Origin of the sequence: Pseudomonas sp. C6002 (assembly GCF_013385805.1) — a bacterium.
In the GTDB taxonomy this organism is placed as follows: Bacteria; Pseudomonadota; Gammaproteobacteria; order Pseudomonadales; family Pseudomonadaceae; genus Aquipseudomonas.
In genome coordinates this window covers 27847-143189 of the sequence record NZ_JACAPH010000035.1, presented here as the reverse complement: position 1 = coordinate 143189, position 115343 = coordinate 27847, and the positions used below count along the sequence as shown (strand labels likewise).

Here is a 115343-nt window from a genome sequence, read left to right as displayed (position 1 = left end):
CCAGGCTCAGGCGGTAGGCGGCGAAGCCCACGTATTCCAGGCGCCCTTCTTCCAGCGCCACCATGGTTTGCCCGCGCTTGCTGCTTTTGACCAACAGGCTCATTGTCCAGTCCTCTCGCTCAACAGTGCGCGCAGGGTGTCGTAACCCTTCTTCGCATAGATGTAGCTCGGCGCCACGGCAGGATCCTGCTCGGCCTCCACTACCAGCCAACCCTGGTAATTGGCGGCCAGCAGCACGTCCAGCAGCGCGGCGAAGTCGATATCGCCGTCGCCGGGCACGGTGAAGGTGCCGTTGACGATGCAATCCGGGAAGCTCCACATCTGGTTGCGTGCCAGTTGCACCACCGGCTTGCGCACATCCTTGAAGTGCACGTGGCAGATGCGGGCGATGTGTTTGCGCAGCACCTCGATAGGCTCGCCGCCACCCATGTAGCAGTGGCCCGAATCAAACAGCAGGCCGACTTCCGGGCCGGTGCGGCGCATCAGTTGGTCGATGTCTTCCGGGGATTCGACGTAGGCGCCCATATGGTGGTGGTACGCCAGGCGCACGCCCTGGGACAGGGTGAAACGCGCCAGTTCGGTGAGTTTGTCGGCGTATTCCTGCCAGGCCTGTTCGCTGTGAAAACGCGGGCGTTCGATCAGGCGCACCGGCGAACCCTGGATCGAGTCGGCGACTTCTCCATACACCAACACGCTGGCGCCGTTTTCACGCAGCAGTTCGACGTGGCTGGCGATGGCTTCGATTTCTTCCGCCACCGAGCGCCGGGCCAGGCGACTGGAGTACCAGCCGGAGACCAGTGCCAGGTCGTAGGGGCGCAATACATCGCCGACACCTTTGGCGTCCTTGGGGAATTTGCCGTTGAGTTCAAAGCCTTCGTAGCCGATGTCCTTGCCTTCGCTGAGGGCCGTGCTCAACGGCGTTTCACCGCCCAGGGCCGGCAGGTCGTCGTTGCTCCAGGAGATCGGGTTGATGCCAATTCGGATAGCGGGCATGGCTGCACCTATTATTGTTTTTTCAGAGTTGCCTGAGATCTGCTTTATGTGGGAGCGGGCTTGCCTGGGATGCGCGCGACTCGGTCTAACAGGTGTACCGAGGTGATGCCATCGCAGGCAAGCCAGCTCCCACATTTGACCGTGTTTAGCTTCGAGAACTGCGCCAAGCCTTAATCAATTGCTCAAAGATGCACTGCACCTGCTCAATCAAGGCTTGATCGTCAATCTCCCCCGCCAGCCAGGCTCGGCTCGGTTCCTGGAAGATCGTGCGACCCACGGCGAACCCGCGGCAGGTCTGGCTTTGGCTGGCTTGCTGGAAGCCATCGGCCAGGCATTCGGCGGAAGCGTTCAGGCCCAGCAGCACCACGCCCCGGCAGTAGGGATCGCGCTCCTGGATCAGCTCGTCGAGCTTTTTCCAGTCTGCGGCCGACTGCGCCTCGATCTTCCACCACGCCGGGTAGATGCCCAGGTTGTACAGGCGCTTGAGGCTGCGATAGAGCACGTCGGGATAGGTGGACGGGTGATCCTTGGGGGGCACGACTTCCAGCAGCAGCTCATGGCCGCTGACCAGGGACGCCTGATACAGGGCCTTGAGTTGCGCTTCCTGTTCCAGGCGCAGCAATGGCTCGTCATCGGGGTGAAATTGCACCAGGCACTTGATGATCTGCTCCCGGGGCCAGGCAATCAGGTTGCTGCCCACCGAGCGCCCGTGTTCAAAGGCCAGCGGCCGTGAGTTCTGGACTTCCACCGGGCGGGCGATCCACCAGCCGCGACCGCTGGCGGCGTTCAGCGCGTCCTGGCCGAAGCGTTGGTCGGCCAGAATCCCGACGTCAGCCTCGACGCCCTGCTCCGCCAGTTTGCTTTCAACCCGTTCCACGGCCTGGATAAACAGTTGCTTGAGGGCGCTGATGCGCGCCGGGTCCTGGCCGCCTTTTTGGGCCAGTTCCACCAACTGCCAGCGGTGGTCGAAGGCAAATACAAACAGCTGCTTCCAGACCTTGCGCGGCACGCTGACCTGGTGCAGGCGTTGCAGCACTGCGTCCTGGTCCGGGCGGGTAATCGGCACCGGGCTGTTGAACAGGTAATCAAGTTCGGCGCGGGTCGGCATGGCCGGCGCGCAGGCATGGCGCGACACCACCAGGCCGCCGCAGGCATTCGCCAACTGGCTGCAGCGCTCGTCGCTGGCGTCTTCAAGCCAGCCGCTGAGGAAGCCGGACATGAAGGCATCGCCGGCGCCCAGCACGTTGAGTACTTCCACCCGTACCCCGGGGTAAATCGCGCCGTCTTCAAGGCGGGCCGGGATATCGCCGTGGATCACCGTGCAGCCCTGGGGGCCAAGCTTGACCACCAGGGTGGCCGAGGTCAGGCCACGCACCGTGCGCAATGCCGTGAGCAAATCTTCACTGCCACCGGCAATCAGGAATTCTTCTTCGGTGCCGACGATCAGGTCAAAACGCGGGAGGATTTTCTGCACGTGCTGGCTGACATTCTGGTCGGCCACAAACCGGGTTTCGCCATCGGCCTTGCCGGCCAGGCCCCAGAGCACCGGGCGGTAGTCGATGTCGAGCACGCGTTTGACGTTGTGCTTCTCGGCGTAGTCCAGGGCCTGGATGCTGGCCTTGTACACGCCGTCGGTGGAGAAGTGGGTACCGGTGATCAGCAACGCCTTGCTGGAAGCAATGAACGCTTCACTGATGTCTTCGGCGCGCAGGGCCATGTCGGCGCAGTTCTCGCGGTAGAACACCAGCGGGAAGGTTTCGCGGTCCTTGAGGCCCAGCAGCACCAGGGCGGTGAGGCGTTCCGGGTCGACCTTGATGCCGCTGACGTCACAGCCTTCGCGGGCCAGGGACTCCAGCAGGAAACGCCCCATGTGGTCGTCCCCTACCCGGCTCAACATCGCCGACTTGAGCCCCAGCCGCGCGGTGCCGAACGCGATGTTGGCGGAGGAACCGCCGAGGTACTTGGCGAAGCTCGAGACATCCTCCAGCCGTGCACCCACTTGTTGTGCGTAAAGGTCGACGCCCAGGCGTCCCAGGCAAATCAGATCCAATTGACGCCCACTGGCAAAACGAGTCTGGCCCATGCTGGCTCCTGTTATTTTTATCAGCCTGCGTATGCCGTCGCGGTGGCGGCATACGCTCTTGGTGCAAGCAGACTAGAACGTCTGGTGACGCCAATCAATATTTATTCTATAAATATTTTTTGTGGAATATATTTTCCAATACGCCATCGTCGGTATGTTCCAGCCGCAGTGCATCGTTTCAGCTGCACCGTGGGGCGGGATGCCGAGGTATTTTTTTGCGCCTACCCTGTAGACTTGCGCACATCGACTTATTGTCAGGGGCGCCTCGACGCGTCCTATAAGAACAAGCCAGAAGGATTCCCTATGTCCCAGAGCGCCCCGGAAGACGCACTCGCCAGCCCGCCGCTGAACGCCGAGCGGTTGTTGCAGCTGATCACCGATGAATACGAGAGCCTGCCGCGCCAGCTCAAGCGCATCGCCAGCTACATGAGCCAGCAGAGCGACCGGATCATGGTCGACCGCATCAGCGACATCGCCCGTGAATGCGAAGTGCACCCGTCGGCCATCGTGCGGTTTTCCCAGCGTTTCGGGTTCAGTGGTTTCAGTGAAATGCAGGCGCTGTTCCGCGAGGCCTACACCCACAAGACCACGCCGGTGCAGAACTACCAGCAACGCATCCGCAGCATGATCGCCAACAAGTCGCAGAAAGCCAGCGGCGGCGACCTGGCGCGTGAGTGCGTGAATGCCACCCTCTCCGGGATCGAGCGCCTGGGGCTGGAACTGGATGACGCAGCCTTCGACAAGGCCGTGGACCTGGTGGTGAATGCCGACAATATCTACGTGGTGGGCGTGCGCCGCTCGTTCGCCGTGGCGGACTACTTGGTGTACAACCTGCAGCACACCAACAAGCGCATCCATCTGGTCTCGGGGTTGGGCGGCAGCTATCGTGAGCAGATGCGCAGTGTGCGGGCCAACGACCTGGTGATTGCCATCAGCTTTACGCCGTACGGCAAGGAAACCCAGCACTGCCTGCGGATTGCCCAGCACCATCAGGCCAAGACCCTGATCATTACCGACAGCAACCTGTCGCCCCTGGCCAAGCGGGCGAGCACGGTGTTGCTGGTGAATGAGGGCTCGTCGTTTGCGTTCAGGTCACTGAGTGCGACGCTGTGCCTGTGCCAGGCGTTGTTTATTGCCGTGGCGTATCGGCTGGAATTGAAGGTCGATGAGATTCATGAGCAGGTGGGATTCGACGACTGACTGCGACCGTTCAGCCACCAAAGATCAAATGTGGGAGCGGGCTTGCTCGCGAATGCGGTCTGTTAGTCAACATCTCCATCGACTGTTCCGCCGCATTCGCGAGCAAGCCCGCTCCCACATTTTTGACCGCGTTCACTCAGGCTTAGCGCAGTGCCCGGCGCAACACCTTGCCCACCGTCGTCTTGGGCAACTCTTCAGTACGAAACTCGACAAACCGCGGCACCTTGTACCCCGTCAAATATTCCCGGCAATGCGCCAGAATCTGCTCCTGGGTCAAGCTTGGGTCCTTGCGCACCACGATGATTTTGACCCGCTCGCCGGTCACCCCATCCTCAACCCCGATCGCCGCCACTTCCGCCACGCCCGGATGCAACGCCACCACGTCTTCGATCTCGTTGGGGTACACGTTGAACCCGGACACCAGGATCATGTCTTTCTTGCGGTCCACCAGGCGGATGAAGCCCTGCTCATTCATCACCCCGATGTCCCCGGTAGACAGCCACCCTTCGGCATCCAGCACCTCGGCGGTTTCCGCCGGGCGTTTCCAGTAACCCTGCATCACCTGCGGGCCGCGTACTTGCAGTTCGCCCTGCTCGCCCAGTTCCGCCAACTCACCGTCCTCACGAATGAACCGCACCCAGGTCGACGGCAACGGCACGCCGATACTGCCGGTGAATTCCATCTCGCGCATGCGTGAGATGTCGATGGGGCTGATGCTCACCACCGGCGAACATTCAGTGAGGCCGTAGCCTTCGATGATCGGCAAGCCGGTGACTTCCTTCCAGCGCTTGGCCACAGCGGTATGGGTGGCCATGCCGCCGGCGATCACCATGCGCAAATCGGAAAAATCCCGGGCGCAGAACTCCTTGTTTTCCAGCAGGCCGTTGAACAGCGTATTCACCCCGGCAATCCCGTTGAAACGCTCCTTGCGCAGGATCATCTGCACCCGCTTCACATCCCGTGGGTTGGCGATCAGGATGTTGCGCCCGCCCAGGCACATGAACATCAGGCAGTTCACCGTCAGGGAAAAAATGTGGTACAGCGGCAGCAGGGTGACGTTGGTTTCCTGCTGGTTCTGATCGAGCTGATCACCGACCCACGCCTTGGCCTGCAACAGGTTGGCGATGATGTTGCGGTGGCTGAGCATGACGCCCTTGGCATCGCCGGTAGTGCCGCCGGTGTATTGCAGGAAGGCCAGGTCTTCGCGGTTCATCGGCACGGCGAGATGGGTTTGCCCGCGTCCCTGTTTCAACACCTGGTTGAAACGCACGGCCCCCGGCAGGTTGAAACGCGGCACCTGCTTCTGCACGCTGCGCAGGATAAAGTTCATCGCCGCGCCCTTGAAGGTGCCGAGCAGGTCACCGATGGCCGCGATCACCACACGTTTGACGGTACTGGCGGCCACCACCTTCTCCAGGGTGTGGGCGAAGTTTTCGAAGATCACCAGGGTCTCTGCGCCACTGTCCTTGAGCAAATGCTGCAGCTCCCGGGCGGTGTACAGCGGGTTGACGTTGACCACCACCGCACCCGCGAGGATCGTGCCCAGCAGGCAGATCGGGTACTGCAAGCAGTTGGGCATCATCAGCGCCACCCGGTCGCCCTTCTTCACACCCTGGGCTTGCAGCCAGGCAGCAAAGGCGATGCCCTGCACCTCCCAGTCGGCATAGGTCATTTCGGTGCCGATGCTGACGTAGGCCACGCGGTCGCGGAATTTGTGCAGGTGCTCCAGGAATACCTCGCGCAACGACGGGTAGTCCTCGATGCCGGCGTCGATGTCTGCCGGTACGCCGGGCAGGTAAGCGTTCAACCAGAGGCGTTCGGTCTGTTCCAGGCTTACAGCGTTCATGGCAGTCTCCTTGTTGTTTTTATGGTGGGAACTACTTTTCGACGATAGCGGTAATGCCCAACCCACCCGCCGCGCAGATCGAAATCAGGCCGCGGCCGCCGCCACGCTGGTGGATCGCCTTGGCCAGTGCCGCGAGTTGCCGGCCACCGGTGGCGGCGAAGGGGTGGCCGCAGCCGAGGGAGCCGCCGTTGACGTTCATCTTGCTGCGGTCGATGCTGCCCAGCGGCGCGTCGAGGCCCAGGCGGTCGCGGCAGTAATCCGGGTCTTCCCAGGCCTTGAGGGTGCACAGCACCTGGGCGGCGAAGGCTTCGTGAATCTCGAACAGATCGAAGTCGGCGAACGTCAGGCCTTCGCGCTTGAGCATGCGTGGCACGGCGTAGGCCGGGGCCATCAACAGGCCTTCGGTGCCGTCGACGAAATTCACCGCAGCGGTTTCACCGGTTCGCAGGTACGCCAATACGGGCAAGCCGCGCTCGGCGGCCCATTCCTCGCTGGCCAGCAGCACCACCGACGCGCCGTCAGTCAGGGGCGTGGAGTTGCCGGCGGTGAGCGTGCCGTTCTGGCGGTCGTAGGCCGGGGACAAGCCGGCAAGTTTCTCCAGGCTGGCGTCGGCCCGCAGGTTGTTGTCCCGGGCCAGGCCGCGATACGGGCTGATCAAATCATCGAAGAAACCCTGCTTGTACGCCGCATCCAGCCGCTGGTGACTGGTGAGGGTCAACTCGTCCTGGGCCAGGCGCTTGATCTGCCAGCGCTTGGCCATTTCCTCGCAGTGTTCACCCATGGACAAGCCGGTGCGCGGCTCGCCATTGCGCGGCAGCAGCGGCTTGAAGAACATCGACGGGCGCACACCCATCAAGGCCTTCAACCTGGCGCCGGTGCCCTTGGCGCGGTTGGCTGAAAGCAAGGTGCGACGCAGGGACTCGTTGATGCCGATGGGCGCGTCGGAGGTGGTGTCGGAACCACCGGCAACGCCCACTTCGATCTGCCCAAGGGCGATCTTGTTCGCCACCAGCAACGCCGCTTCCAGGCCGGTGCCGCAGGCTTGTTGCAGGTCGTAGGCCGGGGTTTCGGGAGACAGTGTGGTAGACAGCAGGCTTTCCCGGGCCAGGTTGAAATCCCGGGAGTGCTTGATCACCGCACCCGCGGCAAACTCGCCCAGGCGCAGGCCGTGAAGGTTGTAGCGATCCACCAGGCCTTGCAGAGCGGCGACCAGCAAATCCTGGTTGCTGTCATGGGCATACACCGTATTGGAACGGGCGAACGGAATGCGGTTGCCGCCGATAATCGCCACGCGGCGCGTCGGGGCCGGGTTGAAACTGTAGTCACTCATCGATCGGTCTCATTCCAGATAAACAGCCCACGCATATGGGGTTTGTCACCGGCGAAATTACGCACTTCAAACTCACGGCGCGGGCCGGTTGGCGGAACGTTCCACAGCGCCACCTGGCCGGGCAGGAAGATCGGCAGCTTGAAGTCGCAATGGGCCTCGGCCTGGTCCAGTCCGCCGGGGGGTTGCTGGGCGGCCAGGGCGCGGCCAAGGGTCCACATGCCGTGGGCGATGGCCCGACGAAAACCGAACAATCGGGCGCCGATCACCGAGGTGTGAATCGGATTGAAATCCCCCGAGACCCTGGCGAAACGCCGCCCCAGATCCGCCGGCAGCACCCAGCGTTGAGTGCGCAGCAAACCTTCTTCCTGCAAGGGCAACGCGTCGTCCCACGGCTCGCCAACCGGCGCGTTTACGTCACGGCGCAGGTACAGGCTGTCGCTCTCCCATATCAGGGCGCCCGCGCTGTAGCCACGGGTGGCGATGCTCAGCGCCTGGCCTTTCGGATGGGCGACCCAGCGTTCGCAATACACCTCCAGGCGCAAGGCCTGGCCCGCCTCCAGCCGTCGATGCTGGCGGATGCGATTGGCCAAATGCACCATGCCGCTGGCCGGGTACGGGAAACTCGGGCGGGTCAGCAGCATCAGGTGCAAGGGGAACGCCAGCACATGGGGATAGGACAGCGGCACGCCTTGCTCATGGCGGAAACCACAGGCCCGACCGTAAGCCGCGATCCCTTGGGCAGACAGCTCGACGGCCGAACGCACCAGGCGTTCTTTCGGCAACGTCGGCTCGCCTTCCAGCTTCGGTTTGCGCAGCCCCAATACCCCGTCCAGCAACAGCCGCGAGCGCGAGGGCGGCGGGTCAATAATCTGCGTCACATAGTCCATGCTCAGGCTCCCAACAGGCTTTGGCCGCAGACCCGCACCACCTGGCCATTGACCCCGCCGGATGCCGGATGCGCCAGCCAGGCGATGGTTTCTGCCACGTCGATGGGTTGCCCGCCCTGGGACATCGAGTTCATCCGCCGCCCCGCTTCGCGAATCATCAGCGGGATCTTCGCGGTCATCTGGGTTTCGATAAAGCCCGGTGCCACGGCATTCACCGTCACTTGCTGCGCCGCCGCCTGCGGGGCCAGGCCTTGTACCAGGCCGATCACCCCGGCCTTGGAGGTGGCGTAGTTGCTTTGCCCGAGGTTGCCGGCGATACCGGAAATCGATGAGACACACACGATCCGCCCGCCCGGATTCAGGCCCTGGCTTTCCAGCAGCGCCGTGCTCAGGTGCAACGGTGCTTCCAGGTTGACCGCCAGTACGCTGCGCCACGCGGTCTCAGTCATCTTGGCGATGGTCTTGTCGCGGGTAATCCCGGCGTTGTGCACCACCACGTCGAATGCACCGTGTTGGCTGACATGGGAGTGCAACTGCTGCGCGGCATCGGTGGCGGTGATGTCCAGCGCCAGTGCGGTGCCTGCGACACTGCCGGCCGCCTGTTGCAGCGAATCCTGGGCCTGGGGCACATCCACGCAGACCACATGGGCTCCATCGCGGGCCAGCACCTGGGCGATTGCCAGGCCGATGCCACGGGAGGCGCCGGTGACCAGGGCACGGCGGCCGCCGAGGGGTTTGTCCCAGTTGATTTCGGTTGGGCTATCGACGGTTTTTTCGAGGCGCACCACCTGCCCCGAGACATAGGCCGAGCGCCGCGACAGGAAGAACCGCAGGCTGCTTTCCAGCCCGTCCTCGGCACCCGGTGCGACGTAGATCAACTGCACGGTGATCGCCCGGCGCAACTCCTTGGCCAACGAACGCACCAGGCCCTCAAGGGCACGCTGGGCAATGGCCTGGGGCAGGTCCTTGCACAACTCCGGCGCGGTGCCGAGCACCACCACCCGGGCGTGCTGCCCAAGGCGCCTGGCGTTGGCGTGGAAGAATTCGTAGAGCTCGTCCAACTGCTTGAGGTCGGCAATGTCGCTGGCGTCGAACACGGCGCCCTGGACCTTGACCGTGGAGGGTGCCTTGAGGGTCGCAGCGGTGGCGGTCACTGTATCGGTGGCGGTGAAGATGCGCTGGATTTGCGCCCCCAGGCGCCCTACCCCCGCGACGATTACCGGGTTGGCCAGGCCTTGCTGGCCGCTGCGGTGACGTTGCAATGCCAGGGGTTGGGGCAGCCCGGCAGTGCGGGCCAGCCAGGCTCCCCAGGGGGAATTGACGAAAGAAAGGTAGCTGTCACTCATGGATAAACTCACTCACAAACACGGTGTTGCCATGGAAACCCGATCCTTGTAGGAGCTGGCTTGCCTGCGATTGCGGTGTGTCAGCCAATGCAACTGGCACTGAACCAACGCTATCGCAGGCAAGCCAGCTCCTACAGGGGTCGTGTTCCTCCAGTTCCAGTCAGTTGACCGGCGCGTTTTCGCCTTGGTTGGCGCGGCGTCTTGCGCTCGGTTTGGCGGCCTGTTCCAGCGCCTGCTGGCGCTGTTGCAAGGCTTCCAGCAAACCGAAGTCCTGCGGGAAGTCGTCCACCTGGATCGCGTGATCGCCATATTCCACATAGCGCGCGAGCAAGCTGTCGTCTTCCTCGCTGATCAGGTCCAGCGCCCGCGCCTTGACTCGCCACGGAGTAAACGCCGCACTGGAAATCGGCATTGGCTCGATCAGGCCTTGCTTGATCGCCCCCTTGAGCCGCGCCTCGATCAGCTCCACTTGCGGCAACAGGCGCAAGGCCAGCTCGCCGTAAGCCAGCTTGTCGATTTCCGGCCGAGGAATGTAGGAATTGCCCAGCAAGCGGTCGCGGGTTTCCCCCGGCACCTGCACCAGTTCCGCCACTTGCGCCAACAGGCGATCCGACGGTTTGCGCTGTGGAATACCGAACGGGAACGTCAAGCCACGCACCACCGCCGCCGCCGCTTTCGACGGGTAGTTGTCGAGCACTTCGGCCAGGGCTTCATGGGCGCGCAGCAACGCGTCCTGGGCCGCCCAATGCACCAGCGGCAAATCTGCCTGTGGCCGGCCATCATCCTCAAAACGCTTGAGCACGCAGGACAGGATGTACAGCTGGGACAGAATGTCTCCCAGCCGCCCGGTGATGCTTTCCTTGCGCTTGAGGGCACCGCCCAGCACGCCCATGGAAATGTCCGAGATCAACGCCAACACCACCGACAGCCGATTGGCCTGGCGGTAGTAGGACGCCAGCGCCGGATCGGTCTTGCCCGGCACGGAAATCAGCCGTCCGCCCGTCAGCGAATACACTGCGGCACGCACGGTATTGGCCAGCACGAAGCTCAGGTGACCGAACATTGCGCTGTCGAAGTCCACCAGGGCCTTGCGCCGGTCCGTATTGCGCGCCGCTTCCATCTCGCGGAACACATACGGATGGCAGCGGATCAGGCCCTGGCCGTAGATGATCAGGCAGCGAGTCATGATGTTCGCGCCCTCCACCGTGATGGCGATGGGGCTTTGCTGGTAGGCCCGGGCGAGGAAGTTGTTGGGCCCCATGCAGATGCCCTTGCCGGCCACGATGTCCATGCCGTCGTTGACGATGATGCGTGCCCGCTCGGTAACGTGATACTTGGCGATGGCCGAGATCACCGAGGGTTTTTCACCGGCATCCAGTGACGCCACCGAGACCTTGCGCACCGCGTCGCAGGCATACAAATGCCCGGCCATGCGCGCCAGGGGCGCCTGCACGCCTTCGAACTTGCCGATGGGCAGGCCGAATTGCTTGCGCATCGCCGCATAAGCGGTGGTGCCGCGCACAGCCACCTTGCCCAGGCCGACGTTGGCCGACGGCAGGGAAATCGCCCGGCCAGCCGCCAGGCATTCCATCAGCATGCGCCAGCCGTTGCCGACTTGCTCGCGGCCGCCGATCACCCATTCCAGCGGGATAAACACATCCTTGCCGGTGGTCGGGCCGTTCTGGAATACCGCGTTGAGTGGCCAGTGACGCCGGCCGCTGTTCACCCCCGGATGGGTGGTGGGGATCAACGCGCAGGTGATGCCCAGGGAACCCGGCTGGCCGAGCAGACCGTCCGGGTCTTCGGCGCGGAAGGCCAGGCCGAGCACCGTGGCGATTGGGCCGAGGGTGATGTAGCGCTTGTCCCAGGTCACACGGAAACCCAGTACTTCCTCGCCTTCGTGCATGCCCTTGCAGACGATGCCCAGGTCTGGAATCGCGCCGGCGTCGGAGCCGGCATACGGGCTGGTCAGGGCGAAGCACGGGATGTCTTCGCCCCGTGCCAGGCGTGGCAGGTAGTAGTTGCGCTGGGCGTCGGTGCCGTAGTGCAGCAGCAGTTCGGCCGGACCCAGGGAGTTGGGCACCATCACTGAAATCGCCGCCGCCGAGCAGCGGGTCGAGAGCTTCATCACCACTTGCGAATGCGCATAGTGGGAGAAGCCTTTGCCGCCGTACTGCTTGGGAATGATCATGCCGAGGAAGCCGGCATCCTTGGTGTACTGCCAGCCTTCGGGGGACATGTCTTGCCAGACCTGGGTGGTTTCCCAGTCGTTGGACATGTCGCACAGGGTCTCCACTTCGTTGTCGAGGAAAGCCTGTTCTTCAGCGCTGAGGCTGGCCGGTGCGGCTTGCAGCAGGCGTTCCCAGCGCGGTTTGCCGCTGAACAGCTCGGCGTCCCACCACACGGTGCCGGACTCGATGGCAGCACGCTCGGTGTCGGACATCGCCGGCATGATGCCGCGAAAAAGGCCCAGGGCCTTGCTGGTCAACAGCGCGCGGCGCAGGGGCTTGATTGTCAGCAGCAGCGCGGGCAACACCACCAGCACCGCCACCACGCCGGCGCCGAAACCGGCGACTGCGTTGAACAGGTAACCGACCGCCAGCCAGACCAGGCCGGCACCCAGCCAGAGGGTGGCAGCGGCTTGTCGATACGCCAGGGCGATCGCTGCTGCGAGTCCCGCCAATAACCAGATAACCATGGGGATACCTCTACTCAATTCAGGGTACGGCAAACGCCCGGGCAGATCGGAATGACCTGTGACGTAAAGCCACACTACAAACTTGAAAAGATAAATTCAAATTTTGTTTTGAAATTTTTATTTAATGCTTGGGCGAAAAAAATAGCGGCTGAACGGGGTCAGCCTTGCAGGTTAAGCGCAAGGATTCGACATCGGGCGCCAGGGCTACCCATCAATAGACGACAGCGTGGAGCCGGGCAGCAAGATGCGCTGGCTGCCCTTCTCCACGACTGCCCTCGACAACCTTAGAACTTATAGGTTGCCGACAAGCTGACCACATCCCCCGAGGATTCAGCCTCGCCGTCCAACTGCGCCGCACCGAGACGATCAACGTTCTTGGTCTTCAGGTTGACCTTCTGCACGAACTGGTGCGAGTACGCGGCATCCACCGACAGGCCAGGAATAGCCTTGATGTCATAACCGGCACCAAATGCCAGGAAGTAACGGTCACCGTCCGGGATTCGCGGGTCCCGGGTAGAGTTGCGGGTAGGTGTCTGGTCGTAAGCCACACCGGCGCGCAGGGTGAGTTCGTCGGTGGCTTTGTAGTCGCCGCCAATCGAGGTCATCCAGGCGTTTTTGTAGTTGTAGGGAATGGCAACAATGGTGGTGCCCTGGGATTTGAGCGTCAGGTCCTGGAAGGAAGACCATTCAGTCCAGGTAGCACTCACCCCCAACGTCCAGCGGTCGTTGAACTGGTGAACCCAGTCAACCGAAGCGGTAGCCGGGATATCCAGTTGGGTACTGGCGTGGGCACCGTCCGGGAACAGCTTGAGACCTGGGTAGGCGATTTCAACCAGAGTTTCGCCGTTCGGACCGATCGGATTGGTCATCGCGTTACGGCCGACGGCATCTGTATAGATGTTGTATTTGCCGGTCATCTTGTTTTTGATCTTGGCGTGATAGTTCAAGCCAAGTGTGTCTTGCAGCGTCGGCTTCCAAACCACGCCACCAAACCAGCCCACAGAGATGTTATCGACTTTCACGCGCATCAAGGAATGCCCCAGCCCCGTGGGGAGACCCGCGCCGCCAAGTCCTGGAGACACATCCGCAGCGGCCAGCAAATCAACGTTCTGGCTGACGAACCCTTGACTGCGCTGGACGATGGCACCACCACCGACCGAGAACTGATCATTGACCTTGAACGACAGGGAACCGGTCAGACCGATGGTCTCGATTTTGGTATCAACCGCGAAATCCCGCAGTTTGGAGTCTTCGTTCCAAGTGGTTTTCATACCCTGTGGCACGACTTGGCTCAGACCAAAGGCGAAACGGTCGCCCATGGGAATCACCAGAAAGCCCGTCGGCAGCCAAGCGGTGAAACCGCCTTGCCCACCATTGTTAGTGTTGAGGACCGGGTCGCCCGTATTGCCCAGGTCATCCAGTACGGGCGTATTGGTCACCGGGTTGCCCGCGTAGTCATAGGCCTGGCCGGTGTATTTGATCTTGATCCGAGCATAATCAACGGTCTGCTGCGCGATGGTTGAATCGATAAAGGCCATGGCTGCCGGGTTGTTGTACGCGGCACTGGGGTCATTTTTGAACAGTGAACCACCACCAAACGCACGACCCCATCCTGGCGCGCCGAAGGTCGGTGTGGAGAACCCACCCGCCTGCACTTGCCCCGTGGTCATCAGCCCCCCCAGCAGGGCCAGTCCCAGTAACGTGTGAGCGTGTTGTTTCTTATTGTTCATGCGGTACTCCTTATTATTATTTACACCCGGCCCCTGCCGGTGGGTCGTGTAACCACAGAACGTCTTTCAAAGAACGCCTGTCCTGGAACGGTGTAACGGTGTATCGGTATTCAGGAATGGGTGGTGAGCGAGCCGGTCAGCGTGGCGTTCAACGACACCAAAGTGCAGTAGCCACTCATGGCTTGATTGGTTGCGCTCAACACGTGGGTAGAAACGTCGACGGCAGCTTCAACACAACACTGCCTTTGGTTACGCTGAACGGACCCGGCGGGCTGAAACCCGCCGCAACCGCAATGAATGAGGCAACGCCCAGAGCCGCTGACATCGAACCCAGGCGTGCTGTTTTCACAAGGCTTTGCATTGTCATGTTCCCCAGACAATAAATACCGTATCCAACCGGTGCCTCACACGAGGCACCGGTCTTTCAACGGGGTGATCAGCCCTTTACGGAGTCGCGCTTACGGGTTAACGGTCAGCGTTGGGGCAACAACACTCAGCGAAACCACGGTGCAGTTGCCGGTCAGCGCCTGATTGGCTGCCGAAAGCGTTTTGGTGCCTGGAGTCCAGGTAACAGCGATGGTGGTTGGCCCGCAGTTGGTGGCCGGGATCGAGGTGATCTTGTAGCCGACGTTGGTTACGTTACCGGTGGTACCCGTTGCAGCCGTCAGTACCCAAGGCAGGTTGGTCAGCGTTGGCAGGCCACACAGACCGCCACCGGTCAGGGATGCGCCATTGATCGAGGCCACGCCACCGCTAACGTTGCCGGTAAAGGTGATGCCGCAGGTCACGGCTGCACCGAAGGACGAAGGCGACTTCACGACGATGGTGCCAGCGTTGGTCGAGAACGGACCATCCGGGGAGATGGAAGCCGCGCTGGCCATGGAAGCTGCGCCGAAGCACACTGCGAAAGAAGTTGCACAAACGAGGGTTTTCAAGCTTTTCATTGTTTTTCCTCACATGTTATGGCGAGTCATTTCGCCAGGGGTAATGGCCATGATCGAGAGGTCACGGTGAATCTGCAGAACTTCCCTTTCCAGCCAAATTTCAATTCAATTACCGCTACAAATTCGGGGGTGTTATTCAACAACTTTGAAAGTAGGGGGCATCTTGATCGACACCCTTTTAATCGTGCAGTCCTCGCCAATAGGCACATTGGCAGCTTCTAACTTGCCCGTGGCGTTATCCCAAGTGCCATCGGCGGTAGAGGGTCCGCATTTACCGCCCAGGCCAAAGGCATGCACATCCACGGCGATCTTCGACATGGAGCCGCTCCTGGTATCTTTAGCCACCAATACCCAAGGCAAGTTGATGGCTTCGACCCGGCTGCACTTGAGGCCGCCGTCGAACTCAACTTTGTCGACATTCACCGACAACCCATCCGCCGCCACTTTGCCGGCGACCTTGATGGTGCAATCCGCGCTGATCAGCGCGCCTTTGGAAAAGCTGATGGGGCCCTGGGCGGTAAATGCACTGCCGGCAGGTTCGATACGGGCGGCCTGGGCCTGGTGGTAAACAATCAGGCCCAGGGCGGCCAATACAATGTGCGTGGTGAACTTGGCAGGGGTTTGCATGGTGTACGTCCTTCCCTTCGTTTTATTTTTGTTCGGGTCAAACAACGTTCTTGCAACTAAGCCGTACTCGAAATCGGTAAAGCCCGGGCGATGAAAACCTGCGCGATACACAGATCCCGAGTACGCCCTACAACTGACTGCTTTCGTTAGAAGGGTCTGGTGGTGTTGCTGTACTTCTCCAGGTACTTCAAACGCTGTGAAGGTTGAAGATTGGTCAGGGTTATATCCCCGGCGTAATGATTAAGTACCCGGTGATCCATGCGTCGTCGCCACAAGTACGGTACATACGCCCAGACAATCATGCTGGCATAACCGTAGGGCAGCTGCGGCGATTCATCAAAATGACGCAGTGACTGATAACTTCTGGTTGGGTTGGCGTGATGGTCGGAGTGCCGCTGCAGTTGGAACAGAAAGATATTGGTGACAATCCGATTACTGTTCCAGGAATGGCGTGGCGAGCAACGCTCATAACGACCGTTGGGCAACTTCTGGCGTTTCAGGCCGTAGTGCTCGACATAGTTCACCACTTCCAGCAGCGAGAAACCGTAGATGCCCTGGATGATCAGGAATGGAATCACTGCCGCGCCCAGCCAGGCAATCATCGCGCCCCACAACACCACGCTGTACATCCAGGCGCTGAGTACGGCGTTTTTCCAGTGCCAGGCCGGCAGGCCGAGTTTGCGCAGGCGTTCACGTTCCAGGTTCCACGCCGAGCGTGCGCTGAACCATACCGAGCGCGGCAGGAAGGCCCAGAAGCTCTCCCCCAACCGCGAACTGGCCGGGTCTTCCGGGGTGGCGACGCGCACGTGGTGGCCACGGTTGTGTTCGGTGTAGAAGTGCCCGTAGAAGGTCGGCGCCAGGGTGATCTTGGCCAGCACGACTTCCAGCAGGCGCGGCTTGTGCCCCAGCTCATGGGCGGTGTTGATGGCGATGCCGGTGGCAGCGCCAGTGGACATTGCCATGCCCAGGTAGGTGAACCAGCTCACCTGGCCATGCAGCTCGGTGCGCGCGGTGATGAACGCGGCGGTTTTCGCCAGCCAGCTCGACGGGTCCAGGGTGGCGGTGGCATGCAACAGGCCGCCATTGATAATCCAGTCGATACCGCCTGCGGCCAGCCACCCGGTGACCACCAGGGATGAGATGACAAACAGCACGCCGGTGTAGACGATCCAGCGGTAGTAGCTTTGGGATTCGAGGTTGCTGACGGCGGACTCGGGCGGGTTGCTGACGTCTTCACCCAGCAGGCCGTCGATCAGCGGGATCAGGCCGAAGATCACCAGCACACCGACCCACCACAGTTGTTGCACGCCGGTAGTGATGGCCAGGGCACCAGAGAGAATTGGGGTTGCCAGGGGCATGATGCCGAGCCACCACAGGTGGCGCTTGCCGTCGGTCCAGACGTTCGGGGCAGCCAGGGTCTGATTCATGGCAGCCTCCGCACGACGCAGGTAGGCAGGGAGCAAAAATCAACACTGGACAGGTACACGGAGCGGTGACTGCCCCGAGAATTCAACCATGCGATAAAAGGCGTTTTTTTCATTATTTTATTCGCTCTTAGGCATTTCAAAAATTGTTTCAAATTAGACATTGAAATAATTTTTTTAAATAAATAGCGCGGAATCGTTAGGTCGTCAACTAGTTTCTTGAACCCTTTTGAACGTGACCGGGCAGTCTCTTTTTCAGCCGTTTGGTCAGGTGTCTAGGGCAAGCATTGACGAGTTCGAACCGCGAGTTCAGTCGCACAATTATTTACTCGCCAACGCAAACGGCGGGTGCAACACCGTGGCGCTTTCCGGCGGCCGGACGCGCTTGGCTATCTGCTCGACCACCGCCGCGACACGCTCGGTGGCCGTGATCGGCAACATATGCCCGCGCCCTTCCACCAGCTGCAGCTTCAGGCCCGGCACCAGGCTGGCCAGGGCCTGCCCGTGTTTGCGGAAATCCAGCACCTTGTCCTGCGCGCCATAGATCAGCCCGATCGGCAACGTCAGCTGTGGGTAGCGCTTGACCATGTCCGGCAGGAAATCGTTGACCAGGTTGATCTCGGTGGAGGCGGCATAGAAGTTCTCGGGCCGCATGCCCAACAAGCCGCCGCCACGGGTGGCGAAGTCTTCCGGGGCCGGGTCGGGGGCAAACACGCCCTTGACCACCGAGCCTTTGGTCAGCAATCCGATCGGCATGGTCAGGGTGTGCGACATAAAGCGTCGCAGCCATCCCGGGCGTATCGCCAACGACATAAACACCAGCGGCAGCAGGCGCTGGGGATGGGTCAGGGGCGCCACCAGGATCAATCCGGACACCGCGTGGGGATGGTCCAGTGCCAGTGCCAGGGAGATCGCCCCGCCGAGGGAATGCCCCAGCACCAGCGGCTTATCCAGGTCCAGCGTCTGGATAAAGCTGGCGACTTGCCGAGCCTGGCCAGGCAGGTCCGCGGCCGTGCCGGCATGCCGGGTGGAATAACCCGACCCCGGACGATCCACGGTGATCACTCGAAAGTGCTCACGCAATTGGGCAGACAAGGCGTACGTCAAGTTGCGACTGCTGCCCATCAGCCCGTGGATCATCACCAGCGGTGGGCCCTTGCCCTCGTCTACATAATGAAAGCGCTCGCCGTTGATCTCCAGAAAGCGCCCGTTGATCGGAACAGCAGCCTCTATTCGCCGTGTCATCCGGGCACTGAAGGCCCACAACACTACGCTTAACCCTACACACATACCCGCAGCGACAACCCACTCGACAGCCATAGCTCGGTCCTCTGCATCCCTGCGTTGCTGGCGGCCCGACCGGTATTGGTCAAGGCCTCAGCCATCGTCCACCCTGGACCTTAACTGTGTGCGTACAAGCTCTCGTCCGTCGGATAAGTCGCACATGAGGAACTGGGTCGTAGCCTAGACGATATTTTCAGGTAGATTATTTAAAATCTTTTTTAAAATAAATAATTCAATTTTCCTTTGCAATGGTGTTCTATCTAAAAAGCCAAAACAAAAACAAGGAGCACATCCGATGTCGACACCCGTAAGGCGCCACCGGCCCACGAGGGACAGCCTATGAATGCCCATGACACCATCGACATCGCCATCATCGGTTCCGGATTTGCCGGGCTGTGCATGGCGATCAAGCTCAAGGAAGCCGGGTTCCACGACTTCTTTATTGCCGAACAGGCCGATGCTCTCGGCGGCACCTGGCGGGACAACCACTACCCCGGTTGCGCCTGCGACGTGCAATCCCATGTCTATTCGTTTTCCTTTGCGCCCAACCCGGACTGGACCCGGCAATTTGCGCCACAGGCGGAGATTCGCGCCTACCTGGAGCAGTGCGCCCAGCGCTTCGAACTGGCGCCGTTCCTGCGCTTTGGCATGGGCCTGGAGAAGGCGGTATTTGATGAGGCGCAACAGCGCTGGAGCCTGAGCTTCAGCAATGGCCGCCAGGTGAGTGCGCGGGTGCTGGTGTCGGGAATGGGCGGCCTGTCGCGCCCGGCACTGCCGGATATTCCGGGCCTGGACAGCTTCAAGGGCAAGCGCTTCCACTCCCAGCAGTGGGACCACGAGTATTCATTGAAGGGCAAGCGCGTGGCGGTGATTGGCACCGGCGCCAGTGCCATTCAGTTCGTGCCGCAGATTGCGCCGCAGGTGGCCCACCTGGACCTGTTCCAGCGCACCCCGCCGTGGATCATGCCCAAGCCCGACCGGCCGATTTCACGCTTCGAGCGCTGGGCCTTCAAGCACCTGCCGTTCACCCAGCGCCTGGTACGCGGCGCGTTCTATTGGGCACTGGAAGGTCGCGTGGTGGGCTTTGCCCTGCACCCGCGCCTGATGAAAATGGTGCAGAAAATCGCCGTGCGCCACCTGCACAAACAAGTGGCCCGCCCTTCCCTGCGCAAGACCCTGACGCCGGACTACACCATCGGCTGCAAGCGCGTGCTGATTTCCAACGACTACTACCCGGCCCTGTCCCGCAGCAATGTGCAGGTGGTAACCGACAACGTGCTGCGCATCGAGGCCGACGGAGTGATCACCGCCGACGGCATCAAGCACCCGGCCGACTGCCTCATCTTCGGCACCGGCTTCCAGGCCACCGATCCGCTGCCCCGCAACTGCATCATCGGGCGCCACGGCATCGACCTGATGGACACCTGGCAAGACGGCGCCCACGCCTACCTGGGCACCACGGTGCCGGGTTATCCGAACCTGTTCCTGATCGTCGGCCCCAACACCGGGCTGGGGCATAACTCGATGATTCTGATGATCGAGGCCCAGGTCACCTACATCCTCGATGCCCTGCAGCAAATGCAGCGTCATCGCATCGCCACGGTTGACGTCAAGCCGGCGGTGGAACTGGCCTACAACGCCAGGCTGCAGGAAAAACTCAACGGCACCATCTGGTCCACCGGCGGCTGCAAGAGCTGGTACCTGGACCCACGCACCGGCAAGAACACCACGCTGTGGCCCGGCTCCACCTGGCGTTTCAAGCAGGTCACCCGGCATTTCGCCCTCAAGGACTACGTCGCCAGCCTGGTGCCGATACCGTCCACCGCGCGCCCGGCCGCAACGCCCCACACCACCGCAGAAGGGAGCCTGTCATGAAGTCATTCAACGGCCGCGTGGCGGCCATTACCGGCGCCGCTTCCGGCATGGGCCGCGCCTTGGCCCTGGCGTTGGCGCGTGAAGGCTGCCACCTGGCGCTGGCGGATAAAAACAGCCAGGGCCTGGAGCAGACCGTCGCACTGATCAAGGCCCAGGTGCTTGCACCGGTGCTGGTCACCTCGCAGGTGCTGGACGTTTCCGAGCGCCAGGCCGTGGAAGACTGGGCCGCCCGATGCGCCGCCGAACATGGCCAGATCAACCTGATCTTCAACAACGCCGGCGTCGCGCTGTCGAGCACCGTCGAAGGCGTGGACTACACCGACCTGGAATGGATCGTCGGGATCAACTTCTGGGGCGTAGTGTACGGCACCAAGGCCTTTTTGCCGTACCTCAAGGCCAGCGGCGACGGGCATGTGGTCAACACTTCCAGCGTGTTCGGCCTGTTCGCCCAGCCGGGCATGAGCGGCTACAACGCCACCAAGTTCGCCGTGCGTGGTTTTACCGAGTCCTTGCGCCAGGAACTCGACCTGCAGAAAAGCGGGGTCTCGGCCACCTGCGTGCACCCTGGCGGGATCCGCACCGACATCTGTCGCAGCAGCCGGATCGACGCCAACATGACCGGCTTCCTGATTCACAGCGAACAGCAGGCCCGGGCCGACTTCGAAAAGCTGTTCATCACCGACGCCGACCAGGCCGCCAAAGTGATCCTGCAAGGCGTACGCAAAAACAAACGCCGTGTGCTGATTGGCCGCGACGCCTATTTTCTGGACCTGCTCGCGCGCTGCCTGCCTGCCGCCTATCAAGCGCTGGTGGTGTTGGCCAGCAAACGCATGGCGCCCAAGCAACGCAATGCGCCCTCGCCCGTCCTTGAAACCAACGAAGAGCACCGTCTCTGAACTGGAGTACCGACCATGCTGCCGATTCGCCGCGACCTCCGTTTTGCCCTGCCGGCCGAACGCATCAAGGACTGGCATGAACAAGGCCCGTTCATTACCCACTTTTTCAACGCACTGTCGTTGCTGTTTCCCCAGGGCGAACTGTTCTTCATGGACAGCGTGCGTCACTACCGCCAGCGCATCGAAGACCCGGAGCTGAAGAAAGAAATCCAGGGCTTCATCGGCCAGGAAGCCATGCACAGCCGCGAGCACGTGGCCTACAACGACCTGCTGCAAGCCGCAGGGCTGCCGGCGAATACCCTCGACCGTCGGTTGAAGATGATCCTCGACGCGCAAAAGAAATACCTGCCCGCCTCCTTCAACCTGGCGGTGACCATTGCCCTGGAGCACTACACCGCGATGCTCGCGGAAATCCTCCTCAGCGACCCGTCGCGGTTCGGGGATTCGGTCAAGGGTTACCAGCAGATGTGGTACTGGCATGCCCTGGAAGAAACCGAGCACAAGGCGGTGGCGTTTGATGTGTGGAACAGCGTGATCAAGCCCGGGCCCAAGCGTTATCTGCTGCGCACTTCCACCATGCTCATCACCACGGGGCTGTTCTGGCTGACGATCCTGGACTTTCACCTGCGCCTGTTGTTTGCCGACCGGCGTTCGGGCGGGCATTTGAAGGGCTTCTGGCGGATGCTCAAGTTTCTGTACGGGCCCAAGGGCGTGTTCCCGCGCATGGCGCTGCCCTGGTTGCATTACTTCAAGCCCGGATTCCATCCCTGGGACCACGACAACCGGGCACGCCTGGCGGGTATTGACCGCCTGGTGGAGGAGATCGAGCAGGCGCATAAAGGTTATGGGCCCGCCTGAGTCCGCTTAGCGCTGGGTCGGGATCCGAATATCGCCATCCCGGCACTGGCTCTTGACGCTGCGCGGGCAGCCGGCAAACGCCAGGTCCTTGCTCAGGCACACCCGCACCTCGGTCAGCACGGCACCCTTGCAGATCACCGCAAGGCCATGGTTGCCCATGGCCGGGTTGCTCTCGCGAAACAGCGCTTCGATGTCCCGCGCGCCCAGGCCGCTTCGGACATTGAAGGGCTCAAGCTGCTGCGGAATCTTGACCACGCTGAGCGCTGCATCGGTCTTGTCCAGGTAAGCCGAAGCCTCAAGGCCGCTGCAGGTGCCGTGCTTGGCCCATTCATGCCTGAGCAGTTTGGGCGACGGGAACAGCGACCTGCCCCGGGCGAAGTCTGCATCCGACAAGCGCGACTGCGGCTCACACGAAGCCGGCCAGCCGCCCTTCGCGTACTGCGGCCACAGCCCATGCAGGACAAACCCGTAGCCCTTGCCCGAACACTGCTGGTCGTCCGGGTGCGTCAGGCAGAAGGTCGGCGACCAGGACAGCGACAACACATAGAAATCAAACTCCCCGGCCTGCCCCTGAGCCCGTGGCGCTGCCGTCGCGGCCCCGGCCAACGCCAGGCAAAGCACAATCCAGGCTGCTTTCATTTTCATCCGTTCATTCCTTAAAAAGACAAAATTAAAGCACCGCTAAACCGCCAGGTTGGGGTTACGTTGTAGCACCCGGTCCATGACCCGGTCGGTCTTCAACGCCTCGATCGCCAGTGCCGGGTGTTTGCTCTCGCCGCGAATATGCGCATTCATCCCCAGCACGTGATGCCACTGGATATGCGCATGGTTGGGCACCTCCAGCACCTCGCTGGTCTCGCCCTCAAGCCGCAACGGCGCCTCATCGAACACCGAAAACGTGATGCGGCCCTTGCTGCCGATCATCTCCACCCGGTCTTCGCGCCGGTCGGCGACAAAGTTCCAGCAGCCCATGCCCAGCGCGCCCGAGGCGAACGTCCAGCAGGCGGTGACGGCATCTTCGGCGGCATAGCGCCCCGCCTGGCGCGCGGTAAACCCGGCCACCTCGACGATATCCCCGACCAGGTACTGGAACAGGTCAAAACCGTGGCTGGCCAGGTCGGCAAAATACCCGCCGCCGGCAATCGCCGGGTCGGTGCGCCAGTTGGCACTGCTGGCATCGTCTTCCGAAGGCGGCTTGCACAGGGTCCAGGTCAGATGACGCAATTCGCCGATGCGCCCGTCCTGCAGCCAGTCCCGCACCTGCTGGAAGCGTGGCAGGGAACGCCGGTAATAGGAGACAAACAGGTGCAGCCCGGCCTGTTCGAAGGTGCGCTGCATCAGCGCGCTTTGCTCGGCATTCAGTGACATGGGCTTCTCGACGCAGCAATGCTTGCCGGCAGCGGCCACCATCAGGCTGTATTCGAGGTGGCTGTCGGGCGGTGTGGCGATGTAGACCGCGTCTACTTCCGGGTCGTCGATCAGCGCCTGGGCGTCAGTGTAGAAACGGGCAATGCCGTGGCGTGCCGCATAATCGCGCACGGCCTCCTCGCGCCGCCCCATCACGGCCACCAGCGCAGAACCTGGCGCTTTGTAGAAGGCGGGTCCACTCTTGAGTTCAGTGACATCGCCACAGCCGATCATGCCCCAGCGTACGGTGTTCATCTGCATCTCCTTCAGGTGAGTTTTTTTCGATGGGGCAGTATCGGTGTTTTCCGGCCCCCTCTCCACCCTGCCGGATAAAGACTGAGCATGACAATTGCATTACACTTTTATGACAATCATCCAGCTGCGGGGGCACAGACGATGAAAATAAGGGCCACGGTGATTTGCGAGCACGACGGGCACATCCTGTTCGTGCGTAAAGCCCGATCGAAATGGGCATTGCCCGGCGGCAAGGTCGAGCGCCATGAGCGCCCGGCAGGTGCTGCCGCACGAGAACTGGAAGAGGAAACCGGGCTGAACGTGGACGGTTTGCTGTTATTGCAGGAGCTGAAGGCCAGCGACACCCTGCACCATGTGTTCGAGGCGTCGGTGGTGAATATCGACGAAGCCCGGCCCCTGAGCGAAATCAAGGAATGCCAGTGGCATCCCTACACACGCCTGGAAGACCTGGATACCACCCGGGCCACCCAGCAAATCGTCAAATCCTTCCTGCGCCGTCTCTAAGGCGCCGCCAGTTCCGGGCTTTGCCCGCTGCGCAACAACGCCTGTCTTACCAGACCATTGGCTTTCTGCCGTTCGACAAAGGATTTGACGAACGCGGCAGCGGCTGCGTGCGCTACCGGTACCGCGACCGCCTGGCTGATGCTCATGAAGTCATCCTCCAGCAGGCGCCAGCGCTCATCCAGCCGGGTTCGCAGGTAATCCCGAACCCCGGCCGCGGCGTTCAGGCCTTGCTCGATAAACAGGTCTACGGCACCCGCCGAGGTCGGCGCGCGCACCAGTTCGGCATGCTGCACTGTGCGGCTCAGGTACAGGTCATACGCGGCACCCTGGCCGACAGCGATGCGTTGGCCCGGAGCATCGAGTTGGGACACGCTGCCCAGGGGTGAATCCACCGCCACCAGGTACGTACCCTTGATGATCACGTAGGGCGCGCTGAAGGCGATTTCCTGCTCGCGCACCGGTTCGATGGCCAGGAATGCCACGCGCCAGCGGTCATCGCCCAGCGCGGCGAAGACCTTGCCCGCCGCATCAAAAGTGATCAACTCAAGGTCGACCGCCAACTCATCGGCCAGGGCCCTGGCCAGCGCCACCGACACGCCCTGGGGCTGGCCGTCCTCGCCGCGCTGGGCCAGCACCGGGTTGCCAAAGTTGATGGCAGCCCTGAGCACACCCTCGGGGGCCAGTTGTTGCAGTACCTGCGGGTCAATCATTACGCGCTCCTTGAACGGTTCTTTGCACGGTCTTGCGAATGACGAAGGGCAAGACGCCGCCGTGTTCAAGGTAACCAACCTCCTGCAACGAGTCGAGGCGCAAGGTCAGGGGGGTACGCGTGGTCTCACCGGTGGCGCGGTCAATCTGCAAGGTGATCGGGTTCTCGCCGACCTGCAACGCGTCCAGGCCGATGAAGCTCAGAGACTCACTGCCGTCGAGGTTCAAGTCCTGCACCGATGCGCCTTCATCGAACACCAGCGGCAACACGCCCATGCCGATCAGGTTACTGCGATGGATTCGCTCGATACTGCGGGCCACCACCACCTTGATCCCCAGCAGGGTCAGGACCTTCGCTGCCCAGTCGCGGCTGGAGCCGGCACCGTAGTTGATCCCGGCGAACAACACGGTGGGTGTACCGGCATAGCTTTGCGCGGCGAGGTACAGCGGCAGGTAGTCGCTGCGGTCGGCATTCCAGGCCCAGACGCCCTGGCGCGGGGGCTGGTCGCAGGACAGCAGATTGTTCAGGCGCGGGTTGGTAAACGCGCCGCGCACCATCACTTCGTGGTTGCTGCGCCGGGTCGAATACTGGTTGAGGTCCGCCAGCGCTTCACCGCGCTCCCGCAGCCAGTGCCCGGCCAGGCTGTCGGCCGGAATCGTGCCCGCCGGGGAGATATGGTCGGTGGTGACGTTATCCCCCAGCACCACCAAAGCCCGGGCGTTGCTGATGGCCAAGGACGCGGCCGGCACCGGCGTTACCCCGGCAAGGTACTGCGGGCGGCGCAGGTAAGTGGAGGCCGGGTGCCAGGCAAACTGCACGCTGGCGTCGGCTTCCAGCGCCTGCCAATGGTGAGTGCCTTGCCACAGCAGTGCCTGGCGCTGGTGAAACAGCGCCGGGCGCACCACCGCCGCCACTTGCGCGGCCACCTCGGCTTCGCTGGGCATCAACTCATGCAGGAACACCGGCTGGCCCTGGGCATCCATCGCCAGCGGTTGGGCCGACAGGTCGGTGTCGATGCTGCCGGCAATCGCATAGGCCACGCACAACGCGGGCGAGGCAAGGTAGCCGGCAGGGACTTTCGGGTTGACCCGGCCTTCGAAATTGCGATTGCCCGAAAGCACCACCACGCCTTTCAAGCCCTGCTCGGCGAAGGTCTCGACATGGCGTTCGAGGCTGCCGGAATTACCGATGCAGGTCATGCAGCCAAAGCCCGCCAGGTCGAAACCCAGCGCGGCGAAATCCTCCAGCAAGCCGGCGGCTTCCAGGTAATCGGCCACCACCCGTGAGCCTGGCGACAGCGACGTCTTGACCCACGGTTTGCGCGTCAGCCCACGGGCGCGGGCGTTGCGGGCGAAGAGCCCGGCCTGGATCATCTGCGCCGGGTTGGCGGTGTTGGTGCAACTGGTGATGGCCGACATCACCACCGCGCCATGGGTGATCGGCACCTGGAATGACGGCTCGAAGAAATCCTGCTTTTGCGCGCATACATGCTGATGAAACGACGCCCCGGCCTGGGCCAGGGACTGGCGCTGATGGGGCTGATGCGGGCCGGCGACACTCGGTTCAACCTGCGCCAGATCCAGCTCGATCAACTCATCGAACACCGGCTCGGGATCGTCGTCCCGGCGCCACAGAGATTGCGCCGACATGTAGGCCGAGACCTTGTTGATCAAGGCCTGCGGGCGCGCACTCAGGGTCAGGTACGCCAGCGTCTCGTCATCAAACGGGAAAAACACCACGGTGGCACCGTATTCCGGCGCCATGTTCGCCACGGTGCCCCGCGCCGCCCAACTCAGGGACGCCAGGCCCGGCCCGGTGAACTCGACAAACTTGCCGACCATGCTGCGCCGGCGCAGCAGTTCAGTCACCGTCAGTGCCAGGTCAGTGGCCGTCACGCCGTCGCGCAACGCATTGGTGACGCGAATGCCCACCACCTGCGGATAAGGAATTGGCACCGGTTCGCCGAGCATCGCCGCCTGCCCTTCCAGCCCGCCAACGCCCCAGCCCAGCACGCCGATGGCATTGATCATCGGCGTGTGGCTGTCGGTGGCGACCATGCAGTCGGGGTGCAACAGCACGTGGCCGTTGCGCGGCGCGCTTTCCCACACCACCTGGGCGATGGACTCCATGTTCATCTGGTGGATGATCCCGGTGCCCGGCGGGATCACCTTGAAGTTATCCAGGCTGGCCTGGGCCCACTTGATAAAACGGTAGCGCTCGCTGTTGCGGCGAAAATCGATGTCCAGGTTGGCATCCACCGCGCCCGCCTCGGCGTAGTGCTCGACGATCACCGAATGGTCGATGGTCAGCACCGCCGGGATCGAGGGGTTCACCGCCCGGGGATCACCGCCCAGTTCGGCCACCACATCGCGCATGCCGGCGAAATCCGCCAGGGCCGGCAGGCACGTGGTGTCGTGGAACATCAGCCGGTTGGGCTGGAACGGCACCTCGCAATCCGGCCCTTCGCCGATGGCCCGCGCCACTACCTGTGGCAACGAAGCCGGGGCGCAGCGGGCAATGTTTTCCAGGAGAATGCGCACGGAATACGGCAGGCGCTGCAGTTGCGTCGGGGTCAGCAACTGGTGCAGGTCGATCCAGGCAAAGCGCTGGCCGTCGATGTCGAGGTGACTGAGATACTCACTCATAGCTGTTTGAATACCCGCTCGATACGCTCAAGGCCCCAGTCCAGTTCTTCGCGGGTAATGGACAACGGCGGTGCGATGCGCAGTACGTTTTCGTGGGTTTCCTTGGTCAGCAGCCCTTCGGCCAGCAGCGCTTCGCAGATGGGCCGCGCATCGCGGTCCAGTTCCACGCCGACCCACAAGCCACGCCCGCGAATCTCGCGGATGGCCGGCGAGTGCATGGCCTTCAGGCGCTCCACCAGGTAGTGGCCCAGTTGCGCGCTGTTATTGATCAAGCCCTCCTCTTCCAGCACCTTCAACGCTTCCAGGCCAATGGCCGCCGCCAACGGGTTGCCGCCGAAGGTCGAGCCGTGGCTGCCGGCGTCGAACAGGTCCATGATCGAATGATCAGCGACGAACGCCGACACCGGCATGATCCCGCCGCCCAGGGCTTTGCCGAGGATCAATGCATCGGGGCGAATGCCTTCGTGCTGGAAGGCAAACCACTTGCCGGTACGGCCCAGGCCGGACTGGATCTCATCGAGGATCAGCAAGGTGTTGGTCTGGTCGCACAGCTGGCGCAGTTCCCGCAGGAAACCTGCGGGCGGCACGCGAATGCCGGCCTCGCCCTGGATCGGCTCGATCAGCACCGCGCAGGTGTCGGCGGTAATGGCCTGGCGGAAACTCTCGATGTCACCGAAGCGCGCCTCGGTGAAACCGTTGCAGAATGGGCCGAAGTCGGCCTTGTAGTCCGCCTCCGACGAGAAGCCGACGATGGTCGAGGTGCGGCCGTGGAAATTGTTGTCGGCCACCACGATGTTGGCCTGATTGGCCGGGATGCCCTTGATCCGGTAGCCCCAGCGTCGCGCCGCCTTGATCGCGGTTTCCACAGCTTCGGCGCCACTGTTCATCGGCAGGGCCGAGTCGAAGCCCGTGATGCGGCACAAGGTCTTGAGGAAGTTGCCCAAGGGTTCGCTGTAGAACGCCCGGGACACCACGCTGATCTTGTCGATCTGCGCCACGGCGGCGGCGCGGATGCGCGGGTGGACATGGCCGTGGCTGACGGCGGAATAGGCCGACATCATGTCCAGGTAGCGCTTGTCATCATCGCCAATGGCCCAGACGCCCTCGCCCTTGACGATCACCACCGGCAAGGGGGAATAGTTGTGGGCGCAGAATTGGTTTTCGAGGGTGATTGCCGGGTTGGGGTGCATGGTGGGGATGTCCTGCCGAATAAATAATGAATGAACAACAAAGACCCAATGTGGGAGCGGGCTTGCTCGCGAATGCGGAGGGTCAGTCGCCGGAGATGTTGGCTGACCCTCCGCATTCGCGAGCAAGCCCGCTCCCACATTTTGACCGTATTCCATAGCTGGCAAATCAGGCGCTGAGTAGCTTGCCGCTGCGAATCGGCGTGGCACCGGACACCCGGCCCAGCGGATCCCCCGGCTTCACAAAGCGCACGTCACGGCGCATGTACAACACGCCGGTGTTGTGGCTGCAAACCGTGGTGGCCTGCCCACTGTGGGGATCAACGATATCGAACAACGCCTGCCCGGCCTCGATGCGACTGCCCACCGCCGCCCGGTGTACCAGCACCCCGGCGCATGGCGCATAAAACTGTTCGCTGCCGGCCAACGGCGTCGCCGGGTTGCGCAGGGCTGGCAATGGCCGTGGCGCGCCTTCAACCGCGCCCAGGTGGGTCAGGTAATCAATGATCGCCGTGGCGTCATGTTCTGCCAGTTCATAGGACACATCCCGCTGGCCACGATGCTCGACGGTCACCGCCACGCTGCTGTCCGGAATCGGAAACCGATCGCCAAACCGCTCACGCAGGTTGACCCACAGCAGGTACAGCGCCTCATCGAACGAGTTGGCCTGGGAATCGGTGGCCAGCAACGAGGCTTCAGAGCCGATGTAGCGCGCCAGCGGCTCCACGGTCGCCCACACTGCCTCGCCGGTGTACACATGCATCGCCGCTTCGCGGGAGCAGTGCAGGTCCAGCACGATGTCGGCATCGTGGGCCAGCAGCATCAGGGTGCGTTGCAGCGACTGGAATTCGTCCAGCGGCGCCGCGTCCAGCAGACATTCGCCCCAGGCCTGGCGGATCAGTTGGCGGTTGGCGTCGATGTCCTGGCCCAGCAGGTGCTCGATCTTGTCGGCGATTGCCTGGTACGGCACCGGAAAGCCCCGGTTGTAATTACGCCCGCTGCCCAGTTCGAAACGCCCGCTGGGCGCGCCCATGATGTATTGGCTCAGCCCGGTGGGGTTGGCCACGGCCACCAGCACGATTTGCGCATTCAGCCGGTTGGCATTTTCCAGTTCTACCAATTGCCGGCGCAGGTGCGCGGCCACCAGCAGCGCCGGAGTTTCGTCGGCATGCAGCGCCGCCTGGATATAGATTTTTCGACTTGCACCCATTGCACCGTAATGCTCACTGTCCACGTGCCTGTGGGTACCTGGTGTCGCTTGCAGCAAGGGGTGTGATTTAAGTTTCATAAACCGGAAATCTCGATATTCGAGTGATGAACGCTGAAGAAATATTAACGAGCCGGCGTGATCGTCTGTAAGGGCGGCCCACACTATCTTGATCTGGTAATCCGATCAGTGTGGGAGCTGGCTTGCCTGCGATGGCGGTGGGTCAGCCAGCCTATTCCGTGACTGACCCACCGCCATCGCGGGCAAGCCCGCTCCCACAGTGGGTGGTTACCAGAGCGCCAGGGTGTAACCCAGCATCACGCGGTTCTCGTTAACGTCGTTGAAGTAGTTGCCTTTGCTCAGCGCATTGCGCCAGCGCATCGACACGCCCTTGAAGGGCCCGTTCTGCACCACGTAGCCCAGGTCCAGGTCACGCTCCCACTCGCGGCCTTCGCGGTTGAAACCGAGCACTTCAGCCGAATCACCCTTGGCGTACTTGATCCCAAACAACAGGCCGGGCAAGCCGAGATCGGCGAAGTTGTAGTCGTAGCGGGCGTGCCAGGCTCGCTCCCTGGTTTGGGTGAAGTTGCTGAACTGGTACTCGGTGAACAGGTAGGTGATGGAGCCGTCCAGGTAGGTAAACGGCGTGGTGCCGTATTGCTGCTGGAAGCCGCCGCCGATGCTGTGGCCGCCGTACTGGTAGGTCAGGCGGCTGCTCAAGGCGCTGTTGTCGACCTTGCCCGCCAGGCCCGCGCCGTCCTTGTCCGACTTGAAGTAGCGCACGTCGGTTTTCAGCGTGCCCGGCCCCAGGCCGAAGTTGTTCTTGAAGCCCACGTATTGCTGCTGGTAGATGCTGTCCAGCGCCGCGAAGTGGTAGCTGAGCAAGGTGTTTGGGGTCAGCGAGTAGTCGCCACCGGCAAAGCGAAACTGGTCGCTCAGGGCGGTGCTCTTGTAGACCTTGCTCACCGTGGTCAGCTTCATGTCTTCGTAGTTGGTGGAGTCACGGTCCTTGGCCTGGTCGATCTGCCCGAGGGTGATTTTCAGGTTGCTGATATCGTTGGACACCAGCTGGGTGCCGCTGAAGGACTGCGGAAACAGACGGCTGGTGTTGGGTTGCAGGATCGGAAGGTCCGGCACCAGGTAGCCCACACGCAGCTCGCTTTTGGCGAAGCGGGCCTTGGCGGTCACCCCAAGCTTGGAGTACTCGTCGGAGACATTCTTGTCGCTGTCACGCTGCAGCAAACCGGTGCCGGACAGCCCCGGGCTGGAGTCGAGTTTCACCCCCAGCATGCCGGTCAGGTCCAGGCCGAAGCCCACGGTGCCTTCGGTGAAACCGGACTTGATACCGAGGATAAAACCTTGGGCCCACTCGGCGCGCATCGACTGGGAAGCGGCCTCGCGGTAGTCACGGTTGAAGTAGTAGTTCTTCAAGTCCAGCGTACCGCTGCTGTCCTTGATGAAGTCTGCATGGGCCAGTGACGGGACCAGCCCGCTGCTGACAACGCCGACGCTGGTGATGAGTTGAGTCAGGGATTTTTTCATTTTTTTAGCTCCTGGCAGTGGGGTGGGGGTTGGTGTTTTTATTGTTCTTCGGGCATGGCTTCGCCGTTCGCGCAAATCGGCGATTTGCGCGGCGGGTGACGTCAGTCCTGGGTTACAGCGCTAGCGGTACGGGGCCCTGGCGGATGCGGTAGCCACCGTTTTCAAGTTTCTCCAAGGGGCTGGCGGCGGCCAGCAGCTTGCGGGTATAGGGGTGCTGCGGGCGGTCGAAGATCTCGTCGCGGGCACCCATTTCCACCACCCTGCCCTCGCTCATCACCGCCACCCGGTGGGCGATGCGTTCCACCGCCGCCAGGTCGTGGGAGATGAACAGGCAGGCAAAGCCGTACTGCGCCTGCAGGCGTTCGAACAGCTCGAGGATCTGCTTCTGGATGGTCATGTCCAACGCCGAGATCGGCTCATCGGCAATCACCAGTCGCGGGTGCCGCACCAGCGCCCGGCCAATGGCCACGCGTTGACGCTGGCCACCGGACAACTGGTGCGGGAAGCGGTCGACAAACTGTTCCGCCAGGCCGATGTCCACCAGGGTTTTCGCCACCCGCTCACGACGCTGCGCGGGCGTCATGCCGGGCACATGGCGCAGGGGTTCGGCGAGGATGTCGCCAATCTTCATGCGCGGGTCGAGGGACGAATACGGGTCCTGGAAAATCATCTGGCATTGCAGGCGATGGTCACGGTTGCCAGCCTTGAGAATGTCCACGCCCTCAAACTCGATGGCACCGGAACACGGGCTGTTCAGGCCGACAATCGCCCGGCCGAGGGTGGTCTTGCCCGAGCCGCTGCCGCCCACCAGCGCCAGGGTTTCCCCCGGGGCGATGGACAGGTTGGCCGAATGCACCACCCGCTTGAACTGGCTGCGGCCCCACAGGCTGCGCGGCCCCGGGTGCTCGATGCACACGTCCTTGACCGTCAGCAACGGCCGGTCCGCCTTGGGCAAGGCTGCCAGGGTGCCGCGCCGCGGCAGGGCCTCGAGCAGTTGCCGGGTGTACTCGGCCTTGGGCGCCAGCAGGATCTGCTCGATGGTGCCCTGCTCCACCGCGCGGCCTTCGCGCATCACCACCACTTTGTCGGCGTAGCGCGCCACCAGCGACAGGTCGTGGCTGATAAACAGGATCGCCGTGCCCTGCTCGCGGGTAAGGTCGAGCATCAGTTTCAACACGTCCAGTTGCGCCAGGCAATCCAGGGCCGTGGTGGGCTCGTCGGCAATCAGCAAGGCCGGGCGCAGCAGCATCACCGAGGCGAGCATGATGCGCTGGCGCATGCCGCCGGAGAACTCGTGGGGAAACGCCGCCAGGCAACGCTCGGCGTCCTTGATGCCGATATGCCCGAGCATCTCCAGGCTGCGCTCGCGGATCTGCGCATCGCTCAGCCTGGTGTGCAGGCGCAGGCCCTCGGCCATTTGCTCGCCGATGCTCATGGACGGGTTGAGGGACACCATGGGTTCCTGGAACACCATGCCGATCTTCGCCCCGCGCAACTGGCGCAATTGCTCCGGCGCAAGGCTGCCCAGGTCATGGCCCTGGAAACGCACCTGGCCGCTGCATTGTGCAAGCGGCGGTGGCAACAGGCCGATGGCGGCGCGGGCGGCCATGGTCTTGCCGCTGCCGGACTCGCCCACCAGCGCCACGATTTCGCCGGGGGCGATGGTGAAGCTCAGGTCGTTGACCGCCAGCGGGCCGTTGGCCCCCACGCGGATTTTCAGCTGGTCGACTGCCAGAAGGATGTCAGTCATGGTCATTTACTCATCCGCGGGTCGAGACGATCGCGCAAGGCATCGCCGCACAGGTTGAACGCCAGCAACGCCATGGCGATGCAGACACCGGGAAACAGCCCCAGCCAGCTGGCCGTGGCGATATACGGCCGGCTGGCGGCGAGCATGTTGCCCCAGGTGGCGGCCGGCGGCGGGACGCCCAGGCCGAGGAAACTCAGGGAGCTTTCCGCCAGAATCGCCCAGCCGAACATACTGGTGGCCAGCACGCACACCGGCGCCACGCAGTTCGGCGCGATGTGCCGCAGCATGGTGTACAGCTCGGAGTTACCGATAACCCGCGAGGCTTCGACAAACTCTTTCTCGCGCAACGACAACACCGTGCCGCGCACCACCCGCACCACCGACGGTGTGTAGGCCAGGCTCAAGGCAAACACGATGCCGTACAGGCTCGGGCCGATGATCGCCATCAAGCCCAGGGCCAGCAGGATCCCGGGAAACGCCAGCAACGCATCGTTGACCATCATCAAGCCCCGGTCGACCCAGCCCCGCAGGAACCCGGCCAGCAGGCCCAGTACCGTGCCGGCGGTGATCGCCAGCGTCACCGTCAACACACTCACCCACAGGCTGGTGTGCGCGCCGATCATCAGGCGGCTCAGCACGTCGCGACCGTACTCGTCAGTGCCCAGCCAGTGCGCGGCGGTGGGCGCCTGCAAGCGCGCCAGCAGGTTCAAGGCCAACGGGTCATGGGGCGTCCAGACCAGGCCCAGCAAGGCCATGATCAACAACAAGGCCAGCAGCAGCGCACCGATCAGCGCGTTCAGCGGCGGCACACGCCAGGCCCTGGGGGCACGCGCCGGTGCCGGCAACAGCACCTCGGGTGCGACAGGTAGAGGCTTATTCATAACTTAACCCTGGGGTCGAAGAGCGGGTACAGCAGGTCCACCAACAGGTTGACCAGCACATAAACAAAGGTCACCAGCAGCAGGCAGCCTTGCAGCACGGGGTAGTCCCGGGCGTAGATGGCGTCGACCATCAGCCGGCCGATACCTGGCAGGGTGAACACGGTTTCGAGCACCGCGATGCCGCTGAGCAGGTTGCCGAGGATCAGGCCGATCAGGGTCAGGGTCGGTGCAAACGAGTTGCGCAGCGCATGGCGCCACAACACCGCCCGCTCCGACAAACCCTTGGCGCGGGCATGGGTGATGTATTCCAGGCGCAGCACTTCAATTGCACTGGCCCGGGCCATGCGGGTGATCGCGCCGAGTTCCACCAACGTCAGCGTGACAATCGGCAGCACGATAAAACTCAAGGCCTGCCACGGCGATTGGCCGAATGACACGTAACCCACCACCGGCAGCCAGCCGAGCTTGATGCCGAACGCGTAGAGCAACAGCAGGCCCAGCCAGAAACTCGGGATCGACAGCAACAGGGTCGCGGTGGAGACCACGCCAAAGTCCAGGGAACTGTTCTGTTTCCACGCCGAGAGCAAGCCCGCCGGTACCGCAATCAACGCCGCGAGCAACACCGAGACCAGCACGATCCCGGCACTCACCTGGAAGCGGTCAAGGATCAGCGGCAACACCGCTTCATTGGTGGTGATGGAATGCCCGAGGTCGCCGCTGAGCACCGCCTTGAGCCAGATCACAAACTGCAGCGGCAGCGGCTGGTCCAGGCCCAGGGACGCACGGGCGACCTCCAGGCTGTGGGCATCGGCCATGTCGCCGAGCATCAGCAGCGCCGGATCACCGGGCACCAGGCGGATGATCGCGAACACCATCAGCGAGATCAGCAGCAAGGTCGGGATCGACATCGCCAGCCGTTGAAAGATGAAACGCAACATCCTCAGTTACTCCCGGTCGCAGGGACGCTGACGGTCCACAGGCGCGGCTTGGACACCGGCCAGGTGCGCAGGCCTTTGACGTAATCACGGCTGGCGGCGATGGCATTGCCGTTGTACATCGGGATCATCGGCACGTCCTTGAGCATCTGCTGATGCAGTTGGTCGAACAGCGCCTGGCGCTTGCTGATATCGCCTTCGCGCTGGGCTTCACGCAGCCATTCCTGGGCCTGGGGGTTGTCCCAGACCTTGCGCGCTTCCTTGTCCTTGTCGCCGGTCATCGAGTCGAAACTCAGGGCCGGGTCAAGGCGTTCGGAATACGGGAACGCCATCATCTGGTAGTTGCCGGTCTGGTAGCGCTCCAGCTGGGTGCCCCACTCCAGGGTTTCCAGTTCCAGGTTGATGCCGCTGGCCTTGGCCATGGCTTGCACGAACACGCCCATGTCGAAGATCGCGGCGTAGCGCTTGTTGACGATCAGTTTGATTGGCTGGCCTTTATAGCCAGCTTCCCGCAGCAGTTGGGCGGTCTTGGCCGGGTCGAAATCGAAGCCCTGGTTCTCGATTGCCTGGTGGTAGTGGCTGCCACTGGCGACCATCGAATTGTTGGCCTGGGAACGGCTACCGGTCAGGGCGGCGACGATTTGGGCGGAGTCCAGCGAATGGGCGATGGCCTGGCGCAGGCGCACATCTTTGAGCAAGGGGTCGCGGGTCTGGAACAGCAACGCGTTGACTGACATGGTGCCGCTGGAGGTGACCTTGATGCCGGGGTTGGCAGCCAGTTCGGTGGCGTCCAGCGGCGTGACGTCAATCAGCAGGTCGACGTTCTTCGACAGCAAGGCCGCCTTGGCCGCCGCCGGGTCCGGGATCACCAGCAGGCGCACGCGGTCGAGGGTTGTGTTTTTATTGCCGGTGTAGCCATCCGGCTCTTTCTCGTCCCGCGGGGTGTAGTTGGCGTTGCGCAGCAGGTCGATGTATTGGCCGGGCTTCCACTCGCCCAGGCGGAACGGGCCGGTGCCGATGGGGGCTTTCCACTGGCCGTCGACCACCGAGTCGGGGTGCAGGATGCCGCTGCCACCGCATTCCGGCAGCGCGGTGCTGGTGAGGAACAGGCCGTTGGGCTTGTCCAGGGTAAACACCACGGTGAGTGGGTCCGGGGCGCTCATGTCGACGATTTTCGCGCCGCCATGGCCGTCGAATTCAGGGGCGCAGCGCCATTGGGTTTTCGGGTCGAGGTAGTGTTTCCAGGTCCACAGCACTTCGGCGGAGGTCAGTGGCGCACCGTTCTGGAACTTGACCCCGTTGCGCAGGTGGAAGGTGTAGCGCAGGCCGTCGTCGGACACCTGCACGTCTTTGGCCAGCAGCGGGCCGACGGTGGCATCTTCACGGAAGGCCACCAGTCCTTCGGTAATGTGCAAGATGACGGCGTCGGAATTGGTGTCACGGTTGACGCCTGGCTCGGTGCTGCGAATGTCGGCGTTCAACGCGACTTTCAATAGATTCTCGGCGTGGGCAGTGCCCACCAGCGCGGCGGACAAGGCGCCAGCCAGGAATAAAGTCTTGTTCATGATAAATGCACCTTGAATGATCCTTACGCTTGGGTTCGGACGCTGGCAGGACCCAAAAAGAGGCACGGCCGAACACCTGAATAGTTGTTGTTGTTTTAGTCGCTGATTACGGTTTGCGAATGTTCCTGGAACGATCTTATTCGCCACCCGATCAACTTGAGAAGAACGCTCCGAGTGATCGGGCTCGGTTTATCCGATCATCAACCGTCCGTGGGTTGCCCTGGCCTTACCGTACCGAGAAATCAGGGCCTTGAGCTGGAAAAGATGGGGTTTTCCTGATCAGAAATAATGATCGCGATCATCCAGACCGATCTGTGCTCACCTATAGTCATCAGATAAGCTGGCTGGCATTCAATGGTTTAAATGCAGCACTGAGCGAGCCCACCGTCATGACCCTCACCCATCTTCGCGCGTTCTGCTCCGTGGTTGAAAAAGGCAGCTTCCGCTCGGCCGCACGCCAGTTGGATGTGGCCCAAAGCACATTGACCCAGTCAATCCAGACCCTCGAAAAGGAACTCGGGGTGGTGCTGCTGCAACGCTCCAACCAAGGCATCAACCTGACCCCGGCCGGCGAGGTGTTCCTGGCCCGTGCCCGTTCCATCACTCTCGACTGCGAACGCGCCCTGCTCGACCTGCAACCCTGGAAAGGCGAGCCCGAAGGCCATATCGCCCTGGGCGTCACCTCCGAACCCTTGGCCGAATTGCTGCTGCCGGTACTGAGCAACTTCACCCAGCGCTTCCCGCGCATGCAGGTGCACGTGGCCAGCGGCACCACCAAGGGCCTGGTGGAAAAAGTCCGCGATGGCCGCCTGGATTTCGTCTTGTGCCCGCTGGCGCCCAACGTGGCCGATATCGACCTGGCCATCGACCGCCTCTACAGCTCAAACGCCGGCATCATTGCGCGCAAGGGCCACCCGCAGGCCCACGCAAAATCCGTGCAAGCCCTCACCGACTGCCAGTGGATCAGCGTACGCCCGGCCGGCGTAGTGGGCGGCGCGGAGAACCGCTTGATCGAGCTGTTCCGTACCCAGGGCCTGGCGCCGCCAAAGATTGCGATCACCACTGATTCGTTGCTGGAAACCCTGCACATCGTATCGGAAACCGATTACCTGACCATCGAACCGCGCATGCTGCCGGGGATGAAGCTGTTCTCCAGTGCCCTGACCACCATCGCCATCGAAGAACCGCTGGCGACCCGCGATGTATGCCTGATCAGCCGCCGTTCATCGCCGCTCACCAGCGTCAGCCAGGAACTGACCAGCATGCTGATTTCCTATTCGCGGCTGGTGCACCGCAGCCGTTGATTTCCCTCCCCCTACGAGCCTGTTTATGCCCATGTCCTACGATGGTTTGTCCCGCGCCAGCGCCAGCAGCGTCGGCGTTGATCCCGAGCACCTGATTGCCTTTCTCGATGAAGTGAAAGCGGCCGGCCTCGACCTGCAAGGCCTGATGCTGCACCGCCACGGCCACGTGGTCGCCGAAGGCTGGAGCTGGCCGGTGGACCCCAACGAGCCGCGGGTATTGCACTCGGTGGCCAAGAGCTTCACCGCCTGCGCCATTGGCCTGGCCGTGGATGAAGGCTTGCTGAACCTGGATGACCGGCTGGTGGCGTTCTTTCCGGAGTGTGTGCCGGTGGATGCCGACCCGGGCCTGGCGGACATGACCGTAGAACACCTGCTGACCATGCGCACCGGCCACGCCGCCAATACCTCGGGTTCAGTGTGGCGGGGTATCGAGACCAGCTGGATTGCCGAGTTCTTCAAGATTCCGCTGGCCTATGCACCGGGCACCACCTACGTCTATACGAGTGCGGCCAGCTACATGCTCTCGGCGCTGATCAACAAGGTCACCGGGCAAACCTTGCACGCGTACCTCAAGCCCCGGCTGTTTGTACCGCTGGAGATCCATAATGAAAGCTGGGACATCGGCCCCGATGGCGTGAATCCCGGCGGCAATGGCTTGAAAGCGCCGACCTCGGCCATGCTCAAGCTGGGTGTGCTGCATGCACAAGGCGGCGTGTGGCATGGCAAGCAGGTTCTACCGGCGGCCTGGGTTGCAGCGGCCACCCGGCCACAAGGCGGGCCGGACAGCCGCTACGGTTATCACTGGATGATGAAACCGGCACACGCCTTCAGCGCTGTCGGGGTGTTTGTGCAGATAGCGATGGTGTTCCGCGAGTACGGTGCAACGCTGGTGGTGATCGGCGGGATGAAGAATTCGGCGGAGCTGATTCCGTTTGTCGAGCGGCATTTTCCGGCGGCGTTTGGCGATGATTGCACGGTCAAAGCCGAAGCGGATGCACGGTTGCAGCAACGTCTGGCGAGCATGGCACAGCGGCCTGAGTTGCTTTCAGCGTGTGCAGGGCCGAGAGATTTCACGGGCGTGTATCAGGTAGAGCCCAACGGCCTGGATGTGCAGCAATTGGCGTTCGCCGTCGAAGGCAATGTACTGCGCTTCCAACTGACCGACAGCAAGGCGACTCATGCCCTAGAGGTGGGGATTGATCACTGGATCGCCGGCACCACCAACATGCCGGGCCGGGCGTTGCACCACGGTTATGAGTTCAAGGATGCGCAGATCGTTGCCGGCGCGCGCTGGCTGGATACCAGGACGCTGGAGATGACCTGGATCTACCCGCAAACCGCGTTTCGCGATCGGGTGGTGTGCGGGTTTGACGGTGACCGCGTGAGTGTGGCGCGTACGGTCAACGTCAACAGTGCCGGGAAGGAGCAGGAAACCCTAGTCGGGAACAGCCGGTAATGCTCGCTTGTGGGCGGTCTTGAGGTAGGCGCTCTCGACAATCGTCCTCACCCGCTCACTCACTGCCTCGCCCATCAGGTAGCGGTCGATCTCGTCATAGCTGCAGCCATACGCCAACTCATCCGGCTTGCCCGGTGCCAGTTCTTCCAGGTCGGCAGTCGGTGCCTTGGCCACCAACTGCCGTGGCCCGCCAAGGGCGCTGGCCAGCAGGCGCACCTGGGTCTTGGTCAGCCCTGAGAGCGGCGCCAGGTCGCAGGCGCCGTCACCGAACTTGGTGAAAAACCCCATCAGCGCCTCCGCGCCATGGTCGGTGCCCACCACCAGGCCGTTGTGCAGGTTCGCCACGGCGTACTGCGCCATCATCCGCGCCCGGGCCTTGACGTTGCCCTTGATAAAGTCGATGCGTTCAGCGCTGGCTTGCGCGGCAGACAGGCTGCCCATCAGCCCGTCGACGCAGGCGGCGATGTTCAGCGTCTCGATCCGGTCCGGTGCGATAAAGTCCAGGGAAGCCTGGGCGTCGCGCTCGTCCGCCTGGGTTTTATAGGGCAGGCGCATGGCAATAAACCGCGCCTCGTAGTCTTCGTTGCGCAGTTGTTCCACTGCCAGTTGGCACAGCCGCCCGGCGGTCAGTGAGTCGACACCGCCACTGATGCCCAGCACCAGCGCATGGAAGCCGGACTGGCGCAAGGTGCCCTTGATGAAGTCGATGCGCCGTTGCAGCTCAGCGCCCTCGCCTCCCTTGCCGAGCAGCCGGTTGATCTTCAGTTCTTGTGCGATACGTGCCTGAGTGTCCATGTCACACCCCCAGTTGCGGATTGACGTTGCCGACGTTGAACACCTGCGCCGCATACTGCAGGAACGAGGCGTCTTCGCAGACGTTCTTGATCGGGTCATCGGAGAATTTCACCACCGGCTCGCCGTGCACCCGCACCAGTTTCATCACGATGCTCAGCGGCTCCACTCCGTCGACATCACAGGCCAGGCTGGTGCCCATGCCAAAGCCGAACTTCGCCTTGCCCCGCACGTGCCGCAGGATCGGCAGGCATTTCTCGAAATTCAGGCCATCGGAGAACATCAGGTCCTTGGTCATCGGGTCGATGCCCAGCTCCTTGTAGCGGGCCAACACCTTGTCGGCCCAGACGATCGGGTCACCGGAGTCCTGGCGCAAACCGTCGTACAGCTTGGCAAAGTACAGGTCGAAATCCTTGAGGAAAAAGTCGGTGCTGATGCAGTCGGTCAGGGCGATACCCAAGCGCCCACGGTATTCGCGCACCCAGTTTTCCAGCGCCGCATTCTGGCTTTCCCGCAGCCGCCCCAGTTGCTGGTGCACCATCAGCCACTGGTGGGCCATGGTGCCGATCAGCGGCAGGTCGAATTCGTAGGCCAGGTGCGCATTGCTGGTGCCGATGAACTGGCCGGGAAAGTCGCGGCGCATGATGTCGACCACTTCACGCTGGGCCTTGAACGACAACCGCCGGCGGGTGGAGAAGTCCGAGACACGCAGGTCGGCCAGTTCGTCGCGGGTGAGGTTTTTCTCCAGCCAGTCGAATTTCTGGTAGAGCTTGCGGGTGACGTCTTCGAGGCTGACGTCGGGGTATTTGTCGCGGTTGCGCAGCTCGCTGACCAGGGCCAATACCGGCTGTTCGAACATGATGCAGTGCAGCATCGGGCCGACCACGCGGACGTTCAGTTGGCCGTCGATTTCACTGACGTGGATATAGCGCAGGTTGAAGCGGAACAGCCCCAGGAAGCGCTCGAAATCCGGGGTCAAGTACTCACGGCGCTGGTTGAACAGAAAGCGCAGCTCGCCTTCGCGCATGCTGAGGCCGGCGAGTTTTTCCAGCTCCACCCGCAGCTCGGGAATCAGGTGCCCCAGTTTCTCTCTGGAGCGGACGATGAACTGGTATTCCACATCGACATTCGGGTGCTGGTGCAACACGGCCTGCATCATGGTGAAGGTGTAGTAGTCGGTGTCCAGCAGGCCCTGGATCACAGCGTTTTCGTAGTCGTATGCACTTTCCATGAGGTACTCCTTAACGCGCGGCCATCGCGGCCAGTTCTTCCCGATTGCGGGTAATTACAACGCCTGCTTGTTGCAAATGGCTGACCGCCTGCACACCGCCCTCCTCGCTGATGCCACGGCATGCCGGCAGGTGCAGGATCACCTCGAAACCGGCCTTGAGCAGTTGCAAGGCGGTGGTCTTGACGCAGTAGTCCAGGGCCAGGCCGCCGACAATCACACGCTGGATGCCCTGGGCATTGAGGTATTCGATGACGCCGGTGGAGAGTTTGTCGTGGAGGTCGTGGTAGCAGGCGCCGTAGGGATGCAGGTCGGGTTCGACGCCCTTCCAGATGAAGTAGTCGTAGTCATAGGGCGTGGGCAATTCGTCCAACAGGGTGAAACCTTCGGTGCCGGGCACACAGTGGGCGACCCAGGTGACATCGGCATGTATCAGCCCGGTGGGTTGCAGCATCTCGCTGTGCTGTTGCACCACCCAGGGCGCGTGCGGGGTATGGGCGTCCTTGCTGCCGACACGGCGCGCGGCGAGGCTGGCCATGTAATTGAGCTCGGCGCCGATCTGGTCACCACCAGCGACCGGCAATTCGTTGGGGCACAGCGGTGTGAAGCTCTTCTGGGCGTCAACGTCGAATGAGGCGATAGCGTTCTTAGAGACGGTCATGGTCGTGTTCTCCTGTGGCCTGGATATAAAAGTACACGTCATGTACTTTCATGGCAAGAAACATTTTGTTATCTATCCTGGATCAAGTACACGACATACCCGTTTGATCCGTTAGACTGTGCCCCACCGCTGCCCACAGGACCCGACATGCCAGACCACGCCCCAACCCTTAGCGCCTACCTGCACACCGTGGACTTGTGCGTGCTGTTCTATTGCCGTGCATCCGGGGAACTGAAGATATTGCTCAACCAGCGCGACGCCGAGCCATTCGCCGGGCACTGGGCCTTGCCCGGTGTAGTGGTGAATGGCGGCGTGCAAGATCTGAGCCTGCAGGATGCCGTGGAGCGGTTGCGGGCCAGTGACAAGGTTGGGTTGCCGCTGGCCTGGTATGAGCAAGTGGGGACGGTGGGCGATGCGTTTCGCGATCCGCGCTGCTGGTCGTCGTCGACCTATTACCTGGCGATCGTGGCTGATGAGGTGGAGCTGGGGGGGCATCAAAAGTGGTGCTCTGTTGATGCCGTGGCGACTGGCGGGGTCAAGCTGCCCTTCGATCACAACGCGATTGTGGCAGCGGTACAGGAAAGGCTGTTTTCCAAGTCGCTGTACAGCAGCTTGCCATTGATGTTTTTGGGCAATGAGTTCAGTGCGCCGGAGGCGACTACGATCTTTTCGCTGGTATTGGCGCGGCCGGTGCTGAAGACCAGTATTCGCCAGCGGTTGCTGAAGTTGACCGAGGCCGGTTTTTTGCGGGAGACGGGCCGCAAGAAGCATGGCGAGGGCGGACGGCCGCAGGCGACAGTGGAGAATCTGAAGCCTGGGGCGGTGTACTTCTTTGATCGCAGCTTTGCCGAATAAGACCAAGCCCCCTTCCCAGAACAATGAAGATCAACTGTGGGAGCGGGCTTGCTCGCGAATGCGGAGTGTCAGTCGCCGGATAGATTGACTGATACACCGCTTTCGCGAGCAAGCCCGCTCCCACAGTTTTTGATCTGCGATGGTTCGAGGAGCTGCGTCCCGCTCAATTCATCCAGTTGCCGCCGTCGACGTTGTAGGTCTGGGCAACCACGTAGTCGGCTTCTTTGGACGCGAGGAAAACCGCCATTCCGGTCAAATCCTCGGCAGTCCCCATCCGCCCAAACGGTACTTCTGCTCCTACGCGCTTTTTCTTCTCGCCCAGCGGCAGCCCTTCGTGCTTGGCAAACATCGCGTCCACCCCGTCCCAATGCTCGCCGTCCACCACTCCCGGCGCGATGGCGTTCACGTTGATGCCCTGCTTGATCAGATTCAGCCCCGCCGATTGCGTGAGGCTGATCACCGCCGCCTTGGTCGCGCAGTACACCGCCACCAGAGGCTCACCCCGGCGCCCGGCCTGGCTGGCCATGTTGATGATCTTGCCGCCATGCCCCTGCTTGACCATCTGCCGGGCCGCCGCCTGCAAGGTGAACAACGTACCGGCGACGTTGATCGAGAACAGCCGGTCGAAGCTCTCGCGGGTGATGTCGGTGATGGGCGCCAGGTCGAACAAGGCGGCGTTGTTGATCAGGATGTCGAGCTTGCCGGCCTGCGCCACCACGGCGACAATCGCGGCATCGATGGACGCCTGGTCGGTGACATCCATCGCCACCGCGTAGGCTTTCGGGCCCAGCTCCGTGGCGGTGGCCCGCGCCCGCTCCAGGTTGATGTCGGCGATGGCGACGGTCGCGCCTTCGTTGATGTAGGCCTGTGCAAACGCCCGGCCAATGCCCCGCGCGCTGCCGGTGACCAGCGCACTTTTACCTTCCAGTCGTTTCATCAATGCAGTGTCCCTGAGGTGATTATTTCGGGTAGCCGGCGCGTTTCATTTCACGCTCGGTGGTGGACTGCGCCTCGGCCAGTGCCTTGTCGACCGTCATGCCGCCGGTGAGCGCTGCCGAAAACAGCTTGCCCACCGAGGTGCCGATGGCCTGGAACTCGGGGATCGTCACGTATTGGATGCCCACGTACGGCACGGGTTTGGCCGACGGGTGCGCGGGGTCGGCGTGTTGCATCATCTGCAAGGTCACCTTGGCGAACGGCGCCGCGGCCAGGTACGCCGCGTTGTAGGTGGACTGGCGCGTGCCCGGCGGTACGTTGGTGATGCCGTCCCTATCCGCTACCAGCTGGATGTATTCCTTGGAGGTGGCCCAGGTGATGAAGGCCTTGGCGGCGTCCTTGTGTTTGGAGGTGGCCGGGATCGCCAGGGACCAGGCGTACAGCCACGACGACCCCTTGTCGGTGACCTCGGTCGGTGCGGCGGCAAAACCCACGCTGTCGGCGACTTTGCTTTGGGTTTTGTCGGTGGTGAACGAGCCGGCAACGCTGGCGTCGACCCAGATCGCGCATTTGCCGCTGTTGAACAGCGCCAGGGTTTCGTTGAAACCGTTGCTGGATACGCCCGGCGGGCCATAGTTTTTCAGGGTGTTGACGTAGAAGTTCGCCGCCGCCGTCCACTCGGGACTGGTCAGCTCGGGTTTCCATTGCTCGTCGAACCAGCGTGCACCAAAGGCGTTGGCCATGGTGCTCAGCAACGCGATGTTTTCACCCCAGCCGGCCTTGCCCCGCAGGCACATGCCGTATTGGTCCTTGGCGGGCTGGTTGAGCTTGGCGGCGAACTCGCCCAGCTGGGTCCAGGTCGGATGCTCGGGCATCGCCAGGCCGGCCTGCTTGAACAGGTCGGTGCGGTAATAAGTGACGGTGCTTTCGCCATAGAACGGCAAGGCGTAGAGGGTGTCGTTCACCGACAGGCCCTGGCGCACGGCGGGGAAGATGTCTTCCAGGTCGTAATCGGCGGGAAGTGGCGTGATCGGCTCCAGCCAGTGTTTGGCACCCCACAGCGGGGTTTCATAGGTGCCGATGGTCAGTACGTCGAATTGGCCGCCCTGGGTCGCGATGTCGGTGGTGAGGCGTTGGCGCAGGACGTTTTCTTCGAGCACCACCCAATTGAGTTTCACCTCGGGGTGCTGCTCTTCGAACACCTTGGACAGGCGCTGCATGCGGATCATGTCGCTGTTGTTGACCGTGGCGATGGTCACGGTTTCGGCAGCATGTGCGGCCATCGCGAGCGTGAGGCCGGAGAGCAGGAACAGCGCTTTCGGAATCTTGAGCATGGCGGTTTCCACTTATTGTTTTTGTTGTTGACGGCCCGATTACAGCAGCTTGCCCAACGCCGGACAAACGACTGGCGGATGCCCGGCTGATACTTTTTTAACCGCATCGCCAAGATCAAAAAAGTATCAGTGGCGGGCAAAACCCGGGGTAGCGGCTACTTGAACAAAGGGCGTATTTTGGTGCCATTCCAAAAAGCCCAGAAGGGCCAAGCCCATGCCTGCAAGCCGATCCGCCCTTTTCGAGCAGCGCCCCGCCGAGCTGGAAGTGATTCTGGCCGAGCCCGAGCATGGCTTTCGCTGGTACGAACATGACTATCCGTTCGAGCTGGCCCGCTGGAACCATCACCCCGAATTTGAAATCCACCTGATCCGCCAGGGCAGCGGCAAGCTCGTGGCGGGCGACTATATCGGTGCGTTTGGCGCCGGCCATGTCGCACTGATCGGCCCCGACCTGCCCCACGACTGGATCGGCGACCTGGCCCCCGGCGAGTACCTGACGGGGCGCGATGTGGTGTTGCAGTTCGACGGCGCCGCATTGCTGGCCCTGCGCACCACGCTGCCTGAGCTGGGCGACCTGCAAGGCCTGTTTGACCGGGCCCGGCGCGGCCTGGAATTCACCGGTGAAACCGCCCTGAAGGCTGCGCACCTGCTGGAGTCCATCGGCCCCGCCGAGGGCCTGGCGCGCCTGATTCTGTTCATCCAGTTACTGCATACCTTGGGGCAGGCACCCTCCGGGGAAGCCCATTGCCTGGCCAGTGCCTGCTACACGCCAAGCCTGGATGCCCGCAGCTCGGAGCGTATCCACAAGGCCTTCGAATACCTGATGACGGAATTGACCGGCGACCTGCGGCTGTCGGTGATCGCCCAACGGCTGGACATGAGCGAACCGGGCTTCTCGCGGTTCTTCAAGCGCGTCACCGGCCACGGCTTTATCGACCTGATGCGCAAGTTCCGGGTGCAGCGCGCCTGCCGCCTGTTGCTGCAAAGCGAGATGTCAGTGGCCGATATCTGTTTTGAAGTGGGTTACGCCAACCTCTCCAACTTCAACCGGCACTTTCGCATCGAGATGAACCAGACGCCCAGCGAATATCGCCGGGAAACCGCGATGTACCTGTTTAACCGCAATGGTGATCAGGCGCTGCCGTTTACCAAGGCGCATTTCTGACCAAAAGGCCGACTATTTCCCACTTTTCTCAATTCCTTCATGCAATTGACACAAATTGGTACAACCTGTGCAAACGTTTGCGGAACGAACTTGGCAACCAGGTTCACCTCAACCCGAAGAATCGGGCCCCAACCGCGTACGAACAGGGATTTTCAATGCAACCCACTTCCAGACGATCCGCGTCGGCTACCCCTTTTGCTGTTTCCCTGCTACTGGCTGCCGTTACGGGAGTACTCAGCGGACCCATTTTGGCGCAGGAAAAACCCACCGATGACTCAGCACAGGGCGAAGCCCTGGCCCCGGAAGCCAGCCCGTCGAAAAAAGGCGTGTACCTGTCGGACTGGTTCAACCAGGACCTGACGGTGATCGGCAGCAAAGACATCAGCTTCGGCCCCAAACCCGCCGATGACGTGTACCTGGAGTACGAATACTTCGGCCGCAAGGGCCCGTTCGAACTGTATGGCTACGTCGACATCCCGAAGATCTTCGGGATCGGCAACAGCAACGACAAAGGCGCGTGGGACCACGGCTCGCCGGTGTTCATGGAGCACGAACCGCGCATCTCCATCGACTACCTGGCCGGTCGCAGCCTGGCCATCGGCCCGTTCAAGGAATGGTATGTAGCGTTTGACTGGATCTACGACCACGGCAGCAACAAGGACAACCGTGCCAACACCTTGTACAGCGGCCTGGGCACCGACATCGAGACCCACTCGCGGGTCAACCTGTCGGCCAACTTCTATGGCCGTTACCAGTGGGAAAACTACGGCGCCAGCAACGAATACTCATGGGACGGCTACCGTGCGCAGATGAAATACATCGTGCCCATCGGCAGCTTCGACAATGGTGCGTCGCTGACCTATATCGGCTTCACCAACTACGATTTCGGCTCGGATCTGCACAAAGACAACCCCGCGCGCACTGCCAACTCCCTGGTTGCAACAAACGTGCTGTTGTATTCGTTCACTCACCTGCGTTTCACCCTGGTAGGCCGTTACTTCCACAACGGCGGCAACTGGGAAGACGGCAGCGAGCTGAACTTTGGCGACGGCAATTTCCGCGCTCGCTCCAACGGCTGGGGTTACTACGCCGGTGTGGGCTATCAATTCTGAGTGTGAACAAGGAGCAGTAGATGAAGACCTTTACCCGCCTTTCAATCGCCATCGGCCTGGCCGCCGGGGCGCTGTTGCCGCATGTCGTGCTGGCTGATGCCCCGGCCCCGATCAAGCCCAAGGTGATGCTGATCACCATGTTCGCCCCCGAAGCGCAGAACTGGATCGACCGCCTGGAACTCAAGCAGGAAGTTCGCGTGCCAGGCTTGTCGGCCGAGTATCCAGTGATCCGCTGCAACACCCAGGACGTGTGCCTGCTGGTGACCGGCATGGGCCAGACCAACGCTGCCGCCTCGACCCTGGCGCTGGCGTTGTCGCCCAAGTTCGATCTGCGCCAGAGCTACTTCCTGATCGCCGGGATCGCCGGGATCAACCCGCACCGTGGCACCATCGGCACCGCCGCGTGGGCCCATTACCTGGTGGAATTCGGAACCCAATGGGAACTGGATTCACGGGACGCGCCGAAGGACTGGCCGACCGGCTATATCGGCATCAATACCAAGGGGCCGAACGAGAAGCCGCCGCTGGACTACAAGACCGAAGTGTTCGAGCTCAATCCCAAGCTGCAAGCCAAGGCGTTTGCGCTGTCGCAAAAAGTCGAGCTCAGTGAAAGCAAGGAGTCCACGGCCTGGCGCAAACACTATCCGTACGCGCCGGCCAATCAGCCGCCGCAGGTCACCCAGTGCGACACCCTGGCGGGCAATACCTGGTTCTCCGGGACGCGCCTGAGTGAGCGCGCCGAGGTCTGGACCAAATTGCTGACGGACAATAAAGGCGTGTACTGCACCACCCAGCAGGAAGACAACTCCACCTATGAAGCGTTGCTGCGGGCCAGCCGTGAAGGGTTGGTGGATATCAATCGCCTGGCGGTGGTGCGGGCCGGTTCCGACTTTGATCGGCCGTACCCGGGCTACAGCGAAGTGGACAACCTGCTGAAGTATGCGGACCAGGGCGGATTTGTGCCGGCGCTGGAGAACCTGTATCGCACCGGTAATCCGCTGGTGCAGGCAATTCTGAAGAACTGGTCGGCGTGGGAAAAAGGCGTTCCCGAAGCCTGAACAAAGATCGAATGTGGGAGCGGGCTTGCTCGCGAAAGCGCTGGATCAGTGCCGAATGTATTGGCTGACACACCGTATTCGCGAGCAAGCCCGCTCCCACAATAAGCGGGTCAGGGCAGGAAGATAATCTTGTCGGCACTGCCCTGGTTCACTTGCTCAAAGCACTTCACACCGTCGGCCAGCGACACTTCCCGCAAACCGGTCGGCAGCGGCAACAAGTCCTCATCGAAGAACCGCCCGAACTGCTCCAGCATCACGGCGCATTGCTCGCAGTTGTAGAGCAGCGAATTGATCCCCACCACCGAACCACCCTTGCGATACAACGCCAGGGCCGGCAGTTGCACGTGCCCGTCCACCGGCGCGGCGATGATCGCGATACGGCCAAAAGGCGCCAGCGCCGCCACCGCTGCCGGCAACCAGAAGCCGGTGGTGTCAAAGATCACATCGGCGCCCGTACCGAACAGCGCATTGACCTGCCCTCCCAGCGCTTCCGGCTGGCCCAGTAACAGCCCCTCGAAACCCTGCTCGCGCAAGGCCTCGACCTGTTCCGGGCGACGCACGGCCCCGAGCACCTGGGCCCCACGAATCTTCGCCAGGGCCAAAGCCGCGCTGCCTACAGCCCCATTGGCACCAATCACCAGCAAGCGCGTGCCTTTGGTTACACCGCTGCGCTCAAGCGCATCCCACGCCGTGGTGTACGGCACGCCGAGACTGGCGGCCTGGGCAAAGCTCAGGTGGCTGGGCTTGTGCGCCACGCCCTTGGCCGACACGGTGAGGTACTGGGCGTGGGAACCGTCGGCGAAAAAACCCAGGTCGCGACCCGTGCCCCAGACCTCCTGGCCGACCAGTTCCTGCGGACCTTCCACCACCACCCCGGCAAAGTCCCGCCCGGGAATGCGTGGCAAGGTGGTGTAGGGGAAACGCCCGAGCACGTTCTTCACGTCGCTGGGGTTCAGCCCGGCAGCCTTGATCTGCACCAGGACTTCACCGGCCGCCGGCACCGGCGTGGCGACATCAACGTAAGCAAGGGCAGCGAGATCGCCGGTGGCGGAAAATTGCAGTGCTTTCATGGCCAATATCCATCGAAGTTCAAAGGGTTCAGGACAACCAGGTGCTGACCAACTGCCGGCCCATGGGCCAGAGTTTCTCGCCCATCAACATGCCCATCAGCCCCACCAGGGCGATGGCAGGAGGCGCAGGCGAGCGAAAGTCCAGGGCACCGTAAATCACGCCGACCAACAGGCCGATGGCCAAGGAAATCAGGTAATTCATGGAACACTCCGCAGCAAGGGTTGATGCGGTCAGTGTAGGGGGCCTGAAACCGAAGCATCGGCCAAGTGCTTCAGGATTTCGGCCAAGCCTCAGACGGGATACTGCGACGGCGCCATCCCCAGTTCACGGCGAAACATGTCGCTGAAACTGCTCGGCGAATAACCCAGGGAACGGGCGATCGCGCTGACCGACTGGCCCTGGATCAACTCGGCCACGGCGGTGGCCAACTGCACCTGGCGGCGCCACTCGGCAAAGCCCATGCCCAGGCTGTTCTGGAACAGCCGCGCCAGGGTGCGTACGCTGGCGCCGGCGGCTTCGGCGTGCTGTTCAAAGGGAATGTCCAGGGACGGTGACGCCATCACCGCCTGGCAGGCGCTGGTCAGGCGTCGGTCGGCGCCCACGGGCAAGGCGATACGGATCGGCGAGCGCCGGGCCCGTTGCAGTTCCAGCAGGGCCAGGCCGACCACGGCTTCGTAATAGGCCTGGTCCCCCTTGTCGCCCTGCTCCACCAGCGCCACGATCAGTTCGCGCAGCAGCCCGCCGACCTCGATCACTTGCACCTGGCTGTCCAGGGTCGCTGCCAGCGCCGGGCGCAGGTAAATGTTGCGCATCTGCAAGTCCGACACCACGCGAATCCCATGCTCGACACCCGGCGGCAGCCACACCGCGCGCTGGGGCGGCACTACCAGCGCTTCCCGGGGTGTCTCGACCCACATCACGCCGCTCATGGCATACAGCAACTGGCCCCAATCGTGTTGATGGGGCTCGACATACAATCCGCGCGGATAGGTGCGCGCCAAGGGTTGCACGGGGACGGCGTGATCACTGAGGTCGGGAGGCGCGGCAAGGGCCATGGAAGACACATCGTTCAAGTATGGAGCGCCATGATAAGACGTGAACCGGATGATCCGAGTGAATTTTTACCACCTGCGCAGGGTCACTTAAAGACACAAGGAGGGTTTACGGATCCATGACTAACGCAAAACTTTTCGTGATCGACTACACGCTGCATGGCCAGCCCAAGTCATTCATCATCCGCCTGGAAAAACTCGACAACGCCGAAGCCTGGCATTGGGCGAGCTGCGACGCCGGCGTAGGCCGCATCGGGCGGTTTGCCCGTGAGCAGGTGAAGAAGACGAGCCAGCCCCAGGCCGAGAAATTCGGCATCGAAAACGTGCAATGGCGCCGCTCGGATGCGCGCCCCACTGCCTGAAACCTGCAGGAGCGAGCTTGCTCGCGAAGGTCGTTAACGATGACACGGGGCACCTGGTGCCCCGCGTCGCTCTCGGGTGTTTCGCGAGCAAGCTCGCTCCTACAGGTCGCCGCGTTAGCCGTGGGCGGACTTGGTGCATTCGCACCCGGTCGCCGAAGCACAAGGCTCGCCATGGGCATGATGCTCGGCGCAGCCTTGGCAGCAATAGCCCTTGCCATCCTTCATCACCGCAGTTTCCCCCAACTGGCAGTTGCAGTCCTGGCAGGCGCATTTTTTTTCTTGCATGTCTTGCATGGTCAGACTCCTTTTTCGTGGTCGTCCAGGTGCGGCGAACGCCGGCACCTCAAGCAATGACTATAGGCAACGATTCAAGGTTCAAAGGCCCGTCAGTCAGCCCGACGAGCGTTGCTGCGGTACATGAACACCAGGGCCAGCGCGAGGCACAGCATCGCCACGATGCGGCTGCCGGACAGCTCGATCGCCGGGTTGCCGAGCCAGCCGAAGTTATCGATCAGCATGCCCATGCCCAGCTGCCCGACAATCACCGCCACCGTCGCCACTGCCGTGCCGACAATCGGGACCGCGCCGACCATCACCATCATGTACACCACCCCGAACAACGCCCCGGTCAGTTGCCACTTCGGCACGTCCAGCAGGCTGACCGCGTGGGCGGGCTCAAAGAACAGAATCAGCAACCCGGTACTGATCGCGCCCACGACAAAGGTCAGCAGGCTGCTGCGCAATACGCCCACCGCCTGCCCGAGGCGGCCATTGATGGCGGCCTGCACACTCAATACCGCACCGGCGGCCACTACCAATACCAACAACAGAATCAGGTTCATCGCCTTAACCTCGCGCAATCAGAACAAGTGCAACCACGATCAACGCCAATGCAATCCAGCGCTCCACGTTGACCCGCTTGCGGGCAGTGCCAAACCAGCCGAAGTGGTCGATCAGCACGCTCTTGCCCACCTGGCCCGACAAGATCGCAATCATGGTCATCGCGATCCCGATATGCGGGGTCGCCAGGGTCAGCACCACCACGTACATCGGCCCCAGGAAGCCACCGATCAATTGCCAGCGCGGCAGGTCGGTCAACGCCGGACCCTTTTGCGGGCCGCTGAACAGCAACAGCAGGAACAGGATCGCCGAGCCGACGCCGAAGATGCTCAAGGTCGCCCACAAGTGGCCGACCTGCACACCCAGCGGGCCCAGCAAGCCGGCCTCCACCGACAAGCCCATGCCGGCGAAGATCACCAGCGGCAATAGCAACAACCGAAGAAACGTCTTGGGCTTGGCCTGAGCCACACCCGCCACTGAAGAAGCCTGCATACATCACCTGCGCGTTAGAGAGAGGAACAATGGCGCGTATTATCCGGTGGCACTGCTGTGCGATAAATGGGAGCATGCCGACAACACCTTTGCGCAATACGCACAGCATGGAGTGATGATGCAGGGTTTGAACGAACTGAGCTTCAAGGCGCTTCGCCTGTTTGTCGCAGTACTGGACTACGGCAGCTTTTCCGAAGTCGCACGCCGCGAAGGCCTGGCGCCCTCCTCCATTTCCCGGCAGGTCCAGTTGATGGAGCAGGCCCTGGGCCAACAGTTGCTGTATCGCCATACCCGTGCGGTCAGCCCTACCGAAGCCGGTCGCCTGCTGGGCCGGCATGCGCGATTGATGCTGGAGCAACTGGAAGCCGCCGGCCAGGCGTTGCAGGAACAGGAAAGCGAACCCAGCGGCCTGGTGCGCATCAATGCGCCGATGGTGTTTGGCCAACGCCACCTCTCGCCGTGGCTTGGGGAGCTGTGTCGGCGTTACCCGAAGCTGCAACTGGATATCCAGCAAACCGACACCTACGTCGACCCGTTGCAAGACGGCACAGACCTGCTGTTTCGCATCGGTGTGCTGAACGATTCCGGCATGCAGGCGCGAATCTTCGCCCCCCAGCGCTTTCGTCTCGCTGCCAGCCCCGGCTATCTGGAGCGTTTCGGTACGCCCCGGCATCCGGACGAACTGGTGAACCACCAGTGCCTGGCCTACAAGGGCGTCACCGGCCAGCAGCGCTGGTTCTTCCGCCGCGACCAGGGCGACTGGACCTCCTACAGCGTCAAGGGCCCGATCACCGGCAACCACGCCGACACCCTGACCCACGCTGCCGAACAAGGCCTGGGGCTGGTGGTGTTCCCGTCATGGTTGATCGGTGAAGGCCTGCGCGCCGGCACGCTGCAGGCGGTGCTCAGCGACTATGAAGTGGCGACGACCCTGGAGCCGCAACAGATTGCTGCGCTGTGGCCGGGTAGCCGGCGGCTGTCGTTGAAGGTGCGGACCGTGATTGATTACTTCGTCGAGTGTTTTGGGGCAGTGCCTTACTGGGACCGTTGAGCAACTGTGGGAAACTATTCGGCCCGCACTGTCGGGAAAAATCCCCCTTCAAGTAAGTCCGATCTGATTTTCCACAACACGGGTCAAAAACCGCTTGCACTCGGGCAGACTTCGAGGAATTCCTTCAGGAGAGACGTCATGGATGCCAGTCATTACCCGTTCGGAAACCTGCAATCGTCCCCGCAAAAATCACCCTCCGCCAGCAGTCGGTTGATCTTTGCCTGCTTACGAAATTTTGGCTATATTTGGCCAAAACCTCGAGAAGACCAAATGATTACCGTACCGTTGGGTGAAGCAAAAAATAATTTATCAAAACTGGTCGATGATGCCGCCGCCGGCCAAATCATCACCATAGCCAAGCATGGGCGGGCGATGGCTCGCCTTGTTCCTGTCGGGAAACCGACAGGCCGGCGAATTGGCGCGATGAAGGGCAAACTGGTGGTGCCGGATGACTTCGATGCGCCATTGCCAGACGACATGCTGGATGCGTTTGAGGGAAACCACCCATGAGAATACTGCTGGATACCCACATCCTGCTTTGGGCCCTGAGCGATGATCCAAAACTGCCAGCGAAGGCCAGAAAGCTGATCGAGAACGCGGCTGAAATTTACGTCAGTGCCGCCACATTCTGGGAGCTGGCGATAAAGGTCGGGCTCGGGAAGCTCAACGTAAACCTGGACGAAATTCGCGAATACTGCCTGGAAAGCGGCTACGTGGAACTGCCCATCACCTCGGAGCACGCCATCGCGGTCAAGGACCTTGAACACCATCACAGGGACCCGTTTGATCGGCTCATCATTGCAACGGCTATCATTGAGCCGATGAAGTTAGTGACAGCCGACCCGATGGTGGCGAAATACACATCATTGGCCGTTTTGACTTAATTCACTTCGCTCAAAACAACCACTGCCCGATCAGCCAGGCATTCGCCCCGCTGATCACCACAAACAAGCTCCAGGCCAGCAGCCGCGTAGGCAAGCTGTTGACGAACGGCCCCATCAGGCGCTTGTCACCCGTCATGCGGATCAGCGGAAACAACGCAAACGGCAACTGCAGGCTCAACACCACCTGGCTGAGGATCAGCAGCTTGCCGATGGCATCATCCCCCATCAGCCACACCCCGAGGAACGCCGGGATCAGCGCCAGGCCACGGGTGATCAGGCGTCGCTGCCAGCAGGGAATGCGCAGGTTGAGGTAGCCTTCCATGATCACTTGCCCGGCAATGGTGCCGGTGAACGTGGAGCTCTGGCCCGAAGCCAACAGCGCAACACCGAACAGCACGCTGGCGAACACGCCACCCACCAGCGGGTCGAGCAAGTGATAGGCGTCCTGGATTTCCACCACATCAGTGTGGCCGGTCTGGTGGAACGCGGCGGCGGCCAGTATCAGGATTGCCGCGTTGACCAGCAGTGCCAGGGACAGGGAACCGATGGTATCGATACGCGCCAGTTTCACCGCGTCCTGGCGGCTGGCCAGGTCCTTGCCGAACAGCCGGGTTTGCACAATGGAGCTGTGCAGGTAGAGGTTATGGGGCATCACCGTGGCCCCCAGTATGCCAATGGCCAGGTACAACGGTGCGGCATCACTGATGGCGGACAACGACGGGGTGAAACCACGAAACACGTCGGGCCAGTAAGGCTTGATCAGCACCAGCTCGATGAAGAAACACACGCCGATGGTCGCCACCAGTGCCAGCATGATCGCTTCCAGCCGGCGGAAGCCTCGATTTTGCAGGGCCAGGATCAGCAAGGTATCGAAGGCAGTGATGACAATCCCGGTGGTCAGTGACACGCCCAGCAACAGGTGAAACGCCAGGGCGCAGCCGAGGACTTCGGCGAGGTCGGTGGCGATGATCGAGATTTCCGCAAGGATCCACTGCACGAACGACGAGCGCCGGCTGTAGCGCTCGCGGCTCAGTTGCGCCAGGTCCTTGCCGGTGGCGATGCCCAGCCGTGAGCACAGGCACTGCACCGCCATCCCCGCCAGGCTCGCCAGCAGCACCACGAACAACAGGTTGTAGCCGTAGCGCGAACCGGCCTCGATGGCGGTGGCCCAGTTGCCCGGGTCCATATAGCCGATGGAGATCAGCAAGCCAGGGCCGGCAAACATCAGCGCACGTTTGAAAAACGAGGCACGGGGATCAACGACGATGGAGCCGGCGACTTCCGGCGGGCAGAACGGGGCGGTAGCGATTTTGGGCAGGCTGAATTTCACGCGGGGTACCAGGCTTTCACACAAGACGTGAACGCAGCTTATCAGTCAGACGCAACGGTACGCATCACCGTCTCCCGGGGCAGATCAAATGCCTCTACCACCTGGACCACCAGATCCATCTCCTGGTTCAGTGCTTCACGCTCCAGGCGCTCGCGAATCACCCCGATCACCAGCACCGCCAGGGTGGTGATGGAATACGCGGGGCCGGAAAACGCCCGCACGCCGGTCACCAGCAGCATCGCCGCCGCGAGCGCCTGCCCCACCACCGGAATGGCCGTGGCCGCGCCCCGGCGCAGGATAAACCCGGTCAACCCGGCCAGCGCGGTCCCGCTGAGGGCAGTGGTGGCTGAGCGCCCGACATCGAAACGATTGAAAAAACCCTGCTCCTTTTGTGCCGCAGCCTTCAACTCTGCCTCGAACACTTGGCGATCAGCCTGGCTGAGCTTGTCCTTGTATTGCTCGATCAGCCGCTCGGCAACCTGTAACTCCAGATCCGCCAGGGCCACTTTCTCGATCGGTTGATCAAACTTGATACCCACCCGCTGCGCCACGTCTTGGGCGATTTCGCGATAGCTCACGCCATGACCACGGGCCAGGTTCATAAAGGTGTCGCCGCCCATGCGCTGCAACTCGATGGCCAGCTTCAAGGGCTCGCGCACGGTGGCGTCGATAGAGGCACTGCGCTTTTGCGCCATCAGCTCGGCGAAAAACTGCAATTCCTCCGGCCGCGCCTGCACCAGCAGCGGGAACAGCTCGACATCCTCTTCCGCAAAGCGCACTTCGCTGCTGCGTTGATCGGCGCGGATCATGCCCCGGCGTTCCTGCAGCAGGTCGGTGTACTGCACCACCGTCTTCAGTTGCGGCCAATACGCGGCGTGGTCGAACGTGGCCAGGTGCACGTTGGCGACCTTGGCCTTGAGCGCCGGTGTCAGCGGGATCGCATAACGACCGATGCAGCGCTCGGTGTCCGGCTTGAGCGCCAGCGCCCAATCCTTGCTCGAGTGGCAGTTGATCACCCGACCGCTGAGCGGCGCCGAGACCAGGTCCCAGGGGCTGGAGGTACAAATCGCACCGCCCATCAGCAGCAGGTTGTTCAGCGGCAACTCACGGGCCACCTCAGGGCTGGCCAGCAGGCTCTTGACCAGGATGCGCGCGCCCAGGGAGTGGCCGATCAGGTTGATCTGCCGCACCTTGATCGACTCGCCATGGAGGTAGTTGGCCAATTCGGGCAGCAGGCTTTTGGCGACCTCATCCACCCGCGCCTCGACGCTTTTGTAGTGGTCGAGGAAATAGGCAATCGCCTTGCCCACCCCGATGGTTGCGGCACCCAGGCTGCCGCCACCCAACATCGAGGTAATCACATCCTTGAACGGCGCAAACAGGTTTTCCAGGAAATGCCCTGCCGGCCAGAACAGCATCAGGTTGGTGGAGCCTTCGATGGTTGCCAGTTGCCGGGAGAAACTACCCAGTTGTTGCTGGTTGAAGAACGCCGAATAACCATGCACGTAGAGATTGAGCACATCCCCCTGGGGCTCGCCACACAACACAAACGTGGGCTTGCGGGTGCGGTGCATTTCATCCCACTGGTGTTGCATGTGACGGTGACTCCTGGCGACGACGGAGGGCGATAGTAACAAAGGGCGGGCTACGGGAATGTGAAAAACTGATACTCGGACTATCCATATCCCTGCACAGTGATGACAGGAAACGCGGATTTTGTTCGCAGATTCAGTCCATTAACCTTTGTCGGGTCAACCACTGAAACCGAGGAACACCATGAGCAAGCCCGAGTTTTTCATCACACCCGGTTACGGCGACATTGCACGCGAGACCCTGCATTACACCCAGGCGGTCAAAATCGGCAACCGCGTCGAAACCTCGGGCCAGGGCGGCTGGGATGACGAGTTCCAGATTCCCGAATCCCTCACCGACGAGATCGCCCTGGCCTTTCAAAACCTCGAACGCACCCTGGCGGCAGCCGGCGCCGGCTGGGAGCATGTGGTACACGTCAATTCCTACCACGTGGGAGGTTTCCCGCCAGAGGTGAACGAGCAGATGGTCAAGTGGTACCGCCATTACATGCCCAATCACGCCCCCATCTGGACTGAGCTGGGAGTAGAAGCCCTGGGGCTGCCGGCAATGCGCATTGAAATCCGCGTGACAGCGATTATTGCCTGACGCCGAACCGCTCGATCACCCAGTCGATAAATACCTTCAGCCGGGCGTTCTGATGGCGATTGGGTGGATAGATGATGTGCAACGGCGTGGCGGGCCGGGTCCAGTCTTCGAGTACCGGGACTAAATGGCCTGCCTCTACGTAGTAGTCAACGATGGTCTTGAAATGCTGCCCGACGCCCAGGCCGGCGAGCAGCATTTCCTTGAGGCCGTTGCCTTCGTTGGTGGAAAACGCGCAGTTGCCTACCTCATACCGAGTCGCGTCCTTCTCGAAAATCAACGGCTCCGGCTTACCCGACCCGGCAAAGAAATACCCCGCCTTGAGGTGGTTCTTCTCGAGGTCCTCGGGAGACACGGGCGTACCCATGCGCTCCAGGTAGCCGGGGGCCGCACAAGTGACGTACTCGAGGTCGACAACCTTGCGGGCGATCATTGCCATGTCATCGAGCTTGCCAGCGCGCAGTACGCAATCCACACCCTCCCCCACGATATTCACGGCGCGGTCGCTGATGCCCAGGGCGATGGTGATCTCAGGGTACTCACGATGAAAATCCACCAGCGCCGGGATCAGCAGGCAATTGGCAAAGGACGCCGGCGCATCCACTTTCAGGTGGCCGCCGGGCTTGAGCTTCTGCCCGCGCAGGGCATTGTCCAGTTCATCGAGTTCCGCCACCAGGCACAGCGCGTGGCTGTAGTACTCCGACCCCTCCGGCGTCGCCGCCAGCGCACGGGTGGTGCGATGCATCAACTTGACGCCAAGGTGCTTCTCCAGGTCCGTGATGAGTTTACTGACGGTGGAACGCGGCAGTGCCAATTGGTCGGATGCGCGGCTGAAGGAGCCGGTTTCGACGACACGGACGAAGGCACGCATGGCGAGGAGTTGGTTCACGTTGATGTCCGATGAGGGCGAGAATAGCGAGTATTGTCCATTAAGCTGCACAATGACGACAGGCATTCAGCGAACAGAAAACCCGGCGCATGGCCGGGCTTTGACGGAGCGGATGACTCAGTGGGCAAAGTTCTCGATCTTTACCTGGCCATCAGGAAACGTAGCGACAATCTCCAGTTCTCCTCCCATGGCGCGGATATAGTTACGCAGCGTGCTGATATACATGTCGGTGCGCCGCTCCATTTTGGACACTGCCGCCTGATTGATATTCAGCGCCTTGGCCAGCGTATCCTGGCTCATCTGTTGCGCCTTGCGCAGTTCATGCAGGGGCATTTCTTTCAGGTGTTGCTGGAAGATGCGCTCTGCATCGGCCCGGGCTTGCGGTGTCATGCGAGCCTGCAGCTCACTGAATTTTTTAGCCATGGTGACGGCCCTCTTTAAGCAGTGTTTCCAAATGTTCGTCATACAACTTCTCAGCCAGCGGGACGTATTCGTCATACCACCGGCCTCGACCGGTTTTATCCCCGCCAATCAGCAACAAGGCACGCCGGCGCGGATCAAATGCATACAGAACGCGGTAAGGCCGCCCGGCATGCTGCACCCGCAACTCTCGCAGGCAGCCATGCCTGGAGCCCTTGATATCGCTGCTGCGGGGGGAAGCCAAGGCCTGGCCCCAGAAGGCTCAGTAAATCCACACTGACCGATACTGAGGATTGCTCCTTTGCATCCAGACCGCCCCACCAGATTCCAAACTCGTCCGTGTATTCAATGTCCCAACTCATGCAAATATTCCATCCATGGAATATAAACTCAAGGGCATAATTGTAGGAGTTCCTGGCGTGTACAGGCTTCCGTTTGTCCCGGAAAAGTGTTTGTAGATTATTCCCGCACAATGCTCAGCCCATAAAAAACCACCCTTTCGCGCGGCTGAAGACACGACCATAGCGCCGGCACCACGGATGATCCCGACCGCCACGTGCATAAAACTCATTGAAATAAATGGTATTAATAGTTTGGAGAGTGCCGCGAAAGAACCGGACGACATCCAATGAACCCGGAGGCGAAGGCCTTGGGACCTGCAAAGCAAGCTCGCTCCTACAGTAAAACCTGTTGATTCAGCAAAACGATCCCGGAGTCCCCAATGCCCCATGAAGGCAACCTGTTACAAGCGGCCGTTGTATTCCTGCTCGCTGCCGTCCTGACCGTGCCCCTGGCCAAGCGCCTGCAACTGGGTGCCGTGCTGGGTTACTTGCTGGCCGGAGTGATCATCGGCCCATCGGTGCTGGGCCTGGTGGGCAACCCGCAAAGCGTCAGCCAGTTTTCCGAACTTGGGGTGGTATTGCTGCTGTTCATCATTGGCCTGGAGTTGTCACCGAAGCGTCTGTGGGTGATGCGCAAGGCAGTGTTCGGTGTAGGCCTGGCACAGGTGTTACTGACGGGCACCGTGATCGGCGTGGTCGCGCTGTTCGTGTTTGGCCAATCATGGAACAGCGCGATTGCGCTGGGCCTTGGCCTGGCGCTGTCCTCCACCGCGTTTGGCCTGCAAAGCCTCGCCGAGCGCAAGGAACTCAACCAGCCCCACGGGCGACTGGCCTTTGCGATTCTGTTGTTCCAGGACATCGCCGCCATCCCGTTGATCGCCATGGTGCCGCTGCTCGCGGGCAGCGATCATCCCGCCACCACCTCCCAGGGCCTGCGACACGGCCTGGAAGTACTGGGCAGCATCGCCGTGGTGATCATCGGCGGGCGCTATCTGTTGCGGCCGGTGTTTCGCATCGTCGCCAAGACCGGCCTGCGGGAGGTCTCCACCGCCACCGCGTTGCTGGTGGTGATCGGCACCGCATGGCTGATGGAATTGGTGGGCGTGTCCATGGCCCTCGGCGCCTTCCTCGCCGGGTTGCTGCTGGCAGACTCCGAATACCGGCATGAGCTGGAATCGCAGATCGAACCGTTCAAGGGCCTGCTGCTGGGTCTGTTTTTTATCAGCGTGGGCATGGGCGCCAATATCAGCCTGCTGTTCAGCGCGCCGGTGATCGTGCTGGGGCTGACCCTGCTGCTGATCGCCATCAAGTTGCCGCTGCTGTTTTGCGTGGGTCGCCTGGCGGGCGGCCTGAACCCTGAAAGCGCGCTGCGCCTGGGCGTGGTGCTGGCAGCCGGTGGTGAGTTCGCATTCGTGGTGTTCAAGATCGGCCGCGACCAGGGCCTGTTCGAGCCGCACCTCTACGACATCCTGGTGCTGACCATCACCCTGTCCATGGCCGTGACGCCATTGCTGCTGTTGCTCTGCCCGAAGCTGTTCAAGCCCAAGGCCAAGCCGGTGGAAGTGCCCGAGGAATACCGTGCCATCGAAAGCGATGCGCCACGGGTGGTGATCGCCGGGATGGGCCGCATGGGGCAGATCGTGGCGCGGATCCTGCGGGCACAGAACATCTCGTTCATTGCCCTCGACACCTCGGTGGAAACCATCGAACTGACCCGCAGTTTCGGCGGCATGCCGGTGTTCTACGGCGACCCGCAGCGCCCGGAAATCCTTCACGCAGCGAAAGTCGACCAGGCCGAGTTTTTCGTGATCGCCATGGACGACCCCGAGATCAACATCAAGACCGCCGAGCTGGTGCGCAGCCTCTACCCGCACATGAAGATCATCGCCCGCGCCCGTAACCGCCAGCATGTGCACCGCCTGGTGGACCTCGACGCGTCACCGGTGCGCGAGACGTTTTACTCCAGCCTGGAAATGAGCCGCCGCACCCTGGTGGGCCTTGGCTTGACCCAGGCCCAGGCCGACGCGCGCATCAGCCGCTTCAAAAACCATGACCTGCAATTGCTGGCGGCCCAACACGCCGTGTATGACGACGCGGCCAAGGTGATGCAGTCTGCCCAGGAAGCCCGGACGGAACTGGCACGGCTGTTTGAGATGGACCGGATCGAGGAAGAGTCCGACAAGGTGTAGGGATGGAGATGAACGACCTTGCGAATTTTCTGACAGAATACGGCGCAATTTCGTTCATTCCTGGAGAGCTTCATGGCCACCCTCAGCAAGACCGCAGCCCTCTTGGCCCTCGCGCTGGCCGCCGGGTTCGGCGCCAGCCAAGTCCTCGCCGCCAGCAAGCCTGCGGTGCAGAAGACCGCCACCCAGACCATCTCCACCCTGGATGGCAAGTTCAGCTTCAACCTGCCCAAGTCCTACCTGGCCGACCCACTGCCGGCCGGTGATGCCGAGCACGGCACCGCAGGCGCCAGCGGCACGATGTACAGTGACCAGGCCACCAAAAGCGTGATCTTCGTCGTCGAAAAACCGAGTGTCGCCGGCCTGATCAAGGACAACGACCCGCAGTTCCTCGACGGTGCCGTGGCGGATTTCGTCAAGGAACAAAGCGCCGCCCTGCCGGACTTCAAGAAAGGCGCCGAGAAGAAACTCACCGTGAAAGGCCTGGCCCTGCGCCAGGTCGACAGCACCGCGACCATGGGCGGTGGCAAGACACTGAGTTCCACCTTCCTGACGGGCTCCGGCAGCCACCAATTGGTGGTGCAGGCCATTTCCCGGGCGGATGACGAGAAAGGCCATGCACTGTTGGTGAAACAGATTATTGGCGGTAAATAACCGGTTTTAATCTGGCAATGAAAATCCAATGTGGGAGCGGGCTTGCTCGCGAAAGCGGTGGGTCAGTCAACACAGGTATTAACTGACCCACCGCTTTCGCGAGCAAGCCCGCTCCCACATTTTTGATCGCGTTCACATCGCAGGATTCAACGCAGGCTCTTTTCCAGCCACTGCTTCAAGTCCAGCAACTCCGCCTCACCGACGGTATGAATCATCCCCGGGTAGCCGTGGAATTCCGGCGTGAGACCAATCCCCTGCAATACCTCGTTGGCCCGCGTTGCCGAGTAGTACGGCAGCGCTTGGTCCAGCGTCCCGTGACCGATGAAAATCGCCAGCTTGCCCAGTCGCGCATCCGGCTTGAGTTCGGCCTTGAGTACCGGCAGCAGGCTGCCGCTCAACGCCGCAATCCCGCGCAGGGTTTCGGGATGTCTTAACCCGACTTCATACGACATGATCGCACCCTGGCTGAACCCCACCAGAAACACCCGCTCAGGTTGGGTGTGGTACTTGGTGGTGGCCTGGGCGACGAAGGCTTCGATCAGCTTGGCGCTGCTCTGCAGGTCGGCGGTCTCGCCATCAAAATCGCCATCGCCCGGCTTCTTGCGAAACCAGCGATAACCACCGCCCTCCACCGGCATCGGTGCCCGTGCAGACAGGTAGGTCCAGGTCGACGGCAAGCGGTCCTTGAGCCCGAACAGGTCGGCCTCGTCACTGCCATAACCGTGCAGGAAGATCACCAGCGGCTCGTTGCGGGCATCACTTTGAGTCTGTTCCAGATAAGGCAGCGGCAGGTCGGTGTGCAATACGTCTTCGGCCTGTGCGGCGCCGGTAAACAGCGCTACCGTCAGGGCAATCAGTTTGAGCATGAGCATCAACCTCTAGGGTTTGCGCAACAAATAGGTATCCATGATCCAGCCATTGGCCTGGCGCGCCGCCTTGCGCACACGTTCAATCTCTTCGGCAACCTCGGCCACTTTGCCGCTGATCAGGATTTCATCCGGTGTGCCCAGGTAGGCGCCCCAGTAGATATCCAGGTCCTGATCGGCCACGGTGCGGTAGGAATCTTCGGCATCGAGCATGACAACCAGGGTGTCGGCATCACTCGCCTGCCCCGCCGCCAACCGGCGCCCGGTGGTGATTTCGATGGAGCGACCGATGCGGTTCAGCGGCACTTTGTGCTGCGCCGCCAACGCCTGGACGCTGGTGATCCCGGGGATCACTTCAAATTCGAATTCGCAGCTGCCGCTGGCGAGGATCGCCTGCAGGATACGAATGGTGCTGTCGTACAGTGCCGGGTCGCCCCAAGCCAGGAATGCGCCCACTTCGCCGTCGGCCATTTCTTCATTGATCATCCGTTCGAAGGTCTGCTGCTTGTCGCGGTTCAGGTCCTTCACGGCGGTGGTGTAGTCGATATCACCGCGCACCCGCTCGGGGCAATCGGCCTCGACAAAGCGGTAGGCGTGATCGGTGATGTAGGTCTCGCAGATTTCCCGGCGCAGGTCGATCAGCTTGTCCTTGCTCTGGCCCTTGTCCATCAGGAAAAACACGTCGGTGCGGTTGAGCGCCTTGACCGCCTGCATCGTGATGTAGTCAGGGTTGCCGGCGCCAATGCCGATGATCAGGATGCGTTTCATGGGAAAGTCTTCATGGGTGGTCTCGGTGCGGGGAACGGATTTTGCCATGTTCGGGACGTCAGGCGTGAGTTTCCAGGCGCAGGCGCCAACGGCCATTGAAGCGCAACTCGGTGGATGACAGCGGCTCCACGTCGATCAGGTTGAACATGGCGGGTGGGCATTGCATGACATGCAGCAGCGCTGCGCGGATCACAAATGGATGCGTCACCGCCACGACATGCCCCGGGGATTGCTCGAGGGACTGCAACCACTGCCCTACCCGCTCACACAGTTGCACTACCGACTCGCCGCCGTGGGGCGCCGAGGTGCTGTCGGTCAACCAGGCCTGAAGCGCTTCGGGTTCGGCCTGCTGAACCTCCTCGATCGCCAACCCTTGCCAGCGGCCAAAATCACAATCGCGCAGGGCTGTTTCAACCAAAGCATCGTCGGCAAACAGCGCCGCCGTCTGCCGGGTCCGCGCCTCCGGGCCGCACAGCACCAGGGGTGCACGCTTGAAGCGTTGCCCCTGGGAAAGCGCCGCCTGCTGCCAGTCCATCTCCACCGACTCATCCAGCGCAAAGCGTGCCTGTTTCTGGGCACGGGTGCTGGCGTGGGCAACAAGGGTCAAACGGGTGGCCTGCATGACAAATCGCTCTGGTTTTAAGGGGCAGTCAGCGTAGACTTGCGAAGTTGTTTCAACATGTTTCAACCATTCTGCAACAGGAAGCCGGTTCAATGCCGGCGCGGTCGCGCCACTGTATTCGGCCTTCTAGCCGTAAGCCAGACCCTGTTTCAGCCAACTCGCTATCCATTTCGGGACGCGTCATCCCTGGAGGTTCTCATGGCTTATACCGCTGCAACTGGCTCCGACGTTTCAATACCGTCCATTCCCCTGGGCGAAATCCTGCCCTGGGCGATCTTCGGCGGCCTGCTGCTGTTGCTCGCGATTTACTTCGTCGGCGCCGAGCAAGGCGCGACGGCCGTGTTCAAAGGCATGTACGTGCATGAGTTTGTGCATGACGGTCGCCACCTGCTGGGTTTCCCCTGCCATTGATTGGAGCGTGACGACATGACAGGGCATTTACTCGTTCGCGGGATGCTGGTGGGCCTGCTCGCCGGCATCCTGGCCTTCGGCTTCGCCAAGACTTTTGGTGAGCCGCAGATCGACAAGGCCATCGCCTTCGAAGATCAGATGGCACAGATGCACGGCGACGCGCCGGAAGAAGAACTGGTGAGCCGCGAAGTACAAAGTACCTTCGGCCTGTTCACCGGCGTGGTGGTGTACAGCGTCTCCCTGGGTGGCATTTTCGCCCTGGTGTTCGCCTACTCCCTGGGCCGCATCGGCAAGGTCGGCCCCCGTGGCTTGGCAGCGCTGCTGGCATTGGCGGCGTTTGTGACGATCATCGTGGTGCCGGGGCTGAAGTATCCGGCCAACCCACCATCGGTGGGCGACCCCGCCACCATCGCGCAACGCACCAAGCTGTTCTTCCTGATGCTGCTGGTGTCGGTGGCGGCTGCGGTGATTGCGATCAACGCGGCGCGCAAGCTGATTGCCAGCCGTGGCCTATGGGCAGGCGCGATTCTCGGTGTGGCGCTGTACATTGTGATCGTGTCGGTGGCCGGCAGCTTGTTCCCGACCATCAACGAAGTGCCGGAACAGTTCTCGGCAGTGTTGCTGTGGAAATTCCGCGTGGCCTCCCTGGGGATTCAACTGGTGCTGTGGACCACCCTGGGCCTGGTGTTCGGCGCCGTGGCCGAGCGCAAGCTGAGCCAGCCTCAGGCGCGTCTCAACTCCTGACGGTACAGGTAGCCGCCGACGAATCGGCGGCTACCGGCATTCACACCCCGGGCCGCGCCAGGTAGAACACCTCGTAGCCATTGCCCGGATGGTTCACATCCAGCGCCTTGGCCGACAAGGTAATTCGCACCAGCTTCCACGCCTGCACATCCAGCGCCAGAAACACCGCGAAGTTATCGCTGCTGTCCGCGAGCTGCTGGTTGCGGCCCTTTTCTGCGGCGAGGATTTGCCCGCGGTCCGCCCCCGGCGCCAGCGCCCACTCCTCCCGATACAGGCTCAAGGCGTCTTGCGCCGGACCTCGCTGCACGTCCAGCGGTAACCAGGACTCAATGTGCGGCTGGCCAAAACTGTCGAGGACCTTCTGGAAGCGCTCGCCGAGCAAGAAATCCGCAGCCTGCAAAGGATCCGACCACAGATAAACCGACGAATACAGGTTACCCACCCCCGGCCCCTGCCCTCGCTCCTGGGCGATAAACGCCTTGAACAGCAAACCCTCGGCATGATCCCACAACGGCCCCAGGCGAGCGGCCCGCTCACGGATGACACCCATGTCGTAATCGGCTGGCAAGCGGTGTGAATACTGTTTGGCAAACATCATGGCGCTCCTGTTCAGATGAGTGCCCAGCTTGCGCAGTGCCCATGATTTCAGCAAGATATCACCGGATATAGGTGTGATAAGGAACTGAAATGACCGACGCACTCAAGCCGCTGGATATCGACACCGTGCACGCCTTTGTCCTGGTCGCCGATTTCGCCAGTTTCACCCGCGCGGCCCAGGCACTGGACACCTCGCAGGCAGCCATCAGCCTCAAGCTCAAGCGCCTGGAAGAACGCCTCGGTTATCGCCTGCTGGTGCGTACACCGCGGCATGTGCGTCTATCGCCCCAGGGCGAGCAGTTCATCGTCGCCGCCCGCGCGCTGCTCAATGCCCACGAACGGGCGTTGGGTGACATGGGCAATGGCGCCCCCCGACGGTTGGTGATCGGCATCAGCGACCACGTGGCCGGGCCGGACCTGCCACTGTGGCTCAGCCGCCTGGCCGCCTATGACCCGCTGGTGATCCTGGAGGTGCGGATTGCTTCGTCCCGCGACCTGGTGGCGGCGTTCGACCGCAACGAATTGGACGCGGTGATCGTGCGCAACGAAGGCGATCGCCAGGACGGTGAGGTATTGGTGGTGGAGCGCTTTGGCTGGTTCGCCGCGCCTACCTGGCAGCACACCCCCGGCACGCCCCTGCGCATGGCAACCATGGCCTCGCCCTGCGGCGTGCGACACCTGGCGGTGCGCGCGCTGGATGAGGCGCGGATTGACTGGACCGAAGTGTTTGTCGGCGGCGGCGTAATGGCGGTGGGTGCGGCAGTCAGCGCCGGCCTGGGTGTGGCGGCGCTGGCCCGGCGAGTGGCGCCGGCGGGCGCCGTGGACGTCAGCGAACAGTACGGATTACCGGCATTGCCCGTCAGTGAAGTCGTGCTGCACAGCCGCATCAGCGACGGCCGCTCCCGCGAGACATTGCGGGCGTTGAGCGCAACCTTCAGAGGGGTTCTGGAGCGTTAGATTGCATCTGGGTATACCGCCCGCGCACGAACCGCTCCAGTTCATCGCCCGGCAGCGCCTTGCTGAAATACCAGCCCTGGATGATCAGCTCCGAGCCCGACTGCAAAAACGCCAGTTGCTCGGCGGTTTCCACGCCCTCCACCACCACCCCGAGGTTCAACGCCTCACAGAACCGCAGCATCCCGGTCAACACCTGGGCGCCCTTTGGATCATGCTGGGCGACCACGAAACTGCGATCGATCTTGATGAAATCCACGGGGAACTGGTGCAGGTAACTCAGCGCTGAAAATCCGGTGCCGAAGTCGTCGATATACACCTTGGCACCAATCGCCTGGAGCTTCTCGATCATCTGCCGCGTGCCCCGGATATCGCCCACCAGCGCATCCTCGGTGATCTCCACCGAAACCTGCCCGTGGGCCTGGGCCAGTATCTCCACCAGCCGATCACCATACGCCCGGGTAGTCAGCGTGGCGCTGGAGATATTGATCGTCATCGGCAACGTAAACCCGACCTTCTGCCACTTCTGGTACTGGCGCACAGCCTGGGATGCCACCCACACATCCACGTCGGGCATCAACCTGGCATGGGCCAGCCATTGCAGGAACTCCCAGGGTGAATGCACCGTACCTTCGGCGTCCCGGGCCCGCATCAACGCTTCGCAACCGGTGCATAGCCCGGTCCGGGTGGAAATCTGCGGCTGGAATTCGAGGTAGAACTCGTAGTCGCTGATCTGCTGGATATGGCTCAACTCGCTGACCTGGCGCGCCTGGGCCTTGTGGGACGCCATCACCGGGTCCAGCTCCAGCAAGCGGCCTTTTTCTTCCAGGCCGCGAAAGGTCATGTCCAGCGACTTCAAATACACCGTACCGCCCTCAGTGGCCTGGCGGTTGATCGCGCGCACATAGGGCGCATAGATCAGCGTGCCAACCCCCAGCAACACCACCTGCAGCAACACTGCCGCGAGATCGCCGTGGGTGCTCAGGTAGGCGTTGAGCAACACCGGCGCGGTAAATGGCACGCTCACCACCGCAGGCGACACCCAGCCAATCTGCACCACCATCAACGCCAGTATCACGTTGAACGCCGGCACCACCAGAAAGGGAATGAACAGCCGCGGGTTAAGAATGATCGGCAAACCAAACAAAAGCACTTCACTGACATTGAACAACGACAACGGCAGGCTCGCCATCGCCACCAATCGCATGGACCGGCTTTTGGAAAACAGCAGGATCGCCAGCAGCAGGCACAGGGCACCACCCGAACCGCCGATAAACGCGAAACTGCCCAGCAAGCCGCCATTCAGTAGATATTTGACCGGCTCGCCCGCGGCCACCGCCGCATTATTGAGCCCGACCGCCTGGTCCAGCACATCAAAAAACGGCTGCATGGCGTAGACCCCATGGATCCCGAAAAACCACAGCAGCGAATTCATCAGGGTCACAAACAGGCCGCTGCCATAGGGCGTCTCCAGTGCATCGAGCACCTGCGGCCCCTGAAGCTGTGCCACCTGCGGAATCTGCAACAGCAACGACAGCACGAGCACCAGCCCGAGCGCCGTGATTGCCCCCGGCACCACCATATTGAGGGTGCCCTTGAGGTTGTGCCCCACCAGGTCTTCGTTGATCAACCGCGTCCAGCGACGCCGATGCAGCCAGGCGATGGCGGGCACATTGATCAGCGGTGAGGCGATGGCGATGAACAACACGAAGGTCGCCGAGGCTCGGGGAAAATCCCGCAGCACAAACGTGGCGATCACTACATGGGCCAGGCACAGGAACGCTACCGGGAGTTGCGGCAGGCGGTGCTGGATCGCGAGCATGTAACCGATGGAGGCTGCCACCAGCAGCGGGATTACCGAGCTGATCTGGTTGTGCAACCCCGCCAGGAAGGCCACCACCTGAGGGTCGAAACCCAGCACTCGGGCGCATTCGGACAGGATCAGGAAACCGGCCGATACCAGCAGGCACGGCAGGATCCACAACAGCCCCTCGCGTATGGCCCGCAACGACTCGGTACTGGCGAGGGCCGCCAGCCGCTGGGTGAAGAAAAGCTTGAACAGCGTTTGCGCCATCACCTGTCCCTCGGTCCCTGATGCCAGGGTCGCAAAATAACACCTGGCTGTCGCCTTATCACGGGGTAACGCTACACGCCCTGACACCGCAAGCGAAAGGCTTTTGCCGCCCCTGGCGCATTTATTCAGAATCACCGCAGGGGCTTGCTGCTTGTCGATTGGCTCGGGTTGGCCCATCCTTTGGCGCACTGGTTGTCGTAAAAAACGACGCCCCCCTCGAACGGACTCGACTGATGCTGCGATTCACTCCCCTCATGGCCTGTGCGCTGCTTGGGCTGACCAGCCCGTTGGCCGGCGCCGCCACCCCGACCTTCGCCGATGCCCAGGCCAGCGACCCGGCCAGGCTGCAATGGATGGTCGGCGCACCGCCACCGGCCGACCGCACCGTACGCTTTGAAGACGGCAGCTATTTCCGCTTCCCGGCCATGCGCTGGAGTGTCGCCAACTTTCGCCAATTGATGCCCACGGTGAACGTCTCCCGCGGGCTCGGCGCACCGCTGGCATTGCCACGCAAACTCGACCCGGCACTCGATGCAATCCCCGTGCAGCCAGTGGGTGCAGCCCAGCCGCTGACCTGGCGCCAGGCCCTGGACGCCACCTACACCGATGGCATCGTGGTGATGCATCGCGGCACGGTGGTTTATGAGCGTTATTTCGGGGTGCTCAAGGACGATGGGCAACACGCGGCCATGTCGGTTACCAAATCGGTGATCGGTACCCTGGGCGCGATGCTGGTGGCCGATGGCACCCTGGACCCACAGAAAAAGATCGTCGACTACGTGCCCGAACTCGGCCGTTCGGCCTTTGGCAGCGCCACCTTGCGCCAGGTGCTGGACATGACCACCGCCCTGGACTACAGCGAAGACTATGCCGACCCCAACGCCGAAGTCTGGGCCCACGCCCAGGCCGGCAACCCGCTGCCCAAACCCAAGGACTACACCGGGCCGCGCAGCTACTACGAGTTCCTGCAAACGGTTAAGCAGCGTGGCGAACACGGGCGTGCCTTCGGCTACAAGACCGTCAATACCGACGTACTCGGCTGGGTGATTGCCCGCGCGACCGGGCACAATGTCGCGCAACTGCTCAGCGAACGCATCTGGAGTCGGCTTGGCGCCGAACAGGACGCCTACTTCACCGTCGACTCCATCGGCACACCCTTCGCCGGTGGCGGCCTGAACACCGGGCTGCGGGACCTGGCCCGGTTTGCCGAGATGCTGCGCAACGGCGGGCGCTTCAATGGCCAGCAGATCGTGCCCGAAAGCGTGGTGACGGATATTCGCCAGGGCGGCGACAAGCAGGCGTTCGCCCAGGCCGGCTACGCTCAATTGAAAGGCTGGAGCTATCGCAACATGTGGTGGGTAACCCACAATCCCGACGGGGCGTTCATGGCGCGTGGGGTGCATGGCCAGAGCATCTACATCGACCCCAAGGCTGAAATGGTGATTGTTCGCTATGCCTCCCACCCGGTGGCCGGCAACGCCGCCAATGATGGGGTGACCTTGCCCGCCTATGCAGCCATGGCGGCTTTTTTAATGTCCAAGCCAGACTGACCGTCTCTCTTACCGTGGAGTAAACCTTTGTCCCAACCCGGCGAAAACCACCAGCTAGCCCTGGACCGATTCTTGAGTGAACACCCGGCCCTGGCCGCGGAACTGAATACATTGAACCCCCTGGCGGCCCAGGCCAAAGGGGAAACCATGGAGCAGTACCGCGCCGAGCGCCTGCATGAAGCCTTCGAGGCAGAAGCCGAGCAACAGGGCTTGTTTGCCTGGGAACTGACGCTGAAATTGACGGCGCATTCCCCGGCGGAGTTCGAGGCGCAACGCCTTGAGGTGCACAAGGAGGTGGCGCAAATGGCAGGCCTGAGTTGGTTCGAGTATTGCCAGCTGCACGACTTGCCCGTCTAGAACCAGCGGCCCAGGCCCTTCCTGCGATCAGCGAGCACCGCGCGTAATTCATCAAGGGTAACGGCCCTGCGTTCAGGGTCAGCCGTCAACGCCGTACGCAATACAGGCCAGCAATGGCGAGGCAGTTGCCTGGGCCGGGCCGGCCTGTCACTGGCGTGGCGTCGGCCTTGTGCCAACTCGTACAATACACAGGCCACTGCATACAGGTCGGCGCTGGCCGACAGTGCTCCGCCAGCCAGCAACTCGGGCGCGGCGTACGCGGGCGTCCAGGCATTGAAGCGGCTGCGACTCAAGCCTGGAGAACCTGCCGGGGCCTGTCCGCAAGCCTCGCCCAGACCGAAATCGAACAAGCGCAACCCGCCGTCTCCCACCATGACATTGGCGGGTTTCACATCCCCGTGCAGCACACCCTGCTGATGGCTATGGCGCAACGCGTCGAGCAATTGCACGGCGATGCCTTGCAGCGCTTGCCAGGGTAAACCGCCGGGGCACTCCAGCAGCAACCGGTCCAGGGTCATGCCCTGGAGCAGTTCCATGGTAAAGAATGCGATCTGGCCGGGAGCATCCACTTCAAATGAATACACACGCACCACCTGCTCATGCCGCAGGCTGCGGGTCAGGGCAAACTCGTTGTACAGCAACACGTGGGCATCCGCAGACTCGCGGATGGCTTCGCCCAACACCTTGATCGCGACACTGGAACAGGGTTCGCCAAACTGTTCGTGCAGCAGGTCCCGCGCACGATAGACCACGCCCATGCCGCCTGCGCCCAACACGCGCTCGATCAGGTACCGCCCGGCCAGCAACTCGGGGGCTCCGTCGCGCGGTGGGTTTATCGGGGCCTTGGCAAAGGCAAAGTGGGTCAGGTCGCGCATGACTGCACCACCACAGCGGTCAGGTTGTCGCCGGCCGTGCCGCGCAAGACACCTGCAAACAGCTGGTCCAGGACACGTTGCGGGTTTCCCTGGCTCAAGGCCTGGCCCAACTCAGAGTGGCTAAGCGCCTGGTACAGGCCGTCGCTGCACAACAGAAACACATCCCCTGCCAAGGTACCGAGTTCCAGGACCTGCGGGCTCAGTGGTGCCCGCGAGCCGATGGCCCGGGTCAAGGCCCGTGCGTCTGGATGGGCCCTGGCCTGTTCCGGGCTCACCTGCTGGTCAATCAATTGCTCACACAGCGAATGGTCTCGCGACAGCTGGTACAGCGTCTGCCCGCGCCACAGATAGCAACGACTGTCACCGGCCCAGACACACGCAGCGCGATCGCCCTGAAGCAACAACGCCACGACCGTGCTTCCCATGATGGCCTCGGCGCCATGGGAGGCCAGCGTCAATTCATCGCCCAGCCGCCGGTTGAGCCATTGCAGGCAACGACAGGTCGCCTCGACGCGTTCATCCAGGCTGCCCTGGCCGGGCAATGACGCCAGGCCATCGACCACCAGCTGGCTGGCGATGTCCCCCGCCTGATGCCCGCCCATCCCGTCCGCCACGGCCCAGCAGCCCGTCCCGGGGCAATCGAGAAAGGCATCCTCGTTGCGTAAACGGACCTTTCCACGGTCTGTGCGACCGGCGCTGTGCCAGCGGTCGCGAGGTTGGCTCACAACTGCTCCGGCAGGCGAAAAGTTCGCCACTGCGCCATCTGAAATGGATTGGGGGTGCGTCGGCTGGTCAGCAGGTAGTTGGCGCGCAAGCCTGCCAGGTCAGCCTTGAGGATCAGCTCATCCTGCCCGCTGGAGGGTTCGTTCTGCATCAAGTCGAACAAGCGAAACAGGGACCAGGCCCCGGTATTTTTTTCGAGCCCCAACGCCCGCTCGCTGCCCCGCTCCAGCACCAGGCTGCTGCGACCATTCTCAGCCTCGGCTGGCCATTGCATCGCCATGGGGACAATCGGCCCGTGCCGGTACTCCATCTGCTGACCACCCAAACGCAAGACCGCGCGACTCACCGACGGGTCCAGGCTATAGGGCGCGAGCGTGAAACGAACCTGCAAGTCCCCCGGCTCATCCGCAAAAAAACCGCGCCTGATCACCTGCACCTTCGCCTGCTGGTCGAGCAACGCCCGAGACATCGGCAAGCTGCGCCCATCCAGGCTACGCAGCCTGTAGCGCCCGGAATCACCGCTGACGAAAGGCTTCAGATAGCTGTCAAAGAATCGCGCCATGATCCCCTCAGGCTTGAAAAACTCCTGGAAGTCGTTGAGGGAAACGTCGCTGCTGGCGTGGGCATTGAACGGGAAACGCAGCTTGATCGCCCTGCTGTAGAAACCATATACCTCGCTCTGATAACGCTGGTTCACATGCCGATAAGCCTGGTCGAGCAGGCGGCGCCAATGCTCGTCGGCCAGGCTTTCGAACCAGCCCGCCAGCGGCAGCGGCAAACGCGCGGCCACGTTGCGCAGGTTACTCAGCGCATCCTGTTGCCCCTGGATCCGCCGCTTGACCATCTCGAACGCGACCGGCTCCGGCGCGCCTTCGCGATTCAAGCTCGCCAACTGCAGGTGCAAGTCGTTGAGCGCCTGTAACACGCCGGTCAACTCGACTCCCGGGTTCTCATGGTTGTCCAGCAACTGGTGCAAGGGCTCGAAGCGGCGCTGCATGGCTCGCCGTGCGCTGTCGGGCAAGGCATTGACCAGCCCGGCGGCGGTCGGCAACCGCTCTGCCGCAGGTCCAGGCAGCTTGGCAGCCAGCTCGTCGAGGCGCTCACTGGCCGACGGCAGGCGCGTGTGGTCACGAACCTGCTGCAACAACTGCAACAACGGCGACTGGGCCGACGTCAAGCTGGCGAGCTGTTCGGCGCCTTGCCTGGAGTTTTCAGTTTCACGCAGGCCAACCTGCCCAAGCGCCTCGCTCCAGGCATCGGCATACTCGCTGAAGTAGCGTTGTTCAAGCTCCACCATCAACCGTTGCAAATCCATGGCGCTCAGGTCGGCGCCCTCTCCCAGCACCCAGTTGTCCTGGACGATGGTGTTCACCAGCCGCGCGCCCTGCGCTTCAAAATGCCGCTGGTACGTGCGGGTATAAAACCCCGGAATGGAACGCTCGCCCCCCTCAAACACCCGCCCGTGTGCAAGGCGCAACGGTTCAAGGCCGCGAGCTTGTTCGCGCAGCACCCGGTACACCACGTCAACCAGCGATTCGCCGCGCAACACGTGGCGCGCGCGGGCCACCAGCTCGTCATCGAGCGGCTGCACGAACGGCTGCTCAAGCAAGCGCGCGAAATGTTCATTCAACCGGTTTTGCACGGAGGGCTCACCGGCAAACCGTACAGACCAATGCCCCGCCACCCGCTCACGCAGCCAGCCGACATCCCGCCGCTCCCGCAGGTTGAGCATCAGGTACGCCCGGAGGTTATCCAGCAGCCGTTCACGATCTTCCAGGCTGCCGCGAACCTGTTCCTGTAGCATCTCGCTGACCTGGGACAGCAACAGCCGCCCCAAGGCACGCTCGTAGGCCTGCTCCAGCACCGGACGGCTGATACTGCCCTGATACAACCCCATCCGCTCAACCAGCCTGGCTTCGCCCGGCAAGGGGAAAATCCGCGTGGCCGCCAGGCGGCTGTCCAGCAGCGGCAGGAGTGCCTGGGTAGCGTCTGACCCAGGCTGCACGGGTGCGGGCTGTCGTGCCAGCGCCTGCAGTTGCTCCAGACGTTGATGATTGGAGGAGTAACTGTGGGTCCACAGCAAGCCCGCCGCCACGACGACCACTAGCGCGCCCAGGGCCAGCCCCCCCTGGTGCTGGCGGATTCGACGGCGCTCCTGGCTATCGAGGTCCGCCAGGTCGGCTTGCGCCAGAATCACCCGGCTGAACAAGCCCTGGATAAAGTACGCACGTGGTTCAAGTGCCTGTGGGCCACCGTCGGCGCTGGTCAAGTAGAAACCACGAAAGCCGTTGGTGTGCTGATAACGCGGGCCGCAAAAAGCAACGTCGATATAGAGGCTCAGGCGCTCGCCAATCCGGGCCGCCTGATGGGGAAAGTCGAGCATCCGTCCGCGCAGATCACTGTTGCGTTCCTGGTGCAGGCGCTGCACAAGCTCACCGCTCAAGCGCTGCAGCAGTGCTTCAAACGCCTGTCGTACCTGGGCAATGCCAATACCCGCTTTGCCTGGGACGATAGATTCGCCCAACACCGCATCACTGCCTTCGCCCAACGGCCGCTCGAAGAACTCCGCAAACCCCGGCAGGCGGTCGGCCTGGGTCACCACTAGGTAGACCGGCACCTCCACATGCAACGTCTGGCGGATCTCCAGCAACCGACTCTGGACTGCCCGCGCCTCATTCTCCAGCTGACGCTCGCTGCCATGGAGCAATGTGTCCGTGGACAGCGCCACCACCACACCATTGAGCGGGCGTGTCCGGCGCCGCACCTTGAGCAGCTCCAGCAGCGTCGACCAACCCGCGCCATCCACCTGGCTGTCAGGCTGGGTAAGGTAGCGGCCGGCGACGTCGAGCAACACGCCGTCCTCGGCGAAATGCCAGTCACAGTCCCGCGTGGCACCGCCCTGCGTCGCTACCGACGCGCCCTGATCCTGGAGCAACTGCAAGCCACTGGCGGCCAACATCCGAGACTTGCCACTGCCTTCCTTGCCGATCAGCAAATACCAGGGCAATGCATTACGCCAACGCGGGCTGCGCTCACCATAAATCCGGGAGTGTTTCAGGGTGTACAAAGCGTCCTTGAAGCGACCGCGCAGGTGCCGCTGCTCGTTTTCAACCTGGCCTTTGCGCGGGCGTGGTTCGCCGTCATCGACGGTTGATTGCCGGGCCATACTGCGCCAATTGGCATACACCATCGCCAGGCACCACAACAAAAACAGCCCGCTGATTGTCAGCAAGCGCGATGCCGCCGCTTGCCAGAATCGATAGTCGTCGACAGCCAGCAGTGGCCCGAAGAACCACACGGTCATTGCGACCGCGAGCACCAGCAGCAGGCTCCAGACCCAAACCCTGCCCAGCACGGCGCCCGCGCTCCTGAAGAATGCGTTCATGCGTTGCTCCCTGCGTTAGAGCGGCGCCCGGAACATATCCGGCGCCACGAGTTGATACGGTTGCAACATCGCTTCACGCTGCTGGCCCAGCACCCAGGCAAATCCTGCATACAGGCTCAACAGGCTGGCGGCGACAAACACTGCAATCCAGGTGAGCGACACGACCCTCAGCCGTTTCCGGCGCGGCTGTTCCGGCCTGTGCGACGGCGCGCACGCCGCAGGCGTATCACCCCGCACATGCCGGATCTGCCGATACAGCGCGTCCCGAACCTGTTCAAGCTGCAACAACCCACGCTCCATGACCCGGTACTTGCCCTCAAACCCGAGGGACAGGCACAGGTACATCAACTCCAGCATCGCCAGGTGCTTGAAGGGGTCCCTCGACATGCGCTCAAGCAACTGGAAAAACTTCTCGCCGCCGAAGGTTTCGTTGTGAAAACTGCTCAGCAGGCTCATCTTCGACCAATCGCTCTGGCTGCCCCATGAGGTGGTGACCACTGCCTCGTCGATCACGCTGCACAGCACATACCGCGCCGCCATGACCTCGCTGCCTTGGGCCCCGTCATGCCGGGCCCGCGTCTCGAACAGCGTGACTGCCGCCGAGAGTCGTTCATTCAGGGCGCGCAGGCTTTCCTCGGCGGAACTGCGCTTGAGGCGGACCACCTCGGACAGAAGCTCCCAGGCAGGCGCCACCAAACTGTTCAGGCCAATGTCGAAATGCTCCGCGCCCTGCAAGCGGGCCGCGTAGATCATCCGGTCTTCCAGTTGTTCGAAACGCGGCGGCGATGCGAAGTCGGTCATCGGTCCCTGCGCCGGTCCGCGTCCCTGTCGATCAAGCAGGACGGTTTTCTCGTCCTGCGGGTATTCCCTGTCCATGGTCTCAGTTCCTGATGGCCCAGAATTTCAGTTCCAGTTCGGCAAATTCACCGCTGACGTGGAAGGCAAATCCTCCCGACTGCTTCAACTGCTCAATGTCCCGGGCACCGAGTTCAAGCATGAAATAGGTGTTGGCGGCATGAAACGGTATCTGCCGGGGAGCCACCGGCAGCGGCTTGACCTTGATGCCCGCCAACTGCAGGTTGACCAACTCGCGAATCCGCTCCACGGGGCCGACCTTGAGGTGCGCCGGCAGCCGGTGACGAAGCTCCTCGGCGTCACAATGGGCGCTGGCGGCCAGAATGAAGGTCGCCGAACCCAGCAGGTTGAGATCGCTCACCGGGCACACCAGCACCCCGTACTGGCGAGGCTGCAGCGCCAGCTCAATGGCATGCTGCTCAAGCACCATCGACAGCAGGCTGCGAATCGGCTCCATCAATCCACGAAAGCTGGCGCCCTGGTCGCTGTGCCGGTAATGCCCCTCGAAGTGCGCACGCTTGCTGTCGCTGGCAAACGTCGCGAGTTCACCCAGGATCGACAGCAATGTTCGATACAGCGTTTCAGGGCTGACCTGGCTCAGGCCCAGGTAGTGACGCAAGACCAGTTCGGTGCGATTGATCAATTGCAACATCAGGAAGTCGCCAACCTCCGCGCCGGCGGCGGTACCGTTGGCGCGAATCCGCTCGGCGATGGCATCCCCCCGGTAAGCGAGCAGGCTGATCACTTCCTTGAGGCAAGACAGCAGGTAGCCGGAGCCATGCAGGTGAATGAAGCTCGGGATAAAATCGGGGTCCAGGCTGACGCCCTCCTCAGTGCAACTGAGCACCTGGGCAACCTTGAGCTTCACGTAATGCGGGTCGCTGTGTTGCTCCCCCAGCAACAGGCGAAAATCCAGCTGCCCGCAATTGACCTGACGACGAGCTTCTTCCCCGGCGTTGGAGTCGCTGACGTCTACCGCAAGAGTCTTGTAGCGCGCCAACACATCAATCTGCTCGGGTCGACGGGCTTCAACACAGTTACCTGTGGCCAGCGGCAAGGCCAGGTAGATCGACTGCTTCCCGGTATTTACCGGAACCTCCAGCACCAGCGACTCCATCGCGCCACCCAGTTCGAACAGGCTGCCATCCGGCAATATGCCGCTGGCCTGGCTGATAACGACCTTGCCCATATTGAGGTATTGCACATCGATTTCCAGGGCCAGGAAGCCCCAGGCGTGACGGCACAACAGCTGGGTGCGGCGCGTGAGTTGCTGATCGTGGTACCGATCGTTTTGCTGGAAATGCTGAGGGCGCAGCAACATGCCTTCCTGCCAGATGACTTTTTGGCTGTACATGTCAGTCGCCCGCCTTCGCGGGTTGCGGGTTGACCAACCGAATGCCGGCCTGATCAAGGATCAGTTCAGCGCCGGTCAATCGCTGCGCGGTCACCGGCAACACATAGCGCCATTGCGAGTGAGGCAAATCACGGTACGCCGCCAGCACACCGACATAACGACTGCCTGGCTCGAGGCTGAGTTTGAGCGTGGAGTGATCGCCGGGGCGCAACTCCAGCTCTTCGAGGTTCACCAGGTCCTTGGGCAACGTGTGCTCGGCATGAGCATAAAGGCTGAAAAAGTCCGCATTTTCAAAAGCCACGGGGTGTCGAAGCTCCATCAGGTGCACCACGATCGGCGACGGGCGACCATGGAGATCAGGGTTGACCCGTTCGCTGGCGGTCAGTGTCAGGTCCAGCTTGGTCAACTTCGAAAAGGGCGACAGGGAGCAACCACCCAGCAAACCCATTACAGCGCACAACAATGCAACGGTGACTCGGGACATGAAGATCATCCTGGATAACGGTGAAGGGTTGAGATCAGACGAATCTGTTCCTCGTACGCCTTGGCGAAGTCGCTGCCCAGCAGGCGCTCGCTCAAGTGCTCGTCCTCGATCAGTGTCTGGTAATGGCGCTGATACGCGCGCCAGCGGGCGCCACACCGGGGGATCAGCGGCGGCCTTGCCTGGCGTTCGAAGCACAGCAGCAAATGGCCGGGCGCAAAGGCTGCCAGAGCGCCGCGTACTGCCGCGCGGCAGGCCGCCAGCAAGGCCACCTCGTGAGCCTGCATGTCGCGGTACGCCCGCATGACAAGCATCTCGGCGGAAACCTGCCCCAACTGCCCGACACCCAGCAGCGACCCCAAGGCCGCACTGGCGTCTGCGCTGTCTCTAAGTGGGTTGGGGCTTTGGAGCGGTGTCTGGGTGAGTGCCAGTTTCAGCTCTTGCCTGAGCTCGTTACGGGTGCCCAGGCTCTGTTGCAACCCTTCAGTCATTTGCCGGAGCAAGCTCGCGGCCTTGATCGCCAGGACTTCTCTTGCCGACTCATCGAGGTCGCCCAGATCAACACCGAGTGCCTGCGCAAACCCCAACCAGAATGGCCCTGAGCCGTGACCTGGAACGGGCGATTGCGGACTTAGGGCAACCTGGCGCGCAGGCTTCACAAGTTCGGGAACCGTCAGGTGATCCCGGTCCGCCGCCGCGTGGTCCGTCCAGCGCAATGTCTCGTAGGTGGTCATGTTCAGGGCCGCCAGCTCTTGCGACCCGTCCTCGCGCTGCAGTTCGCTGGCCAGTGCCCGCAGTGGGTCCAGCTCAAGGAATGCATCATCGGGAATCAGCCTGTGTAATCCGTCCTGGCCCTGTCCCTGCGGTGGGCTGACCAGTCGTGCGCGAATACTCAGCGGCCCCAGCTGAAATACCGCGCCGTCATCTATCGGTTGCTGCTGCCCCTCATGCAGACGCTCACTGCGGCCTGCCAGGCGGGTTCCATTGCTGCTGATATCCATCAGGAAATACCGGCCGTCACGATAACTGATCACCGCGTGACGACCGGAAACCTGGCGACTGGTGTCAGGCAGGGTCCAGTCGCAACCGGCCCCCCGGCCGATGACGCCCCCCACTCCGTCAAAGACTTTGCGCAGCGCCGGCGCGGACTCTGCTGGCCCCGCAGGGCACACCTCAAACACTAGCTGCATGGCAGGACTCCTCCGCGCTCACAGGCCACGACCGGTGGACCGTGGATCACCCAGCGGACGGTAGTCATCGTCGTCAAAGACATGATTGGTGTTACAGCCACTCAGCAAAAACAACACAAGCACCAGGGCTTGCCACTGACTAACAGGCATCAGGTATCTCCCGGAATTGAAAGGGTGTGCCATTCAGCACTCTCCCTGGACTTCGCCAAACGGAATGTCCAGGCGAGCAAGGCGGTACAACAACGTGCGCCGGGCGAGGCCCAGTTCACGGGCGGTGCGGGTTCGATTGCCACGGTTCTTGCGCAGGCAGTCGATCAGCACTACCCGCTCGACTCGCTCCATGCGCTGGCGCAGCGTTGCGTCGACAGCGGGCGCGGACAGGGTTGATGGCAGCGATAAATGCGCAGGCAGGATCACCTCGTCGTCGCACAGCAGCACCGCCCGCTCCACCATGCATTTGAGCTCACGAACGTTGCCGGGAAAGTGGTGGCTGGACAGTTGATCCAGGGCCGCACTCGACCAGCCCACCGTGGCTCGCCCCAACAGTGCACAGGCCTTGTCGGCGAAATGCCGGGCCAGTTGCAGCACGTCCCCGTCCCGCTGGCGCAGCGCCGGCAACTCGATAGGAAACTGCGCCAGCCGGTAATAAAGGTCCTCGCGAAAGCTTCCTTCAGCCACCATGCTGGTGAGGTCCCGGTGGGTCGCCGCGACGATTCGCACGTCGACCTTGTGGGACGTGTTGGCACCCAACGGCCGAATCTCGCCCTCCTGCAGGACCCGCAACAACTTGGCCTGCAGTGACAGCGGCATATCACCGATTTCGTCGAGCAGCAGCGTGCCGCCGTGGGCGGTGTCAAACAGGCCGGCATGGTCTCTTTCGGCCCCGGTGAACGCGCCTTTGCGGTAACCGAACAACTCACTTTCGAGCAAGCCTTCGGGAAACGCTGCGCAGTTTTGCACCACAAATGCCTTGCTGCTGCGCGGGCCGGCAGCATGAATGGCCCGGGCGACCACCTCTTTACCGGTGCCGGTCTCGCCCCGGAGCAGCACGGTGTAGGGGCTATGCACCACCTTGCCAATCAGGCGGCACGTCTCGTCCATGGCAGTGCTGTTTCCGATCAAGCCGTAGGCGCTGGTGCTGCGGGTGCTGCGAACCACCTTCAACGCACCGGGAGCCCGGCGCATTCGCCGCAACAGGGCCAACTGGCTCAAGACAAAACTGCCCAATTGGCCCAGGGACGCACCGTAGCCAGCCAGCTCCGTCGCTCGCAGGCTGGCACACAACACCATCCCGGATACCTGCTTGCTCGGCCCCGGTAACGGCACGCACAGGAGTGATTGCCAGGACGCCGCGCCCGCTGGCAGAAACCCCGTGTCATACACACTGCTGCCTGCCTCGGTGAGGTTAAACACCCGGTTCTGTTGCAGCACGTACTGCAACAGTTGCTCGTTCCGAAAATCCGCGCCCGAGCTCACAACCGCCCCTGGCGGCGACAGGCCCGGCAAATACTGGGCAGCCAGTTCGAGGCGGCCGGTGGCCTGGTCGAGCAAGTACAACTGGCCAAGCTCGCAGCCGCTCAATTGCGCGGCGCCTGCCGCAAAGTCATCGGCCAATGTCGATTCGTCACTATTGATGCCCAACCGGGTAAACCATCCCAACAAGGCAGCGGCGTAGTCCAGCGGGCTTGGCAACTGGGTAAACGGATTGTCCGCCATCAGCTGAACTCACAGATTACGGTGCCGTTGGCATCCAGCCTGGCATGGACGAACTGCAGGGACTTGCCAACGGCCATCGCATCCAGCAGGCGATCCACCACCTGCGGCAACAGGTTTTCCTCGATCCATTGGTCGACAAACCGCGCGCCACTCCCACTGTGGCTACAGTGCTCGGCCATGTGTGCGACAAGATCCCCTGCGTGACTGAATGCGAGCTTGCGCTGAAGCAGACGCTGGCCCAGGCGCTGAAGTTTGTGTTCAATCAGTTGGTGCAGCACCGCGCCTGCCACCGGGTAATACGGCACGACTCGCATACGGGCCAGCAGCGCCGGCTTGAAATGAGCTGTCAGTACCGGCCGGATCGCGGCGTGCAGTACTTCGACAGCCGGTCGTTGACTGTCGGCGCACAGCCCGGTGACAAGATCGCTGCCCAGGTTGGAAGTCATCAGGATCAGGGTATTGCGAAAGTCGATTTCACGTCCTTCTCCATCATTGGCTACCCCTTTGTCGAACACCTGGTAAAACAGGTTCAGGACATCCGGATCGGCCTTTTCCACCTCATCGAGCAGCACCACTGAATAGGGCTTTTGCCGCACCGCCTCAGTCAGCACCCCGCCCTCCCCGTAACCGACATAACCCGGTGGTGCGCCGATCAGCCGGGACAGTGAGTGTTTCTCCTGGTATTCAGACATGTTGATCGTGGTGACAAAGCGCTCGCCGCCATACAACAGGTCGGCCAGGGCGTGGGCTGTTTCAGTTTTGCCGACACCACTGGGGCCCACCAACAGAAATACCCCCACGGGGGCATCAGGCCTGTTCACACCGGCCGCGACAGCCCGCAGGCAACGATCCAGGACCTGCACGGCACCTTCCTGGCCGAGGATGCGACCACGCAGATCATCCGCAAAGTTCAGGACCTTCGCGCTGTGTTCGCAGGCAAGCTGTTCCAGGGGAATACCCGTCCAGGCGCTGATAACCTGTGCCACCAACCGTGGGCATACTTCGAAGCTGACCAATCGCTGTTCGTGCTGTATGGCCTGCAACGCCTGATGGTTCTGGGCCAGGAGCGAAGCGAGAGCCTCAGTGCTTTCGCCAAGGTTACCGGCATCGGCCAGTTGCTGGCGCAGCGAGAGTACCTTCTCGGCCAGTTCGCGCTGGTGGGTCCAGCGTTGTTCAAGCTGGAACTGTGCAACTTCTACTTCATCCAGTCTCCGGGTGAGGTGCTGCAGCACCTGTTCATCGATGGCCAACCCCGCGTCGGCATCCCTGCGCACGGCACGTTGCTGGCGCGTGCCCTCGGCCAGTTCGGCGCGCAACTGCTGCAGTTCGTCCGGCGCCGTGACCAGGCTGATCCGCACACGGGCACAAGCGGTGTCCAGCACGTCCACAGCCTTGTCCGGCAACTGGCGGCCGGCCAGGTAGCGGGCACTCAACTGCGCGGCGGCGACCACGGCGTCATCGCGCACGTAGACTCCGTGGCTGGCCTCATACACCGGGACCAACCCACGCAAAATCGTCACGGCATCGTCAACCGTCGGCTCGTGCACCTGCACCGGCTGAAAACGCCGCGCCAACGCCGGGTCTTTCTCGAAGTACTTCTTGTACTCCGACCAGGTCGTCGCGGCGATGGTACGCAACTCACCTCGTGCCAGCGCTGGCTTGAGCAGGTTGGCGGCATCGGAGCTGCCGGCCGAGCCGCCTGCGCCGACCAGGGTATGGGCCTCATCGATGAACAGGATGACCGGTTGCGGCGAGGCGTTGACCTCATCGATCAAGCCTTTGAGGCGGCGCTCGAACTCACCCTTGATACTGGCACCGGCTTGCAGCAGGCCCATGTCCAGGGTCAGCAGGCGCACCTTCCTGAGCACCTCTGGCACTTGCGCGCTGACGATCCGCAGGGCCAGGCCCTCGACTATCGCGGTTTTCCCGACACCCGCCTCGCCCACCAGAATGGGGTTGTTCTTGCGCCGCCGCGCGAGCGTATCGATCATTTGCCGGACTTCGTTATCGCGACAGAGCACGGGGTCGAGTTTCCCGTCCCGGGCCTGGCGAGTCAGGTCATGGGTAAAGCGCTCCAGCAAGGAACTCCCCGCCTCAGCTGGAGCCGCCTGCGCGTTTTCACTCAAGAGAAATCCGAGCACACGCGGTGCATCAAGCGTGCTCATCACCGCCTGGTAACGGCTGCCAGCGTGCTGCATCGGGTTGCGCAACAAGGCGAGCAGCAAGGCGCCATGGTCCACTTCCCGTCGGCCCAGCTCCAGATGGGCAACCAGCAACGCCTGCTGCAGCCATTGCACCAGGGCGGGCGAAAACACCGGATTGCGGGACGCGCTCTGGTCGACCCGAGGTTGCAGCACGGCCTGCAATTCCCCGGCATCCACGCCCGCATCCTGCAGCGCTCGCATAAGAACACCCTCGGGATGCTCCAGGAGCGTCAGCAGCAAGTCTTCCACCAGGACCTCGCCGCCGCCCCGGGTGACACAACGCTCGGCGCTGCGTTCCAGGTCGCGCCGTGTGGACGCCGTCAATGCCTGGATAAGTTGTTGCAGATCCACATTCATCATATCCATCAATCCCTAATGATTTTTACTGGCCAGGATGACCACGCCGTCTGCCCGCTCATGCCCCAGCCAACTGGTCCAGCCCAGGCGGCAGACGTTGTGCTCGCCAAGGTGCAACGGCCGGACCTCGCCCGCCGCCAACACCAGTCGCACGTCGTATTCCAAGGGGTCCCGGGCGGCAAAACGCACCAGCGCACACAGCGGCTCGTAACCCGCCCCGGTGGGCAAAAACTCGTGAAAACGCTGCCAATCGAGTGCCAATACATGAACCCTGAACATGCCACTGCGGTCGATAAGGCACTCCCCCAGCACCAGGTCCGACCCCAACGAGCTATAGGCGCGACCAAGGTCATTGCGCTGCTCCTGGTCGATCACTACCCTGCGCTCGACCCACTGCTCGATGACCAGCCGGTTGTGCTTGAAGTAATAACGCAGCACGGTCTCGATCAGCGCGGCGGAGTGCACGCGCAGGCTCAGCAGCCCCAGGTAGGGCAACAGGCGTTTCCAGTTCAGTTGAGCCGCGCTGCGAATCGCGCTGCCACCCAGGCCCACCCATGCAAACATCTGCTCGGAAAAGGGATCGCGGGCGCCCGTTTGAAAACTCGCCTGATAACGATATTTTCGCCAGATCGGCACTATCAGCCGGTGCAGGCGATGGTGAAAAAGATCAAGAAATTCCCGCGTCGGATTACCGCCCGCTACCTCGGCAAAGGCTTGCTCGCCATAGAACGCCGGCAGCGGTGACCCTGTACCAAACAGGCCCAGCACATTGAGGCGAAGCCGTGCCCGCAAATGGCCGTGCTCGACAAAAAACTCCACACGATCAATGTCGTTGCCGGGAAAGCCAAAGCCTGGGTTGGCCTGGAACTCCAATTGATCGTAGAGCGCATCATCGTCCAGCGAGGGATGCGCCTCGCGCAGGCGCTCGATAATCTGCGCAACCGCCTGAAACACCGAGTACTCGCGAATCACTCGGGACAGTGCGGTTAAAGCAGGGGCTGCTGGCCCATCCGGGGTGGCCATAGGTACACGTCTCCTTGTGTGCTGATGACTCGCAGTTCGTGGTACGAGTTGAGGCTGGCGTAAAGCGCGAAGAACTCGTTGAGCACCGAGGCAAAGACGAACACGTCGCCCTCCCCCAGGTAGCCTTCAGGATCGATGGTGAGGTCAACCCGTAAGCCGCGAAATGGCAGGCCTCGGTGCAGCCGGTCTACGGGCTGGTGACTGATCGAACGGAGGGCGCCCAGCCTTCGCCTGCTGACCTTTTCCACCTGGCGGTCGTGATAACGCGGCAGGTCGTAGGTTTCGAGGATCACCCTCAAGGCGTTGATATCGGTCAATGACAGATAGTTGAGCGACATATTGCTGATCAGTCGCCACAGGAAGTCACTGTCCAGGGGTGGCGCAAAGCTGGGGGTTGCCGCGGTGATGTTGCGAAACGAGAGAAACTCGGGCGTCTGTTCGCACGCCTGATTGATATCGCCCACCTGCAGCAGGCATGGCAGGTTGTGGTTGGTGCAGGTCAGTTCAATCGACAGGGTTTCCTGTTCATGCACTGGACACCGGTCGAAACTCAGCCAGGTATCCAGGCCGGCATGTTGCAGGGATGGCCGCTGGCGAACGCCATAGCTGGGCGCGGCGCTGCCAAAATCGTGCTCAAACGATTCGAACGGAACATATTCCTGGTACCCGAGGCCTCCCGGCCGCCATCCCGTGACCTTGTCGACGGAAAATACACCGCAGTTCCCCCTGGCGTATTCGCCAGGCAACAACAGGTATTCGTCCTGCTTGCCGTCCAGGCGAATCGGTACGCCGTCGTGCTTGAACAGATTGACGATGGGCGTGCAGTACAGCTTCACGTTGTCCAGGGTAGGCGCCATTCGCTCAATACCGCGACCACGCATGTCGAAGCGTAACGTCACGCCATGTACCTGCTTGAGTACGTCAATAGGCAACCTGCTCAGCGCGCCAAGGCCACTCACATCGACAAACAGGTATTTGTCGGGAAAGGCGAAGTACTCCTGCAAATGGCGATAGCCACGAAAGGTATTCAACGGATAAGGGATCAGTGCCTCATCCTCGGAAAAGCCCACAGGACTGATATCGTTGCTGGACAGACGCAATGAAACAGGCTCGCCGTCGGCGCCGATGACCGGCAGCCCGTCGCGCCCGAAAGGCTGCAACTCGAACCCGTCCAGGTGACGCAAAAGCCCCAGGTAAAGCGCCTGGCTGACGGGTTGCTCCCCCGCGAGATGCAAACGCAGGCAGTTCAGTTCCAGCTCACTGAAGTTGCCCTCGGCCGTCATCTCCAGACGCAGGCAGAGCAAAGCGCCCTCACCCTGTACCGAGTACTCCATGGCGGCCAGTTGCAGCGGCAAGACCTGCGTCGGGTAACAGGTACGAAAACGGCAGCGTTCACCGTCGATCGCAATGCTTTCCACCGGTGTATCCCGCTCGACCCTGATGGCCGGCCCTGTGCGCTTGAGCGGATCAAACTGCAGCATGCTGAACGACGGCAGCGGCCGCATATAGTTGGGCCACAGCAGATGCATCAACGAGTGACTCAACTCCGGCAATTGATCATCAAGCTTCTGCCGCAGGCGACCGGTGAGGAATGCAAAACCCTCAAGCAACCGTTCTACGTCCGGGTCCTGGCCAGCGTCCCCGAGAAACGGCGCGAGTGCCGGGTTGCGCTCGCAGAAGCGTCGCCCCAACTGTCGTAGTGCGCTCAGCTCGCCCTGGTAGTAGCGGTTAAACGACATTCGGTTTGACCTCGACCCGTGCGCCGTGAGCCAGGCTGGCGCAAAAGGCGACCGCTTGCGTCATGCCATTGACTTCCATGGCCCCCTCGATGGAAAAAGCCAGCACCATCGGGTCACGGTCCTGTGGCAATGCCCTGACACGGACATCCTTCAGACGGGGTTCGTAGGCCTGGATAAAGCGCTCAATCAGGAACCGAGCCTGGCTCAACGCGTCATGCAGGCTGAGGCGCATGTCATTCAGATCAGGTAACCCGTAATCAGGTAGCGTCTGGACACTGCCCGCACGGGTGCTGAGCATTTTCGCCAGATGCCCCGCCACGGATTCCACGACGCAACCTTGCGGGCTGCGCCCCACGCCGGACTCCAGGCGCTCGAAAAGGCTGCGGTTTTGGGTAATCACGTGGCGGCGGCTCATTCTTTATCGAGCTTGCCGACGAGCGACAGAGTGAAGTCTGCCCCCATGTACTTGAAGTGCGGGCGAACGCTCAGGTTGACGCGATACCAGCCGGGCTCCCCGTCGACATCACTGACAACAATGCGCGCAGCCCGAAGCGGGCGCCGTCCACGCACTTCGGTGCTGGGGTTGTCCTGGTCGGCGACGTATTGGCGAATCCATTTGTTGAGTTCCAGCTCAAGGTCGGTGCGCTCCTTCCACGACCCCAGCTGTTCACGCTGCAGCACCTTGAGATAGTGGGCCAGGCGATTGACGATCATCATGTACGGCAATTGGGTACCGAGCCGGTAATTCAGCTCGGCAGCCTTGCCTTCGGCACTGATTCCAAAAGACTTGGGTTTTTGCACCGAACTGGCGGAAAAGAACGCTGCATTGTCACTGCCCTTGCGCATGGTCAGGGCAATGAAGCCCTCTTGCGCCAGCTCGTATTCGCGTCGGTCGGATACCAGCACCTCGGTAGGAATCTTGGTTTCGATCTCGCCCATGCTGTGAAAGTGATGCAGCGGCAAGTCCTCCACTGCACCACCACTCTGCGGGCCGATAATGTTCGGGCACCAGCGATACCGGGCGAAACTGTCCGTCAAGCGGGTAGCAAAGGCATACGCCGTATTACCCCACAGATAGTGTTCGTGGCTGCTGGCCACATGTTCCTGGTAGGCGAACGTCTTGACCGGACAATCAACGGGATCGTACGGCGTACGCAATAGAAAGCGCGGTACGGTGAGGCCGATGTAGCGGGCATCTTCGCTCTGGCGAAAACTCTGCCATTTGGCAAACTGCGGCCCTTCAAAATGGTCCTTCAGGTCCTTGAGGTCAGGCAGGCCGGTAAAGCTCTCCAGGCCGAAGAAGCCAGGGCCGGCCGCCGCAATGAACGGTGCATGGGCCATGCAGGCCACGCTGGAAACATACTGCATCAGCCTGACATCGGGAGCACTGGGGGAAAGGAAATAATTGGCGATGATTGCCCCTACGGGCTGGCCGCCGAACTGACCGTATTCGGCACTGTAGATGTGCTTGTAGAGTCCGGACTGAGTCACCTCCGGTGAGTCCTCGAAGTCATCCAGCAGGTCCTGGCGGGAGACGCTGAGCAGTTCGATCTTGATGTTTTCACGAAAATTGGTGCGATCAACCAGCAACTGCAGGCCACGCCAGGAAGACTCCAGTGCCTGGAAGTCGGGATGGTGCAGGATTTCATCCATTTGCTGGCTGAGCCTTGCGTCAATCTCGGCAATCATCCGGTCAACCAGGCGCTTCTTGACCGGCTCGCCCTTGTTTTGCGGCTTGATCAGCTCCTCGATAAATGCCGAGACTCCACGCTTTGCAATGCTGTAGGCCTCGTCGTCGGCGTTGAGGCGGGTCTGGGCAATGATGTTGTCGAGAATGCTGTACTCATCCGTGATGGGCGCATGCAACGGGCTTTGGCTGGTAGTCATGGTGTCAGTGTCCTTTTAACTGAGAGAGTCATACGGCGGAGCTGTCCAGCCCCAATTCAGCCAATACCCGCTTGCGCGAATCGTCATCGGCGAGGGCATTTTCAATGGCCTTTCGAAAGCTCGGCGTGTTGCCCAGCGGCCCCTTGAGCGCCACAAGTGCATCGCGCAGGTCCATGAGCTTTTTCAGCTCGGGTATCTGCTCAACCAGCTGTGCAGGATTGAAGTCCTTCATCGAATTGATCCTGACCCGGATCGCCAACTCGTCAGGTTCGGCTGAATCCTGCAGCCGGTTGGGGACGCTCAAGGCCAGGCCCAAGGCCTGCTTGGCCAGCACCTCGTCGAGGCTGTTCTTGTCGATGCCGACGGGCTTGCGGTCTTCGAGCTTGCGCAGGTCTTCACGCTGGGTGAAGTCACCAAGCACCAGCAATTTCAACGGCAGCTCGACCTCTTCCTGCGCAGTGCCAACGGCGGGTTTGAACGTGATATTGATGCGTTCCCTGGGGGCTACCGAACCTTCTTTCGCCATGGTGTTTCTCCTTTTTCGGGGGGCTCGAAAGCCTATTCAAGTACCGCTTCGAGATCGAAGTGGCACAGCCTGCGATGGACATCTTCCTTGCGCTCACGCACGGAATGGCTCTGGGGCAATACGTCACAGCAGCCATGCAAGAGCTGCAGCACTTCAACCGCCAACTCGGGCTCCCAGCGCTGCAGGCCTGAGTGCTGCAGCTCGTGGTCCAGGTGATCGAGCTGGACTTTGGCCAGGTCATGCTTGCCTGCCAGCAAACACAACCTGGCCAGGCCAAGCCGCCAATGAAACCGGGCACGATCACCTGTTGCGGTTTGCATGCCCTGCTTGAGGGACCGCACAGCCACCTTGAACCCGTCCTTGCGCAGCACGGGCATGACGTCGTGCAACGCTTTGTCCCAAGGCGCAGCCGGGGCATCAGGTGCCGACCTGAGTGGGACCGGGGCTTGCAAATGGCGGGCAACCTGGGTGTTGATCCAGCCACGGGTGACGTCGTTGGCGAAGGGTGTTCCGTCGTGGAAGCGCAGCTGTGCAAGCCCCGGCAAGCGCTGGAGCAACAGCGCGAAGTGCACTTCCAGCTCGGTCATGGCCAGGTCGGCCTGGAGTGCCTGCAGGCACTCCCACACCCGGTACAAGCCGTCGAACCAGAAAGGTGCTCCGGCCAGGCTGCCCTCAAGCTCCAGCAGCAGGTCGGTATGCTGCCCTTGGGCAAAGCGCTCCTGGTACCGCTTGAGCTTGTCGGGCGCCGGCCCGCGCAAAGGCGTTACCTGTTCGCTGTCACAGTCCGGAAGACTGGTGATCGTCAGCCAGGTCAACGTTCGGTTCAGACGCAGTGCGCGCAGGTCAGTGGCATTCTGGCGCTGCCACCAGGCCGACAAGGGCCGGGCATGTTCCTGCAGCGTGCGCAGCAGCTTGTGGGCGTCCTTTTCGTTTTCCACAATGGGCTCGGGCGCCATCAACTGAGTCGCGACCTGCCTGATATGGGCGATCACCCCTGTGCTACCGCCTGCTGGAGGCTCGCTTTCGGTGGACTGTTGCAATCGGTCCGACAGCTGCCTGCGAACCGGCAGTAACAGTGGCGCATCTTCGAGAAGGTGTTCGGTCCACAACTCGTCCAGCCGCTCCAGGTGTTCGAGCATGCAGTGGAACAAGGGCCGCTGATCCTTGAACGAAACAGGTTGTGCAAGCACCTGCTCGAGGCGCGGGACCAGCCAGCCAAAGGCGGCACTGCGGGTACGCAGCTTGCCCGGATAAACGACCGCCCAATGATGCTCACAGAGGTAGCGCAGCAATCCGAGGCCTGCGAGTAGCCCGGGGAAGGACTCGCGCTGATGCAAGGCCCAGGTCAACCAGACAGCGACCCGCAAGTCCTTGGACTGGTGGCGTAACAGCGCCTCGCTTTTTTCCACGACCCATTGCCAGTCAGGCTGACTGTTTCCGTGAATGGAGTGCGCCTTGCCCAGTTCAGTTTCAAGCGCCTCATACTCGGTCGAAAAACGCATATCGGCCCCCGCATAACTCGTTTTCGAGTTGGGTGCCTGCGCAAGTTCGAGGTAATAATCGGAAAGCCTGTCTGAGTAAACCATTATGGGCCGCACTTTACTTTCCTGAACATGTTCAGTGAACTAATGGCCATTCAAGCGCACATCAGGACATTGATTAAAGTTTGCCTTCCCTACGAGAAGAGCACGAACCTTATCCATGCAAAAAGCATTGTTCAAGCCACCAAATAGCAGTTAAGGAGTTTCCTACAAGAATAGAAAAATCACCGACGCGCAAGAATTTGCGCAGCCAAAGCGATAGGCTTCATCATTAATGAGGTGAACTCTGCGAATAACAACGCCCATCAACATGAGCAACTAACTGCACACCCCTGCGCAAACAAATACAACTAAATCGAATTAAAACCTTTAATGCCGCTCAAAATGAAAACCAATAAAACCTTAACCCCCCCTGCTTTCATTGACGCTCGAACTTTCCGGCACGCTTCTTGATATCGAGCATTACCCGGCCGGCAAGTCCGTCGGCCGGGACGACCTCATTTATCAGGCAAGGAAAACCGTCATGCCAACACCCGCGTACCTATCCATCACCGGCACCAAGCAAGGCTTGATCACGGCAGGCACGTTCACCCAGGACTCGGTCGGCAACATTTACCAGGAAGGCCATGAAGACCAGATCCTGGTGGAAGCATTCCAGCACCAGGTGATCATTCCCCGTGACCCGCAATCCGGCCAGCCCACCGGCCAGCGTGTGCACAAGCCCCTGATGATCAGCAAGGTATTCGATAAATCGTCGCCATTGCTGTTCAGCGCATTGACCTCCGGGGAAATGGTCAAGTGCCGCCTTGAGTGGTACCGAACCTCTTCAGCCGGAACCCAGGAACACTACTTCACCATCGAGTTGGAAGACGCGATCCTGGTGGACATCCAGTCACGGATGCCCAACTGCCAAGACCCGAACAACGCACACTTCACGCACCTGGAGGATGTGTATTTCACTTACCGGAAAATCGTCTGGACCCATGAGGTCTCCGGTACCTCTGGCTCTGATGACTGGCGCAGCCCGGTAGCCGGCTAAGCAGCCACCGAAACAGAAACGGCATCGCCATGGACGGCACCGTTTCTGTCGGCCACTAGACCATCGCCAAAGGATGCTTGCGCTTCGGCGCCCCAAAAACCCGGTCAATCGCGTCCAGGTCGTGCTCATCAAGCACCAGCTTCGCCGCTGCGGCATTGAGCCGGACATGCTCTGGCGTAACAGCCTTGGGAATCGCGATCACACCGTCCTGGCGCAAGACCCAGGCCAGGGAAACCTGGGCGGGTGTGACCTCGTGGCGACGGGCAATTTGCTTGAGGGTCGGGCTGGCCAACAGCTCGCCACCCTGGGCGATGGGACAGTAGGCCATCAAGGGTAAATTGTGTTGCTGCCACCATGGCAGCAGGTCGAACTCGATGCCGCGCTCCTCGATGTTGTAGAGCACCTGATTGGTGGCACAGGCCGGGGAAGCCAGCTCCTGCAGGTCTGCCACATCAAAGTTGGACACACCCCAACGACCGATTTTGCCTGCCTCACGCAAGCGCTCGAAGGCTTCTACCGTTTCTTCAAGGGGGTATTGCCCACGCCAATGCAACAGATACAGATCAATGTAGTCGGTGCCCAGGCGCTGGAGACTGGCCTCACATGCACGTGGAATGCCCTTGTGACTGGCATTGTGCGGGTACACCTTGCTGACCAGGAACACCTGGTCGCGCTTGCCGCGAATCGCCTCGCCGACGACTTCTTCGGCACCGCCTTCGCCATACATTTCAGCGGTATCGATCAGGGTCATGCCCTCATCGATACCCAGTTGCAACGCGGCCACTTCGGCGCTGCGCTTGCCGGGATCCTCGCCCATGCGCCAGGTCCCCTGGCCGATGACAGGGACGGGTACGCCGGCCAGATCAATGGTGCGCATGACAACCTCCTGATGAATTTGCGAATTAACAGTGTGGCACCGACTGGACAAAAGGGTTCAATCGAAGGAAGGTGGCCCTTTCCATCCCAGCCATAGAAAGGGCCTGCAATGCTGTTTGTGGTCATGTTGGGGGGTAAGCACCCCCGGGCGAAAATCGAAGTGCATGATGTGGTGTTCGCCGTCGCCGACACCCTGGAAGCCGCCTACCCGCAACTGCGCGAGGGCTGGTTCGGCAGCCAGAAAGGTGTGCATATCGACTCCTGGATGACGGTGGATGGCGTTGACGGCTGGAAAGTCCAGCTCAGCCACCTGGCGCCGAACGCCGGGGCGCCGCGCCTGTACTTCATCAACCTGGGCGGGTATGAATCGAACGTCTTTGGCGAGGCACACCACTACCTGCTGGTGGTTGCGCGCACGGCCAGGGAGGCGGCAGCCCAAGGCAAACAGCAGATGCTCACGCACTGGACGCAATCCCACACCGATGGCGTACTGGATATCGACGACTGCCTGCCCATCGACCTGGCAGACGGGCGCTACATCCACCTGGAACGCGGCGTACACCGCCCGGTCATCACGCGAAACGACTACATCGTACTGCCCTGACCGCCTCCTACCCGAACGGGGTATGGCGCCCCACCCGCCACCTGCCTGAAAGTGCGATCAGCCCCTCGGCCTGACAACAAGCACAACATCAAGGTGGGTTCGCCATGCATAAAGCCGTTATCGCCCTGTTCAGCGCTGTCTTGCTTGCATCAACGTCCGTCAGCCAGGCCGCTGACGACCCGGGCAACACCTTGCGCATCTACAACTGGGCCGATTACATCGGGGAACACACCCTCGCCGACTTCGAGAAAACCACTGGTATCAAGGTGATCTACGACACCTACGACTCCTACGAAACCGTGCAGGGCAAGCTGCTCTCCGGGCGCTCGGGTTATGACCTGGTGGTGCTCAACGCGTCCCTGGTGCCGCTGCTGATCAAGGCCAAGGCCTTCCGGCCCCTCAACAAAGCGCTGCTGCCGGACTGGAACAACCTAGACCCGCAAGTGCTGAAAAGCCTGGAAACCCATGATCCGGGCGTGACCTATTCCGCGCCTTACACCTGGGGCAGCAATGGCGTGACCTACAACATCGACAAGATCAAGGAACGCATGCCGGATGCGCCCATCGGCTCCCTGGCGATGATCTTCGATCCCAAGATCGTTTCGCGCTTCGCCGACTGTGGCATCACCTTCATGGACTCCCCTACCGACATGATCCCGCTGGCCCTGACCTACCTCGGCCTGGACCCCAACAGCGTGGCGCCCAAAGACCTCAAGGCCGCTCAGGACGTGCTGATGGCCGTGCGCCCGTACATCCGCAAATTCGACTCCAGCGGCTTTATCAACGGCCTGGCCAATGGCGAGCTGTGCATGGCCACCACCTGGTCCGGCGACTACGCCACGTCCCAGGCCCGGGCGGCGGAAGCCGGGGCCAAGGTCAACCTGGGTTACTTCATCCCAAGGGAAGGCTCGCTGATCTGGTTCGATAACTTCTACATCCCGGCCGACGCACCCCATGTGGCGAATGCCCACAAGTTCATCGAGTTCCTCCTGCAACCGCAAGTGATCGCCGGCGTCAGCAACACCATTCACTACGCCAACAGCAACCTGGCCTCCAAGCCCTTTGTAAATGCCGATATTCGCGACAACCCGGCCATCTACCCGGACCCGGCGACGATGCAGCGCTTGTTCACCCAGAAAAGCCAGTCCCAAGCCGCCGTGCGCCTGATCACCCGTACCTGGAATGCCGTGAAGACCGGCAAGTGAAACCCAGCCATTGAAGGTAAACGCCATGACCCTGCCAAATCCTGACTTTTTCGCCCAGTTCGACCACGACCAACTGGACGCCGCCGACAAGGCCCATTACATGCACGGTTTTCATATGTTCGACGAACACCGTGAACAAGGCTCACTGAATATCGCGGCGGGTGACGGCGCCTACATCTACGACACCGCCGGCAACCGCTACCTGGATGCGGTCGGCGGCATGTGGTGTACGAATATCGGCCTGGGCCGCGAGGAAATGGCAGACGCCATCGCCAACCAGGTTCGCCAGCTGGCGTACTCCAACCCGTTCTGCGACATGGCCAACGTCACCGCTATCGAACTGTGCGCCAAGCTTGCCGGCCTGGCTCCCGGCGATCTTGATCATGTGTTCCTGACCACCGGCGGTTCCACGGCTGTCGATACCGCCTATCGTCTGGTGCAGTTCTATCAGAACAGTCGCGGCAAGCATGAGAAGAAACACATCATCTCGCGCTTCAGTGCGTATCACGGCTCGACGTTCCTCACGATGTCCATCGGCAACAAGGCCGCCGACCGCGCGCCGGAATTCGATTTCATGAGCGACTTGTTCCACCACATTTCATGCCCCAACTACTACCGGGCGCCGCAGGGCATGAGCGAGGCGCAGTTCCTCGATTTCCTGGTGGATGAGTTCGAAGACAAGATCCTGACCATCGGCGCCGACAAAGTGGCCGCGTTCTTTGCCGAACCGATCATGGGCTCGGGCGGCGTGATCATTCCGCCCAAGGGTTACCACCGGCGCATGTGGGAAGTCTGCCAACGTTATGACCTGCTCTACGTGGCGGATGAAGTGGTGACGTCCTTCGGCCGGCTGGGAAAATTCTTCGCCTCCCAGGAAGTGTTCGACATGCAACCGGACATCATCACCACCGCCAAGGGCCTGACGTCCGGCTACCTGCCGTTGGGCGCGTGTATTTTCTCGGATCGCATCTGGCAAGTGATCGGCGAGCCGGGCAAGGGCCGCTGCTTTACCCACGGCTTCACCTACAGCGGCCACCCGGTGAGTTGCGTGGCGGCGCTGAAGAACATCGAGATCATCGAGCGGGAGAAACTGCTGGCCCATGTCGAAGACGTCGGCGTGTACCTCGAACAGCGCCTGCAAACCCTGGCCAGCCTGCCGCTGGTGGGCGATGTGCGCTGCCAGCGGCTGATGGCCTGCATTGAGTTCGTCGCCGACAAGCACACCAAGGCGCTGCTGCCGGACGCGGTGAACATCGGCGAGAAGATCCACCTGCGGGCCCAGGCCAAAGGCTTGCTGGTACGGCCCATTGGCCACCTGAATGTGATGTCGCCGCCGCTGATCATCACCCATGCCCAGGTGGATCAAGTGGTGGAAATCCTGCGCCAGTGCATCCTCGACACCGCCGAAGAGCTGCGCCAGAGCGGCGAGTATCAAGGCCGATGAGCCTGGGCGCCCCGGTGCTTTTGCCGGGGCCCTGGCCGGCGGGTAGACTGGCCGGCATGAACGAGCATGCCGATCACTGCCCTGCCCCGTCCTTCCAGGTGCTTGACGCCTGGAATGGTGCGTTGGCCCACGCCTTCGCCAGCGTCGACGAAGCGTCATTCCTTGAACACCTGGCCTGCGCCCTCAGTGCGCTGACCCCTATCGAATCGATGATGATCAGCCTGGAGCGCCAGGGCCAGGCGCCACACTTGCTCTACCAGCAAGGCATCCCCCGGCCGCACTACGAAGAGATCATCAACCGTTACTTCTCCCGGGGCTACCTGCTGGACCCGTTCTGCCTCGCGGTAGACAAGGGCCTGGCCGAAGGTTTCTACCATCTGGCGCAGATCGCCCCGGACGATTTCTTCAACAGCGAGTACTACAAAACCTACTACCTGCGCAGCGGCGGCGCCCAGGAGAGCTACTACATCGTCGACCTGTGCCCCAACAGCAAGATTTCGTTGTGCATGTTCCAGGGGCTGAGTGCCGGCCAGTTCAGCGACGAACAACTGGCACTGCAACGAACCGCCCAACCCATCGTGCGCGAACTGCTGCGCCGCTTCGGCACCACGGGCGGGCTGTGCAAGGTGATCAGCGACGAGGCCTTCACCCAGACCCAGGTGCATCAGCAGATTGAAGCGGCGTTCATGCATTTTGGCAGCGGCGTATTGACCGTGCGCGAACGGGAAATCGCCCATCTGATATTGCGTGGGCACTCGGTGAAATCCACCGCGCAGGTGCTGGGCATTTCCCCGGAAACCGTGCGCATGCACCGCAAGCATTTGTATACCAAGCTTGAAATCAACTCCCAGGCGGAGCTGTTTGCGCTGTTTATCGATTGGCTGACCCACAGCGGCGTAATGGCCCGATCCTGACCGTCCAGGCAACCCAGGGGAACTTTGCCAGGAAATAACCACCTGAATCCGGTACGCTCAGCATTTTTACCCAAGGAGATACCCCTCATGGCCAAAGCCACCGCCCGTCACATCCTCGTTGCCACCGAAGACAAGTGCAACGAACTGAAAGCGCAAATCGAAGGCGGCGCCGACTTCGCCGAAGTTGCCAAAGCCAACTCGTCCTGCCCGTCCAGCCGCCAAGGCGGCGACCTGGGTTCGTTCGGCCCGGGCCAAATGGTCAAGGAATTCGACACCGTCGTATTCAGCGCCCCGGTCAACACCGTGCAAGGCCCAGTGAAAACCCAGTTCGGTTATCACCTGCTGGAAGTAACCAGCCGTCAGGACTGATCCAGTCCGCGCTAATGTTTAAAACAACGGCCCGCCCTTTGGTGGGCCGTTGTGCATCTGTGACAGTGTGATGACTGGCGAGGCGTACGCGCATAGCGTACAAATCCCTTTACCTCTTCACCCGGCGCCCAAGGCTGATAATGCGAGTCGCTTTTTCTACCCTGTTTTGCTCCACCCTGGCCCTGTTGCTGGCCAGCACCGCCGTGATCGCCGCGCCGCAATCGGCATTGACCGTGTACGGCGAGCCGGCCAAATACCAACCCGGCTTCACCCATTTCGACTACGCCAACCCCAATGCCCCCAAGGGCGGCAGCCTGCGGCGTTCGGCGATCGAAATCGGGCGCTACGACCATGTACTGCCTTATGGCGACAAAGGCATCGGGGTCAGCCAGGTCGACGGCTGGCTGTATTCGCCCCTGGCCCTGCGTTCGCTGGACGAGCCCTACACGGTCTACGGCCTGGTGGCGGAAAAGATGGAGCGGTCAGACGACGGTCTGTCCCTGCGTTTCTACCTGAACCCCAAGGCGCGTTTCGCCGATGGCCAACCGATCACCGCCGAAGACGTGCGTTACTCCTTTGACCTGCTGATGACCCAGGGCAGCCTGCGCTACCGCACGCTGTTCGCCGACGTCAAACACGTCGAAGTCGAAGGCCCGCGCCAGGTGCGCTTCGATTTCGCAAGCAACGAAAACCGCACCCTGCCCCTGGATGTCGCGACCCTGCCGGTGTTCCCCGAGCATTGGTGGAAGACCCGCAACTTCGCCGACGGCGGCGGCTACGAGATTCCCCTCGGCAGCGGCCCCTACACCATCAGTAAGGTGGATGCCGGCAACACCATCACGTTCAAGCGTGACCCGAACTGGTGGGGCAAGGACCTGCCCATCAGCCGTGGCCTGTACAACTTCGATCACCTGAGCCTGGAATACTTCGGCGACACCGAAGTCGCGCGCCAGGTCCTGCGGGGCGGTGCCTACGACTTCAACCGCGAATTCTCCGCCACCGGCTACTCCATCGGCTACAACGGCCCGGCCCTCGATGATGGCCGCCTGCAACGCGCGCACCTGGCCAAGGAGGCACCGCAGCCGGCCCAGGGCTACGTGTTCAACGTGCAAAAACCGATGTTCAAGGACCGCCGCGTGCGCCAGGCCCTGGCCATGCTGTGGGACTTCGAGTGGGCCAACCGGCAGATGATGCGCAACATGTACATCCGTCAGCAAAGCTTCTTCTCCAACAGCCCGCTGGCGGCGACCCAACTGCCGGACGCCCAGGAACTGGCGATCCTGGAACCTTTGCGCGGGCAGATTCCCGACGAAGTCTTCACCCAGGTGTTCAAGGCCACCACCACCGACGGTACCGGGATGATCCGCGACAAGCAGCTGCAAGCCCTGGCCCTGCTGGAACAGGCCGGCTGGAAGCCCGACGGTGACAAGCTGGTGAATGCCGAGGGCGAGCCGCTGGAGTTCACCTTCCTCAACGCCCAGAACGGCCTTGAGCGCCTGTTGTTGCCGTACAAGCGCAACCTGGCGCAGATCGGCATCACCCTCAACATCCGCCGCATTGACTCCTCGCAATACGTCAACCGCCTGATGGCCCGGGACTACGACATGATCGTCACCGGCTTCCCGGTTACCACTTCGCCGGGGATGGAGCTGTACAACTACTTCGGTTCGGCCGCCGCGTTTGATACCGGCGCCAACAACTACATGGTGCTGAAAGACCCGGCCGTCGACAGCCTGATCAACGGCCTGGTCAAGGCTGATACCCAGTCGCTGATGCTCAGTTACGCCCACGCCCTGGACCGCGTGCTGCAATGGAATTACCTGTGGATCCCCAACTACTACCCGCCGGGCACCTCCGCCGCGTGGTGGAACCGCTTCGGCCGCCCGGCCGTGGAAGCCAAGACCGATGAGGCCCTGGAAACCTGGTGGGAAATCAGCCCCACGCCGCTGACCAATGAACAGATGAAAGCCGAACTGACCAAACGCCCGGGAGCCCGCTGATGTTTGCCTATATCGTGCGGCGCCTGCTGCTGATCATTCCCACCCTGGTGATTATCCTGCTGGTGAATTTCGTTATCGTGCAGGCCGCGCCCGGCGGGCCGGTGGAACAGGCCATCGCCCACCTGCAAGGCATCGGCGGCGGTGGCGTCGGCGGCTCGTCTGCCGAAAGCCTCAGCAGCGGCTCACGGGCCAGCCGTGGCCTGGACCCGAAACTGATCAAGGACATCGAAAAACAATACGGCTTCGACAAGCCCGCGCCGGAACGCCTGTGGCTGATGCTCAAGAGCTACGCCCAGCTGGACTTCGGCAACAGTTTCTTCCGTGGCAAAAGCGTGACCGACCTGATCCTGGAAAAGATGCCGGTGACCATTTCCCTCGGCCTGTGGGCCACCTTGATCACCTACCTGGTGTCGATCCCGCTGGGGATTCGCAAGGCGGTGCGCCATGGCAGCAGTTTTGATGTGTGGAGCAGCACCGCGATCGTGATTGGGTATGCGATGCCGGCGTTCCTGTTTGCGATGTTCCTGATCGTGGTGTTCGCCGGCGGCACCTCGTTGAACTGGTTCCCGGTGCGCGGGCTGGTCTCGGAAAACTTCGACCAGTTGAGCACCGTCGGCAAGATCGCCGATTACTTCTGGCACCTGGTACTGCCGGTCAGCGCCCTGGTGATCGGCGGCTTCGCCACCTTGACCATCCTCACGAAAAACTCGTTCCTCAATGAAATCACCCGCCAGTACGTGGTCACCGCCCGGGCCAAAGGCTTGAGTGAACGCCGGGTGCTTTACGGGCATGTGTTCCGCAATGCCATGCTGTTGGTGATCTCGGGGATTCCCCAGGCATTTATCGCGGTGTTCTTTGCCGGTTCGCTGCTGATCGAGGTGATTTTCTCCCTCGATGGCCTCGGTCGCATGAGCTACGAAGCGGCGGTTTCACGGGACTATCCGGTGGTGTTCGGTTCGTTGTTTATCTTCACGCTGTTTGGCCTTTTGATAAAACTCATCGGTGACCTCTGCTACACCCTGGTGGACCCGCGTATCGACTTCGCCGCGAGGAACGCCTGATGCTCAAGCTCTCTCCCGTGGCCCGGCGGCGCTTTGAACGCTTCAAGAAAAACCGCCGCGGCTGGTGGTCGCTGTGGCTGTTTATCGGCCTGTTTATTCTGACCCTCGGCGGCGAGTTGATCGCCAATGACAAACCCCTGGTGCTCAGCTACCAGAACGAACTGTATTTCCCGGTGTTCAAGCGCTACACCGAGCAGGAGTTCGGCGGGCAACTGCCGTTCCAGGCGGATTACCGCAGTGAATACGTGCAGAACCTGATCAAGAAGGACGGCGGCTGGATGCTGTTCCCGCCAATCCCGTTCAGCGACGACACCCCCAACTATGAGCTGACCCGCCCTGCCCCCAGCCCGCCATCGAGCGTGAACTGGCTGGGCACCGATGACCAATCCCGCGACGTGCTGGCGCGGGTGATCTTCGGCGCCCGGGTGTCGATCCTGTTTGCCCTGGCCCTCACCGCCATCAGCGCCGCCATCGGCATCGCCGCCGGTGCCTTGCAGGGATATTACGGCGGCTGGGTCGACTTGCTCGGGCAACGAATATTGGAAGTGTGGTCCGGGCTGCCGGTGCTGTATCTGTTGATCATCCTGTCAGGCTTTGTCGAACCGAATTTCTGGTGGCTGCTGGGGATCATGGCGCTGTTTTCCTGGCTGGCCCTGGTGGACGTGGTGCGCGCCGAGTTCCTGCGGGGGCGCAACCTGGAGTACGTCAAGGCCGCGCGGGCGTTGGGCCTGGGGGACGGCAAGATCATCCGCCGGCATATCCTGCCGAATGCGATGACCGCCACCCTGAGCTACTTGCCGTTCATTTTGACCGGGGCGATTTCTACCCTGAGCGCCCTGGATTTCCTCGGTTTCGGCATGCCCGCCGGCAGCGCGTCACTGGGTGAGCTGATCGCCCAGGGCAAGCAGAACCTGCAAGCGCCGTGGCTGGGACTGACCGCGTTTTTCACCCTGGCGCTGATCCTGTCGTTGCTGGTGTTTATCGGCGAGGCGTTGCGTGACGCCTTCGACCCACGCTCATGAAGGCCGTTGAGATGACTGAAAACCTGATCGAGATTCGCGACCTGAGTGTCGCCTTCAACGGCCAGACCGTGGTGCGCAAGCTGTGCCTGGACGTGCGCCCCGGCGAGTGCCTGGCGCTGGTGGGCGAGTCGGGTTCGGGCAAATCGGTGACCGCCCATTCGATCCTGCAACTGCTGCCCGAAGCCGGCACCGAAACCACCGGCTCGGTGCGCTATCGCGGCCAGGAACTGCTCGGCGCCTCGCCCGCCACCCTGCAAAAACTGCGGGGCAACCGGATTGCGATGATCTTCCAGGAGCCGATGACGTCCCTGAATCCGCTGCACAGCATCGAGAAGCAGATCGGCGAAACCCTGCTGTTGCACAAGGGCCTGGGCGGCAAACAGGCCCAGGCGCGGATCCTTGAATTGCTCGAACTGGTGGGCATCCAGAAGCCCCGGGAACGCCTCAAGGCCTACCCCCACCAACTCTCCGGCGGCCAGCGCCAGCGGGTGATGATCGCCATGGCCCTGGCCTGTGAACCGGAACTGCTGATTGCCGATGAGCCGACGACTGCACTGGATGTGACGGTGCAGCGCAAGATCCTGCTGCTGCTCAAGTCCCTGCAACAACGCCTGGGCATGTCGCTGCTGCTGATCAGCCACGACCTCAACCTGGTGCGCAGCATTGCCCAGCGGGTGTGCGTGATGAAGGCCGGGGAGATTGTCGAACAGGCGGATTGCGAAACCCTGTTCTGCGCCCCGCAGCACCCTTACAGCCGCCTGCTGCTGGATGCTGAACCGGCAGGCATCGTCTTGAACCACGAGGCGCGGGAGACGGTGTTGCAGGTGGATAACCTGAGTGTGCAGTTCCCGCTGGGTGGCGGGCTGTTCCGGCGCAAGCAGTACCTGCAAGCGGTGGATGGCATCAGCCTGGAGGTACAGCGCGGCAAGACACTGGGGATTGTCGGCGAGTCCGGCTCGGGCAAATCCACCCTGGGCCAGGCGATTCTGCGGCTGCTGGATTCCAGCGGCACGATTCGCTTCCAGGGCGAGGCCCTCGACGGCCTGACGCAAAAGCAGATGCAACCGTGGCGCAAGCAGATGCAGGTGGTGTTCCAGGACCCGTTCGGCAGCCTCAGCCCGCGGATGTCGGTGGCGCAGATCATCAGCGAAGGCCTGGAAGTGCATGCGCCGTGCAGCCTCAAGGACCGCGAAGCCCAAGTGATTCGCGTGCTGGAAGATGTGGGCCTGGACCCTGCCAGCCGCCATCGCTACCCCCATGAATTCTCCGGCGGCCAGCGCCAGCGCATCGCCATCGCCCGTGCGCTAGTGCTCAAGCCGGCGCTGATCCTGCTGGACGAACCCACCTCGGCGCTGGACCGTACCGTGCAGAAACAGGTGGTCGCCCTGCTGCTTGAGCTGCAGGAAAAGTACGGCCTGACGTACCTGTTTATCAGCCATGACCTGGCGGTGGTGCGGGCCCTGGCCCACGACATGATCGTGATCAAGGACGGCAAGGTGGTGGAACGCGGGCCCAGCGATGAAGTGTTTGCCGCGCCTCAACACCCTTACACCCGGGAACTCCTCGCGGCGGCGCACCCATGAGCACCAGTGGCAGCCTCAAGGATTACCAATACGTTCGCGGCCTGGCGATCCAGTCGCTGTTCGAGATCATCGAGCAGTCCAGCGAAGGCACGGTGATTGTCGACGGTGACGCGAACATCGTCTGGATGAACGAGCGCTACGCCAAGCGCTTCGGCCTGAAAAGCGCCGACGAAGCCATCGGGCAACCCTGCGAGCAGGTGATTTCCAACAGCCTGTTGCGCCAGGTGGTGCGTAACGACCAGCCGATATTGCTGGATATTCAGGACACGCCCAAAGGCCCGCTGGTGGTGATGCGCCTGCCGATCCATGACGACGCCGGCAAGGTGATCGGCGCCATCGGGTTTGCGTTGTTTGATGAGCTGCGCAACCTGTCGCCGCTGATCGAGCGTTACCTGAGCATGCAGCGGGAACTGGCTTCCACTCGGTCGCTGCTGAGGTCGCGGCAGAGTAAATACAACTTCGCGCACTTTATCGGCACCAGCGCGGCCAGCCTGGAAGTCAAACGTCGGGCGCGGCGCAGTGCGAGCGCGGAGTCGCCAGTGTTGCTGCTGGGGGAAACCGGGACCGGCAAGGAGCTGCTGGCCCAGGCGATTCACGGTGCATCGCCTCGCGCCCATAAAGCTTTCGTCAGCATCAACAGCGCAGCCATCCCGCATGATTTGCTGGAGGCGGAATTCTTCGGCACCGCGCCCGGCGCATTTACCGGTGCCGACCGCAAGGGCCGACCCGGCAAGTTGCAGATTGCCCAGGGCGGCACGCTGTTTCTGGATGAGATCGGCGACATGCCGCTACCACTGCAAAGCAAATTGCTGCGGGTGTTGCAGGAGAAAGAGTTCGAGCCGGTGGGCTCCAACGAGATGATCCACAGTGATGTGCGGGTGATTGCGGCCACGTCCATGGACCTGGAAGCGGCAATCAAGCGCGGCGAGTTTCGGGCGGACCTGTATTACCGGCTGAATGTGCTGCCGATCCAGGTGCCGCCGTTGCGCGCGCGGCTGGATGATTTGCCGGCGTTGAGCGAGGCGATTCTGGAGGAGTTGCGCAGCCAGCATGAGCTGGACCGCGAGGCCTTGGCGTTATTGGCGCAGCATGCGTGGCCGGGGAATATCCGCGAGTTGCGCAATGTGCTGGAGCGGGCGGCACTGTTGAGTGATGACCTGGTGCTGGATGCCAGTGAAATTCGCGCGGCGATTGGTACGTTCAGCCCGGTTGAGCAGAGTTCGGTAGAGACCGTTGAGGGCGAGAGTTTCAGCGCGGCCCGGGAGCGGTTTGATCGGCAGGTGATTGGGGCGGCGTTGAAGCACTGTGAGGGGAATGTGGTGGAGGCGGCGAAGCGGCTGGGGCTGGGTCGGTCGACCTTGTACAAGAAAATGGTTGCCTTGGGCATCGCCTAGTCTCCAAAAAGAGACACAATTCCAAATACAGAGAAAATCCCATGTGGGAGCGGGCTTGCTCGCGAATGCGGTGTGTCAGTGCCTGAATTACTGCCTGATACACCGCATTCGCGAGCAAGCCCGCTCCCACATTTGATCTCCAACAGTCTCAAATTCGGGACAAAACTTGAGAACGCTCTCACAGATCAAGAATTTATCTATATATTTCAACAGGTTAATAACTTGGCACACATCTCGCTATAGCCCTCCCCACCGCCTCACCCCCACAAAAATAACAATCAGATGGAGACACACCATGAGTGTGATCATTGCCCTCGCCGCCCTGGCGCTGCTGATGCTGGCCGCCTACCGTGGCTACAGCGTCATCCTGTTCGCCCCCATCGCCGCCCTCGGCGCCGTGCTGCTCACCGACCCTTCCGCCGTCGCTCCCGCGTTCACCGGGGTGTTCATGGAGAAAATGGTCGGCTTCCTCAAGCTGTATTTCCCGGTATTCCTGCTCGGTGCGGTGTTCGGCAAGCTGATTGAAATCTCCGGCTTCTCGCGCTCCATCGTCGCCGCCGCGATCCAGTTGCTCGGCACCCGCCAGGCGATGCTGGTGATCGTGCTGGTGTGCGCCCTGCTGACTTACGGCGGCGTGTCGCTGTTCGTGGTGGTGTTCGCGGTGTACCCGTTTGCCGCCGAGATGTTCCGCCAGAGCAATATCCCCAAGCGCCTGCTGCCGGCGACCATCGCCCTCGGCGCGTTCTCGTTCACCATGGACGCCCTGCCCGGCACGCCGCAGATCCAGAACATCATCCCCAGCACCTTCTTCAACACCACCGCCTGGGCCGCGCCGTGGCTGGGGCTGATCGGCACCATCTTCGTGTTCTGCGCCGGCATGCTGTACCTGGCCCGCCAGCGCAACAAGGCCCAGCGCGCCGGTGAAGGCTATGGGACCGAGCTGCGCAACGAGCCGGAAACCGCCGAAGACATCAAGCTGCCCAATCCTTGGATCGCGCTGTCGCCGCTGTTGCTGGTGGGCATCATGAACCTGCTGTTCACCCACTGGATTCCGCTGTGGTACGGCAAGACCCACACCCTCAGCCTGCCGGGCATGAGCGCGCCGGTGCAGACCGAAGTCGCCAAGCTCACGGCAATCTGGGCGGTGCAGGCGGCGTTGCTGGTGGGGATTATCGTGGTGCTGGTGTTCGGCTTCTCGGCGATTCGCAGCAAGCTCGCCGAGGGCAGCAAGAGTGCCGTCAGCGGCGCGCTGCTGGCGGCGATGAACACCGCTTCGGAATACGGTTTTGGTGCGGTGATCGCCTCGCTGCCGGGCTTCCTGGTGCTGGCGGACTGGCTCAAGGGCATTCCCAACCCACTGGTCAACGAAGCGATTACCGTGACCCTGCTGGCCGGCATCACCGGTTCCGCCTCGGGCGGCATGAGCATCGCGCTGGCGGCCATGTCGGAGAGCTTTATTTCAGCGGCCCATGCGGCCAATATCCCCCTTGAAGTACTGCACCGGGTCGCGGCCATGGCCAGCGGCGGCATGGACACCCTGCCCCACAACGGCGCCGTGATCACGCTGCTGGCGGTCACCGGGCTGACCCACCGCGAAGCCTATAAAGATATTTTCGGCATCACGATCATCAAGACCCTCGCGGTGTTCGTGGTGATTGGTACTTTCTACGCCACCGGCATTGTGTGAGGTTGATATGACGACATTGAACGGCAAGACCGCCCTGGTCACCGGTTCCACCAGCGGCATCGGCCTGGGCATTGCCCTGAGCCTGGCCAAGGCCGGCGCCAACCTGATCCTCAACGGCTTCGGCGATGCCAGCGCGGTGATCGCCCAGGTGCAGGCCTTCGGCGGCAAGGTCGGGCATCATCCAGCCGACGTCAGCGACCCGGCGCAGATCGCCGAGATGATCGCCTACGCCGAGCGCGAGTTTGGCGGCATCGACATTCTGGTGAACAACGCCGGGATCCAGCATGTGGCGCCGGTGGACGAATTCCCGGTGGAGCGCTGGGATTCGATCATTGCGATCAACCTGTCGTCGGTGTTCCACAGCACGCGTTTGAGCCTGCCGGGCATGAAAGCCAAGGGTTGGGGGCGGATCGTCAATATCGCCTCGGTGCATGGGCTGGTGGGTTCGGTGGGCAAGGCGGCTTACGTCGCTGCCAAGCACGGGGTGATCGGGCTGACCAAGGTGGTGGGCCTGGAGACCGCCCAGAGTAATGTCACCTGCAATGCCATCTGCCCGGGCTGGGTGCTGACGCCGCTGGTGCAGAAGCAGATTGATGACCGCATTGCCAGCGGGGTTGACCCGCAGCAGGCGCAGCAGGATTTGCTGGCGGAGAAGCAGCCGTCGCTGGAGTTCGTGACACCGCCGCAATTGGGGGAGCTGGTGCTGTTCCTGTGCAGCGAAGCCGGCAGCCAGGTGCGGGGCGCGGCATGGAATATCGACGGTGGCTGGCTGGCCCAGTAAACGACGATTCCCAAGACACCGCAGCTCAAATGTGGGAGCGGGCTTGCTCGCGAATGCGGTGTGTCAGTGCCTGAATTACTGCCTGATACACCGCATTCGCGAGCAAGCCCGCTCCCACATTTTGATCGGTTTCGTTAGATAGATCAGATAATAAAAAAGAGATTTCCTTATGTCCGAAATACTCTGGCAACCCTCCCCCGAACGCATCCACAACACCCGGATGGATCAGTTCCGGCGCTTCATCAATGATCGCCATGCCTTGCAGATCGGCGACTACCCGGCCCTGCACCAGTGGAGCATCGACCAGCGCCCGGACTTCTGGCAGTCGATTGTCGAGTTTTTTGAGGTGCAGTTCCGCACGCCGCCCAGCGCGGTGCTGATCGAAGACGCCGAGATGCCCAGCGCCCAGTGGTTTCCCGGCGCTACCCTGAACTTTGCCGAACACCTGCTGCGCCGCCGCGACGATCACCCCGCCGTGGTCGCGATCAGCGAAGACGGCCAGCGCGAGCAACTTACCTACGCCGAACTGGCCCGCCATGTCGCCGGCCTGCAACGCAGCCTGCGGGCGGCCGGCGTGGGCGTAGGGGACCGGGTGGCCGCGTGCATGCCCAACACCTGGCAAACCCTGGTAGGCATGCTCGCCACCACCAGCCTCGGCGCCATCTGGTCGTGCTCCTCGCCGGACTTCGGCACCCAGGGCGTGATCGACCGCTTCGGCCAGATCGAACCCAAGGTGCTGATCACCTGCGCCGGTTACCGCTACGCCGGCAAGGTCATCGACCAAAGCAGCAAGCTCAATGAAATCCTCGAACGGCTGCCGTCCCTGCAACAACTGATCATCGTGCCGTATGCCCGCCCGCAAGCCCGGCCCGAGGAGTATCAGACCCGGGCCCACGTCGCGCTCTGGGACGACTTCTACAGCCCCGGCGGCGAGCCCGATTTCGTCGCCGTGCCCTTCGATCAGCCGCTGTACATCCTCTATTCCAGCGGCACCACCGGCGTGCCCAAGTGCATCATCCACGGCACCGGCGGCGTGCTGCTCACCCACCTCAAGGAGCACGGCCTGCACGCCGACCTGTCGCGGGACGACTGCCTGTTCTACTACACCACCTGCGGCTGGATGATGTGGAACTGGCTGGTATCGGTACTGGCCATCGGCGCCACGGCGGTGCTGTATGACGGCTCGCCGTTTCACCCCGGGCCGGAACGCCTGATGGACCTGATCGACCAGGAAAAAATCAGCGTGTTCGGCACCAGCCCCAAGTTCCTCGCCACCCTGGAGAAAGCCGGGCTGCAACCGCGGCTGAGCCATGACCTGGGCAGCCTCAAGGGCCTGATTTCTACCGGCTCGCCGCTGTCGCCCCAGAGCTACGACTACGTGTACCGCGAGATCAAGCCCGAGCTGTGCCTGTCGTCGATGTCGGGCGGCACCGACATCGTGTCCTGCTTCGTGATCGGCAACCCGGTGCTGCCGGTGCGCCGTGGCGAGATGCAGTGCAAGAGCCTGGCAATGGCTGTCGAAGTGTGGGACGACCAGGGCCACCCGCTGGTGGGCGAAAAAGGCGAACTGGTGTGCACCCGGCACTTCCCGGCAATGCCCATCGGCCTGTGGAATGACCCGCACCAGGAAAAACTGCGGGCCTCGTATTTCAGCCAGTTCCCGGGCGTGTGGGCCCAGGGCGACTACGCCGAACAGCGACCCAATGGCAGCTTGCTGATCCATGGCCGCTCGGACGCCGTGCTCAACCCCGGCGGCGTGCGCATCGGCACCGCAGAGATCTATCGCCAGGTGGAAAAAGTGCCTCAGGTCCTGGAAAGCCTGGCCATCGGCCAACGCTGGCAGGATGACGTGCGGGTGGTGCTGTTTGTGCGCCTCAACGATGGCATCGAACTGGACGACGGCCTGGAGCAGCAGATCCGCCAGGTGATCCGCGCCAACACCACGCCGCGCCACGTGCCGGCGAAGATTCTCGCGGTGACGGATATCCCGCGCACCATCAGCGGCAAGATCGTCGAGCTGGCGGTGCGCAACGTGGTGCATGGCGAGGCGGTGAAGAACACCGACGCACTGGCCAACCCCGAGGCGCTGGAGCAATTTCGTGATCGCCGGGAGCTGGCAGAAAGATGAAACGTTTTAGCCTTTAAGCACTCATTTGAAGACAAACCCCTCAAGCATGCTATTTTTCGAGGGTGGAAAGCCGATCACTCCTCACGGGATAATCGGCTTTTGTCATTCTTCAAGCGTTACGCGCAGGGCATTTTCATGAACGTATCACCCACCGGCAGCGAGGCCGCAGCACTGATTGCGCGGCTGGACTGGGCACGAAGCCCCCTCGGTGACGCCATTGATTGGCCGCAAAGCCTTCGTACAGCCGTGGACATCGTGATCCATTCACCGATGCCGATGCTGTTGCTGTGGGGCGCCGAACTCACCCAGATCTACAACGATGGCTTCGCGATGCTGGCGGGCAACAAGCATCCGGCAGCCTTCGGCCAACCGGCTGACCTGATCTGGCCTGAGCTCAAGCCGTTTACCGACCCGATCTACAGCGCCGTCCTCATGGGCCAGGTGCGCACCTTCACCGAGCAGCGTTTCGTCCTGCAGCGCAACGACCGCGACACCGAGATCTGGCTCGACCTGACCTACAGCCCGATCCGCGACGAGCGTGGCGAGGTCGCCGGGATCCTGATTACCGCCATCGAAACCAACGAGCGCCGGCGCATCGCCCTGGAACTGCAGCAGCGCACCGAAAACAGCCTCAAGGCCCAGCGCAACACCGAGCAGCGCCTGCAGTTGGCCCTGGCCGCCACCGATGCCGTGGGCACCTGGGACTGGGATATCGGCGAAGACCGCTTTATCGCCGACGCCCATTTCGCCCAATTGCACGGTGTTGACCCGTGCGACGCCGACCTGCTGCCCATCAGCGACTACCTGCAAGGCGTGCACCCCGAAGACCGTGGCATGGTGGCCCGCAGCATCAAGCACTGCATCACCCACGGCACCGAGTACGCCGAGGAATACCGCCTGCAGCGCGCCGACGGCGAAGTGCGCTGGGTGTTTGCCCGGGGCCGCTGCTACAAGGACCACCATGGCCGACCGGCGCGTTTTCTCGGCGCCGCCCTCGACCTGACCGAGCGCAAGCACACCGAACAGGCCCTGCGCCAAAGCCAGACCGAGCTGCAACTGATCATCAACGCCATGCCGGTGTTGATCGGTTATGTCGACCACGAGCAGCGTTTTCGCCTGAACAACAGTGCCTATCTGGAATGGTACGGCATGACCCCGCAGGAGTTGTACGGCAAGAGCATCCGCGAAGTCGTGGGCGACGAAATCTATGCCGGGCGCGTCGACAAGATCGAGGCGGCGCTCAAGGGCAAGGCCTGCAGTTTCGTTACCGTCACCCCGCACCATGACGGGCGGCCACGCCACGCGCTGATGAAGTACCTGCCGCGTTTCAGCGCTGACGGTTCAGTCAACGGTTTCTATATTTTTGTGATCGACGAGACCGAGCGCAAACTTACCGAAGAAGCCCTGCGCCACCTCAACGAAAACCTCGAAGAGCGCGTCAGCCAGCGCACCCAGGCCCTGGCCGAAGCCAACCAGCGCCTGCAAAACGAGATGTTCGAGCGCGAGCGTGCCGAAGACGCCCTGCGCCATGCCCAGAAGATGGAAGCGGTCGGCCAGCTCACCGGCGGCATCGCCCATGACTTCAACAACATGCTCACCGGGATCATCGGCAGCCTGGACCTGATGCAACGCTATATCGCCGCCGGGCGCAGCGACGAGATCGGCCGTTTCACCGACGCCGCCGTATCCTCGGCTCATCGCGCCGCTGCGCTGACCCATCGCCTGCTGGCCTTCTCCCGTCGCCAATCCCTGGACCGCAAGCCGGTCGACCCGAATCAATTGGTGGCGTCCCTGGAAGACCTGTTCCGCCGCACCAAGGGCGCGCACATCGAACTCAAGGTGCAACTGGGCACCGACGTGTGGCCGGTGAACACCGACGCCAGCCAGCTGGAAAACGCTCTGCTCAACCTGGTGATCAACGCCCGCGATGCGATGCCCGACGGTGGGCAATTGTGCATCGAGACCGCCAACAGCTACCTCGACGGCACCGACATCACCACCCTGGAACCGGTCAAGGCCGGCGACTATGTGATGCTCGGCGTGAGCGACAACGGCGCCGGCATGACCGCGAAAATCCTCGCCAAGGCCTTCGACCCGTTCTTCACCACCAAGCCCATCGGCCAGGGTACTGGGCTTGGGCTGTCGATGATCTATGGGTTTGCACAGCAATCCGGCGGCCACGTGACCATCCAAAGCGAACCGGGCCAGGGCACCTGCGTGCGCCTGTACCTGCCGCGCCTGCATGGCACGGCACTGGAGCGGACCACACCCGCTACCCAGGGCGAAGCCCCGGTGGCGCTGGAAGGCGAAGCCGTGGTGGTGGTCGAGGACGACCCGGCAGTGCGGATGCTGGTGGTGAATGTGCTGGATGAACTGGGCTACACCGCACACCAGGCGGCGGATGCACGGGCGGCGCTGCCGTTGCTGGAGTCCGACTTGCGCGTGGATTTGCTGGTGACTGATGTGGGCTTGCCGGGGATGAACGGCAGGCAACTGGCGGAAATCGCCCGGCAACACCGGCCGGACCTGAAGGTGCTGTTCATGACCGGTTACGCCGAGAAAGCCGCCGAGCGCCAGGGGTTCCTGGAGGAAGGCATGGACATGGTGGCCAAGCCGTTTTCGATTGACCTGCTGGCCAACAAAATCCGCAGCATGATCAGCTCAGAGGCCTGACTTCAGGCATAATCGCGCGCCGTTTCACATCAGGACCGATCAATGAAAGCCCAAGCCCGTCACATTCTGGTGAAAACCAGTGAGGAAGCCGAACAGCTCAAGCAGCGTATTGCCAAGGGCGAAGCGTTTGATGTGTTGGCCAAGAAGTACTCCACCTGCCCTTCCGCCAAGCGCGGCGGTGATTTGGGTGAAGTGCGGCCGGGGCAGATGGTGGGGGTGATTGATGCGGTGATCTTCAAGAAGCCCGTGAAGGTGGTTCATGGGCCGATCAAGAGCAAGTTCGGGTATCACCTGGTGCAAGTGTTTTACCGCGATTGATGGCTGATCGTTCCCACGCTCCGCGTGGGAATGCCTCACCTGACGCTCTGCGTCCGCTCTTGGGACGCAGAGCGTCCCTGGCTGCATTCCCACGCGGAGCGTGGGAACGATCAGCGTTAGTCTCGGGGAATGAGTGCACCTGGCACCTGAATCACCCGGCTCGCCAGCCGATGCCCGGCCAGTGCTGCATCCTGCGGCGAGCCGCCCTTGAGCCGACTGGCCAGGTACGCCGCACTGAACGAATCCCCCGCCGCCGTAGTGTCGACCACCTTCTCCACCACCAGCGCCGGCACCTCGAACCGCTCATCCTCCCAGCGAATCAAACACGCATCCGCCCCGCGCTTGAGCACCACCTCGGCAATCGTCGGGTACGCCGCAAACACCTGCTCGCTGTCTTCATAGCCGAACAACGCCCGCTCGTCATCCTCGGTCAGCAAGGCGATATCCACCTCGGCCAACACCGCGTGATACGCCGCGCGTGCGGCGTCCACGCTGGCCCACAGGCGTGGCCGGTAGTTGTTGTCGAACACCACCTTGCCGCCGCGCTTGCGGGTTTCGACCAGGGTTTCCAGCAGGCGTGCACGGCCCACTTCGCCCAGCACCGCCAGGGTGATGCCGCTGAAATACACCACGTCGTACGTCGGCAACGCTGCCAGGATCGGCTCGGCCGCCGGTGTGGTGAAGCAGTCGCGCACGGCCGCTTCATTGCGCCAGTAGAGGAATTTGCGCTCGCCGTTGGCATTGGTCTGGATGCAGTACAAACCCGGCAGGCGCCCGGGTAGGCGCTGGACCATGCCCAGGCCCAGGCCTTCTTCGGCCCAGTGCTTGCACATGGCATCGCTGAAGCTGTCATCGCCCAGGGCGGTGACGTAGTCGACGGTGCTCGGTTCACCCAGTTCGCGGCGCAGGTAGACGGCGGCGTTCAGGGTGTCGCCGCCGAAGCTTTGTTGCAGGCTGCCGTCGGCGCGGTGTTGCAGTTCGATCATGCATTCGCCGATGAGGGCGATGCGGGGTTTTGTGTTCATGCCTGGGGTCTCTCGATGTACTGGAGGGCCTCTTCGCGAGCAAGCCCGCTCCCACATTTGAATGCATTTCAACTGAAGGAACTCGGTCGAATGTGGGAGCGGGCTTGCTCGCGAAAGGCGCGACTCGGTCTAGAAGCAGGTATGCAGGCTTTCGATCACCTGCAACTGCTCATCCACCAGATTACCCACTTGCCACTTGTCGAAGGTCAGGCACGGGTGGGATGTGCCGAAGGAGATGATGTCGCCAATGCGCAGCTCAACCCCCGGTGCGACGACCATGAACGCATGCTGGTCCATCACGGCGGTGACCTTGCACGCGGTCACGTCATCACCCTCGGCTGGCAGCACGCCAGCCTTGTAGCGCTTGAGCGGCACCGGCAGGCCGGCGTCGTAGGCGACGTCGCGCTTGCCCAGGGCGATCACCGCGAAGCCCGGCTCCGGCAGCGACTGCACATGGGCCCAGACTTCCAGCGCCGGGCGCAGGCCTTCGTTGAGGTCGCTGCGACGGTCGAGTACGCAGCACTGCGCGTCTTTGTAGATGCCGTGGTCGTGAGCCACGTAGCTACCCGGGCGCAATACGCTGAGGAAACGGCCAGCGGCGTTCTGGGCTTCGAAGGATTCGGCAATCAGGTCGTACCAGGCCGAACCCGAGGCGGTAATGATGGGCTTGGCCAGGTCGAAGGCGCCGCTGTTTTGCAGGTCGACGGCCAGGCGTACCAGGGAGGCGGCGAATTCGCGGATGCCACTGATGGCGTGCTCGCCATGGATCACCCCTTCGTAGCCTTCGATGCCGGTGAGGGCCAGCGCAGGCTGGGCCTTGATCGCCTTGGCCAGGTCGAGCACCTGTTGTTCGGTGCGGCAACCGCAACGCCCGCCGACCACGCCGTATTCGATCATCACGTTCAAGCGCAGGCCACGGGCGGCGAAGAACAGGCCCAGGTCGGCGACGTTGTCCGGGTGGTCGACCATGCAGTGGAAGTCGAATTCGGGGTCGGCCAGCAGGTCGGCGATCAGCGCCATGTTCGGCGCGCCCACCAGTTGGTTGGCCATCAACACCCGGCGAACCCCACCGGCGTACGCAGCGCGGGTCTGCACGGCGTTGGCCAGGGTGATGCCCCAGGCGCCCTGCTCGATCTGCCGCTGGAACAGCGTGGGCATCATGCTGGTCTTGCCGTGAGGCGCCAATTGCGCACCGCTGTTGCTGACGAAATCCTGCATCCAGCGGATGTTGTGTTCCAGGGCGTCACGGTGCAACACCAGGGCTGGCAGGCTGACGTCACGGACCAGATGTGCACCGATGGCGGCGGTGCCTTTTTCAACGGCATTGAAGGCAGACATAAGGGTTTCCTATTCGTTGATGCGACGGGCCAGGTTGTTCGCACTGTCGATCAGCACCCGGCGGTAGTCGTTGTAGTTTTTGATCGCATCGGCCCGTGGGGCAACGATGCACAGGGTCGCAATGCTGATGCCTTGGGCGTCCCGAACCGGGGCGGCAAAGCAGTGGGTAAAGGTGTCGGCGACACTGTCGAAAGAGAAGAATCCGTCGAGGGTAGCCTGACGGATTTGCCCGAGGAAGGTTTCCAGAGGCAGGCGCTGACCGTCCGGGAGGATGAAGTCGTCGTAGTCGATCAGGTCGATGATTTGCTGGTCGCTCAGGTGGCCCAGCAGCAGGCGGCCGGAGGCGGTCCAGGGGATCGGCGCGTTCTCGCCGATGTCTGAGGAAATGCGGAAATGCCGCTCGCCTTCGCGCATCAGGGCCACGGTGTATTTGCGGCCATTGAGCAGGCACATCTGGGCGGTTTCGTGGGTTTGGCTGACGATTTCCTGCAGGGCGTGGTCGGCTTCGCGGGTCAGGTCGAAATGGCGCAGGTGGGCCTGGCCGAGGAAGTACAGCTGACGGCCGAGGTAGACGTGACCGTCCTTGCCGACGGTTTCGAGGATGCGCCGTTCCAGCAGCGAGGCCACCAGTTCGTAGACCGTGGATTTGGGGCTGCCGATGCCGCTGGCGATGTCATTCGGGCGCAGGGGCTGGCCGATTTCCTTGAGGAAATCGAGGATATCGAACGCCCGGTCGAGGCCTTTGGCGCGGCGTTTGATGGTGTCTTCGGTCATGGCAGTCGTCGGTCCCGTTTGAAGATGTAGCTATCAACACAGATCCCCTGTGG

The 115343-nt window shown here is 62.0% G+C and carries 102 protein-coding genes, 2 pseudogenes and 1 riboswitch (1 of these 105 running past the window's edge); of the genes and pseudogenes, 39 read left to right on the top strand and 65 right to left on the bottom strand.

Translation table 11 applies throughout. The features are described from left to right. The 3 genes from iolB to iolC all read right to left on the bottom strand — a co-directional run. Positions 1-103, bottom strand: partial view of a 5-deoxy-glucuronate isomerase gene (iolB, locus tag HX817_RS26450; protein ID WP_177022789.1) — the 5' portion only. It extends 692 nt beyond the left edge of the window; 103 of the gene's 795 nt are visible here — the first part of the coding sequence; it begins with the start codon at positions 101-103; the stop codon falls past the left edge of the window. Next, positions 100-993, bottom strand: coding sequence for a myo-inosose-2 dehydratase (gene iolE / locus HX817_RS26445; RefSeq protein ID WP_087694126.1), 894 nt, complete (start codon positions 991-993; stop codon positions 100-102). Before iolE ends, iolB begins: the two co-directional genes overlap by 4 nt. A 145-nt stretch (positions 994-1138) precedes the next feature. After that, complete coding sequence (iolC, locus tag HX817_RS26440; RefSeq protein WP_102605499.1) at positions 1139-3076, bottom strand: 5-dehydro-2-deoxygluconokinase; 1938 nt, start codon at positions 3074-3076, stop codon at positions 1139-1141. Between the two features lie 303 nt (positions 3077-3379). Between iolC and HX817_RS26435 the strand changes: the two genes are divergently transcribed. Then, positions 3380-4276 (top strand): MurR/RpiR family transcriptional regulator, encoded by an 897-nt coding sequence (locus HX817_RS26435; RefSeq protein WP_003214679.1) that lies wholly within the window; start codon positions 3380-3382, stop codon positions 4274-4276. A 142-nt stretch (positions 4277-4418) separates the two neighbouring features. Here the strand turns inward: HX817_RS26435 and HX817_RS26430 are convergent, their stop codons facing one another. The 10 genes from HX817_RS26430 to HX817_RS26385 form a co-directional block, all read right to left on the bottom strand. Continuing rightward, positions 4419-6122 carry an AMP-binding protein gene (locus HX817_RS26430; RefSeq protein WP_003214676.1) on the bottom strand — a complete coding sequence of 568 codons (1704 nt, stop codon included), beginning with the start codon at positions 6120-6122 and terminating at the stop codon, positions 4419-4421. A 31-nt stretch (positions 6123-6153) separates the two neighbouring features. Next, on the bottom strand, positions 6154-7452 hold the full coding sequence (locus HX817_RS26425) for an acetyl-CoA C-acetyltransferase (protein WP_102369297.1): 1299 nt from the start codon (positions 7450-7452) through the stop codon (positions 6154-6156). Then, positions 7449-8339, bottom strand: coding sequence for a MaoC/PaaZ C-terminal domain-containing protein (locus HX817_RS26420; RefSeq protein WP_177022787.1), 891 nt, complete (start codon positions 8337-8339; stop codon positions 7449-7451). Before HX817_RS26420 ends, HX817_RS26425 begins: the two co-directional genes overlap by 4 nt. Before the next feature lie 2 nt (positions 8340-8341). Then, positions 8342-9685 (bottom strand): 3-oxoacyl-ACP reductase, encoded by a 1344-nt coding sequence (locus tag HX817_RS26415; protein WP_177041719.1) that lies wholly within the window; start codon positions 9683-9685, stop codon positions 8342-8344. A 160-nt stretch (positions 9686-9845) separates the two neighbouring features. Further along, entirely contained in the window at positions 9846-12383 is a 2538-nt protein-coding gene (locus HX817_RS26410; RefSeq protein WP_177041717.1) for an acyl-CoA dehydrogenase, read from the bottom strand. A gap of 284 nt (positions 12384-12667) precedes the next feature. Further along, entirely contained in the window at positions 12668-14113 is a 1446-nt protein-coding gene (locus HX817_RS26405; RefSeq protein WP_177022785.1) for an outer membrane protein transport protein, read from the bottom strand. Positions 14114-14571: 458 nt separating this feature from the next. After that, positions 14572-15057, bottom strand: coding sequence for an alkane oxidation protein activator PraB (praB, locus tag HX817_RS26400; protein ID WP_177041715.1), 486 nt, complete (start codon positions 15055-15057; stop codon positions 14572-14574). 132 nt (positions 15058-15189) lie between these two features. Further along, positions 15190-15684, bottom strand: a complete 495-nt coding sequence (gene praA, locus HX817_RS26395; protein WP_177041713.1) for an alkane oxidation protein activator PraA — start codon at positions 15682-15684, stop codon at positions 15190-15192. 146 nt (positions 15685-15830) lie between these two features. Next, positions 15831-17111, bottom strand: a complete 1281-nt coding sequence (locus HX817_RS26390) for an alkane 1-monooxygenase (RefSeq protein ID WP_102369301.1) — start codon at positions 17109-17111, stop codon at positions 15831-15833. 318 nt (positions 17112-17429) lie between these two features. Then, positions 17430-18428, bottom strand: coding sequence for an alpha/beta fold hydrolase (locus HX817_RS26385; protein WP_177041711.1), 999 nt, complete (start codon positions 18426-18428; stop codon positions 17430-17432). Positions 18429-18731: 303 nt separating this feature from the next. On the opposite strand from HX817_RS26385, the gene HX817_RS26380 reads away from it, so the two are divergent. From HX817_RS26380 to HX817_RS26370, 3 genes are read left to right on the top strand one after another with little or no spacing between them, the layout of a single operon-like run. Further along, positions 18732-20267 (top strand): NAD(P)/FAD-dependent oxidoreductase, encoded by a 1536-nt coding sequence (locus tag HX817_RS26380; RefSeq protein WP_177041709.1) that lies wholly within the window; start codon positions 18732-18734, stop codon positions 20265-20267. After that, positions 20264-21163, top strand: a complete 900-nt coding sequence (locus HX817_RS26375) for an SDR family oxidoreductase (protein WP_003214652.1) — start codon at positions 20264-20266, stop codon at positions 21161-21163. The genes HX817_RS26380 and HX817_RS26375 overlap by 4 nt, the downstream gene beginning before the upstream one ends. A gap of 15 nt (positions 21164-21178) precedes the next feature. Next, positions 21179-22021 (top strand): metal-dependent hydrolase, encoded by an 843-nt coding sequence (locus HX817_RS26370; protein ID WP_003214649.1) that lies wholly within the window; start codon positions 21179-21181, stop codon positions 22019-22021. A 6-nt stretch (positions 22022-22027) separates the two neighbouring features. Here the strand turns inward: HX817_RS26370 and HX817_RS26365 are convergent, their stop codons facing one another. Beyond that, the gene (locus tag HX817_RS26365) at positions 22028-22666 is read right to left on the bottom strand and encodes a ribonuclease (RefSeq protein ID WP_371317782.1); all 639 of its coding nucleotides are present in this window, start codon (positions 22664-22666) and stop codon (positions 22028-22030) included. A 36-nt stretch (positions 22667-22702) separates the two neighbouring features. Beyond that, complete coding sequence (locus HX817_RS26360) at positions 22703-23683, bottom strand: Gfo/Idh/MocA family protein (protein WP_087694134.1); 981 nt, start codon at positions 23681-23683, stop codon at positions 22703-22705. A 141-nt stretch (positions 23684-23824) separates the two neighbouring features. Here HX817_RS26360 and HX817_RS26355 point away from each other — a divergent pair, with 141 nt between their 5' ends. Beyond that, on the top strand, positions 23825-24187 hold the full coding sequence (locus tag HX817_RS26355; protein ID WP_177041707.1) for an NUDIX hydrolase: 363 nt from the start codon (positions 23825-23827) through the stop codon (positions 24185-24187). Here HX817_RS26355 and HX817_RS26350 read toward each other — a convergent pair. The 9 genes from HX817_RS26350 to HX817_RS26310 form a co-directional block, all read right to left on the bottom strand. Beyond that, on the bottom strand, positions 24184-24897 hold the full coding sequence (locus HX817_RS26350; protein WP_177041705.1) for a transporter substrate-binding domain-containing protein: 714 nt from the start codon (positions 24895-24897) through the stop codon (positions 24184-24186). The genes HX817_RS26355 and HX817_RS26350 overlap by 4 nt on opposite strands. Then, the gene (acnA, locus tag HX817_RS26345; RefSeq protein ID WP_177041703.1) at positions 24890-27541 is read right to left on the bottom strand and encodes an aconitate hydratase AcnA; all 2652 of its coding nucleotides are present in this window, start codon (positions 27539-27541) and stop codon (positions 24890-24892) included. The genes HX817_RS26350 and acnA overlap by 8 nt, the downstream gene beginning before the upstream one ends. Continuing rightward, complete coding sequence (rocD, locus tag HX817_RS26340) at positions 27538-28731, bottom strand: ornithine--oxo-acid transaminase (protein WP_177041700.1); 1194 nt, start codon at positions 28729-28731, stop codon at positions 27538-27540. Before rocD ends, acnA begins: the two co-directional genes overlap by 4 nt. Before the next feature lie 166 nt (positions 28732-28897). Then, positions 28898-30016, bottom strand: a complete 1119-nt coding sequence (locus HX817_RS26335) for a succinylglutamate desuccinylase/aspartoacylase family protein (RefSeq protein WP_177041698.1) — start codon at positions 30014-30016, stop codon at positions 28898-28900. Positions 30017-30223: 207 nt separating this feature from the next. Beyond that, positions 30224-31477: an OprD family porin gene (locus HX817_RS26330; RefSeq protein ID WP_177019421.1), complete on the bottom strand. Its 1254-nt coding sequence runs from the start codon at positions 31475-31477 to the stop codon at positions 30224-30226. Positions 31478-31589: 112 nt separating this feature from the next. Beyond that, the gene (locus HX817_RS26325; RefSeq protein ID WP_177041696.1) at positions 31590-33233 is read right to left on the bottom strand and encodes an ABC transporter ATP-binding protein; all 1644 of its coding nucleotides are present in this window, start codon (positions 33231-33233) and stop codon (positions 31590-31592) included. Further along, positions 33230-34108, bottom strand: a complete 879-nt coding sequence (locus HX817_RS26320; RefSeq protein ID WP_168197512.1) for an ABC transporter permease — start codon at positions 34106-34108, stop codon at positions 33230-33232. Before HX817_RS26320 ends, HX817_RS26325 begins: the two co-directional genes overlap by 4 nt. After that, positions 34105-35046 (bottom strand): ABC transporter permease, encoded by a 942-nt coding sequence (locus HX817_RS26315; RefSeq protein ID WP_003208135.1) that lies wholly within the window; start codon positions 35044-35046, stop codon positions 34105-34107. The genes HX817_RS26320 and HX817_RS26315 overlap by 4 nt, the downstream gene beginning before the upstream one ends. A gap of 2 nt (positions 35047-35048) precedes the next feature. Then, positions 35049-36608 carry an ABC transporter substrate-binding protein gene (locus tag HX817_RS26310; RefSeq protein WP_177041694.1) on the bottom strand — a complete coding sequence of 520 codons (1560 nt, stop codon included), beginning with the start codon at positions 36606-36608 and terminating at the stop codon, positions 35049-35051. 389 nt (positions 36609-36997) lie between these two features. On the opposite strand from HX817_RS26310, the gene HX817_RS26305 reads away from it, so the two are divergent. Next, complete coding sequence (locus HX817_RS26305; RefSeq protein ID WP_003208132.1) at positions 36998-37912, top strand: LysR substrate-binding domain-containing protein; 915 nt, start codon at positions 36998-37000, stop codon at positions 37910-37912. Between the two features lie 25 nt (positions 37913-37937). After that, positions 37938-39368: a serine hydrolase gene (locus HX817_RS26300; RefSeq protein WP_177041692.1), complete on the top strand. Its 1431-nt coding sequence runs from the start codon at positions 37938-37940 to the stop codon at positions 39366-39368. Here HX817_RS26300 and nadE read toward each other — a convergent pair. Genes nadE through HX817_RS26285 form a run of 3 tightly spaced genes read right to left on the bottom strand, consistent with a single transcriptional unit; the run spans position 39348 to position 42049 of the window. Next, on the bottom strand, positions 39348-40163 hold the full coding sequence (gene nadE, locus HX817_RS26295; protein ID WP_177041690.1) for an ammonia-dependent NAD(+) synthetase: 816 nt from the start codon (positions 40161-40163) through the stop codon (positions 39348-39350). The two genes, HX817_RS26300 and nadE, sit on opposite strands and share 21 nt — an antisense overlap. A 1-nt stretch (position 40164) precedes the next feature. After that, positions 40165-41391, bottom strand: coding sequence for a nicotinate phosphoribosyltransferase (gene pncB, locus HX817_RS26290; RefSeq protein ID WP_003208126.1), 1227 nt, complete (start codon positions 41389-41391; stop codon positions 40165-40167). A gap of 10 nt (positions 41392-41401) precedes the next feature. Next, entirely contained in the window at positions 41402-42049 is a 648-nt protein-coding gene (locus tag HX817_RS26285; protein ID WP_177041680.1) for a nicotinamidase, read from the bottom strand. Positions 42050-42196: 147 nt separating this feature from the next. On the opposite strand from HX817_RS26285, the gene HX817_RS26280 reads away from it, so the two are divergent. After that, the gene (locus tag HX817_RS26280; RefSeq protein ID WP_008437074.1) at positions 42197-42904 is read left to right on the top strand and encodes an NUDIX hydrolase; all 708 of its coding nucleotides are present in this window, start codon (positions 42197-42199) and stop codon (positions 42902-42904) included. A gap of 163 nt (positions 42905-43067) precedes the next feature. On the opposite strand, the gene HX817_RS26275 is transcribed toward HX817_RS26280, so the two are convergent. Next, positions 43068-43841 carry an L-iditol 2-dehydrogenase gene (locus HX817_RS26275; protein WP_177041678.1) on the bottom strand — a complete coding sequence of 258 codons (774 nt, stop codon included), beginning with the start codon at positions 43839-43841 and terminating at the stop codon, positions 43068-43070. 22 nt (positions 43842-43863) lie between these two features. Continuing rightward, positions 43864-45174: a sugar ABC transporter substrate-binding protein gene (locus tag HX817_RS26270; protein WP_177041676.1), complete on the bottom strand. Its 1311-nt coding sequence runs from the start codon at positions 45172-45174 to the stop codon at positions 43864-43866. Between the two features lie 214 nt (positions 45175-45388). Here HX817_RS26270 and HX817_RS26265 point away from each other — a divergent pair, with 214 nt between their 5' ends. The 3 genes from HX817_RS26265 to HX817_RS26255 all read left to right on the top strand — a co-directional run bounded on the left by HX817_RS26265 (position 45389) and on the right by HX817_RS26255 (position 48509). Continuing rightward, positions 45389-46339, top strand: coding sequence for an AraC family transcriptional regulator (locus tag HX817_RS26265; protein WP_087694157.1), 951 nt, complete (start codon positions 45389-45391; stop codon positions 46337-46339). A gap of 155 nt (positions 46340-46494) precedes the next feature. Next, positions 46495-47451 carry a nucleoside-specific channel-forming protein Tsx gene (locus HX817_RS26260; RefSeq protein WP_032899590.1) on the top strand — a complete coding sequence of 319 codons (957 nt, stop codon included), beginning with the start codon at positions 46495-46497 and terminating at the stop codon, positions 47449-47451. Positions 47452-47471: 20 nt separating this feature from the next. After that, a complete protein-coding gene (locus tag HX817_RS26255; protein ID WP_177041674.1) occupies positions 47472-48509 on the top strand; it encodes a purine nucleoside permease in 1038 nt (345 codons plus the stop codon). Positions 48510-48619: 110 nt separating this feature from the next. Here HX817_RS26255 and HX817_RS26250 read toward each other — a convergent pair whose 3' ends face one another. The 3 genes from HX817_RS26250 to HX817_RS26240 all read right to left on the bottom strand — a co-directional run bounded on the left by HX817_RS26250 (position 48620) and on the right by HX817_RS26240 (position 50635). Further along, complete coding sequence (locus HX817_RS26250) at positions 48620-49579, bottom strand: zinc-binding alcohol dehydrogenase family protein (RefSeq protein WP_177022769.1); 960 nt, start codon at positions 49577-49579, stop codon at positions 48620-48622. Positions 49580-49607: 28 nt separating this feature from the next. Continuing rightward, a complete protein-coding gene (locus tag HX817_RS26245) occupies positions 49608-49781 on the bottom strand; it encodes a DUF1427 family protein (RefSeq protein WP_177008241.1) in 174 nt (57 codons plus the stop codon). Between the two features lie 89 nt (positions 49782-49870). Further along, positions 49871-50635 (bottom strand): helix-turn-helix domain-containing protein, encoded by a 765-nt coding sequence (locus HX817_RS26240; protein WP_102369315.1) that lies wholly within the window; start codon positions 50633-50635, stop codon positions 49871-49873. Positions 50636-50751: 116 nt separating this feature from the next. Between HX817_RS26240 and HX817_RS26235 the strand changes: the two genes are divergently transcribed. Beyond that, positions 50752-50994, top strand: coding sequence for a DUF6555 family protein (locus tag HX817_RS26235; RefSeq protein WP_017479865.1), 243 nt, complete (start codon positions 50752-50754; stop codon positions 50992-50994). Positions 50995-51108: 114 nt separating this feature from the next. On the opposite strand, the gene HX817_RS26230 is transcribed toward HX817_RS26235, so the two are convergent. From HX817_RS26230 to HX817_RS26220, 3 genes are all read right to left on the bottom strand, one after another. Then, complete coding sequence (locus HX817_RS26230) at positions 51109-51279, bottom strand: metallothionein (protein ID WP_043224890.1); 171 nt, start codon at positions 51277-51279, stop codon at positions 51109-51111. Between the two features lie 101 nt (positions 51280-51380). Then, positions 51381-51836: a DMT family transporter gene (locus HX817_RS26225; protein WP_003208100.1), complete on the bottom strand. Its 456-nt coding sequence runs from the start codon at positions 51834-51836 to the stop codon at positions 51381-51383. A 4-nt stretch (positions 51837-51840) separates the two neighbouring features. After that, a complete protein-coding gene (locus tag HX817_RS26220; protein WP_008437061.1) occupies positions 51841-52326 on the bottom strand; it encodes a DMT family transporter in 486 nt (161 codons plus the stop codon). Positions 52327-52444: 118 nt separating this feature from the next. Between HX817_RS26220 and HX817_RS26215 the strand changes: the two genes are divergently transcribed. The 3 genes from HX817_RS26215 (at position 52445) to HX817_RS26205 (ending at position 54261) form a co-directional block, all read left to right on the top strand. After that, positions 52445-53377: a LysR family transcriptional regulator gene (locus HX817_RS26215; RefSeq protein ID WP_023658922.1), complete on the top strand. Its 933-nt coding sequence runs from the start codon at positions 52445-52447 to the stop codon at positions 53375-53377. 138 nt (positions 53378-53515) lie between these two features. Next, positions 53516-53887 carry a type II toxin-antitoxin system Phd/YefM family antitoxin gene (locus HX817_RS31440; protein ID WP_003208094.1) on the top strand — a complete coding sequence of 124 codons (372 nt, stop codon included), beginning with the start codon at positions 53516-53518 and terminating at the stop codon, positions 53885-53887. After that, on the top strand, positions 53884-54261 hold the full coding sequence (locus HX817_RS26205) for a type II toxin-antitoxin system VapC family toxin (RefSeq protein ID WP_003208092.1): 378 nt from the start codon (positions 53884-53886) through the stop codon (positions 54259-54261). The genes HX817_RS31440 and HX817_RS26205 overlap by 4 nt, the downstream gene beginning before the upstream one ends. 10 nt (positions 54262-54271) lie before the next feature. On the opposite strand, the gene HX817_RS26200 is transcribed toward HX817_RS26205, so the two are convergent. Together HX817_RS26200 and HX817_RS26195 are read right to left on the bottom strand one after the other, a co-directional pair. Then, the gene (locus tag HX817_RS26200) at positions 54272-55591 is read right to left on the bottom strand and encodes an Nramp family divalent metal transporter (protein WP_177008242.1); all 1320 of its coding nucleotides are present in this window, start codon (positions 55589-55591) and stop codon (positions 54272-54274) included. A gap of 41 nt (positions 55592-55632) precedes the next feature. Then, the gene (locus HX817_RS26195) at positions 55633-57186 is read right to left on the bottom strand and encodes a DUF726 domain-containing protein (RefSeq protein ID WP_008437056.1); all 1554 of its coding nucleotides are present in this window, start codon (positions 57184-57186) and stop codon (positions 55633-55635) included. Between the two features lie 181 nt (positions 57187-57367). Between HX817_RS26195 and HX817_RS26190 the strand changes: the two genes are divergently transcribed. After that, positions 57368-57769: a RidA family protein gene (locus HX817_RS26190; RefSeq protein WP_003208087.1), complete on the top strand. Its 402-nt coding sequence runs from the start codon at positions 57368-57370 to the stop codon at positions 57767-57769. On the opposite strand, the gene HX817_RS26185 is transcribed toward HX817_RS26190, so the two are convergent. The 3 genes and pseudogenes from HX817_RS26185 to HX817_RS26175 all read right to left on the bottom strand — a co-directional run bounded on the left by HX817_RS26185 (position 57759) and on the right by HX817_RS26175 (position 59437). Continuing rightward, on the bottom strand, positions 57759-58655 hold the full coding sequence (locus tag HX817_RS26185; RefSeq protein ID WP_371317781.1) for a LysR family transcriptional regulator: 897 nt from the start codon (positions 58653-58655) through the stop codon (positions 57759-57761). The two genes, HX817_RS26190 and HX817_RS26185, sit on opposite strands and share 11 nt — an antisense overlap. Positions 58656-58772: 117 nt before the next feature. Further along, on the bottom strand, positions 58773-59078 hold the full coding sequence (locus tag HX817_RS26180; RefSeq protein WP_003208085.1) for an XRE family transcriptional regulator: 306 nt from the start codon (positions 59076-59078) through the stop codon (positions 58773-58775). Next, positions 59071-59437, bottom strand: a pseudogene (locus HX817_RS26175) (type II toxin-antitoxin system RelE/ParE family toxin). The gene HX817_RS26180 and the pseudogene HX817_RS26175 overlap by 8 nt, the downstream one beginning before the upstream one ends. Positions 59438-59796: 359 nt before the next feature. Between HX817_RS26175 and HX817_RS26170 the strand changes: the two are divergent. Together HX817_RS26170 and HX817_RS26165 are read left to right on the top strand one after the other, a co-directional pair. Next, a complete protein-coding gene (locus tag HX817_RS26170; RefSeq protein WP_177041672.1) occupies positions 59797-61605 on the top strand; it encodes a monovalent cation:proton antiporter-2 (CPA2) family protein in 1809 nt (602 codons plus the stop codon). Positions 61606-61677: 72 nt separating this feature from the next. Next, positions 61678-62256, top strand: coding sequence for a hypothetical protein (locus HX817_RS26165; protein ID WP_177041664.1), 579 nt, complete (start codon positions 61678-61680; stop codon positions 62254-62256). 146 nt (positions 62257-62402) lie between these two features. Here the strand turns inward: HX817_RS26165 and HX817_RS26160 are convergent, their stop codons facing one another. The 3 genes from HX817_RS26160 to HX817_RS26150 are packed head-to-tail and all read right to left on the bottom strand — an operon-like array spanning position 62403 to position 64512. Next, complete coding sequence (locus HX817_RS26160; protein ID WP_087694209.1) at positions 62403-63122, bottom strand: alpha/beta hydrolase; 720 nt, start codon at positions 63120-63122, stop codon at positions 62403-62405. Between the two features lie 12 nt (positions 63123-63134). Then, positions 63135-63890, bottom strand: a complete 756-nt coding sequence (gene cobF, locus HX817_RS26155; RefSeq protein ID WP_003208076.1) for a precorrin-6A synthase (deacetylating) — start codon at positions 63888-63890, stop codon at positions 63135-63137. A gap of 58 nt (positions 63891-63948) precedes the next feature. After that, positions 63949-64512, bottom strand: coding sequence for a histidine phosphatase family protein (locus tag HX817_RS26150; RefSeq protein ID WP_177041662.1), 564 nt, complete (start codon positions 64510-64512; stop codon positions 63949-63951). Between the two features lie 36 nt (positions 64513-64548). Further along, positions 64549-64679: riboswitch (cobalamin riboswitch) on the top strand. A 31-nt stretch (positions 64680-64710) separates the two neighbouring features. On the opposite strand from HX817_RS26150, the gene HX817_RS26145 reads away from it, so the two are divergent. Both HX817_RS26145 and HX817_RS26140 read left to right on the top strand, forming a co-directional pair. Continuing rightward, positions 64711-64923 carry a CbtB domain-containing protein gene (locus HX817_RS26145; RefSeq protein WP_003208073.1) on the top strand — a complete coding sequence of 71 codons (213 nt, stop codon included), beginning with the start codon at positions 64711-64713 and terminating at the stop codon, positions 64921-64923. A gap of 15 nt (positions 64924-64938) precedes the next feature. Continuing rightward, positions 64939-65667, top strand: coding sequence for a CbtA family protein (locus HX817_RS26140; RefSeq protein WP_032899583.1), 729 nt, complete (start codon positions 64939-64941; stop codon positions 65665-65667). Positions 65668-65707: 40 nt separating this feature from the next. Here the strand turns inward: HX817_RS26140 and HX817_RS26135 are convergent, their stop codons facing one another. Then, positions 65708-66262 carry a DUF4865 family protein gene (locus HX817_RS26135; protein WP_177041739.1) on the bottom strand — a complete coding sequence of 185 codons (555 nt, stop codon included), beginning with the start codon at positions 66260-66262 and terminating at the stop codon, positions 65708-65710. A 92-nt stretch (positions 66263-66354) separates the two neighbouring features. Here HX817_RS26135 and HX817_RS26130 point away from each other — a divergent pair, with 92 nt between their 5' ends. After that, entirely contained in the window at positions 66355-67221 is an 867-nt protein-coding gene (locus HX817_RS26130) for a LysR family transcriptional regulator (RefSeq protein ID WP_177041660.1), read from the top strand. Here the strand turns inward: HX817_RS26130 and HX817_RS26125 are convergent. Beyond that, complete coding sequence (locus HX817_RS26125) at positions 67199-69292, bottom strand: EAL domain-containing protein (RefSeq protein WP_177041658.1); 2094 nt, start codon at positions 69290-69292, stop codon at positions 67199-67201. The genes HX817_RS26130 and HX817_RS26125 overlap by 23 nt on opposite strands. A gap of 254 nt (positions 69293-69546) precedes the next feature. On the opposite strand from HX817_RS26125, the gene HX817_RS26120 reads away from it, so the two are divergent. Together HX817_RS26120 and HX817_RS26115 are read left to right on the top strand one after the other, a co-directional pair. Beyond that, complete coding sequence (locus HX817_RS26120; protein WP_371317783.1) at positions 69547-70842, top strand: serine hydrolase domain-containing protein; 1296 nt, start codon at positions 69547-69549, stop codon at positions 70840-70842. 27 nt (positions 70843-70869) lie between these two features. Beyond that, a complete protein-coding gene (locus HX817_RS26115; RefSeq protein ID WP_087694170.1) occupies positions 70870-71199 on the top strand; it encodes a DUF6388 family protein in 330 nt (109 codons plus the stop codon). On the opposite strand, the gene HX817_RS26110 is transcribed toward HX817_RS26115, so the two are convergent. Genes HX817_RS26110 through tssA form a run of 16 tightly spaced genes read right to left on the bottom strand, consistent with a single transcriptional unit; the run spans position 71196 to position 91100 of the window. Beyond that, complete coding sequence (locus HX817_RS26110) at positions 71196-72074, bottom strand: serine/threonine-protein kinase (protein WP_087694171.1); 879 nt, start codon at positions 72072-72074, stop codon at positions 71196-71198. The genes HX817_RS26115 and HX817_RS26110 overlap by 4 nt on opposite strands. Next, positions 72062-72799 (bottom strand): PP2C family serine/threonine-protein phosphatase, encoded by a 738-nt coding sequence (locus tag HX817_RS26105; protein WP_083853231.1) that lies wholly within the window; start codon positions 72797-72799, stop codon positions 72062-72064. The genes HX817_RS26110 and HX817_RS26105 overlap by 13 nt, the downstream gene beginning before the upstream one ends. Then, on the bottom strand, positions 72796-76182 hold the full coding sequence (gene tssM / locus HX817_RS26100) for a type VI secretion system membrane subunit TssM (protein WP_177041654.1): 3387 nt from the start codon (positions 76180-76182) through the stop codon (positions 72796-72798). The genes HX817_RS26105 and tssM overlap by 4 nt, the downstream gene beginning before the upstream one ends. Positions 76183-76197: 15 nt before the next feature. After that, positions 76198-77058, bottom strand: coding sequence for a type IVB secretion system protein IcmH/DotU (gene icmH / locus HX817_RS26095; protein WP_177041652.1), 861 nt, complete (start codon positions 77056-77058; stop codon positions 76198-76200). Positions 77059-77062: 4 nt separating this feature from the next. Beyond that, the gene (gene tssK, locus HX817_RS26090; RefSeq protein WP_134326852.1) at positions 77063-78391 is read right to left on the bottom strand and encodes a type VI secretion system baseplate subunit TssK; all 1329 of its coding nucleotides are present in this window, start codon (positions 78389-78391) and stop codon (positions 77063-77065) included. 1 nt (position 78392) lies between these two features. After that, a complete protein-coding gene (gene tssJ, locus HX817_RS26085; RefSeq protein ID WP_023658927.1) occupies positions 78393-78875 on the bottom strand; it encodes a type VI secretion system lipoprotein TssJ in 483 nt (160 codons plus the stop codon). 5 nt (positions 78876-78880) lie between these two features. Then, on the bottom strand, positions 78881-80062 hold the full coding sequence (gene tagH, locus HX817_RS26080) for a type VI secretion system-associated FHA domain protein TagH (RefSeq protein WP_177041650.1): 1182 nt from the start codon (positions 80060-80062) through the stop codon (positions 78881-78883). An 18-nt stretch (positions 80063-80080) separates the two neighbouring features. Beyond that, positions 80081-80212, bottom strand: coding sequence for a hypothetical protein (locus HX817_RS26075; protein WP_003208049.1), 132 nt, complete (start codon positions 80210-80212; stop codon positions 80081-80083). A 33-nt stretch (positions 80213-80245) separates the two neighbouring features. Then, positions 80246-81778 (bottom strand): sigma-54-dependent Fis family transcriptional regulator, encoded by a 1533-nt coding sequence (locus HX817_RS26070; protein WP_087694178.1) that lies wholly within the window; start codon positions 81776-81778, stop codon positions 80246-80248. Further along, positions 81778-84342, bottom strand: coding sequence for a type VI secretion system ATPase TssH (tssH, locus tag HX817_RS26065; protein WP_177041648.1), 2565 nt, complete (start codon positions 84340-84342; stop codon positions 81778-81780). The genes HX817_RS26070 and tssH overlap by 1 nt, the downstream gene beginning before the upstream one ends. Before the next feature lie 12 nt (positions 84343-84354). Beyond that, positions 84355-85362: a type VI secretion system baseplate subunit TssG gene (tssG, locus tag HX817_RS26060; protein ID WP_177041646.1), complete on the bottom strand. Its 1008-nt coding sequence runs from the start codon at positions 85360-85362 to the stop codon at positions 84355-84357. Beyond that, positions 85326-87101, bottom strand: coding sequence for a type VI secretion system baseplate subunit TssF (tssF, locus tag HX817_RS26055; protein ID WP_177041644.1), 1776 nt, complete (start codon positions 87099-87101; stop codon positions 85326-85328). The genes tssG and tssF overlap by 37 nt, the downstream gene beginning before the upstream one ends. Further along, a complete protein-coding gene (tssE, locus tag HX817_RS26050; protein ID WP_177008255.1) occupies positions 87091-87516 on the bottom strand; it encodes a type VI secretion system baseplate subunit TssE in 426 nt (141 codons plus the stop codon). Before tssE ends, tssF begins: the two co-directional genes overlap by 11 nt. Next, entirely contained in the window at positions 87513-88988 is a 1476-nt protein-coding gene (gene tssC, locus HX817_RS26045; protein WP_008437007.1) for a type VI secretion system contractile sheath large subunit, read from the bottom strand. The genes tssE and tssC overlap by 4 nt, the downstream gene beginning before the upstream one ends. A 28-nt stretch (positions 88989-89016) precedes the next feature. After that, positions 89017-89514: a type VI secretion system contractile sheath small subunit gene (gene tssB, locus HX817_RS26040; protein WP_003208038.1), complete on the bottom strand. Its 498-nt coding sequence runs from the start codon at positions 89512-89514 to the stop codon at positions 89017-89019. 32 nt (positions 89515-89546) lie between these two features. Then, entirely contained in the window at positions 89547-91100 is a 1554-nt protein-coding gene (tssA, locus tag HX817_RS26035) for a type VI secretion system protein TssA (RefSeq protein WP_177041642.1), read from the bottom strand. Between the two features lie 478 nt (positions 91101-91578). Between tssA and HX817_RS26030 the strand changes: the two genes are divergently transcribed. Beyond that, complete coding sequence (locus HX817_RS26030) at positions 91579-92094, top strand: Hcp family type VI secretion system effector (RefSeq protein WP_003208034.1); 516 nt, start codon at positions 91579-91581, stop codon at positions 92092-92094. Positions 92095-92149: 55 nt separating this feature from the next. On the opposite strand, the gene HX817_RS26025 is transcribed toward HX817_RS26030, so the two are convergent. Beyond that, positions 92150-92971 (bottom strand): aldo/keto reductase, encoded by an 822-nt coding sequence (locus HX817_RS26025; protein ID WP_003208032.1) that lies wholly within the window; start codon positions 92969-92971, stop codon positions 92150-92152. A 108-nt stretch (positions 92972-93079) separates the two neighbouring features. Between HX817_RS26025 and HX817_RS26020 the strand changes: the two genes are divergently transcribed. The 15 genes and pseudogenes from HX817_RS26020 to HX817_RS25950 form a co-directional block, all read left to right on the top strand. Further along, positions 93080-93574, top strand: coding sequence for a DUF1543 domain-containing protein (locus HX817_RS26020; protein ID WP_177041632.1), 495 nt, complete (start codon positions 93080-93082; stop codon positions 93572-93574). 104 nt (positions 93575-93678) lie between these two features. Further along, positions 93679-94779, top strand: a complete 1101-nt coding sequence (locus HX817_RS26015; protein WP_177041629.1) for a polyamine ABC transporter substrate-binding protein — start codon at positions 93679-93681, stop codon at positions 94777-94779. 25 nt (positions 94780-94804) lie between these two features. Continuing rightward, on the top strand, positions 94805-96223 hold the full coding sequence (locus HX817_RS26010; RefSeq protein WP_177041627.1) for an aminotransferase: 1419 nt from the start codon (positions 94805-94807) through the stop codon (positions 96221-96223). Next, a complete protein-coding gene (locus HX817_RS26005; protein ID WP_250884643.1) occupies positions 96220-97137 on the top strand; it encodes a response regulator transcription factor in 918 nt (305 codons plus the stop codon). The genes HX817_RS26010 and HX817_RS26005 overlap by 4 nt, the downstream gene beginning before the upstream one ends. 87 nt (positions 97138-97224) lie before the next feature. Next, complete coding sequence (locus tag HX817_RS26000) at positions 97225-97506, top strand: peptidylprolyl isomerase (protein ID WP_003208024.1); 282 nt, start codon at positions 97225-97227, stop codon at positions 97504-97506. A 140-nt stretch (positions 97507-97646) separates the two neighbouring features. Beyond that, a complete protein-coding gene (locus tag HX817_RS25995; RefSeq protein ID WP_177041625.1) occupies positions 97647-99506 on the top strand; it encodes an extracellular solute-binding protein in 1860 nt (619 codons plus the stop codon). Beyond that, the gene (locus HX817_RS25990; RefSeq protein ID WP_003208021.1) at positions 99506-100567 is read left to right on the top strand and encodes a microcin C ABC transporter permease YejB; all 1062 of its coding nucleotides are present in this window, start codon (positions 99506-99508) and stop codon (positions 100565-100567) included. The genes HX817_RS25995 and HX817_RS25990 overlap by 1 nt, the downstream gene beginning before the upstream one ends. Continuing rightward, positions 100567-101589: an ABC transporter permease gene (locus tag HX817_RS25985; RefSeq protein ID WP_003208019.1), complete on the top strand. Its 1023-nt coding sequence runs from the start codon at positions 100567-100569 to the stop codon at positions 101587-101589. The genes HX817_RS25990 and HX817_RS25985 overlap by 1 nt, the downstream gene beginning before the upstream one ends. An 11-nt stretch (positions 101590-101600) precedes the next feature. Next, complete coding sequence (locus HX817_RS25980) at positions 101601-103172, top strand: ABC transporter ATP-binding protein (RefSeq protein WP_087694187.1); 1572 nt, start codon at positions 101601-101603, stop codon at positions 103170-103172. Next, positions 103169-104566: a sigma-54-dependent Fis family transcriptional regulator gene (locus HX817_RS25975; RefSeq protein ID WP_177041623.1), complete on the top strand. Its 1398-nt coding sequence runs from the start codon at positions 103169-103171 to the stop codon at positions 104564-104566. Before HX817_RS25980 ends, HX817_RS25975 begins: the two co-directional genes overlap by 4 nt. A 295-nt stretch (positions 104567-104861) precedes the next feature. Continuing rightward, positions 104862-106253, top strand: coding sequence for a GntP family permease (locus tag HX817_RS25970; protein ID WP_102369337.1), 1392 nt, complete (start codon positions 104862-104864; stop codon positions 106251-106253). 7 nt (positions 106254-106260) lie between these two features. Further along, on the top strand, positions 106261-107034 hold the full coding sequence (locus HX817_RS25965; RefSeq protein ID WP_008436986.1) for a 3-hydroxybutyrate dehydrogenase: 774 nt from the start codon (positions 106261-106263) through the stop codon (positions 107032-107034). Positions 107035-107203: 169 nt separating this feature from the next. Beyond that, a complete protein-coding gene (locus HX817_RS25960; protein ID WP_177041621.1) occupies positions 107204-109162 on the top strand; it encodes an acetoacetate--CoA ligase in 1959 nt (652 codons plus the stop codon). 135 nt (positions 109163-109297) lie between these two features. Next, the gene (locus HX817_RS25955) at positions 109298-111835 is read left to right on the top strand and encodes a PAS domain-containing protein (protein WP_023658930.1); all 2538 of its coding nucleotides are present in this window, start codon (positions 109298-109300) and stop codon (positions 111833-111835) included. Between the two features lie 27 nt (positions 111836-111862). Further along, a pseudogene (locus HX817_RS25950) lies at positions 111863-112153 on the top strand (peptidylprolyl isomerase); the annotation flags it as partial. 116 nt (positions 112154-112269) lie between these two features. Here HX817_RS25950 and HX817_RS25945 read toward each other — a convergent pair. The 3 genes from HX817_RS25945 to HX817_RS25935 all read right to left on the bottom strand — a co-directional run bounded on the left by HX817_RS25945 (position 112270) and on the right by HX817_RS25935 (position 115290). Continuing rightward, complete coding sequence (locus HX817_RS25945; RefSeq protein ID WP_177041619.1) at positions 112270-113178, bottom strand: sugar kinase; 909 nt, start codon at positions 113176-113178, stop codon at positions 112270-112272. Positions 113179-113307: 129 nt separating this feature from the next. Beyond that, entirely contained in the window at positions 113308-114516 is a 1209-nt protein-coding gene (locus HX817_RS25940) for an amino acid deaminase (RefSeq protein ID WP_177041616.1), read from the bottom strand. 9 nt (positions 114517-114525) lie between these two features. Then, complete coding sequence (locus tag HX817_RS25935) at positions 114526-115290, bottom strand: IclR family transcriptional regulator (protein WP_003208002.1); 765 nt, start codon at positions 115288-115290, stop codon at positions 114526-114528. Positions 115291-115343 lie beyond the last annotated feature (53 nt).

Excerpts from the sequence above, each read along its gene's own strand:
- iolE (WP_087694126.1), bottom strand. The coding sequence starts at position 993 with ATGCCCGCTATCCGAATTGGCATCAACCCGATCTCCTGGAGCAACGAC.
- iolC (WP_102605499.1), bottom strand. The coding sequence starts at position 3,076 with ATGGGCCAGACTCGTTTTGCCAGTGGGCGTCAATTGGATCTGATTTGC.
- HX817_RS26435 (WP_003214679.1), top strand. The coding sequence starts at position 3,380 with ATGTCCCAGAGCGCCCCGGAAGACGCACTCGCCAGCCCGCCGCTGAAC.
- HX817_RS26430 (WP_003214676.1), bottom strand. The coding sequence starts at position 6,122 with ATGAACGCTGTAAGCCTGGAACAGACCGAACGCCTCTGGTTGAACGCT.
- HX817_RS26425 (WP_102369297.1), bottom strand. The coding sequence starts at position 7,452 with ATGAGTGACTACAGTTTCAACCCGGCCCCGACGCGCCGCGTGGCGATT.
- HX817_RS26420 (WP_177022787.1), bottom strand. The coding sequence starts at position 8,339 with ATGGACTATGTGACGCAGATTATTGACCCGCCGCCCTCGCGCTCGCGG.
- HX817_RS26415 (WP_177041719.1), bottom strand. The coding sequence starts at position 9,685 with ATGAGTGACAGCTACCTTTCTTTCGTCAATTCCCCCTGGGGAGCCTGG.
- HX817_RS26410 (WP_177041717.1), bottom strand. The coding sequence starts at position 12,383 with ATGGTTATCTGGTTATTGGCGGGACTCGCAGCAGCGATCGCCCTGGCG.
- HX817_RS26405 (WP_177022785.1), bottom strand. The coding sequence starts at position 14,113 with ATGAACAATAAGAAACAACACGCTCACACGTTACTGGGACTGGCCCTG.
- praB (WP_177041715.1), bottom strand. The coding sequence starts at position 15,057 with ATGAAAAGCTTGAAAACCCTCGTTTGTGCAACTTCTTTCGCAGTGTGC.
- praA (WP_177041713.1), bottom strand. The coding sequence starts at position 15,684 with ATGCAAACCCCTGCCAAGTTCACCACGCACATTGTATTGGCCGCCCTG.
- HX817_RS26390 (WP_102369301.1), bottom strand. The coding sequence starts at position 17,111 with ATGAATCAGACCCTGGCTGCCCCGAACGTCTGGACCGACGGCAAGCGC.
- HX817_RS26385 (WP_177041711.1), bottom strand. The coding sequence starts at position 18,428 with ATGGCTGTCGAGTGGGTTGTCGCTGCGGGTATGTGTGTAGGGTTAAGC.
- HX817_RS26380 (WP_177041709.1), top strand. The coding sequence starts at position 18,732 with ATGAATGCCCATGACACCATCGACATCGCCATCATCGGTTCCGGATTT.
- HX817_RS26375 (WP_003214652.1), top strand. The coding sequence starts at position 20,264 with ATGAAGTCATTCAACGGCCGCGTGGCGGCCATTACCGGCGCCGCTTCC.
- HX817_RS26370 (WP_003214649.1), top strand. The coding sequence starts at position 21,179 with ATGCTGCCGATTCGCCGCGACCTCCGTTTTGCCCTGCCGGCCGAACGC.
- HX817_RS26365 (WP_371317782.1), bottom strand. The coding sequence starts at position 22,666 with ATGAAAATGAAAGCAGCCTGGATTGTGCTTTGCCTGGCGTTGGCCGGG.
- HX817_RS26360 (WP_087694134.1), bottom strand. The coding sequence starts at position 23,683 with ATGAACACCGTACGCTGGGGCATGATCGGCTGTGGCGATGTCACTGAA.
- HX817_RS26355 (WP_177041707.1), top strand. The coding sequence starts at position 23,825 with ATGAAAATAAGGGCCACGGTGATTTGCGAGCACGACGGGCACATCCTG.
- HX817_RS26350 (WP_177041705.1), bottom strand. The coding sequence starts at position 24,897 with ATGATTGACCCGCAGGTACTGCAACAACTGGCCCCCGAGGGTGTGCTC.
- acnA (WP_177041703.1), bottom strand. The coding sequence starts at position 27,541 with ATGAGTGAGTATCTCAGTCACCTCGACATCGACGGCCAGCGCTTTGCC.
- rocD (WP_177041700.1), bottom strand. The coding sequence starts at position 28,731 with ATGCACCCCAACCCGGCAATCACCCTCGAAAACCAATTCTGCGCCCAC.
- HX817_RS26335 (WP_177041698.1), bottom strand. The coding sequence starts at position 30,016 with ATGAAACTTAAATCACACCCCTTGCTGCAAGCGACACCAGGTACCCAC.
- HX817_RS26330 (WP_177019421.1), bottom strand. The coding sequence starts at position 31,477 with ATGAAAAAATCCCTGACTCAACTCATCACCAGCGTCGGCGTTGTCAGC.
- HX817_RS26325 (WP_177041696.1), bottom strand. The coding sequence starts at position 33,233 with ATGACCATGACTGACATCCTTCTGGCAGTCGACCAGCTGAAAATCCGC.
- HX817_RS26320 (WP_168197512.1), bottom strand. The coding sequence starts at position 34,108 with ATGAATAAGCCTCTACCTGTCGCACCCGAGGTGCTGTTGCCGGCACCG.
- HX817_RS26315 (WP_003208135.1), bottom strand. The coding sequence starts at position 35,046 with ATGTTGCGTTTCATCTTTCAACGGCTGGCGATGTCGATCCCGACCTTG.
- HX817_RS26310 (WP_177041694.1), bottom strand. The coding sequence starts at position 36,608 with ATGAACAAGACTTTATTCCTGGCTGGCGCCTTGTCCGCCGCGCTGGTG.
- HX817_RS26305 (WP_003208132.1), top strand. The coding sequence starts at position 36,998 with ATGACCCTCACCCATCTTCGCGCGTTCTGCTCCGTGGTTGAAAAAGGC.
- HX817_RS26300 (WP_177041692.1), top strand. The coding sequence starts at position 37,938 with ATGCCCATGTCCTACGATGGTTTGTCCCGCGCCAGCGCCAGCAGCGTC.
- nadE (WP_177041690.1), bottom strand. The coding sequence starts at position 40,163 with ATGGACACTCAGGCACGTATCGCACAAGAACTGAAGATCAACCGGCTG.
- pncB (WP_003208126.1), bottom strand. The coding sequence starts at position 41,391 with ATGGAAAGTGCATACGACTACGAAAACGCTGTGATCCAGGGCCTGCTG.
- HX817_RS26285 (WP_177041680.1), bottom strand. The coding sequence starts at position 42,049 with ATGACCGTCTCTAAGAACGCTATCGCCTCATTCGACGTTGACGCCCAG.
- HX817_RS26280 (WP_008437074.1), top strand. The coding sequence starts at position 42,197 with ATGCCAGACCACGCCCCAACCCTTAGCGCCTACCTGCACACCGTGGAC.
- HX817_RS26275 (WP_177041678.1), bottom strand. The coding sequence starts at position 43,841 with ATGAAACGACTGGAAGGTAAAAGTGCGCTGGTCACCGGCAGCGCGCGG.
- HX817_RS26270 (WP_177041676.1), bottom strand. The coding sequence starts at position 45,174 with ATGCTCAAGATTCCGAAAGCGCTGTTCCTGCTCTCCGGCCTCACGCTC.
- HX817_RS26265 (WP_087694157.1), top strand. The coding sequence starts at position 45,389 with ATGCCTGCAAGCCGATCCGCCCTTTTCGAGCAGCGCCCCGCCGAGCTG.
- HX817_RS26260 (WP_032899590.1), top strand. The coding sequence starts at position 46,495 with ATGCAACCCACTTCCAGACGATCCGCGTCGGCTACCCCTTTTGCTGTT.
- HX817_RS26255 (WP_177041674.1), top strand. The coding sequence starts at position 47,472 with ATGAAGACCTTTACCCGCCTTTCAATCGCCATCGGCCTGGCCGCCGGG.
- HX817_RS26250 (WP_177022769.1), bottom strand. The coding sequence starts at position 49,579 with ATGAAAGCACTGCAATTTTCCGCCACCGGCGATCTCGCTGCCCTTGCT.
- HX817_RS26245 (WP_177008241.1), bottom strand. The coding sequence starts at position 49,781 with ATGAATTACCTGATTTCCTTGGCCATCGGCCTGTTGGTCGGCGTGATT.
- HX817_RS26240 (WP_102369315.1), bottom strand. The coding sequence starts at position 50,635 with ATGGCCCTTGCCGCGCCTCCCGACCTCAGTGATCACGCCGTCCCCGTG.
- HX817_RS26235 (WP_017479865.1), top strand. The coding sequence starts at position 50,752 with ATGACTAACGCAAAACTTTTCGTGATCGACTACACGCTGCATGGCCAG.
- HX817_RS26230 (WP_043224890.1), bottom strand. The coding sequence starts at position 51,279 with ATGCAAGAAAAAAAATGCGCCTGCCAGGACTGCAACTGCCAGTTGGGG.
- HX817_RS26225 (WP_003208100.1), bottom strand. The coding sequence starts at position 51,836 with ATGAACCTGATTCTGTTGTTGGTATTGGTAGTGGCCGCCGGTGCGGTA.
- HX817_RS26220 (WP_008437061.1), bottom strand. The coding sequence starts at position 52,326 with ATGCAGGCTTCTTCAGTGGCGGGTGTGGCTCAGGCCAAGCCCAAGACG.
- HX817_RS26215 (WP_023658922.1), top strand. The coding sequence starts at position 52,445 with ATGCAGGGTTTGAACGAACTGAGCTTCAAGGCGCTTCGCCTGTTTGTC.
- HX817_RS31440 (WP_003208094.1), top strand. The coding sequence starts at position 53,516 with ATGGATGCCAGTCATTACCCGTTCGGAAACCTGCAATCGTCCCCGCAA.
- HX817_RS26205 (WP_003208092.1), top strand. The coding sequence starts at position 53,884 with ATGAGAATACTGCTGGATACCCACATCCTGCTTTGGGCCCTGAGCGAT.
- HX817_RS26195 (WP_008437056.1), bottom strand. The coding sequence starts at position 57,186 with ATGCAACACCAGTGGGATGAAATGCACCGCACCCGCAAGCCCACGTTT.
- HX817_RS26190 (WP_003208087.1), top strand. The coding sequence starts at position 57,368 with ATGAGCAAGCCCGAGTTTTTCATCACACCCGGTTACGGCGACATTGCA.
- HX817_RS26180 (WP_003208085.1), bottom strand. The coding sequence starts at position 59,078 with ATGGCTAAAAAATTCAGTGAGCTGCAGGCTCGCATGACACCGCAAGCC.
- HX817_RS26170 (WP_177041672.1), top strand. The coding sequence starts at position 59,797 with ATGCCCCATGAAGGCAACCTGTTACAAGCGGCCGTTGTATTCCTGCTC.
- HX817_RS26165 (WP_177041664.1), top strand. The coding sequence starts at position 61,678 with ATGGCCACCCTCAGCAAGACCGCAGCCCTCTTGGCCCTCGCGCTGGCC.
- HX817_RS26160 (WP_087694209.1), bottom strand. The coding sequence starts at position 63,122 with ATGCTCAAACTGATTGCCCTGACGGTAGCGCTGTTTACCGGCGCCGCA.
- cobF (WP_003208076.1), bottom strand. The coding sequence starts at position 63,890 with ATGAAACGCATCCTGATCATCGGCATTGGCGCCGGCAACCCTGACTAC.
- HX817_RS26150 (WP_177041662.1), bottom strand. The coding sequence starts at position 64,512 with ATGCAGGCCACCCGTTTGACCCTTGTTGCCCACGCCAGCACCCGTGCC.
- HX817_RS26145 (WP_003208073.1), top strand. The coding sequence starts at position 64,711 with ATGGCTTATACCGCTGCAACTGGCTCCGACGTTTCAATACCGTCCATT.
- HX817_RS26140 (WP_032899583.1), top strand. The coding sequence starts at position 64,939 with ATGACAGGGCATTTACTCGTTCGCGGGATGCTGGTGGGCCTGCTCGCC.
- HX817_RS26135 (WP_177041739.1), bottom strand. The coding sequence starts at position 66,262 with ATGTTTGCCAAACAGTATTCACACCGCTTGCCAGCCGATTACGACATG.
- HX817_RS26130 (WP_177041660.1), top strand. The coding sequence starts at position 66,355 with ATGACCGACGCACTCAAGCCGCTGGATATCGACACCGTGCACGCCTTT.
- HX817_RS26125 (WP_177041658.1), bottom strand. The coding sequence starts at position 69,292 with ATGGCGCAAACGCTGTTCAAGCTTTTCTTCACCCAGCGGCTGGCGGCC.
- HX817_RS26120 (WP_371317783.1), top strand. The coding sequence starts at position 69,547 with ATGGCCTGTGCGCTGCTTGGGCTGACCAGCCCGTTGGCCGGCGCCGCC.
- HX817_RS26110 (WP_087694171.1), bottom strand. The coding sequence starts at position 72,074 with ATGCGCGACCTGACCCACTTTGCCTTTGCCAAGGCCCCGATAAACCCA.
- tssM (WP_177041654.1), bottom strand. The coding sequence starts at position 76,182 with ATGAACGCATTCTTCAGGAGCGCGGGCGCCGTGCTGGGCAGGGTTTGG.
- icmH (WP_177041652.1), bottom strand. The coding sequence starts at position 77,058 with ATGGACAGGGAATACCCGCAGGACGAGAAAACCGTCCTGCTTGATCGA.
- tssK (WP_134326852.1), bottom strand. The coding sequence starts at position 78,391 with ATGTACAGCCAAAAAGTCATCTGGCAGGAAGGCATGTTGCTGCGCCCT.
- tssJ (WP_023658927.1), bottom strand. The coding sequence starts at position 78,875 with ATGTCCCGAGTCACCGTTGCATTGTTGTGCGCTGTAATGGGTTTGCTG.
- tagH (WP_177041650.1), bottom strand. The coding sequence starts at position 80,062 with ATGCAGCTAGTGTTTGAGGTGTGCCCTGCGGGGCCAGCAGAGTCCGCG.
- HX817_RS26075 (WP_003208049.1), bottom strand. The coding sequence starts at position 80,212 with ATGCCTGTTAGTCAGTGGCAAGCCCTGGTGCTTGTGTTGTTTTTGCTG.
- HX817_RS26070 (WP_087694178.1), bottom strand. The coding sequence starts at position 81,778 with ATGGCGGACAATCCGTTTACCCAGTTGCCAAGCCCGCTGGACTACGCC.
- tssH (WP_177041648.1), bottom strand. The coding sequence starts at position 84,342 with ATGATGAATGTGGATCTGCAACAACTTATCCAGGCATTGACGGCGTCC.
- tssG (WP_177041646.1), bottom strand. The coding sequence starts at position 85,362 with ATGGCCACCCCGGATGGGCCAGCAGCCCCTGCTTTAACCGCACTGTCC.
- tssF (WP_177041644.1), bottom strand. The coding sequence starts at position 87,101 with ATGTCGTTTAACCGCTACTACCAGGGCGAGCTGAGCGCACTACGACAG.
- tssE (WP_177008255.1), bottom strand. The coding sequence starts at position 87,516 with ATGAGCCGCCGCCACGTGATTACCCAAAACCGCAGCCTTTTCGAGCGC.
- tssC (WP_008437007.1), bottom strand. The coding sequence starts at position 88,988 with ATGACTACCAGCCAAAGCCCGTTGCATGCGCCCATCACGGATGAGTAC.
- tssB (WP_003208038.1), bottom strand. The coding sequence starts at position 89,514 with ATGGCGAAAGAAGGTTCGGTAGCCCCCAGGGAACGCATCAATATCACG.
- tssA (WP_177041642.1), bottom strand. The coding sequence starts at position 91,100 with ATGGTTTACTCAGACAGGCTTTCCGATTATTACCTCGAACTTGCGCAG.
- HX817_RS26030 (WP_003208034.1), top strand. The coding sequence starts at position 91,579 with ATGCCAACACCCGCGTACCTATCCATCACCGGCACCAAGCAAGGCTTG.
- HX817_RS26025 (WP_003208032.1), bottom strand. The coding sequence starts at position 92,971 with ATGCGCACCATTGATCTGGCCGGCGTACCCGTCCCTGTCATCGGCCAG.
- HX817_RS26020 (WP_177041632.1), top strand. The coding sequence starts at position 93,080 with ATGCTGTTTGTGGTCATGTTGGGGGGTAAGCACCCCCGGGCGAAAATC.
- HX817_RS26015 (WP_177041629.1), top strand. The coding sequence starts at position 93,679 with ATGCATAAAGCCGTTATCGCCCTGTTCAGCGCTGTCTTGCTTGCATCA.
- HX817_RS26010 (WP_177041627.1), top strand. The coding sequence starts at position 94,805 with ATGACCCTGCCAAATCCTGACTTTTTCGCCCAGTTCGACCACGACCAA.
- HX817_RS26005 (WP_250884643.1), top strand. The coding sequence starts at position 96,220 with ATGAGCCTGGGCGCCCCGGTGCTTTTGCCGGGGCCCTGGCCGGCGGGT.
- HX817_RS26000 (WP_003208024.1), top strand. The coding sequence starts at position 97,225 with ATGGCCAAAGCCACCGCCCGTCACATCCTCGTTGCCACCGAAGACAAG.
- HX817_RS25995 (WP_177041625.1), top strand. The coding sequence starts at position 97,647 with ATGCGAGTCGCTTTTTCTACCCTGTTTTGCTCCACCCTGGCCCTGTTG.
- HX817_RS25990 (WP_003208021.1), top strand. The coding sequence starts at position 99,506 with ATGTTTGCCTATATCGTGCGGCGCCTGCTGCTGATCATTCCCACCCTG.
- HX817_RS25985 (WP_003208019.1), top strand. The coding sequence starts at position 100,567 with ATGCTCAAGCTCTCTCCCGTGGCCCGGCGGCGCTTTGAACGCTTCAAG.
- HX817_RS25980 (WP_087694187.1), top strand. The coding sequence starts at position 101,601 with ATGACTGAAAACCTGATCGAGATTCGCGACCTGAGTGTCGCCTTCAAC.
- HX817_RS25975 (WP_177041623.1), top strand. The coding sequence starts at position 103,169 with ATGAGCACCAGTGGCAGCCTCAAGGATTACCAATACGTTCGCGGCCTG.
- HX817_RS25970 (WP_102369337.1), top strand. The coding sequence starts at position 104,862 with ATGAGTGTGATCATTGCCCTCGCCGCCCTGGCGCTGCTGATGCTGGCC.
- HX817_RS25965 (WP_008436986.1), top strand. The coding sequence starts at position 106,261 with ATGACGACATTGAACGGCAAGACCGCCCTGGTCACCGGTTCCACCAGC.
- HX817_RS25960 (WP_177041621.1), top strand. The coding sequence starts at position 107,204 with ATGTCCGAAATACTCTGGCAACCCTCCCCCGAACGCATCCACAACACC.
- HX817_RS25955 (WP_023658930.1), top strand. The coding sequence starts at position 109,298 with ATGAACGTATCACCCACCGGCAGCGAGGCCGCAGCACTGATTGCGCGG.
- HX817_RS25945 (WP_177041619.1), bottom strand. The coding sequence starts at position 113,178 with ATGAACACAAAACCCCGCATCGCCCTCATCGGCGAATGCATGATCGAA.
- HX817_RS25940 (WP_177041616.1), bottom strand. The coding sequence starts at position 114,516 with ATGTCTGCCTTCAATGCCGTTGAAAAAGGCACCGCCGCCATCGGTGCA.
- HX817_RS25935 (WP_003208002.1), bottom strand. The coding sequence starts at position 115,290 with ATGACCGAAGACACCATCAAACGCCGCGCCAAAGGCCTCGACCGGGCG.